This window comes from uncultured Methylophaga sp., from assembly GCF_947259025.1.
Lineage (GTDB): Bacteria > Pseudomonadota > Gammaproteobacteria > Nitrosococcales > Methylophagaceae > Methylophaga.
On the sequence record NZ_CAMYKO010000002.1, the window covers coordinates 115,344 to 229,936 of the forward strand.

111 protein-coding genes, 2 tRNA genes and 1 other RNA gene (2 of these 114 cut by a window edge) are annotated in these 114,593 nt (G+C 53.8%); 51 read left to right on the top strand and 63 right to left on the bottom strand.

Annotation, left to right across the window (positions count from 1 at the left end; genetic code table 11):
• Window positions 1-2,143: the 5' portion of a DNA internalization-related competence protein ComEC/Rec2 gene (locus tag Q0X64_RS01720; RefSeq protein WP_297808196.1), read on the bottom strand. 104 nt of this gene lie to the left of the window's left edge; the window shows 2,143 of its 2,247 coding nt (coding positions 1-2,143); its start codon is at window positions 2,141-2,143; its stop codon lies beyond the left edge, outside the window.
• Window positions 2,144-2,207: 64 nt separating this feature from the next.
• Between Q0X64_RS01720 and Q0X64_RS01725 the strand changes: the two genes are divergently transcribed.
• Entirely contained in the window at window positions 2,208-2,732 is a 525-nt protein-coding gene (locus tag Q0X64_RS01725) for a DUF2062 domain-containing protein (RefSeq protein WP_297808198.1), read from the top strand.
• Here the strand turns inward: Q0X64_RS01725 and lolD are convergent.
• The 3 genes from lolD to rpiA form a co-directional block, all read right to left on the bottom strand.
• The gene (gene lolD / locus Q0X64_RS01730; protein WP_297808200.1) at window positions 2,721-3,404 is read right to left on the bottom strand and encodes a lipoprotein-releasing ABC transporter ATP-binding protein LolD; all 684 of its coding nucleotides are present in this window, start codon (window positions 3,402-3,404) and stop codon (window positions 2,721-2,723) included. The two genes, Q0X64_RS01725 and lolD, sit on opposite strands and share 12 nt — an antisense overlap.
• On the bottom strand, window positions 3,397-4,644 hold the full coding sequence (locus Q0X64_RS01735) for a lipoprotein-releasing ABC transporter permease subunit (RefSeq protein WP_297808202.1): 1,248 nt from the start codon (window positions 4,642-4,644) through the stop codon (window positions 3,397-3,399). Before Q0X64_RS01735 ends, lolD begins: the two co-directional genes overlap by 8 nt.
• Window positions 4,645-4,708: 64 nt before the next feature.
• Window positions 4,709-5,371, bottom strand: a complete 663-nt coding sequence (rpiA, locus tag Q0X64_RS01740; protein WP_297808206.1) for a ribose-5-phosphate isomerase RpiA — start codon at window positions 5,369-5,371, stop codon at window positions 4,709-4,711.
• A gap of 165 nt (window positions 5,372-5,536) precedes the next feature.
• On the opposite strand from rpiA, the gene ilvA reads away from it, so the two are divergent.
• Both ilvA and Q0X64_RS01750 read left to right on the top strand, forming a co-directional pair.
• Window positions 5,537-7,051, top strand: a complete 1,515-nt coding sequence (ilvA, locus tag Q0X64_RS01745; RefSeq protein WP_297808207.1) for a threonine ammonia-lyase, biosynthetic — start codon at window positions 5,537-5,539, stop codon at window positions 7,049-7,051.
• A 102-nt stretch (window positions 7,052-7,153) separates the two neighbouring features.
• Window positions 7,154-8,380, top strand: coding sequence for a sodium:proton antiporter (locus Q0X64_RS01750; protein WP_297808210.1), 1,227 nt, complete (start codon window positions 7,154-7,156; stop codon window positions 8,378-8,380).
• Here Q0X64_RS01750 and Q0X64_RS01755 read toward each other — a convergent pair.
• Entirely contained in the window at window positions 8,362-9,054 is a 693-nt protein-coding gene (locus Q0X64_RS01755; protein ID WP_297808213.1) for an SIMPL domain-containing protein, read from the bottom strand. The two genes, Q0X64_RS01750 and Q0X64_RS01755, sit on opposite strands and share 19 nt — an antisense overlap.
• Window positions 9,055-9,214: 160 nt before the next feature.
• Between Q0X64_RS01755 and pgl the strand changes: the two genes are divergently transcribed.
• Genes pgl through apaG form a run of 3 tightly spaced genes read left to right on the top strand, consistent with a single transcriptional unit; the run spans window position 9,215 to window position 11,292 of the window.
• Window positions 9,215-9,925, top strand: coding sequence for a 6-phosphogluconolactonase (pgl, locus tag Q0X64_RS01760; protein ID WP_297808216.1), 711 nt, complete (start codon window positions 9,215-9,217; stop codon window positions 9,923-9,925).
• Window positions 9,926-9,927: 2 nt separating this feature from the next.
• Window positions 9,928-10,908 (top strand): glucokinase, encoded by a 981-nt coding sequence (locus Q0X64_RS01765; protein ID WP_297808219.1) that lies wholly within the window; start codon window positions 9,928-9,930, stop codon window positions 10,906-10,908.
• 3 nt (window positions 10,909-10,911) lie between these two features.
• On the top strand, window positions 10,912-11,292 hold the full coding sequence (apaG, locus tag Q0X64_RS01770) for a Co2+/Mg2+ efflux protein ApaG (protein ID WP_297808222.1): 381 nt from the start codon (window positions 10,912-10,914) through the stop codon (window positions 11,290-11,292).
• A gap of 39 nt (window positions 11,293-11,331) precedes the next feature.
• Here apaG and Q0X64_RS01775 read toward each other — a convergent pair whose 3' ends face one another.
• Window positions 11,332-12,207, bottom strand: coding sequence for a pentapeptide repeat-containing protein (locus Q0X64_RS01775; RefSeq protein WP_297808224.1), 876 nt, complete (start codon window positions 12,205-12,207; stop codon window positions 11,332-11,334).
• A 65-nt stretch (window positions 12,208-12,272) separates the two neighbouring features.
• Between Q0X64_RS01775 and Q0X64_RS01780 the strand changes: the two genes are divergently transcribed.
• The 3 genes from Q0X64_RS01780 to Q0X64_RS01790 all read left to right on the top strand — a co-directional run bounded on the left by Q0X64_RS01780 (window position 12,273) and on the right by Q0X64_RS01790 (window position 16,227).
• Entirely contained in the window at window positions 12,273-13,922 is a 1,650-nt protein-coding gene (locus Q0X64_RS01780) for a flagellar hook-length control protein FliK (protein WP_297808227.1), read from the top strand.
• Window positions 13,919-14,203, top strand: a complete 285-nt coding sequence (locus tag Q0X64_RS01785) for an EscU/YscU/HrcU family type III secretion system export apparatus switch protein (protein ID WP_297808230.1) — start codon at window positions 13,919-13,921, stop codon at window positions 14,201-14,203. Before Q0X64_RS01780 ends, Q0X64_RS01785 begins: the two co-directional genes overlap by 4 nt.
• Window positions 14,204-14,373: 170 nt before the next feature.
• Window positions 14,374-16,227, top strand: coding sequence for an EAL domain-containing protein (locus tag Q0X64_RS01790; RefSeq protein WP_297808233.1), 1,854 nt, complete (start codon window positions 14,374-14,376; stop codon window positions 16,225-16,227).
• Here Q0X64_RS01790 and Q0X64_RS01795 read toward each other — a convergent pair.
• From Q0X64_RS01795 to Q0X64_RS01905, 23 genes are all read right to left on the bottom strand, one after another.
• Window positions 16,224-16,613, bottom strand: a complete 390-nt coding sequence (locus Q0X64_RS01795; RefSeq protein ID WP_297808235.1) for a DUF2802 domain-containing protein — start codon at window positions 16,611-16,613, stop codon at window positions 16,224-16,226. The two genes, Q0X64_RS01790 and Q0X64_RS01795, sit on opposite strands and share 4 nt — an antisense overlap.
• A gap of 157 nt (window positions 16,614-16,770) precedes the next feature.
• Window positions 16,771-17,244, bottom strand: a complete 474-nt coding sequence (locus Q0X64_RS01800) for a chemotaxis protein CheW (protein WP_297808238.1) — start codon at window positions 17,242-17,244, stop codon at window positions 16,771-16,773.
• A gap of 80 nt (window positions 17,245-17,324) precedes the next feature.
• On the bottom strand, window positions 17,325-17,957 hold the full coding sequence (locus tag Q0X64_RS01805; RefSeq protein ID WP_297808241.1) for a chemotaxis protein CheW: 633 nt from the start codon (window positions 17,955-17,957) through the stop codon (window positions 17,325-17,327).
• Entirely contained in the window at window positions 17,950-18,738 is a 789-nt protein-coding gene (locus Q0X64_RS01810; protein WP_297808243.1) for a ParA family protein, read from the bottom strand. The genes Q0X64_RS01805 and Q0X64_RS01810 overlap by 8 nt, the downstream gene beginning before the upstream one ends.
• Complete coding sequence (gene motD, locus Q0X64_RS01815; protein ID WP_297808246.1) at window positions 18,735-19,613, bottom strand: flagellar motor protein MotD; 879 nt, start codon at window positions 19,611-19,613, stop codon at window positions 18,735-18,737. Before motD ends, Q0X64_RS01810 begins: the two co-directional genes overlap by 4 nt.
• Before the next feature lie 7 nt (window positions 19,614-19,620).
• The gene (locus tag Q0X64_RS01820; protein ID WP_297808249.1) at window positions 19,621-20,361 is read right to left on the bottom strand and encodes a flagellar motor protein; all 741 of its coding nucleotides are present in this window, start codon (window positions 20,359-20,361) and stop codon (window positions 19,621-19,623) included.
• Entirely contained in the window at window positions 20,361-21,404 is a 1,044-nt protein-coding gene (locus Q0X64_RS01825; RefSeq protein ID WP_297808252.1) for a chemotaxis response regulator protein-glutamate methylesterase, read from the bottom strand. The genes Q0X64_RS01820 and Q0X64_RS01825 overlap by 1 nt, the downstream gene beginning before the upstream one ends.
• A 9-nt stretch (window positions 21,405-21,413) precedes the next feature.
• Complete coding sequence (locus tag Q0X64_RS01830) at window positions 21,414-23,450, bottom strand: chemotaxis protein CheA (RefSeq protein ID WP_297808254.1); 2,037 nt, start codon at window positions 23,448-23,450, stop codon at window positions 21,414-21,416.
• 11 nt (window positions 23,451-23,461) lie between these two features.
• Complete coding sequence (locus Q0X64_RS01835) at window positions 23,462-24,196, bottom strand: protein phosphatase CheZ (protein WP_297808257.1); 735 nt, start codon at window positions 24,194-24,196, stop codon at window positions 23,462-23,464.
• Between the two features lie 15 nt (window positions 24,197-24,211).
• Window positions 24,212-24,601 carry a chemotaxis response regulator CheY gene (gene cheY / locus Q0X64_RS01840; protein WP_297808260.1) on the bottom strand — a complete coding sequence of 130 codons (390 nt, stop codon included), beginning with the start codon at window positions 24,599-24,601 and terminating at the stop codon, window positions 24,212-24,214.
• A 15-nt stretch (window positions 24,602-24,616) separates the two neighbouring features.
• Window positions 24,617-25,339 carry an RNA polymerase sigma factor FliA gene (locus Q0X64_RS01845; RefSeq protein ID WP_297808263.1) on the bottom strand — a complete coding sequence of 241 codons (723 nt, stop codon included), beginning with the start codon at window positions 25,337-25,339 and terminating at the stop codon, window positions 24,617-24,619.
• Complete coding sequence (locus Q0X64_RS01850; protein WP_297808266.1) at window positions 25,336-26,208, bottom strand: MinD/ParA family protein; 873 nt, start codon at window positions 26,206-26,208, stop codon at window positions 25,336-25,338. The genes Q0X64_RS01845 and Q0X64_RS01850 overlap by 4 nt, the downstream gene beginning before the upstream one ends.
• Window positions 26,201-27,400, bottom strand: a complete 1,200-nt coding sequence (flhF, locus tag Q0X64_RS01855) for a flagellar biosynthesis protein FlhF (RefSeq protein WP_297808269.1) — start codon at window positions 27,398-27,400, stop codon at window positions 26,201-26,203. Before flhF ends, Q0X64_RS01850 begins: the two co-directional genes overlap by 8 nt.
• Window positions 27,401-27,431: 31 nt before the next feature.
• The gene (gene flhA, locus Q0X64_RS01860) at window positions 27,432-29,516 is read right to left on the bottom strand and encodes a flagellar biosynthesis protein FlhA (RefSeq protein WP_297808271.1); all 2,085 of its coding nucleotides are present in this window, start codon (window positions 29,514-29,516) and stop codon (window positions 27,432-27,434) included.
• 52 nt (window positions 29,517-29,568) lie between these two features.
• Window positions 29,569-30,705, bottom strand: coding sequence for a flagellar biosynthesis protein FlhB (flhB, locus tag Q0X64_RS01865; protein ID WP_297808274.1), 1,137 nt, complete (start codon window positions 30,703-30,705; stop codon window positions 29,569-29,571).
• Window positions 30,698-31,480 carry a flagellar biosynthetic protein FliR gene (gene fliR, locus Q0X64_RS01870; protein ID WP_297808276.1) on the bottom strand — a complete coding sequence of 261 codons (783 nt, stop codon included), beginning with the start codon at window positions 31,478-31,480 and terminating at the stop codon, window positions 30,698-30,700. The genes flhB and fliR overlap by 8 nt, the downstream gene beginning before the upstream one ends.
• Before the next feature lie 5 nt (window positions 31,481-31,485).
• Window positions 31,486-31,755 (bottom strand): flagellar biosynthesis protein FliQ, encoded by a 270-nt coding sequence (fliQ, locus tag Q0X64_RS01875; RefSeq protein WP_297808279.1) that lies wholly within the window; start codon window positions 31,753-31,755, stop codon window positions 31,486-31,488.
• 3 nt (window positions 31,756-31,758) lie between these two features.
• On the bottom strand, window positions 31,759-32,496 hold the full coding sequence (fliP, locus tag Q0X64_RS01880; protein WP_297808282.1) for a flagellar type III secretion system pore protein FliP: 738 nt from the start codon (window positions 32,494-32,496) through the stop codon (window positions 31,759-31,761).
• A complete protein-coding gene (gene fliO, locus Q0X64_RS01885; RefSeq protein ID WP_297808284.1) occupies window positions 32,493-32,918 on the bottom strand; it encodes a flagellar biosynthetic protein FliO in 426 nt (141 codons plus the stop codon). Before fliO ends, fliP begins: the two co-directional genes overlap by 4 nt.
• 2 nt (window positions 32,919-32,920) lie before the next feature.
• On the bottom strand, window positions 32,921-33,388 hold the full coding sequence (gene fliN, locus Q0X64_RS01890) for a flagellar motor switch protein FliN (protein ID WP_297808287.1): 468 nt from the start codon (window positions 33,386-33,388) through the stop codon (window positions 32,921-32,923).
• Window positions 33,385-34,407, bottom strand: coding sequence for a flagellar motor switch protein FliM (gene fliM, locus Q0X64_RS01895; protein WP_297808290.1), 1,023 nt, complete (start codon window positions 34,405-34,407; stop codon window positions 33,385-33,387). Before fliM ends, fliN begins: the two co-directional genes overlap by 4 nt.
• Before the next feature lie 2 nt (window positions 34,408-34,409).
• Window positions 34,410-34,910 carry a flagellar basal body-associated FliL family protein gene (locus Q0X64_RS01900; protein ID WP_297808293.1) on the bottom strand — a complete coding sequence of 167 codons (501 nt, stop codon included), beginning with the start codon at window positions 34,908-34,910 and terminating at the stop codon, window positions 34,410-34,412.
• 48 nt (window positions 34,911-34,958) lie between these two features.
• Window positions 34,959-35,375: a flagellar basal body-associated FliL family protein gene (locus Q0X64_RS01905; protein WP_297808296.1), complete on the bottom strand. Its 417-nt coding sequence runs from the start codon at window positions 35,373-35,375 to the stop codon at window positions 34,959-34,961.
• Window positions 35,376-35,508: 133 nt separating this feature from the next.
• On the opposite strand from Q0X64_RS01905, the gene asd reads away from it, so the two are divergent.
• Window positions 35,509-36,351 carry an archaetidylserine decarboxylase gene (gene asd / locus Q0X64_RS01910; protein ID WP_297808299.1) on the top strand — a complete coding sequence of 281 codons (843 nt, stop codon included), beginning with the start codon at window positions 35,509-35,511 and terminating at the stop codon, window positions 36,349-36,351.
• A gap of 1 nt (window position 36,352) precedes the next feature.
• Window positions 36,353-39,064, top strand: coding sequence for a cation-transporting P-type ATPase (locus Q0X64_RS01915; RefSeq protein WP_297808302.1), 2,712 nt, complete (start codon window positions 36,353-36,355; stop codon window positions 39,062-39,064).
• 48 nt (window positions 39,065-39,112) lie between these two features.
• Here Q0X64_RS01915 and zwf read toward each other — a convergent pair whose 3' ends face one another.
• Entirely contained in the window at window positions 39,113-40,579 is a 1,467-nt protein-coding gene (zwf, locus tag Q0X64_RS01920) for a glucose-6-phosphate dehydrogenase (RefSeq protein WP_297808305.1), read from the bottom strand.
• 79 nt (window positions 40,580-40,658) lie between these two features.
• Here zwf and glgA point away from each other — a divergent pair, with 79 nt between their 5' ends.
• Both glgA and ppc read left to right on the top strand, forming a co-directional pair.
• Complete coding sequence (glgA, locus tag Q0X64_RS01925) at window positions 40,659-42,122, top strand: glycogen synthase GlgA (protein WP_297808308.1); 1,464 nt, start codon at window positions 40,659-40,661, stop codon at window positions 42,120-42,122.
• 3 nt (window positions 42,123-42,125) lie between these two features.
• Window positions 42,126-44,969 (top strand): phosphoenolpyruvate carboxylase, encoded by a 2,844-nt coding sequence (ppc, locus tag Q0X64_RS01930; RefSeq protein WP_297808311.1) that lies wholly within the window; start codon window positions 42,126-42,128, stop codon window positions 44,967-44,969.
• Window positions 44,970-45,550: 581 nt separating this feature from the next.
• On the opposite strand, the gene Q0X64_RS01935 is transcribed toward ppc, so the two are convergent.
• From Q0X64_RS01935 to trxA, 9 genes are all read right to left on the bottom strand, one after another.
• Window positions 45,551-46,069, bottom strand: coding sequence for a paraquat-inducible protein A (locus tag Q0X64_RS01935; RefSeq protein WP_297808314.1), 519 nt, complete (start codon window positions 46,067-46,069; stop codon window positions 45,551-45,553).
• Window positions 46,062-47,267, bottom strand: coding sequence for a DEAD/DEAH box helicase (locus Q0X64_RS01940; protein ID WP_297808317.1), 1,206 nt, complete (start codon window positions 47,265-47,267; stop codon window positions 46,062-46,064). Before Q0X64_RS01940 ends, Q0X64_RS01935 begins: the two co-directional genes overlap by 8 nt.
• On the bottom strand, window positions 47,264-48,136 hold the full coding sequence (locus Q0X64_RS01945; protein ID WP_297808320.1) for an SMP-30/gluconolactonase/LRE family protein: 873 nt from the start codon (window positions 48,134-48,136) through the stop codon (window positions 47,264-47,266). The genes Q0X64_RS01940 and Q0X64_RS01945 overlap by 4 nt, the downstream gene beginning before the upstream one ends.
• Window positions 48,137-48,181: 45 nt before the next feature.
• Complete coding sequence (locus Q0X64_RS01950; RefSeq protein ID WP_297808808.1) at window positions 48,182-49,042, bottom strand: DMT family transporter; 861 nt, start codon at window positions 49,040-49,042, stop codon at window positions 48,182-48,184.
• Window positions 49,043-49,054: 12 nt separating this feature from the next.
• Window positions 49,055-49,561: a DUF411 domain-containing protein gene (locus Q0X64_RS01955; RefSeq protein ID WP_297808323.1), complete on the bottom strand. Its 507-nt coding sequence runs from the start codon at window positions 49,559-49,561 to the stop codon at window positions 49,055-49,057.
• The gene (locus tag Q0X64_RS01960; RefSeq protein WP_297808326.1) at window positions 49,561-49,812 is read right to left on the bottom strand and encodes a hypothetical protein; all 252 of its coding nucleotides are present in this window, start codon (window positions 49,810-49,812) and stop codon (window positions 49,561-49,563) included. Before Q0X64_RS01960 ends, Q0X64_RS01955 begins: the two co-directional genes overlap by 1 nt.
• Window positions 49,812-50,915: a TRAP transporter substrate-binding protein gene (locus Q0X64_RS01965; protein WP_297808328.1), complete on the bottom strand. Its 1,104-nt coding sequence runs from the start codon at window positions 50,913-50,915 to the stop codon at window positions 49,812-49,814. Before Q0X64_RS01965 ends, Q0X64_RS01960 begins: the two co-directional genes overlap by 1 nt.
• Window positions 50,916-50,928: 13 nt before the next feature.
• Window positions 50,929-53,100 carry a DNA helicase II gene (uvrD, locus tag Q0X64_RS01970; RefSeq protein WP_297808331.1) on the bottom strand — a complete coding sequence of 724 codons (2,172 nt, stop codon included), beginning with the start codon at window positions 53,098-53,100 and terminating at the stop codon, window positions 50,929-50,931.
• 156 nt (window positions 53,101-53,256) lie between these two features.
• Window positions 53,257-53,583 carry a thioredoxin TrxA gene (gene trxA / locus Q0X64_RS01975; protein WP_297808333.1) on the bottom strand — a complete coding sequence of 109 codons (327 nt, stop codon included), beginning with the start codon at window positions 53,581-53,583 and terminating at the stop codon, window positions 53,257-53,259.
• Between the two features lie 156 nt (window positions 53,584-53,739).
• On the opposite strand from trxA, the gene rhlB reads away from it, so the two are divergent.
• The 3 genes from rhlB to Q0X64_RS01990 are packed head-to-tail and all read left to right on the top strand — an operon-like array spanning window position 53,740 to window position 56,048.
• The gene (gene rhlB, locus Q0X64_RS01980) at window positions 53,740-55,053 is read left to right on the top strand and encodes an ATP-dependent RNA helicase RhlB (RefSeq protein ID WP_297808336.1); all 1,314 of its coding nucleotides are present in this window, start codon (window positions 53,740-53,742) and stop codon (window positions 55,051-55,053) included.
• Complete coding sequence (locus Q0X64_RS01985; RefSeq protein WP_297808338.1) at window positions 55,037-55,378, top strand: hypothetical protein; 342 nt, start codon at window positions 55,037-55,039, stop codon at window positions 55,376-55,378. The genes rhlB and Q0X64_RS01985 overlap by 17 nt, the downstream gene beginning before the upstream one ends.
• Complete coding sequence (locus Q0X64_RS01990; protein WP_297808340.1) at window positions 55,365-56,048, top strand: hypothetical protein; 684 nt, start codon at window positions 55,365-55,367, stop codon at window positions 56,046-56,048. The genes Q0X64_RS01985 and Q0X64_RS01990 overlap by 14 nt, the downstream gene beginning before the upstream one ends.
• An 11-nt stretch (window positions 56,049-56,059) precedes the next feature.
• Here the strand turns inward: Q0X64_RS01990 and Q0X64_RS01995 are convergent, their stop codons facing one another.
• From Q0X64_RS01995 to Q0X64_RS02015, 5 genes are all read right to left on the bottom strand, one after another.
• Complete coding sequence (locus Q0X64_RS01995) at window positions 56,060-56,659, bottom strand: DUF502 domain-containing protein (protein ID WP_297808343.1); 600 nt, start codon at window positions 56,657-56,659, stop codon at window positions 56,060-56,062.
• 89 nt (window positions 56,660-56,748) lie between these two features.
• A complete protein-coding gene (locus tag Q0X64_RS02000; RefSeq protein WP_297808346.1) occupies window positions 56,749-57,960 on the bottom strand; it encodes a UbiH/UbiF/VisC/COQ6 family ubiquinone biosynthesis hydroxylase in 1,212 nt (403 codons plus the stop codon).
• A complete protein-coding gene (gene ubiH, locus Q0X64_RS02005) occupies window positions 57,957-59,189 on the bottom strand; it encodes a 2-octaprenyl-6-methoxyphenyl hydroxylase (protein WP_297808348.1) in 1,233 nt (410 codons plus the stop codon). Before ubiH ends, Q0X64_RS02000 begins: the two co-directional genes overlap by 4 nt.
• A 20-nt stretch (window positions 59,190-59,209) precedes the next feature.
• Window positions 59,210-60,523 carry a Xaa-Pro aminopeptidase gene (pepP, locus tag Q0X64_RS02010; RefSeq protein WP_297808351.1) on the bottom strand — a complete coding sequence of 438 codons (1,314 nt, stop codon included), beginning with the start codon at window positions 60,521-60,523 and terminating at the stop codon, window positions 59,210-59,212.
• A gap of 7 nt (window positions 60,524-60,530) precedes the next feature.
• Window positions 60,531-61,079, bottom strand: coding sequence for a UPF0149 family protein (locus tag Q0X64_RS02015; protein ID WP_297808354.1), 549 nt, complete (start codon window positions 61,077-61,079; stop codon window positions 60,531-60,533).
• A gap of 150 nt (window positions 61,080-61,229) precedes the next feature.
• Here Q0X64_RS02015 and Q0X64_RS02020 point away from each other — a divergent pair, with 150 nt between their 5' ends.
• The 4 genes from Q0X64_RS02020 to Q0X64_RS02035 all read left to right on the top strand — a co-directional run bounded on the left by Q0X64_RS02020 (window position 61,230) and on the right by Q0X64_RS02035 (window position 64,071).
• Complete coding sequence (locus Q0X64_RS02020; protein WP_297808357.1) at window positions 61,230-61,439, top strand: TIGR02449 family protein; 210 nt, start codon at window positions 61,230-61,232, stop codon at window positions 61,437-61,439.
• The gene (locus tag Q0X64_RS02025) at window positions 61,436-61,741 is read left to right on the top strand and encodes a cell division protein ZapA (RefSeq protein ID WP_297808360.1); all 306 of its coding nucleotides are present in this window, start codon (window positions 61,436-61,438) and stop codon (window positions 61,739-61,741) included. The genes Q0X64_RS02020 and Q0X64_RS02025 overlap by 4 nt, the downstream gene beginning before the upstream one ends.
• 43 nt (window positions 61,742-61,784) lie before the next feature.
• Window positions 61,785-61,968: non-coding RNA, 6S RNA (gene ssrS / locus Q0X64_RS02030), on the top strand.
• A 360-nt stretch (window positions 61,969-62,328) separates the two neighbouring features.
• Window positions 62,329-64,071 (top strand): OFA family MFS transporter, encoded by a 1,743-nt coding sequence (locus Q0X64_RS02035; RefSeq protein WP_297808363.1) that lies wholly within the window; start codon window positions 62,329-62,331, stop codon window positions 64,069-64,071.
• 238 nt (window positions 64,072-64,309) lie between these two features.
• Here the strand turns inward: Q0X64_RS02035 and aroE are convergent, their stop codons facing one another.
• Together aroE and hemB are read right to left on the bottom strand one after the other, a co-directional pair.
• Complete coding sequence (gene aroE, locus Q0X64_RS02040; protein ID WP_297808365.1) at window positions 64,310-65,134, bottom strand: shikimate dehydrogenase; 825 nt, start codon at window positions 65,132-65,134, stop codon at window positions 64,310-64,312.
• Between the two features lie 5 nt (window positions 65,135-65,139).
• On the bottom strand, window positions 65,140-66,156 hold the full coding sequence (gene hemB / locus Q0X64_RS02045; protein WP_297808368.1) for a porphobilinogen synthase: 1,017 nt from the start codon (window positions 66,154-66,156) through the stop codon (window positions 65,140-65,142).
• 168 nt (window positions 66,157-66,324) lie between these two features.
• Here hemB and carA point away from each other — a divergent pair, with 168 nt between their 5' ends.
• The 12 genes from carA to Q0X64_RS02105 all read left to right on the top strand — a co-directional run bounded on the left by carA (window position 66,325) and on the right by Q0X64_RS02105 (window position 79,798).
• Window positions 66,325-67,455, top strand: coding sequence for a glutamine-hydrolyzing carbamoyl-phosphate synthase small subunit (gene carA, locus Q0X64_RS02050; RefSeq protein ID WP_297808371.1), 1,131 nt, complete (start codon window positions 66,325-66,327; stop codon window positions 67,453-67,455).
• 6 nt (window positions 67,456-67,461) lie between these two features.
• Window positions 67,462-70,680, top strand: coding sequence for a carbamoyl-phosphate synthase large subunit (gene carB / locus Q0X64_RS02055; protein ID WP_297808374.1), 3,219 nt, complete (start codon window positions 67,462-67,464; stop codon window positions 70,678-70,680).
• Complete coding sequence (gene greA / locus Q0X64_RS02060; RefSeq protein WP_297808376.1) at window positions 70,680-71,156, top strand: transcription elongation factor GreA; 477 nt, start codon at window positions 70,680-70,682, stop codon at window positions 71,154-71,156. The genes carB and greA overlap by 1 nt, the downstream gene beginning before the upstream one ends.
• 8 nt (window positions 71,157-71,164) lie before the next feature.
• Window positions 71,165-71,617: a DUF4149 domain-containing protein gene (locus Q0X64_RS02065; RefSeq protein ID WP_297808378.1), complete on the top strand. Its 453-nt coding sequence runs from the start codon at window positions 71,165-71,167 to the stop codon at window positions 71,615-71,617.
• A gap of 2 nt (window positions 71,618-71,619) precedes the next feature.
• Window positions 71,620-72,237, top strand: coding sequence for a 23S rRNA (uridine(2552)-2'-O)-methyltransferase RlmE (rlmE, locus tag Q0X64_RS02070; RefSeq protein ID WP_297808381.1), 618 nt, complete (start codon window positions 71,620-71,622; stop codon window positions 72,235-72,237).
• A 38-nt stretch (window positions 72,238-72,275) separates the two neighbouring features.
• Window positions 72,276-74,183 carry an ATP-dependent zinc metalloprotease FtsH gene (gene ftsH / locus Q0X64_RS02075; protein WP_297808383.1) on the top strand — a complete coding sequence of 636 codons (1,908 nt, stop codon included), beginning with the start codon at window positions 72,276-72,278 and terminating at the stop codon, window positions 74,181-74,183.
• Between the two features lie 15 nt (window positions 74,184-74,198).
• Window positions 74,199-75,038 (top strand): dihydropteroate synthase, encoded by an 840-nt coding sequence (gene folP, locus Q0X64_RS02080; protein WP_297808385.1) that lies wholly within the window; start codon window positions 74,199-74,201, stop codon window positions 75,036-75,038.
• Entirely contained in the window at window positions 75,031-76,377 is a 1,347-nt protein-coding gene (gene glmM, locus Q0X64_RS02085; RefSeq protein WP_297808387.1) for a phosphoglucosamine mutase, read from the top strand. The genes folP and glmM overlap by 8 nt, the downstream gene beginning before the upstream one ends.
• Before the next feature lie 139 nt (window positions 76,378-76,516).
• Entirely contained in the window at window positions 76,517-77,302 is a 786-nt protein-coding gene (gene tpiA / locus Q0X64_RS02090; protein WP_297808390.1) for a triose-phosphate isomerase, read from the top strand.
• A 4-nt stretch (window positions 77,303-77,306) separates the two neighbouring features.
• The gene (gene secG / locus Q0X64_RS02095; RefSeq protein ID WP_297808393.1) at window positions 77,307-77,645 is read left to right on the top strand and encodes a preprotein translocase subunit SecG; all 339 of its coding nucleotides are present in this window, start codon (window positions 77,307-77,309) and stop codon (window positions 77,643-77,645) included.
• A 17-nt stretch (window positions 77,646-77,662) separates the two neighbouring features.
• Window positions 77,663-77,748: transfer RNA gene (locus Q0X64_RS02100), tRNA-Leu, on the top strand.
• 106 nt (window positions 77,749-77,854) lie between these two features.
• Window positions 77,855-79,798 (top strand): bifunctional diguanylate cyclase/phosphodiesterase, encoded by a 1,944-nt coding sequence (locus tag Q0X64_RS02105; RefSeq protein ID WP_297808396.1) that lies wholly within the window; start codon window positions 77,855-77,857, stop codon window positions 79,796-79,798.
• Here the strand turns inward: Q0X64_RS02105 and Q0X64_RS02110 are convergent.
• Window positions 79,795-82,449 carry a response regulator gene (locus Q0X64_RS02110; RefSeq protein WP_297808398.1) on the bottom strand — a complete coding sequence of 885 codons (2,655 nt, stop codon included), beginning with the start codon at window positions 82,447-82,449 and terminating at the stop codon, window positions 79,795-79,797. The genes Q0X64_RS02105 and Q0X64_RS02110 overlap by 4 nt on opposite strands.
• A 310-nt stretch (window positions 82,450-82,759) precedes the next feature.
• On the opposite strand from Q0X64_RS02110, the gene Q0X64_RS02115 reads away from it, so the two are divergent.
• From Q0X64_RS02115 to Q0X64_RS02195, 17 genes are all read left to right on the top strand, one after another.
• Window positions 82,760-83,116, top strand: coding sequence for an NADH-quinone oxidoreductase subunit A (locus tag Q0X64_RS02115; RefSeq protein WP_297808401.1), 357 nt, complete (start codon window positions 82,760-82,762; stop codon window positions 83,114-83,116).
• Window positions 83,107-83,595, top strand: coding sequence for an NADH-quinone oxidoreductase subunit B (locus Q0X64_RS02120; RefSeq protein ID WP_297808404.1), 489 nt, complete (start codon window positions 83,107-83,109; stop codon window positions 83,593-83,595). The genes Q0X64_RS02115 and Q0X64_RS02120 overlap by 10 nt, the downstream gene beginning before the upstream one ends.
• Before the next feature lie 11 nt (window positions 83,596-83,606).
• Window positions 83,607-84,266: an NADH-quinone oxidoreductase subunit C gene (locus Q0X64_RS02125; RefSeq protein ID WP_297808407.1), complete on the top strand. Its 660-nt coding sequence runs from the start codon at window positions 83,607-83,609 to the stop codon at window positions 84,264-84,266.
• Window positions 84,267-84,268: 2 nt separating this feature from the next.
• Window positions 84,269-85,522 (top strand): NADH-quinone oxidoreductase subunit D, encoded by a 1,254-nt coding sequence (locus tag Q0X64_RS02130; protein WP_297808410.1) that lies wholly within the window; start codon window positions 84,269-84,271, stop codon window positions 85,520-85,522.
• On the top strand, window positions 85,519-86,028 hold the full coding sequence (gene nuoE / locus Q0X64_RS02135) for an NADH-quinone oxidoreductase subunit NuoE (protein WP_297808411.1): 510 nt from the start codon (window positions 85,519-85,521) through the stop codon (window positions 86,026-86,028). The genes Q0X64_RS02130 and nuoE overlap by 4 nt, the downstream gene beginning before the upstream one ends.
• Entirely contained in the window at window positions 86,028-87,305 is a 1,278-nt protein-coding gene (gene nuoF / locus Q0X64_RS02140; RefSeq protein WP_297808414.1) for an NADH-quinone oxidoreductase subunit NuoF, read from the top strand. The genes nuoE and nuoF overlap by 1 nt, the downstream gene beginning before the upstream one ends.
• 10 nt (window positions 87,306-87,315) lie before the next feature.
• Window positions 87,316-89,649 carry an NADH-quinone oxidoreductase subunit NuoG gene (gene nuoG / locus Q0X64_RS02145; protein ID WP_297808417.1) on the top strand — a complete coding sequence of 778 codons (2,334 nt, stop codon included), beginning with the start codon at window positions 87,316-87,318 and terminating at the stop codon, window positions 89,647-89,649.
• Window positions 89,649-90,704 carry an NADH-quinone oxidoreductase subunit NuoH gene (gene nuoH / locus Q0X64_RS02150; protein ID WP_297808420.1) on the top strand — a complete coding sequence of 352 codons (1,056 nt, stop codon included), beginning with the start codon at window positions 89,649-89,651 and terminating at the stop codon, window positions 90,702-90,704. The genes nuoG and nuoH overlap by 1 nt, the downstream gene beginning before the upstream one ends.
• The gene (nuoI, locus tag Q0X64_RS02155) at window positions 90,704-91,195 is read left to right on the top strand and encodes an NADH-quinone oxidoreductase subunit NuoI (RefSeq protein WP_297808422.1); all 492 of its coding nucleotides are present in this window, start codon (window positions 90,704-90,706) and stop codon (window positions 91,193-91,195) included. The genes nuoH and nuoI overlap by 1 nt, the downstream gene beginning before the upstream one ends.
• Window positions 91,196-91,795 (top strand): NADH-quinone oxidoreductase subunit J, encoded by a 600-nt coding sequence (locus Q0X64_RS02160; RefSeq protein ID WP_297808425.1) that lies wholly within the window; start codon window positions 91,196-91,198, stop codon window positions 91,793-91,795.
• Window positions 91,792-92,097 carry an NADH-quinone oxidoreductase subunit NuoK gene (nuoK, locus tag Q0X64_RS02165; RefSeq protein WP_297808428.1) on the top strand — a complete coding sequence of 102 codons (306 nt, stop codon included), beginning with the start codon at window positions 91,792-91,794 and terminating at the stop codon, window positions 92,095-92,097. Before Q0X64_RS02160 ends, nuoK begins: the two co-directional genes overlap by 4 nt.
• Window positions 92,098-92,100: 3 nt before the next feature.
• The gene (gene nuoL, locus Q0X64_RS02170; protein ID WP_297808432.1) at window positions 92,101-94,041 is read left to right on the top strand and encodes an NADH-quinone oxidoreductase subunit L; all 1,941 of its coding nucleotides are present in this window, start codon (window positions 92,101-92,103) and stop codon (window positions 94,039-94,041) included.
• Between the two features lie 9 nt (window positions 94,042-94,050).
• On the top strand, window positions 94,051-95,562 hold the full coding sequence (locus tag Q0X64_RS02175) for an NADH-quinone oxidoreductase subunit M (protein WP_297808435.1): 1,512 nt from the start codon (window positions 94,051-94,053) through the stop codon (window positions 95,560-95,562).
• A gap of 16 nt (window positions 95,563-95,578) precedes the next feature.
• Window positions 95,579-97,009 (top strand): NADH-quinone oxidoreductase subunit NuoN, encoded by a 1,431-nt coding sequence (nuoN, locus tag Q0X64_RS02180; protein ID WP_297808438.1) that lies wholly within the window; start codon window positions 95,579-95,581, stop codon window positions 97,007-97,009.
• Window positions 97,010-97,018: 9 nt separating this feature from the next.
• A complete protein-coding gene (locus Q0X64_RS02185) occupies window positions 97,019-97,321 on the top strand; it encodes a DUF2818 family protein (protein WP_297808440.1) in 303 nt (100 codons plus the stop codon).
• 194 nt (window positions 97,322-97,515) lie between these two features.
• Window positions 97,516-99,606, top strand: coding sequence for an elongation factor G (gene fusA / locus Q0X64_RS02190; RefSeq protein WP_297808442.1), 2,091 nt, complete (start codon window positions 97,516-97,518; stop codon window positions 99,604-99,606).
• Between the two features lie 119 nt (window positions 99,607-99,725).
• Window positions 99,726-99,802, top strand: a tRNA-Pro gene (locus Q0X64_RS02195).
• Between the two features lie 237 nt (window positions 99,803-100,039).
• Here Q0X64_RS02195 and pagP read toward each other — a convergent pair.
• Window positions 100,040-100,618, bottom strand: a complete 579-nt coding sequence (gene pagP / locus Q0X64_RS02200) for a lipid IV(A) palmitoyltransferase PagP (RefSeq protein WP_297808445.1) — start codon at window positions 100,616-100,618, stop codon at window positions 100,040-100,042.
• A 104-nt stretch (window positions 100,619-100,722) separates the two neighbouring features.
• Between pagP and Q0X64_RS02205 the strand changes: the two genes are divergently transcribed.
• Complete coding sequence (locus Q0X64_RS02205) at window positions 100,723-101,229, top strand: hypothetical protein (RefSeq protein WP_297808448.1); 507 nt, start codon at window positions 100,723-100,725, stop codon at window positions 101,227-101,229.
• A 51-nt stretch (window positions 101,230-101,280) separates the two neighbouring features.
• Here the strand turns inward: Q0X64_RS02205 and Q0X64_RS02210 are convergent, their stop codons facing one another.
• From Q0X64_RS02210 to rluD, 4 genes are all read right to left on the bottom strand, one after another.
• The gene (locus tag Q0X64_RS02210) at window positions 101,281-102,654 is read right to left on the bottom strand and encodes a PFL family protein (RefSeq protein ID WP_297808450.1); all 1,374 of its coding nucleotides are present in this window, start codon (window positions 102,652-102,654) and stop codon (window positions 101,281-101,283) included.
• Between the two features lie 26 nt (window positions 102,655-102,680).
• Complete coding sequence (locus Q0X64_RS02215) at window positions 102,681-103,247, bottom strand: ACT domain-containing protein (protein ID WP_297808453.1); 567 nt, start codon at window positions 103,245-103,247, stop codon at window positions 102,681-102,683.
• 74 nt (window positions 103,248-103,321) lie between these two features.
• Window positions 103,322-103,780, bottom strand: coding sequence for a DUF4112 domain-containing protein (locus Q0X64_RS02220; RefSeq protein WP_297808456.1), 459 nt, complete (start codon window positions 103,778-103,780; stop codon window positions 103,322-103,324).
• A complete protein-coding gene (rluD, locus tag Q0X64_RS02225) occupies window positions 103,777-104,742 on the bottom strand; it encodes a 23S rRNA pseudouridine(1911/1915/1917) synthase RluD (protein ID WP_297808459.1) in 966 nt (321 codons plus the stop codon). The genes Q0X64_RS02220 and rluD overlap by 4 nt, the downstream gene beginning before the upstream one ends.
• A 72-nt stretch (window positions 104,743-104,814) precedes the next feature.
• Between rluD and Q0X64_RS02230 the strand changes: the two genes are divergently transcribed.
• Window positions 104,815-105,111, top strand: a complete 297-nt coding sequence (locus Q0X64_RS02230) for a c-type cytochrome (protein ID WP_297808464.1) — start codon at window positions 104,815-104,817, stop codon at window positions 105,109-105,111.
• Window positions 105,112-105,217: 106 nt separating this feature from the next.
• Here the strand turns inward: Q0X64_RS02230 and mutM are convergent, their stop codons facing one another.
• From mutM to gatA, 11 genes are all read right to left on the bottom strand, one after another.
• Window positions 105,218-106,036, bottom strand: coding sequence for a bifunctional DNA-formamidopyrimidine glycosylase/DNA-(apurinic or apyrimidinic site) lyase (gene mutM / locus Q0X64_RS02235; RefSeq protein WP_297808466.1), 819 nt, complete (start codon window positions 106,034-106,036; stop codon window positions 105,218-105,220).
• A 3-nt stretch (window positions 106,037-106,039) separates the two neighbouring features.
• Complete coding sequence (locus Q0X64_RS02240) at window positions 106,040-106,897, bottom strand: DUF4340 domain-containing protein (RefSeq protein ID WP_297808469.1); 858 nt, start codon at window positions 106,895-106,897, stop codon at window positions 106,040-106,042.
• Window positions 106,894-108,264 carry a GldG family protein gene (locus tag Q0X64_RS02245; RefSeq protein WP_297808472.1) on the bottom strand — a complete coding sequence of 457 codons (1,371 nt, stop codon included), beginning with the start codon at window positions 108,262-108,264 and terminating at the stop codon, window positions 106,894-106,896. The genes Q0X64_RS02240 and Q0X64_RS02245 overlap by 4 nt, the downstream gene beginning before the upstream one ends.
• 18 nt (window positions 108,265-108,282) lie before the next feature.
• A complete protein-coding gene (locus Q0X64_RS02250; RefSeq protein ID WP_297808475.1) occupies window positions 108,283-109,026 on the bottom strand; it encodes an ABC transporter permease subunit in 744 nt (247 codons plus the stop codon).
• Entirely contained in the window at window positions 109,019-109,957 is a 939-nt protein-coding gene (locus Q0X64_RS02255; RefSeq protein ID WP_297808478.1) for an ABC transporter ATP-binding protein, read from the bottom strand. The genes Q0X64_RS02250 and Q0X64_RS02255 overlap by 8 nt, the downstream gene beginning before the upstream one ends.
• A 4-nt stretch (window positions 109,958-109,961) precedes the next feature.
• Window positions 109,962-111,185, bottom strand: coding sequence for an HDOD domain-containing protein (locus tag Q0X64_RS02260; RefSeq protein WP_297808480.1), 1,224 nt, complete (start codon window positions 111,183-111,185; stop codon window positions 109,962-109,964).
• 99 nt (window positions 111,186-111,284) lie between these two features.
• Window positions 111,285-111,440: a 50S ribosomal protein L33 gene (gene rpmG / locus Q0X64_RS02265; RefSeq protein ID WP_014703759.1), complete on the bottom strand. Its 156-nt coding sequence runs from the start codon at window positions 111,438-111,440 to the stop codon at window positions 111,285-111,287.
• Between the two features lie 10 nt (window positions 111,441-111,450).
• Window positions 111,451-111,687, bottom strand: coding sequence for a 50S ribosomal protein L28 (gene rpmB, locus Q0X64_RS02270; RefSeq protein WP_292441266.1), 237 nt, complete (start codon window positions 111,685-111,687; stop codon window positions 111,451-111,453).
• Window positions 111,688-111,801: 114 nt separating this feature from the next.
• A complete protein-coding gene (locus tag Q0X64_RS02275; protein ID WP_297808488.1) occupies window positions 111,802-112,317 on the bottom strand; it encodes a TlpA disulfide reductase family protein in 516 nt (171 codons plus the stop codon).
• On the bottom strand, window positions 112,314-113,945 hold the full coding sequence (locus tag Q0X64_RS02280) for an acetolactate synthase large subunit (RefSeq protein ID WP_297808491.1): 1,632 nt from the start codon (window positions 113,943-113,945) through the stop codon (window positions 112,314-112,316). The genes Q0X64_RS02275 and Q0X64_RS02280 overlap by 4 nt, the downstream gene beginning before the upstream one ends.
• A gap of 302 nt (window positions 113,946-114,247) precedes the next feature.
• Window positions 114,248-114,593, bottom strand: the end of a protein-coding gene (gene gatA, locus Q0X64_RS02285; protein ID WP_297808493.1) for an Asp-tRNA(Asn)/Glu-tRNA(Gln) amidotransferase subunit GatA. 1,109 nt of this gene lie beyond the right edge of the window; the window shows 346 of its 1,455 coding nt (coding positions 1,110-1,455); its start codon lies beyond the right edge, outside the window; it ends in the stop codon at window positions 114,248-114,250.

The following is a 114,593-nucleotide window of genomic DNA, read 5'->3' on the forward strand; positions in this document are numbered from 1 at the left end:
TTATAACGCTGCCCTGTTGTTGATAACGTGCCACAACACGCTTTTTGGGAAACTGATAGCGATTGCGGTAGCCCACCGCAAACAAGGCATAATGCGGATCGACCGCTTGGATAAAGTCCATGCCTGATGAAGTGGCGCTGCCATGGTGTGGCACCACCAGGATATCGCTGTTCAGTTTACTACCATAGGACCTGAGCAGACGTTGCTCACTGTCTTTTTCGATATCGCCGGGTAACAGCACGTCGATATTATCAGCACGCACCTGCAAAACGCAGGAGCGATCATTGTCGCTGCCGCTCTGATTTGAACCGGGCAGCAGAATATCGAATTGAACCCCGTCCCATTGCCACTGCTGACCAGCCTCACAGATTCTGGCATCGGTTAATGCCTGTCGATCACTGGTCAGAATGTCTGCAACCACAATATGCTGTTTCAGGCCTTCAACACCGCCGATATGGTCATTATCACCGTGGCTGACGATCAGACGATCGACCTCGGTGATGCCACGGCTCTGCAAGAAAGGCGCTACCACCGCACTACCGGTATTAAAACGGGCGCTGTAGCGGGGACCAGTATCAAACACCAGGGTATGACGACGGGTTTCAATCACCGCAGCCAGGCCCTGACCAACATCAAGCAGAGAGAAATGTAGATGGCCTTCAGCGGGGCGGGCGGGTTGATAAAAGGCAATCGGCAGTATCAGCAGCAGGCATAGTGATTTGCCGGGTACGCCGCGCGGCAGCAATAACAGTATCACCAGCAACATCATCAACAGACTCAGGCTGAGCGGCAAACTGCTCAGTTGCCAGTCGGCAAAAGGTAACGCTGCCAGCAATTTCAGCCAGTGCCAGAGCCAACTGAGCAAAAGGTCGGCAGCCATTAACAGCCAGCTCGCCAGCGTCTGGCTGAACAGCATCATCAGCATAGCCAGCAGAATCAACGGCACGATCAGCAGGCTGACCATAGGGACAGCGAGGATGTTGGCGAGCGGTGCGATCAAGGAAAACTCACCAAAGAAAAGCACCAGCATGGGCAGCAAGCCCACAGCCAGCCACAGATGTATCCAGGCCCAGTTGCCGCGGCGTGGCGGAAATCGTCCGCTACAGGTCAGCAGAATTAAAGCCACGGCAGAAAATGACAGCCAGAAACCGGCGCTGAGCACCGACATCGGATCATAGACCAGCACCATCAATAAGCTGAAAGCCAAGACGTGGGAGGGATAAAGTGGCCGTTTCAGGCACAGGGCCAGCATTACCGTGCTCACCATAATCAGTGCCCGCTGGGTTGGCACGGCCATGCCTGCGAGCAGGGCATAACTCAGGGCAAAAATAAAACCACCGATGGCCCCCGCCTGTCTGGCAGGCAGCCAGCTTAAAGCATGCAAAGACAGGGACCAGCCCCAGCGAAACAGGAAAAAGCCTAATGCCGCCGCGAGACCGATATGCAGGCCGGAAATTGCCAGTAAATGACTGGTGCCGGTCTGGCGCAGGACTTCCCAGTGTGATGCTGTCAGCTCATCCCGCTGTCCGGTAGACAGGCCAAGCAAAAGCGGCAATTGCGTGGCATTGGGGGTTAGAAGGCTGATTTGTTCAATGATATTTTGCCGCAGCCGGTTAAGATGCCAGTCCGGTGCCGTGGCTAATAACTGATTGTCATTGTGCTGACGGATATAGCCGGTGGCGCCGATGCCCTCACTGAACAGCCATTTTTCATAATCAAATCCACCGGGGTTCATCATGCCCCGGGGTGGTTTCAGGCGCACCGTGAACTGCCATCGTTCTCCGGCGCGGGGCGCGCTGCCGTTGTGGTGATACCAACTGAGCCGAATCTTATCGGGTAAGGTCTCTGAGTCCGGCTTAAAGTTAAAACGCAGCACCTGTTCATGCTGTTCGGGAAGTGAGGCGATCATGCCGGTGGTCGTGATGTCCTCACCACTCAGCGCGGGGGAAAGGCGATCATCAAGTCGCCATTGCGCTTGAAATCCAGCCCATAACAGGCCGACAATAAAGCTGGCGATAAGCAGTTGCCTGAACCAGAACAGCACAGGCAAGAGCAAAATCAGCAGCCATCCGTGGCTGGGCAGATTGCTGAGGTGCAGACACAGCACACAGACCAGCAAAAAGGCAATGGCAGTTTTAATCATATGTCCCTATAATGACGCCGGTTTATATCCCTATTTTTGTCGACTTTGCAGCGACTGAGACGCGATGCCTCGTAGATTCCTAAAACGCATCATGCCAGATCACGACACGATGCGTGAACATCCACACCTGCGCAAGTTTGGGCAAAGACTGACCGAACCCAGACTGTGGCACCTGAACCGACGTTCGGTATCCGGTGGCGTGGCACTGGGCCTGTTTGTCGGCTTCATGCCGATTCTGGGACAGATATTTATCGCTGCGGCGCTGGCAATCTGGCTGCGCGTCAACCTACCGATAGCTTCAATGGCGGTTTGGGTCACCAACCCGTTTACTGTGGCGCCGATTTTCTTTTATGCCTACAAGCTCGGCGCCTGGGTGCTACAGATCCCCATGCAGCACTATGCCTTCAGTCTGTCCTGGGAGTGGTTCAGCCAGGAGTTTCTCAATATCTGGCAGCCGCTGTTACTGGGTAGTGTGATCTGCGGCATTGTCGCCGCTTTGCTGGGAATCCTGTTTGTCAGGCTGATCTGGCGGCTGGTGGTGATCCGTAGCTGGATTCGCCGGCCGCACAAAAACAACTCAAGACTCTGACTGCAAAACGCCGTCCATCAGTGTCATGATGCGATCCATTTTGCCCGCCAGCTCGGTATCGTGAGTGACGATCACCAGCGCGGTACCCAGATCGGCATTGAGCTGCAGCAACAGATCGAACATTGACTGTGCGGTGCGGTGGTCAAGATTACCGGTAGGTTCGTCTGCCAGCAGACACGCAGGTTCAGTGATCAAAGCCCTTGCCATCGCCGCACGCTGGCGCTCACCGCCGGAGAGTTCACTGGGCTTGTGCTCCAGCCGGTGGCCGAGCCCGACCTTTTCCAGCAGATCACTGGCTTTCTGCTGCGCCGGTATCGGCGCCTCACCACCAATTACCAGTGGCATGGCGACATTTTCCACCGCAGTAAACTCCGGTAAAAGATGATGAAACTGGTAAACAAAGCCCAGTTGCTGATTTCGCAGGCGACTAGCAGCTTTGTGATTCAGTGCGTGAATATCTTCACCATTGACCAGCACCTGACCTTGACTGGGTGTATCCAGACCGCCCAAAAGGTGCAGCAGCGTGCTTTTACCCGAGCCGGAACTACCGACAATGGCCAGCCGATCTCCCTTGTGAACGCTGAGGTTGATATTGTCCAGCACATGGGTTTGCAGACCGCCATCGGTAAACGATTTAGCCAGGTTGATCGATGTCAGAACCGCATCAGTCATAACGTAAAGCCTCGGCCGGTTTCACCTGGGCAGCACGCCAGGAAGGATAGAGCGTAGAAAGAATGGATAGTACAAAAGCTGTCACCGCAATGATAGTGACATCCTGACTCTGCAGGTCAGAGGGCAGGCTGCTGATGTAATAAACATCGGCGGGCAGGAACTGGTAGCCCAGCAGGCTCTCCAGTTTGGAGATTAAAGTCTCGATATTAAGCGCCAGTAGTATGCCGCCTATCACCCCAAGTCCCGTACCTATCAAGCCGATGAGCGTGCCCTGCACCATAAATATGCCCATCACTTTGCCCGGCGTCATGCCCAGTGTTCTGAGAATCGCAATATCCGCCTGTTTATCGGTGACCATCATCACCAGGGTGGAGACAATATTGAAAGCTGCCACCGCCACGATTAGCATCAGGATGACGAACATCACGGTTTTCTCGGTTTTCAGCGCGCGGAAGAAATTGGCGTGCTGGTAAGTCCAGTCGGCACCACGGTAATGCGTAGGCACATCCTGCATTACATCACGCAGCAGTTGCGGGGCACTGAACACATCATCAAACTCCAGCCGCAGGCCGGTGACCCGCTCGGGAATACGGAACAGTTTGGCGGCATCATTGATATTCATGACCGCCAGTGCGCTGTCGTACTCATACATGCCGATTTCAAAAATACCGCTAACGGTCAGTCGTTTCAGACGCGGGATAATGCCAGCCGGGGTGGGGCTGACATGCGGCGTAATCAGCGTGATCTTATCGCCGGTGACGACGCCCATAGCGGCCGCCAGATCCTTGCCCAGCATAATGCCAAAACTGCCTTCCTCAAGATCCGCCAGTTGGCCCTGAACAACCTTGTCACCAATGCTGGATACAGTTTGCTCCATCTCCACATCAATGCCGCGCACCATGGTGCCGCGCACCCGGTTGCCCTGACTCAGCATGGCCTGGCCTTCGACGAAGGGCGCTGAGTCCACCAGTTCCGGATGATCCTTAATACGGTCGCGCAGGCCCTCCCAGTCTTCCAGGGTGCCGTCGGCACCGGTAATAAAGGCATGGGAAGTCATGCCCAGAATGCGTTCCTTTAATTCTTTTTCAAAGCCGTTCATTACCGATAACACGGTAATCAGCGCCGCCACACCCAGTGCCACACCGAGCATGGAGGTCAGCGAGATAAAAGAAATAAAGTGATTGCGGCGTTTTGCCCGTGTGTATCGCGAGCCGATATAGAGACTGAGGGGTCTGAACATAACTGCGCCAAATCAGAAAGGAAAGAGGACCGGCCCGGTACTGGGCCGGCCTGCCAGGGTATGACTATTTTGCGTGAACGGTTCGGGTACCGTCTTCGCTGCCCACCAGCAATACATCAGCCGGGCGCATCGCAAACAGACCGTTAGTCACCACGCCGACGATATCGTTCAGGGTTTTTTCCAGTTTAATCGGCTCCATGATATCCAGGCCGTGCACGTCCAGGATGACATTGCCATTATCGGTAACATAACCATCACGATAGACCGGCTGACCGCCCAGTTTGACGATTTCACGGGCAACATAGCTGCGCGCCATTGGAATCACTTCTACGGGTAGCGGGAATTTGCCCAGGATATCCACCTGCTTGCTGGCATCGACAATACAAACAAACTGCTTGCTGGCCGCGGCAATAATCTTTTCACGGGTCAATGCGCCGCCGCCACCTTTGACCAGTTCCAGGTAGGCATTGGACTCATCAGCGCCGTCAACATAGACTTCTATTTCGTTGCATTCATTAAGGTCGAAAACCGGAATGCCCAGGTCTTTCATTTTCTGGGTGGAAGCTTCAGAACTGGACACCGCGCCTTCGATGCGGCCCTTGATGGTGGCCAGGGCATCGATAAAGTGGTTGACGGTGGAACCGGTGCCCACACCGACCACCCCGTCGCCCTTGATATATTCCAGGGCCGCCCAGGCCGCCTGCTTTTTCATTTCATCAGCATTCATTTACGCTTCCTCTTGTTCTTTGAGACTTAAAAATAATCCCGGCAATTATAGAGATAAATCAGCGTCAATGGTAACGTAAGCGTCTGCTTCAACCATAATGAATCTGTCACGTTCTGCGTCCTGGATGCTGATACGGACAACCATAAAGACTGAAATGGAATGGCAATGCTAACCGGATACGTAGAAAAAATTCTCAAGGCCAGAGTCTATGATGTCGCCCAGGAGACACCGCTGGACGTCATGCCGCGCCTGTCGAAGCGACTTGATAACACGATTCTGCTCAAGCGCGAGGATTTACAGCCGGTATTTTCTTTCAAGCTGCGCGGCGCATATAACCGCATGAACCAGCTCAGCGATGAAGAAAGAAAACGTGGCGTGGTCTGTGCGTCGGCCGGTAACCATGCCCAGGGCGTGGCTTTGTCGGCCCACAAAATGGGCATTTCCGCGATTATCGTCATGCCCAAAACCACGCCGCCGATCAAAGTCGAAGCGGTGCGTGCGCTGGGCGCGGAAATCAGCCTGCATGGCAACAGCTACGATGATGCCGGCGCTTTTGCCCGCGATATTGCCGATAAAGAAGGCCGTACCTATATCCACCCCTATGATGATCCGGAAGTGATCGCCGGCCAGGGCACCATTGCCATGGAGATCATCCGTCAGCATCCGGATCCGCTGCACGCGATTTTTGTACCGGTGGGCGGCGGTGGTCTGATTGCTGGTATTGCCGCTTACGTCAAAGCTTTCTGGCCGGAGATCAAAATCATTGCGGTGGAGCCGGCTGATGCTGCCAGCCTCAAAGCCGCGCTGGATGCCGATGAGCGGGTCAAACTGGAGCAGGTGGGCCTGTTTGCTGACGGCACTGCGGTCAGACAGGTTGGCGCCGAGCCTTTCCGTATCTGTCGTGAGACCGTGGATGAAGTGGTCACGGTTGACAGTGATGAACTGTGCGCGGCCATTATGGATATCTTTGAAGATACCCGTTCGATCGCCGAACCTTCCGGTGCATTGGCCGTGGCCGGGGTGAAGAAATACCTGGCTGATAATCCGATGCACAATCAGCACATGGTGGTCATCGACAGCGGCGCCAATATCAATTTTGACCGCTTGCGTCATGTGGCTGAACGCGCAGAAATCGGTGAACGCCGTGAGGTCTTGTTTGCGACTGAAATTGATGAGCGGCCCGGCAGTTTCCAGGAATTTTGCAAAATGCTGGGCGACCGCGGCATTACCGAATTCAATTACCGTTATGCCGATGACCAGCAAGCCCAGGTGTTTGTCGGTGTGCGTATTAACGGCAAGGATGAAGAACGTCAGCAACTGTTTGAATTGCTCGACAAGGGCGGATATGGCTGGGTCGATTTCACCGATAATGAAATGGCCAAGCTGCATATCCGTTATATGGTCGGCGGTCATGCGCCACAGGTGGATAATGAACGCCTGATCCGCTTTGAATTCCCGGAACGCCCCGGCGCCTTGCTGCGCTTTTTGACCCGTATCGGCAAGCGCTGGAATATCAGCCTGTTCCATTATCGCAACCACGGTGCGGCCTATGGCCGGGTGCTGGTGGGTATTCAGGTGCCGGCTAATTACGAAGCAGAATTCCAGACCTTCCTCGACACCCTCGGCTACAGCTACTGGGAAGAAACGGACAATCCGGCCTATCCGCTGTTTCTGAAATAAGCAGTGACTTGCGGCTTGCCGCAGCCTGTGATTAGCTGATGGCAACAGCGCCAACAGAGGAGATCGCCATGATCCTGTGCAGCCTGACAGTGGTTGGCTGAAATGAGCCTTGCCACCAGTCTGATGTGGCTGGCTTTGTTGGTATTGCTGGCCCTGTTGCTTCGCCCCTTGAGTGAACGCTGGCATCTGCCTTTTGCCGGCCTGTTGATTGCGCTCGGCTTTGTCGGCAGCGAACTGGTGGTGGCCGCCGGTTTTGATACCGGTATTCGCTACCACAGTTTTCATGACCTGATTTTCTATGTGCTGCTGCCTTTGCTGATTTTTCAGGCTGCTTTGAGTATTGATACGCTGGCCGCCCGTCGTCACTGGCTGCCCGTGTTATTGCTGGCCTTTCCGTTGATGATGCTGGTGCTGTTTATCAGCGGCTGGCTGATGTTTCTGGGTATTGCGCACGCTAGCGGATTTCCCCTGATAGCGGCGATGCTGACCGCAGTTTTACTGGCTGCCACCGATCCGGCCGCGGTAGTCGGCACGATGCGAAGGCTGGGGGCACCAGCGCGGCTATGTATTCTGCTGGAAGGGGAGTCGCTGCTCAATGATGCGCTGGCGATAGTGGCTTTCAGCGTTGTGCTGCAACTGGCGCTGATGCCAGCCGCGCAATTTTCCCCTGCTGCAGTATTGCAGCAGTTTGTGCTGGTACTGGCCGGCGGACTGGCCGTAGGCGGGGTGTTCGGCCTGCTGGCTACAAGTCTTATCAAGCGCTTCAGCGATAATGTGTCACAGGCAGTCGTGACCCTGAGTCTGGCCTACCTGTCTTTTTTGCTGGCAGAAACCGTGCTGGGGGTATCCGGGGTAATGGCTGTGCTGGTCACCGGCTTGATGCTCAATCACCAGCTCCGGGTACAGCGTGAAGCGGCGCAAACCCTGTTTATCGACAGCTTCTGGCAACTCAATGTTTTTATCGCTGAGGCGCTGATGTTTTTACTGATGGGGGTCACCATTACCGTCAGCATGTTCAGTGATAACTGGCTGGCGATGTTGATAGCCATCGCCGCCGTGGTGACTGCCAGACTGATGATGGTGTGGAGCGGCGCACTGCTGTTGTGGCCGCTGAAAGCGCAAAGACTGAGCTGGCCTGAGCAAAAGCTGTTACTGGCAGGCGGACTGCGCGGTGCTGTCACCTTGGCCCTGGTGTTGTCGCTGCCCACCGAGTTGGACTACTGGTGGACGATCCAGTCGATGGTCTATGGCGTCGTCTTGTTCACCTTTTTTGTGCAGGCGCCGCTGATACCGCGCCTGCTCAAAAGCGATCAGTTCAAGTCGAGCTGAATACTGCCGCGCACCGTGACCGAGACTTCATTGCTGCCGCCAGCTAAGGCTGCCGGCGCTCCCTTACTGGCCACATCGGCCGACATCATAGCGGCGCGTTCCATGACGGGTCTGGGACTGAAATAATTACCGTCAATCGACAGGTTGACCAGCTCATATCCACTGCGATCAAACTCGCTGGCAATCAGGCTGGCTTTATCCCTGAAGTTGGCAATGGCCTGCTTCAACAGGTCCTGTTTAACCTGTTCGGCCTTGTCATCGGAGACCTGAAACTGCATCGCCTGGATATTAGCCAATGAGCTGATATCGGCAATGAATTGACTCATCTGATCAAAATTACCGGTTTCCAGCGTCAGTTGCTGTGAGACCTGCCAGGAGCTGATGTTGCCGTTTTTGTATATAGGGCGGGTGTTATAACTGGAGGTCTCGGCTTCGATATCTTTGAAGTTTTTGACGGCGTCCAGCACCAGCGCGGTTTTCTGGTTGACCAAGTCAGTGAGCTGTGCCGGGTCACGGCCATCTTCAATCACCTGCAGGCGGGTGACCAGTTCATCATTGTCGACATCCTGACTGGCACTGGCATCAAGATTGACGATGCCTAGCTGCATTTGCTGATCAGCCACAGCCAGCGGGGACAACAGAAATAGGGTGAGAAAGGCGAGGGTGGGTTTCATAAGCAATCCTTGTTCAGAGCGGAGGCGGGTGTTAAGACAAACTCAATTAGGGTAAGTTTTCATATATCATGCTGACAACGCAAGCACGAAGCTTGGCTAATTCGGCCTTTTCGTGAAACGCATTCAATTTACCTGACTTAATCTTTAACAGAGGACTTACATGAAAGCAGAACAAAAGATCCTGCCTGATTCAGCCAAGCTGATTGAAGCGGCTGCCGAGCATTTTGTCGCCACAGCCCGCGCCGCCATTGCCAAGCGCGGTGTGTTTTATGTGGCTTTGGCTGGTGGTTCCACACCCAAAGGGCTGTATCAGAAGCTGGCGACTTCACCTTATACCGAGCAGATCGACTGGTCCCGCGTACACCTGTTTTTCGGTGATGAACGCTGTGTTCCGCCGACCCATGATGACAGTAACTTCAAGATGGCCCGTCATGCCCTGATTGATCATGTGCCTATCCCGGCCGAAAACGTGCACCGCATGCCCACGGAAACCGTCGATGCACAGGCGGTGGCCGAGCAATATGCCGAGACCATGGCAGAGGTGATGGACGGCGCACCCTTTGATTTGCTTTTGCTGGGCCTGGGTCCGGATGGGCATATCGCTTCTTTATTCCCGGAAACGCTGGCGCTGGATGTCACCGACACGCTGACCACCAGTCTGTTTGTGGAAAAATTTGAATCCTGGCGGGTCACCATGACCTACCCGGTCATTAATGCCGCCCGTCAGGTGATTGTCTTTATTTCCGGCGAAGCCAAAGCTGCCATCGTCAAAGACATCACCAGTGAGGCGGTCACAGGATTGCCGGTACAGCGACTGGCGCCAGAAAACGACTACTTCTGGTTTATGGACGAGGCGGCCGCCGGGCAGTAAGCATGGGGCATTTGCTCGCAGCCGATATCGGCGGGACCAAAACCCTGTTGCAATTAACAAGGGCAGACGGGGAGGTGGTCTCGCGGCAGCGCTTTAACAGCGGTGACTATGACGACTTCGGGCAGCTGCTGTCAGCCTTTCTGGCAGCGCTGGATGCGGCTTATCCGATCGATATTGCCTGTCTGGCAGTTGCCGGGCCGGTGTCAGAGCGCAGTGCCAGAGTGACCAATCTGCCCTGGCAGCTTCACGCTGATGAGCTCGAGACTCAGCATGGCATCAGCCGGGTTATTCTGTGCAATGATTTTGAAGCGGTGGGTCACGGTATTGCCGCTTTGAAGGATGAAGATCTGCTGATCCTGCAAGCAGGGCAGGAATCAGCCGGGCCCCGCGCTGTGATTGGCGCTGGAACCGGGCTGGGGCAGGCCTACCTGATTGAACAGGGCCCGGGCTGGCTGGTCTATGCCACCGAAGGCGGGCACAGCGATTTTGCGCCACTGGACCGAACTCAGGTGCGCTTACTGGAAAATCTGCTGGAGCGCTTCGGTCATGTCTCCTATGAGCGGCTGCTGTCGGGCGAAGGACTGGTTACGATCTACAATTTCCTGCGCGATTACCGGCAGCTGGACGAGGATGCCGAATGCAGACTGGCGATGGTCAATCAGGATGCGGCGCAAGCTATCAGTGATTATGCCCGCCGCGGAGACAGGCTGGCGTCAGAAGCCCTGGCTTTGTTTTTTGAGATCTATGGCGCCCAGGCCGGAAACCTGGCATTAACTTTGATGCCGCGCGCTGGTCTCTATATCGCCGGTGGTATTGCCGCTAAAAACCTGCCGCAACTGGAGCAGTCAGGCTTTATGCGGGCTTTTTGTGGCAAAGGACGCATGCAGGATTTGATGCAGCAAATTCCGGTTAAAGTGATTCTGGCCGAGGATGTCGGATTACAAGGCGCCTGCTTGCTGGCAGCCAAAGCCATGTATAATTGAGCCATGAGCGAACACAATAATCATATTCTGGTTGACGTTGAAGCAACCTACCTCGATCAGGAGTCCGATCCTGATAAAGCCCGTTATCTGTTTGCCTACACCATCACTATTACTAACAACAGTGAAGCGGCTGCCCGCCTGTTGTCACGCTACTGGAAAATTACCGGTGGCGATGGCCATGAGCAGGAAGTAGAGGGCGATGGTGTGGTCGGTCTGCACCCGTATCTGGCGCCGGAACAGGAGTTCACCTATACCAGCGCCGCCATGCTCGATACCCCGGTGGGCATGATGCAGGGTCATTACAAAATGATGGATGATGACGGCAAACAGTTCGAAGTCGATATTCCTGCCTTTACCCTGGCCGTGCCACGCACTTTGCATTAGTACTGATATTCTCAAAGCCAGACTGGGCTAATAGGCGGTTTAGTTCTCTGAGAAGCGGCACTCGCCAGTTGAACCCTGAGCACAGATCCGGCCATCCAGCCAGATGGCATTATCCAGTCGTGCGCCACTCAGTTCACTGCCGCCCAGTCGCGCATTACTGAGATCGGCATAAGCCAGATCGGCATCTCGCAGATCGGCGTAGGACAGATCCGCCTCACTGAGGTTACTGCCAAACAGGCTGGCACCCTGCAGATCGGCATAGCTGAGATTGGCATAACGCAGATTGGCATATGCCAGATCCGCATTGACCAGCAGTGTGTTCATCATGCTGGCAGCGCCCAACTGACTGTTTCTCAGCCCGGCACCACTCAAATCTGTCTGACTCAGATCCGCCTGGGATTTGAGACAGTTATTCCAGTTCACGCCCGGCGCCGCTGGGGCCGCGCAGTTGGGAAGCGGGGTAGGGATAGTAGTCGGAAACAGCACCGCCATAATTGTGATAAGCACTAACAATACAAAGGTCGATAGCAAGGGCCACATATTGCGTTCATGGCGTTCACGAAAGCGCTGCATCAACTGCCAGCGCAAAGCCCGTCTGTCCTGCTCGGATGCCGGCTCACCGGCGCGTCTCTCGCCGCGGCGCTGTTTAGCTTCGGGCGGAAGCACGCGCTGTTGCTGGCGGCGATCCTGGCCGGTTCGCTCATCCAGGTGTCGCCTGGCTTTGTCATCATCAGCGGTGTCGGGGTGTAAGGTGGTTTGCTCTGCCAGTGGCAGCCAGTGTTGCTGATCAGCCGATACTTCATCACGCATGCTCAGCCGGCCCACAATCAGGTGATTCATGATCACCGAGCCGTTAAACGGGCCGGTCACCTCTCCTGCACTTCGTATGTACCACTGTTGATGCTTGTTTGTCATTGCCATTGCTCTGTGCAATCACCCCATTGCTATACTAGCACCATGTCACTGTTTACGTTGCGATCATGCAAATAAATTCATCAGCGCAAGCCCAGGCAGAGGTGGTTCGTGAGGTGCCGGCCCGTTTGCTGGCCAGCCTGTCCCAGGGGCGGCCAGTAGAGGCGACGGTGTTGTCCCGGCCCAGTGCTGACAGTGTGCGTTTGCAGGTTGGTGATACGGTTGTACAACTGAACAGCCGTCTGGCGCTGCAGCCCGGTCAGCAGGTACAACTGGAACGTGCTGTGGAAAATGGCCGCCCGGTAGTCCGTATCAGCACAGAAGCGCTGGATAAAGCGCTGCCTCCACTCCTGCTCAGGCAGGGGCAGCAGGTGGCTGTGGAAGTCGTTAAGCTGCTGGCAGAAAACCGTTTACTGGTCACGCCGCGCTTATTAAATAGTAATCAGCCCGCCGCCGCAGGCCGGCTGCCGGCGCAGATCGAAGTCGATATCCGTGCGCTGCAGCAAACGTTCACTCCGGGGCAGCGACTGGCGCTGGAGGTTTTGCGCGAACAACCGTTGTCGGTTGGACTACGAACTGACAGCCCGTCCCGTGCTGAGCTGATCCAGCGCTACCAGCGCGCATTGTTGCCCCAGTTCACACAGGTAGCGACGCAGCCCTTACAGTCCCTGAATCAATTGGCGTCCAGCACACCAGTCGCTGCGCCAGTAAGACAGGCAGCCAGTCAGTTATTGCAGGCGCTGGCAGATAGTAGCAGCCTGCAGCGTGCCGATGGCCTGCGACAGGCTTTAGGTAACAGCGGCCTGTTTCTGGAAAACAACCTAAGAAATGCGAATCCAGCGCCAGCAGCACAGGATTTAAAAGCCAATCTGCTGCAATTGGCACAGGTGCTCAAAACAGAACTGGTCCAGTCCGGTTCGGCCCGGCTACTGGATAACCCGGCTTTGCTGCAGAAAATGCCGGCAGAGGTGCAGACTGCGCTGCGTCAGTTAGTTAGCACACCGCAACAATTGAGCCAGTTACCGGCCCAGGTGCCACCGGCGCTGGCCAGCCGCGGCCAGACACCCATGCAATTGTTGCTCAGTCTGCTGGCCGGACTTAGTTCCGGTCAGCAGAGCACGCCGGGTCAGAATAGCGCCGCGACGCCGTCCCAGGGACTGACTCATCCTCAGCTCATAGCCGCATCGAGAGAACAGCCCGCTGCACAGAATCAACCCGCAATCCGGGCGATGGAATGGCAGCTCATGCGCGATTTGCTGCGTGAGGTCGAGTCGGCGACCGCCAGAATTCAGTACAACCAGCTATCGATGCTGCGGGAAGCGGATACCACGGCCAATAATAATATCTGGCTGTTCGATCTGCCGGTAAAGGACAAGCAGCAGCTACAAATGCTGCAAATGCGGCTTGAGCAGCATTCAGCGGCATTGACCGATGACGAGGACGCTATCTGGCAGGTGCAGCTGAATCTGGAAACCCGCAACCTGGGACCGATGCAGGCACGTATCAGTCTGCATCAACAGGATGTCAAAGTGGTGTTACTGGCAGAGCGTGAACACAGCGCGGCGATGCTGTCGAGCCATATTGATGATTTGAACCGCCGTCTTCAGAAACTCGATATCAATGTCAGTCATCTCAGTTGCCGGCAGGCGCCGGTCAAACCGCTGACGGCTGAGGCCGATCTGGTTAAGGCGCAACATTTGCTGGATATTTCGGTATGAATGAGCAAGATGATATTTTACGCGCCATTGCCCTGCAGTATGACGGTGAAAACGCGCCGACGGTCACGGCCAGCGGCGAGGGGGAGATTGCCGAGGAGATCCTTCGTATCGCCCGTGAACACCACATTCCACTCAGGGAAGATGCGCTGCTGGCCGAACTGTTGAGCGAACTCAACCTGGGCGAAGAGATTCCGCCCATGCTTTACCGGGTAATTGCTGAAGTGATTGCCTATGCTTACCTGGTTTCGGGAAAAGTGCCTGTAAATAAAAAGGAAAATTAGCCTGACTGAGGCCGGGAAAGGCAAAAGTTGTGCTGGAAAAGCCGGTTATCTCATCTGAAACCTTATAAAAAACATTATGAAAATCACATTAAGTGTTGATTTTCATATATAAAACCGATATCGTCGAATTCATATCAATCTTGGTCCTACCGATGTAGCGCGATATTCAGATGAATTCAAAAATCAAGGAACGTCTGCCGTCTCTGACAAAAGCAGACCAGACAGTCAGCGAACCGGCCTCCAGTGCTGCTGCCGCTGATCTCCTTGATGCCAAAATCATTATCGGTGGCAGTCGCGTCGCCGAAACCGCTTTCACCGAAACCTTGCTGCAAGTCAGTGGCTTCAGCCGTCTCACTACCGCCAGTCATGGTGATCAAGTGCTGCAACTGCTGCGTGAAGGCATTTATAACGATGTCTGCGATGTCGACTTGCTGATTGTCGATGATGATCTCCCCGGCTTTGATCCTGTGGCCACCCGCCTGATGATGGATCAGTTTGATGAGTGGCGACTGATACCGATTATCCGGCTGTGCAAAGAATCACAATGGGATCATGCTCAGGTGCTGACCGATCTGGGTCACGGCGTCACCTCAATGCTGTACCACCCCTTGACTGCTGAATCCCTGCCGCCGGCGATTATGACGGCGCTGGCGGTCAAGCGAGAACGTGATGTCAGTTTCCATAAACAACGCGATCTGGAAGATGAACTGGCCAATCTCAAAGTGATGGAGGCCAGGCTGCAGTTTTCTGTCAGCCATGATGATCTGACGGGGCTTGCCAACCGTCGCCGGCTGGAGCAGGCGCTTGATCTCAGCCTCAGCCAGGTGCGTAATTTTATGAGCACCAGTGCGCTGTTTTATATCGATCTGGACAGTTTCAAGGTGCTCAATGATGCCGAGGGTCATGAAGCCGGTGACACCTTGCTGATACAGGTCGCCAATACCCTGCGCCGCTATTTCCGGGTCAACGATACCCTGGTGCGGATAGGCTCTGATGAATTTGCAGTGCTGGTAGATAACACTGATGAAACCAGCATCAACAAACAGGCACAGGGCCTGAAAGATCTGTTTGATGGCTACAGCTTTGAACATCACGGCCATCACTATCACCTCTCAGCCAGTATCGGCATCAAACAGATTAAACCTGATGAAGTGACGACGGTGGGTGAGATTCTGTCGCATGCCAACCAGGCCTGCTTCACCGCCAAAAAGCGGGGCCGTAACCGGCTGCATTTTTACAACCCGGATGACCGCGAAATGCATACCCTCCGCCATAGCGTCGAGTGGGCACCAAGGATCCGGGCGGCGTTACGCGATGGCAGTTTCATGCTGGAGTTTCAGCCTATTTATGCGCTCGACAGTGGTGAAGTCAATCACTACGAGTGCTTGATCAGGATGCGCGGTGAGGCCGGGGTGCTGTATCACCCCAAAGAGTTTATCCCGGTTGCCGAGGCGATGGGTCTGATCCACCAGATAGATTTCTGGGTGGTGGACAGAGCCTTTGATTTGTTGCGCGGTATGCCCGAGGACATCTCATTTGCAATTAACCTGTCGGTTAATGTGTTTCTGGATGAAAACCTTTACCAACTGGTAGCAGAAAAACTCAAGCAAACGGCGATTGACCCATCACGGGTGGTGTTTGAAATTACCGAAACCTCGGCGATCTCCAACTATGAAAAAACCAAAAGAATGGTGGTCAATCTGCGTGCACTGGGTTGCCGTTTTGCGCTGGATGATTTCGGTGCCGGCTTCAATTCCTATAGTTACCTGAAACATTTCCCGGTTGATATTCTGAAAATAGATGGCGGTTTTATCACCGATCTGGATAACGACCCGGTGGATCAATTACTGGTCAAATCGATGATTGATATTGCCCACAGCCTGGGCAAAAAAACGGTAGCAGAGTTTGTTGAACGGCAATCTACCTTGGACTTACTGCGCAGCTATGGCGTCGATTTTGTCCAGGGCTACCTGGTGGGTAAACCGCAGCCCAATATCGCTATCAAGTCCAGGCCCGCAAACTAGTGCATTTCAACCTGACTGCCACCACGCTGGCCGTGCAGGCGGCTGATCAGGTGGGCTTCCTCATCACTGAGATTGCAGTTATCAATTAACTGCGCGATACCCGCGCCTTTACGCGCCAGTCTTATCGCATGATCGTATGACGGCTGACTGCTGTTGGCGGTCAGATCGATGGCATGCTGGTGATCACGCAGTTTGTTCAGCGTCTGCTCAAAGCGCAGGATACGATCATCGGTGCCTGCCGCACCCTCACACAAAGCTGAAAGCTGATTCTTCAGTGCATGAATCTGTTCTGCCTGGCGCTGATGCATTTTCAACAAGCGCATAGCGGCCAACCCGGTGATCAGAAACACAGCACTCATTACAGTTATCACAAGGACTAAAGTCATCAGTGGCTCCTCACGCCTAAATGGCGCAATTAAACAAAATCAGGATTCCAACTTAACAAGGCCCGGGCCTGTCGCTCACCCTTGTCAGCCGGCGGGGGAGGCCGGCTGACAAGGGCGATGGCAAGCCGCTGCAGATAGCATCAGCAGCAGGGGGAAGTCAGTGTCCAGAAATATCAGAGATCTCCTCTTCGCTCAGCAGCTTGTTCACATCAACCAGAATCAGCAGATAGCGCTCGCGTTTGCTGACACCCTGAATAAAGCGGGAACTGTCATCGCTGATGTTGGGCGCGGTATCAATATCGGACTGATGCAGATAGACCACCTCGGTCACACTGTCGACCAGCATACCGATAACGTGACCGGCGACTTCCGCCACAATAATTCGCGACTCTTCGCTGGCATCTCTGAGCGGCAGGCCGAAACGTGAACGACCATCAATGACGGTAACCACATTCCCGCGAAGATTGATAATCCCCAGCACATAGGATGGCGCGCCCGGCACCGGGGCGATTTCTGTCAGCCGCAGCACTTCCTGCACCTGCATCACATTGATGCCGTAAACTTCATCTTCAAGCTGGAAGGTGACCCATTGCAGTACCGGATCTTCCGCCAGGTTTTCTTTTTCGCTCATTAACCGTACCTTTCTGGTTGAGCTGTCAGTTTTCTGACAGCCTGCGCAATGCGCTAAGGTTGTTGAATATTAAGCAGACTTCATGCCATGTCCCTGGCATCAAGGGATGTCAGCAATGCCGGCAAATCAATCAATGTATGCATGGATTCAGAAAGTAGCCCCTTAAACCAGCTGCGCGGATCATTGTCCTCGCGCCAGTGGACAGCGTCAGTTTCAAGGCTGGCTATTTCTTCAATGGCCTCACAAGCGATCCCGAGGCGACGGCCATCGACCAGCAGGATATAGCGTGGCCGGACTTGTTGCTCACCGGCCGTAGCTTGTAGCGCCGCGCCGATATCGATCACTTCAATTTGCTGGCCACGATCGGACAGCAGGCCCAGTTGCCAATCTGCCTGATCCGGAAACTGAGTCAGGCCCTGCTGCGGCCAGTGCACGATATTGTTGAGCTCAGACACCGGTAACGCCACTTTGATGCCGGCTATCTGGCACAAAAATAAACGCAGCGGGCTCTCCGATGCCTTGGGTTCTGTCTGTCTTTTTTCCGCTGTGGACTCAGCCTGCAGTGACGGCTTATTAGTTGACTCTGGTGTGATTTCGGGTGGTGCTGGGCTTTTAGCAGCAATATTTCGGGGGCTTTTTCGCGGTTCAGCGAGCATATCGTGGAAATACACCGATAAGGCGTCTTTTTGCTGATAAATCTGCGTCTTAGCCATGCGAGCGCTGCGCCTCGGTATGCGTTAATACCTCCAGAAGCCGTTCATAGGCCAGACTGCCAGCGGCCTGCGGGTTCATTGCCGGTAAAGGCTGACCCAGCTTGCTGGCTTCACGGAAGGCATTATCGACCGGAATCATATCGTTCCAGACCTGCTGGCCGTATTTTTCCCGTAATTGTTGCAGGATGTCATGGGCAGCTTGTGAATTCGGATCATGCATGGTGGGCACGATAAAATAAGGCAATGAGCTGTGTCGTGAGTGATTAATCATCGCCACGGTATGCAGCATATGCTCCAGCCCCTTCATAGACAGAAACTCGGTTTGTACCGGAATCAGCAGCCGGTCACAGGCTGCCAGCGCATTGATCATCAAAACGCCCAGCATTGGCGGGCAGTCAATAAACACGTGCTGGAAGCGGTCTTTGAAAAAGCTCAGTGTCTTACGGATCACCAGGCCTTTTCCCTGCTGGGCGCCCAGTTGCCGATCCAGCGTCGCCATCGCAGTCGAGGCCGGTAACAGGAAAATATTGTCGTGCTGAGTTTTTTTCAGGCTCTGGAAAATCGCCCCTTTAGGCGTCTCATCGAGCTTTTGAAACAAGGTGTAAATGCTGGTTTCAATGGCATCAGGATCGTAACCCAGATAGGTGGTCAGAGAGCCATGCGGATCCAGATCCAGAATTAAAGTCGATTCGCCGCGCTGGGCCAGCAGGCTGGCAAGGGATATCACCGTCGTGGTCTTGGCCACACCGCCTTTCTGGTTACAGACTGCCCAGACACTCATGGTGTGGCCTCACTGTCCGTGCTGATGTCTTCGCTGCTGACAGCAGGCTGTGGTCGTTCGCCAGTATTGGCGTTAAATACCTCGAGGCTGCGGCGACTGCTGTCCCGACCGAGAATCACCAGTACCACCCGGCGGTTTTTCTGGCGTCCGGCTTCGGTGCTGTTGTCAGCGATCGCTTTGTATTCGCCGTAGCCGGTCGCTGACATCCGGTCGGGTTGGATGCCATAGCGATCCAGCAGATGCACGACACTGGCGGCGCGGGCCGCAGAGAGTTCCCAGTTGGACGGAAAGCGCGGGGTGTTAATCGGCTGATTATCGGTAAAGCCTTCCACCTGGATCGGGTTGGCCGAGGTTTGCAGAATATCGGCAATTTCACCGATGACCGGGACTGCAGCCCGGGCAAGGCGGGCATCACCACTTTGGAACAGCACCCGCGACTTGATTTCCAGCTCCAGCCAGTCTTCACCCTGTTTAATGATGACATCCTCTGAATCGATCATCTCTGATAAAGCGGAGCTCAGTTGCTGCGATAAGTTATCAATGGTTTTCACATCTTCGGCTGAAGCGGCAGGTGGCCTTTGCGGGACTTCCGGCAGTTCAATCTGGAAAGTCGGTTTAAGTGGGTCGCTCGGTGTCGAGGTCTCCTGGCCTTCTCCACGGCTGATTTCACCCAATTGGATCGGATTGGCACTGCGTACCGGCTGTGAGAACACGGCTTCCAGTGTTTCCGACAATACCCGATACTTGCCTTCATTGACTGAAGAAATCGAGTACATCACCACAAAGAACGCAAACAACAGGGTAATAAAGTCCGCGTAGGAGACCAGCCAGCGCTCATGGTTTTCGGGTTCTTCGTGTTTTTTGCGGCGTGCCATAGCGACCTCAGTTCAGGTAAGCTTGCAGTCGACTTTCGATATTACGCGGGTTGTCGCCGTCAGCGACACCGATCAGCCCCTCGATCAGCATCATTCGTATCCGGGTTCTCTGCGCCACCACCGCCTTCATCTTGTTACCGATAGGTAAAAACAGCAGATTGGCGAGGCCCACACCGTAAATGGTGGCAACAAAGGCCACCGCAATACCGGAACCCAAAGAGGACGGGTCAGCGAGGTTGCCCATCACGTGGATCAGGCCCATCACCGCGCCGATAATACCGATTGTGGGGGAATAGCCGCCCATGGCTTCATAAACCTTGGCCGCCTGGGTGTCATCTTCTTCTTCCAGATCCAGGTCATTTTCCAGCACTTCGCGGATCAGCTCCGGCTCGGCACCGTCAGCGATCAGTTGCAGGCCTTTCTGCACAAACAGATCGGTCTCATCCATTGCCATGGATTCCAGTCTGACCAGCCCCTCACGACGGGCTACCTGGTTCCATTCGAGGATTTTTTCCAGCAGGACGTCCGCTTCCATTTTAGGTGGCACAAAAACCCAGGAAGATCGACGCATGGCGCGCAGGAAGGTGTTCATTGGCGTTTGCAGCATCACCGCGCCAAGCGTACCGCCCAGCACAATCAGCAGGGCGACGGCGTTGAGGATGGTGTCGATATGGCCGCCTTCCAGGTACTGGCCCACCAGGATGGCACCGAAACCGACAATCAGGCCCAGAATGCTGAGTATGTCCATTAATGCATCTCCGCCAGTTGCCGGCCGATTTCGCTAACATCGAGAATTTTATCGGTGAGTCCCGCTTTGGCAACCGCCATCGGCATACCGTAAATGGTGCTGCTTTGCTGATCCTGGGCCCAGATACTGCCGCCGATTTTTTTAATTGCCTGGCAGCCTTCACGGCCATCACTGCCCATGCCGGTCAGAATGATGCCCAGGGTCTGCTGACCGCAGAGGCGGGCGATGGAATTGAATGTCAGATCGACACAGGGTTTGTAAGTCTGATCGGCTTCTCCGTCCTCAATATGCAGATAAAAACGGCCGGGACGGCCTTTCAGTAACATTTGCTGACCGCCCGGAGCCAGGTAAGCGGTACCGGCTTGCAGGGATTCCCCATTCTCGCCCTGCTTGACCCGGATCCGGCATTGGGCATCGAGCCGCTCGGCAAAGGACGGGGTGAAAGTGGCGGGCATATGCTGCACCATCAGAATCGGGCAGGGAAAGTTGGCAGGTAGCTGGGTTAAAACCTTCTGCAGGGCAATTGGCCCGCCGGTGGAGGTACCGATTGCGACCAGCTCCGGTGCCTTAAGCTGCTGGACTTGACGCCCGGCCGGAGCCGCCAGGGTAGCCTGTTGCTGCAGTGGTTTTTCCAGGCTGGCATGGAAGCCACTGGCCAGTTGATAGATCCGCTGGCACAGGGTTTTCTGCGCTTCACTGCGGTCAGAGGACAGGTCCTCGAAGCGTTTGGGCAGGAAGTCAGTGGCACCGGCCTCCAGTGCATCCAGTGTTGATTTGGCACCCTCAGTGGTCCAGGTGGAGAGCATTAGTACCGGCGTCTGGCGTAAAGCCTTGATTTTGCGCACGGCGGTGATGCCATCCATCACCGGCATTTCCAGATCCATGGTGACCACATCGGGCTTTAAGGTCTGTACTTGTTCAACGGCTTCCTGACCATTGCTGGCCGTGGCCACTACCTGTAGCCGCGGATCTGCGTTGATGATTTCAGTCAGTCGCTTACGGAAGAAACTCGAATCATCCACTATCAGGACTTTTACGCTCACCATCGCCTCCTAGTAACCGCGATTGGCGTAGGCGTTCATCAATTCGGGGAAGTCCAGAATCAGGGCAATACGACCATCACCAGTAATGGTGGCTCCGGCCAGTCCCTTGGTGCCTTGCAGCAGCGCGCCCAGAGGTTTGATTACGACTTCTTCCTGTCCCAGTAGCTGGTCGACCACGAAGCCGACACGCTGGGTGCCGACATTAACCACCACCACATGTTCGATTTCAGCTTCCTCAGACGGGTTGTAATGTTTCACCAGCCATTTGCGCAGGTAGAACAGAGGCAAAGCTTTATTGCGAACCATAATGGTTTGCTGCCCATCGACCACATTGGTTTTGTCCAGATCAAGATGAAAGATTTCATTCACACTGACCAGCGGCAGGGCAAAAATCTGGTCGCCGAGCATGATCATCAAAGTCGGCATGATAGCCAGCGTCAGCGGGACTTTAATTGACAGGGTCGTGCCCACGCCCATTTCCGACTTGATATCGATCACGCCGTTAAGCTTGGATATGCTGTTTTTGACCACATCCATGCCGACGCCGCGACCGGAAATATCGGTGATTTCCTGTTTCATTGAAAAGCCGGGGGAGAAGATCAACGAAAAACATTCTGATTCGGTCAGCCGGGCGGCGGTGTCTTCATCCATCATGCCTTTTTCCACCGCTTTGCGGCGCAGCACTTCGGGGTTCATACCTGCACCGTCATCGGCAATGGTCAGCAGGATATGGTCACCCTCCTGGGCGGCGGAGAGCACGATATTGCCCTGGCGCGGTTTGCCATTGGCTTCACGGGTTTCCGGCATTTCAACGCCATGATCAACAGCGTTACGCACCAGATGCACTAGCGGATCGGCCAACGCTTCCACCAGGTTCTTGTCCAGATCGGTCTCTTCACCGTGCAGTTCCAGGTTAATATCTTTTTTCAGGCTGCGCGCCAGATCCCGTACCACCCGAGGGAATCGGCCGAAGACTTTCTTGATGGGCTGCATCCGTGTTTTCATCACGGCAGTCTGTAAATCGCCGGTGACCACGGTCAGGTTATTGACGGCCTTGGCCATCTCTTCATTTTCGAAAGCAGCCTCCAGCGTGCTGATTCGGTTACGCACCAGTACCAGTTCGCCCACCATATTCATGATGTCATCCAGGCGACTGGTATCGACCCTGACACTGGTTTCAGCCGGTTTGGCGGCAGGTGGTTTGGGCGGTGCTGCTTCAGCTTTGGCAGGTTCCGGTGTGGCAGGCTGTGCTGCTTTGCTTTCTGCTGATTGCGATGTTGGCGAATCAGCAGCTTGTTTAGCTGTCGGTTCTGCGGATGGCTGCGATTTAGTCTCTGCAGGGGCTTGTGCCTGTTGCTTTGTTTGTTGGCCCTGTCCAGCCGACTGTTTTTTGCCCTGAAGCTGGTCCAGCAGCGCTTCAAATTCTTCTTCAGTGATATCGTCATCACCTGCTTTTGACTCAGATACTGCTTGCTGGGCAGGCTGCGACTCTCCGCTACTGCTGCCTGGTGCGGCATTGCCATGTAGTTGATCCAGCAGATCCTCAAATTCATCGTCGGTGATTTCGTCATCAGCGACATGATCATTATCGGCTTCCGGCTGTGGTGCTGGTTCGGGCTCTGGTTCAGGCTCGGGCGTTGCGGCGACGGGTGCATTGTCGCCACTGAGATAGGCGGCCAGTTGATCCAAGATCGCCGGGTCAGCCGGAGTAGGGTGCTGGCCGGATTTGATTTCATCGAACATGGTGTTGAGGGTATCGAGCACTTTGAGGAAGGTATCCATCATATCGGCATCGACAAAGCGTTCGCCCTGGCGTAGCAGGTTGAACACATCCTCGCCTTTGTGGCAAAGGTTGACCATGGCATCCAGACTGAGGAAGCCGGCACCCCCTTTGATGGTGTGAAAACCCCGGAAAATGGCATTGAGCAGATCGCTGTCCTGCGGGCTGTTTTCCAGCTCGACCAACTGCTCGTTCAGGCCTTCCAGGATCTCCTCGGCCTCAACCAGAAAGTCCTGCAAAATCTCATCATCGGTATCCAGCGTCATGCATTGTTTCCTCAGAAGCCGAGGCTAGATAACAAGTCATCCACATCGTCCTGATCATTCATCACGTCAGGATTGTTTTTGGCGTTTATCTGCGGGCCTTCGGCTTTAATCGGGTCAGTCTGTTTTTGGGTTTTGTTATCCTGCTGATGTTTCCCGGCCACTTTGACCAGTTGCACCAGACTGTCTTCCACTTCTTCCACCAGGCTGATGACCTGACGAATTACCTGTCCGGTCAAGTCCTGAAAACCTTGTGCCAACATCATTTCCGACAGGTTGGCATGCACCTGATCGGCATGGCTTTTGACGGCAGGCAGGTACGCCTCAATCTCCTTGACCAGTTGGCGAAATTCCTCAGCCGTCATTTCCTTTTTTCGGAAACGTTGCCAGCTCTCATCTATCTTTTCGGCAGTCTGACGGAGTTCTTGAGCCAGAGGCATTGTTTGATCGATGTGACCCAGGGTTTTGTGGGCGGCGTCTTCGGTGGTGGTAATGACGTAGTTCAGACGGTCGCGGGTGTTAGGGATATCGTTTTCAGTGAGGTCAATCAGGCGCGAGTCAACGTTGAAGTTGCTCAGCGCTTCATGCAATTCACGGGTAAGCTTGCCCACCTCCTGAAAAAGCTCACTCTCGTGTGACTGGGTGAGAATAGCCAACTGTTTATTGATGGCGTTGTCATCATCGTTTTCCAGCGCAGTCAGCAGACTGCGGGCAGCATCGAGCTGAATCTCTTTGTTAAGCGGGGCCATGAGCGTCAGCGCTCCTTATTGTGCGTTGATCCGTTCAAAAATCTTTTCGATTTTGTCCTTGAGGGTAGCAGCAGTGAACGGTTTGACGATATAACCGTTGACACCGGCCTGAGCGGCTTCGATGATTTGCTCGCGTTTAGTTTCAGCGGTGACCATCAGTACCGGCAGTGTTGCCAGATTGTCGTCGGCACGAACTGCTTTCAGCAGGTCAATACCCTGCATTCCAGGCATGTTCCAGTCAGTGATCAGAAAGTCGATGCCCCCGGCCTGGAGAATAGGAAGCGCAGTGGTACCATCGTCGGCTTCCTGGGTATTATTGAAGCCCAAATCGCGCAGCAGGTTTTTGATAATCCGTCGCATTGTGGAGAAATCATCCACAATCAGGATCTTCATATTCTTATCCAAAACAACCTCCAATCATTACATTATCCAGTCACGAAGTTTGGAACGGAGCCGCAGCACGGTCTGGCTGTGGATCTGGCTGACACGGGATTCACTCACGCCCAGCACTTCTCCGATCTCCTTCAAATTCAGCTCATCATTATAGTACAGGCTCATCAGCAGCCGCTCGCGGTCAGGCAGGGTTTCTATAGCCTGCGCCAGCGCTGACTGAAAACTGTCATCCTGTACTTCGTCGTCCGGGGAAGCGGGTCTGGCCGATAGCGGACTGGCCTGGGTTTCATCATTGTCAGTGAAATCATCCAGACTGAATAGTTGGTGACCGGTCGAGTCCTGCAGGAGCTGATGATAGTCGTTTATGTCCAGCCCCAGTGCCGCGGCCACTTCGCTGTCGGTGGCATCACGACCTTTCTGCTGGGCGATTTGCTGCATTTTTTCCGAGATATCGCGGGCTTTTTTGTGCACCGAACGTGGCGCCCAGTCATTACGGCGGATTTCATCCAGCATGGCACCACGGATGCGGATGCCGGCGTAGGTTTCGAAGCTGGCACCCTGCGACGCATTGAACTGATGAGAAGCATCAAGTAGCCCGATCATGCCGGCCTGAATCAGATCTTCCGCTTCTACCGAAGGTGGCAGGCGCGCAATTAAGTGGTAGGCGATACGTTTGACCAGTGCGGCATGCTGTTCAACCAGTTCTGATTTGGATTGACCTGATGAATACATGGCAGCTCTGCTGTTCATGTCATTTCCATACTTGCCTGAATCAGTCGCTCAACAAAAAACTCCATATGGCCGCGCGGTTGTTTTTGCACCGGCCAGTATTCGATTTTTTTGGCCAGATGCGCAAAAGCGGTGGCCGCCTTGCTGCGGGGGAAAGCATCGACCACACTGCGCTGCTTTTTGACCGCACGGCGCAAATCGTCATCAAAAGGGACAATACCCATAAAATCGAGCGTGACATCAAGAAAACGGTCGCAGACCAATGAAATTTTATCAAACAGCTCGCGACCTTCCTGCACATTGCGGCTCATATTGGCAATGATATGGAAGCGTTCGACGCCATGTTCGCGGCTGAGCAGTTTGATCAGGGCATAGGCATCGGTAATGGAAGCCGGCTCATCGCAGACCACCACGATGACTTCCTGCGCCGCTTTGCTGAAACTGACCACGCTGTCGGCGATACCGGCAGCACTGTCGATCAGTAAGACATCGATATGCTGATCCATTTCACTGAATGCCTGGATCATGCCGGCATGTTCAGCCGTGCTCAGCTCGGCCATTTTCTGTACGCCCGAGGCGGCTGGGATGATTTTCAGTCCGGCAGGACCCTCAACAATGATATCGCTGAGCGTTTTGCTGCCGTCCAGCACGTGCAACAGGTTGAACTGCGGGTGCAGACCCAGCATCACGTCAATGTTGGCAAGACCCAGGTCAGCATCCAGCAGCACCACCTCTTTGCCTTGTGACGCCATTGCCACCCCGAGGTTGACGGTGACATTGGTCTTGCCGACGCCGCCCTTGCCACTGGCAATGGCAATGACCTTAACCGGCCGTGGCGGGTTGACCTGACGTCGCAGGCCGGCAGCCTGATCCTGAGAATTTTCAGCCATAGGCGGCAAAACCTCCGTAGCTGGACAAGGTTTGCGGGTCCAGTTGTTGTTCTTCGTTCATTAATTCACTGGCCTGGTTAACCAGGCTGTTGGGACGGGCCAGGCTCAGGTCTTCCGGCACCTGCTGGCCATTGGCCAGATAAGCCAGCGGCATGTTGTGGCGAATCATGGCGGAGATCGCGCCGCCCAGACTACTGGCCTCATCGGTCTTGGTTAATATACAGCCGCTTAAAGCCAGGTGCGAGAATGCTTTTATGGTGTCGTCCATGGCGCTGGCCTGAGTGTTGGCTGACAGGGTCAGGTAGGTTCTGACTCTGGGTGACTGCTGTTTGAGCAGAGCAAATTTTTCACTCAGTTGCATATCACGCTGATTCATTCCAGCAGTATCTATCAGGATAAAACGGCGATCAAGCAAATCGCCCAGAGTTTCGGCCAGTTCCGAGTGATCTCTGGCGACGCGGATCGGTACACCCAGGATGCGGGCATAGCTGCGAAGCTGTTCCTGACCGCCGATGCGGTAACAGTCGGTGGTAACCAGCGCGACTTGGCGGGCACCGTGTTTCAAGGCGCAGCGGGCGGCGAGCTTGGCGATGGTGGTGGTTTTGCCGACACCGGTAGGGCCGACCAGAGCGTAGATGCCTCCCTGCGACAGAAAGTCTTGCTCTGCCAGCGGGATTTGGGCGGCAAGACGGCCCATGGACTGCCGCCAGGCAGTTTCCAGATCATCGATACCGGCCATCTGCGCAGTGATGGTTTTGGCAATCTCTACATCCACGCCCATGTGCAGGAAGCGTTTAAGTAACTGCATCTGGGTGGGGCTCTGGCGTTCCATATCTTTCCAGGTCAGATCGGAAAGCTGGTTCTGCAGCATATCGCGGAGGCTGGCGATTTCGCGGCGCATCTGAACCAGGGTAGGTTCCTGTGACCAGATATTTTCACGTGGCGCGGCGGCAGCCGGCACGTCGCGTTCCAATGTTGAAGGATTGATTTCCACCCGGGGTTGTTCCGGTGCCGCCGCTGTCGGTTGTGCCTGGCGGCGGAACTGGCTTTCGTCATAGTCAGTAGCGGCGACAATTTCGATACCGCCGTCAACCCGGGTGTTGGACAGGATTACGGCATCGGGGCCCAGCACATCCCGGACTTCACGAATCGCCTGACGAACATCAGCAGCCTGGAATCGTTTGATTTTCATAATTCAGCTCTTCCTCACATAAGCCTAATCATCAGCGGCCGACATTGGCCACAATCCTGATTTGCTTGTTGTCCGGTATCTCGTTGTAGGACAACACGTTCAGGCCCGGAATCGAGTGGCGGATAAAGCGCGAAATCCAACTGCGCAACCCTGCCTGTACCACCAGAATGGCGGCATCGCCTGTCATTTCCTGTCTTTGCGTCACTTCCTGCAGATTCTTATGCATGTTCTCCGCCAGACCGGGTTCCAGACTTGCGCCACCTTCACCGGATGCCTGCAGAGTTTTCAGCAATATCTGTTCCAGTTCAGGATCGAGGGTAATGATGGGCAGTTCATGATTGGTGCCATTGATGTGCTGGATGATGGAGTGACTCAATGCCATCCTTACAGCTGCGGTAATGGCCTCCGGGTCTGGATTACGCGCCGCCTGTTCAGAGATGGATTCGGTAATGGTGCGGATGTCGCGGATCGGAATATTTTCTTCCAGCAGGTTCTGCAGGACTTTCTGCACTGTGCCCAGTGGCACGGTGTCGGGCACCAGGCCTTCCACCAGCTTGGGCGCCGTTTTGGCCAGGTTATCCAGCAGGTGCTGGACTTCCTCGCGGCCCAGCAGATCCTGGGCGTGGTTATTGAGGATTTTGCTCAGATGCGTGGCAATCACGGTATCGACATCAACCACGGTATAGCCCTGTGCCTGGGCATGTTCACGCTGTCCGGTTTCAATCCAGACGGCATCAAGACCGAAGGCCGGATCTTCGGTTTTCACCCCGTCCAGGTCGCCAAAAACTTGACCCGGATTGATCGCAAGCATGCGGTCGGGATAGATCTCGGCCTCACCGAAAGTCACGCCAAACAGGGTAATTTGATAGGCCGTGGGTGCCAGATCCAGATTGTCGCGGATATGTACCGGCGGGATAAGAAACCCCATTTCCTGCGAGATTTTTTTACGTATACCTTTGATTCGATTCATTAACTGACCGCCCTGGTTTTTATCCACCAATGGAATCAGACGGTAGCCGACTTCAAGGCCGATGGGATCGACGGGGCTCAGATCATCCCAGCTCAGCTCACGCTGTTCCTGGCGGTTCTCCGCCTGTGGCTGCTGGGCGGCGACTTCGGCTGCAGCGGCAGCTTTTTGACGTTGGTATGACAGCCACGCCACGGTGCCGCCGATAGCAGCGAGAATCAGAAAGGGCAGATTGGGCATACCCGGGACCAGACCCAGTCCGCCGAGGATGGCGGAAGTGATGGCCAAGGTTTTGTGGTTGCTCATTAACTGGCCGATGATCTGTTCGCCCATATCCTGCTCTTTGGTAGAGCGGGTGACCAGCAGGCCGGCGGCTGAGGCCAGTAACAAAGAAGGAATCTGTGCCACCAGGCCGTCACCGATGGTGAGCAGGGTGTAATACTGTGCGGCTTGGGCAAAGCTCAAATCATGCTGGGCCACGCCGATAATAAAGCCGCCCAGAATATTGATCACCAGGATCAGAATACCGGCGATGGCGTCACCGCGTACAAATTTACTGGCACCGTCCATGGAGCCGTAGAAGTCGGATTCCTGCATGATCTCTTCACGGCGGCGGCGGGCTTCGTCCTGATCAATCAGGCCGGCATTGAGATCGGCATCGATCGCCATCTGTTTACCGGGCATGGAATCGAGGGTAAAGCGGGCACTGACTTCGGCAATCCGAGTCGCGCCTTTGGTGACCACTACAAAGTTGATGATGACCAGGATCGCAAACACTACGAAACCGACCGCGTAGTTACCACCGATCACGAATTCACCAAAGGCTTCAATCACATTACCGGCGGCAGCGGTGCCGGTATGGCCTTCCAGCAAGATGATGCGGGTAGAAGCGACGTTCAGCGCCAGCCGCAGCAGGGTGGCAATCAGCAAAATGCTGGGAAAGGCAGCAAAATGCAGCGGCTTGAGCATGTAGATACTGGCGAGGACAATCACCAGCGACAGGGCGATATTGAAGCTGAACAGCATGTCCAGCATAAACGCTGGCAGCGGCAGGATTACCATTGCCAGCAGGGCAACCAGTAACATCGGGGTGGCCAGGTGGCCGTTCACCACGGATTTGAAACGGGCGGCCAAAACGTTATTTTCCATCTACAATCCTTAACCGTAATAAGTTGTTGCTAAAGCGCCGCAGCGCCTTTTATTACGAATCTCGCTTCAGTTCATCAGGTATCGGCAGGTCTTCCGGGTTCAAGCGCGGTTTGTTGCCACCCTGTTTGTGGTAACGCCGCAACTGGAACACAAAAGCCAGCACCTGAGCTACTGCAATATACAGACCAGATGGAATCTCATCGCCGATTTCGGTTGAGTAATAGACTGCCCGGGTCAACGGCGGCGCAGCCAGAATCGGCACTTCGTTATTGTCGGCGACCAGACGGATTTGCTGGGAAATCAGATCCGCGCCTTTGGCGACCACCACCGGCGCCCCATCGCTGGTCTGGTCATATTTGATGGCAACCGCATAATGTGTCGGGTTAGTGATAACAACATCTGCGGACGGAATATCCTCCATCATCCGCTGCTGCGATAACTGCACCTGCAGGCGACGGATGCGGCCTTTCACCTCCGGATTACCATCGGTGTCTTTCATCTCGTCTTTGACTTCCTGCTTGGTCATGCGCAGCTGGCGGGCATGGTTCCAGATCTGAAACGGCACATCGATCAACGCAATCAGAATCAGGCTGGCGGTGATCGCCAGAAATACCCACAAGGTCAGATAACCCAGATCAGCCATGGCGACTTCGACTTCCTGTCGGCCGAGTGTCAATAATTGGTCACGGATTCCCCACAAAATCGCGGTGGCAAAAGCACCGACCAAAATAAACTTACCCAAAGCTTTCGCGAGTTCTATCAATCCCTGCGGGCCGAAGATACGTTTCAGGCCTTTGAGTGGGTCCAGCCTCTCTCCTTTGGGGGCCATAGCCTGGCCGGAAAAATTCCAGCCGCCGATGAGGGCCGGAGCGGCCAGTGCTGCTACCACGGTTACGGCCATGAAGATCCCCAGATCGAAAGCCATGATTTCAATGCCCTGGATAAAGGTATTGACCATGGCATCGGTATCAAACAGCTGCTTACGGGTGAGGCTGAATGAGAGGGTCATGACTTCACCCAGGTCGGCAATAATGTTTTCGCCCACAAAGAACAGGGCGATCGCACTGAGGATCATCACCAGCACCGTGGTCAGCTCACGGGATCGCGGAACCTGGCCTTTTTCCCGCGCCTCTTCCAGGCGCTTGGCCGTGGGTTCTTCTGTTTTTTCCTGACCGCTCTCTTCAGCCATCGCGTGTTACCAGCAGGCGTGCCATTTGCAGCATATGGTCGCTCATATTCACCAGGTGCTCACCAACCAGCGGCAGCGTTACCATAATGATCACAAACCCGGTAATGATGGTCATTGGGAAGCCGATAGTGAACGGACTGATTTGCGGTGCTGCCCGCGACAGAATACCGAACGACAGATTGACCATCATCAGGGAACCTATCGCCGGTAATGCAATAATGACACCAGCCGCATACATCCAGCTTGCCTGGGCCACCACGTCACGAAAATCATTGGCGATTAGCCCTTTTGCCGCCACCGGCATGGTGGTGAAACTCTCATTGATGACCTGAATCATGATCAGGTGGCCGTCAATCGTGACGAATAATAAGGTCACCATGATCAGGTAAAGCTGACTGATCACCGGCACCATCACGCCATTCTGTGGATCCACCATGGAGGCAAAACCCAGGCCCATCTGCATGGCAACGATCTGACCGGCCACAATAAACGCATTGAATAACAGCTGCAGCATAAAGCCCATGCAGGCACCAATCAGAATCTGATGGGCAATAATCAGCAGGCCGCTGGCACTGAGTGGTGCGACTTGCGGCATTTCGCTGGGGATGGTGGGAATAATGACCATGCTCGCTGCCAACGCAATCAATAGCCGGGCTCGGGCACTGACAAAATTACTGCTGAAAATCGGCGCGACCATGATCATGGCGGTAATACGGAAAAACGGCCACAGATAACTGCCCAGAGCGCCGGTGATCTCAGCGATGCTGAATTCCATCGCCTTTAACCAATCAGGAACGGAATATCTTCAAACAGGCGACGGGCGAAATTGATTAGCATGCCCAGCATCCACGGGCCCGCCACCATCAACACCAGCAGGGTGGTGAACAGTTTGGGAATGAAGGTCAGTGTCTGTTCGTTAATCGACGTTGCCGCCTGGAACATGCTCACTAACAGGCCGATGCCCAGTGCCGGTAACAAAATGGCCGCTATCAAGAGGGTAATGATCTCCAGCGTCTGTTGCATCACGGTGAGTACGGTTTCGGGCGTCATGGCTTATATATAAAAACTCGAGGCCAAAGTGCCCATCAACAGGGCCCAGCCATCTATCAACACGAACAGCATGAGTTTGAACGGCAGTGATATCAGCATCGGTGACAGCATCATCATACCCATGGCCATTAATACACTGGCGACCACCAGATCGATGATCAGAAACGGAATAAAGATTAGAAAGCCAATCTGAAAAGCCGTTTTCAGTTCGCTGGTGACAAAGGAAGGCAGCAGCAGGCTGTAGGGAATATCATCCGGGGTTTCCATGGCCTCGTAACCACCGATGGATGCAAACAGTTCGATATCACTCTCGCGGGTCTGGGCCAGCATAAACTCGCGGAATGGCGCCCCGCCCCGTTCAAATGCTGTAGTAAATTCTATTTCACCATCCATATAAGGCACCACCGCATCGTCGTATGCCTGGCCGAACACCGGGTGCATAAGAAAAATGGTTAGAAACAAAGCCAGGCCAATCAGGATCTGGTTGGATGGGGTGGACTGCACGCCCATCGCCTGGCGCAGAATGGCCAGCACGATGATGATACGCGTGAATGAGGTCATCATCATCAGCCCTGCCGGCAACAGGGTTAGCACCGTCATCAGTGCCAGGATCTGCAAGGTGATGCTATAGCTCTGGCCACCTTCGTCCTCTGTCATGGTAATCGCCGGGATACCCTGTTCGGCACCGAAAGCAAGCAGCGGCGACAACATCAGGGCCAACATCAGCAACCAACGCATCATTGCTTACCCCGTTGCTGCATGATCTGGCGTAGTTTGCCGGCAAAGTCGCCGTTGTTAGAGCTATCGACTTCCAGCGGTGTAGCCAGTTTGTGTAACAAGTTGATTTGTTGTGGCGTGACGCCCAGCAATAACTGTTCATCACCGATCTGAACCAGCACTGCCCGTTCGCGGGTGCCGAGAGGCAGGCCGGCAATGACTTTCATCTTGCCACTAGCGGCAGTGTGAAAACTATTGCTGCGCTTAAGCAGCCAGGCCACCAAAGCAATGCAGACCAGTACCAGGATCAAGCCCAGTAAAGTTTGCAACAGGCTGGATGCTGATACCGGCGACTCGCCCAGTGTTCGAGCAGTATTGGCCTGTTCAGCGGCATAAAGGGGCAGGGCCAGCAGCCACAGGCTGCAGAATGACAGGATCTGTTTCATTATCAGCGCAGTTTTTTGATGCGCTCGGCAGCGCTGATAACATCAGTCAGGCGGATGCCGAACTTGTCATTGACCACCACCACTTCGCCGTGGGCAATCAGGGTGTCATTGACCAGTACGTCCATTGGTTCACCGGCCAGTCGATCCAGTTCTACCACCGAGCCCTGACTCAGTTGCAACAGATTGCGGATACTGATTTTGGTGCGGCCGATTTCCATGGAAATGGTGACCGGGATGTCCATCACCATATCCAGATCCACATCTTTGCCCGGCTTGCCATCATCATCCAGTTGCGCCACCGGTGCCGGATTGGCCTGCTGTTGCTTACCTTCGGCTTCTGCCTGTTCCTCCAGTGCTTCCGCCCAAGGGTCACTGGCATCGTCGCTTTCCGGTTCGTCGGCCTGTTCTTCCAGCGCCGCCGCCCATTCGTCAGCCAGTTCCTGATCTTTTTGTTGGGTGTCGTCACTCATTTTTTCTTACCTTTTCGGAGTTGGTAGGTCGGTGTGTAATCGATAGGATGTTCGATGACTTCCTGTATTTTCAATGCTGCTTTTTCGTTGTGTTCACCATAGCTGGCACGAAACATCGGTACATCTTCCACCATGGTCACCACCTGCTTGGGCATGTCGATGGGGATAATGTCGCCGGCCTTGAGCTTGATGATCTGTTCCAGGCTGAGGGTGGCCTCGGCCAGATGTGACCATAGCTCAACCTCGGCGATCTTGATTTCTTCACGCAGTGCTTTGCCCCAGCGGCCGTCATCCATGGAGCGGTCACTCTGCAGACCGGTATCCAGCAGTTCACGGATAGGTTCCAGCATGGAGTAAGGGAAGGTGACATGAATATCGCCGCCGCCACCGTCGAGCTCGATATGAAAGGTGGAAATCACCACCACTTCACTGGGGCTGACGATATTGGCGAACTGCGGGTTGACCTCGTGGTTTACAAACTCAAAATCGACTTCCATCACCGGCGACCAGGCTTGAGTCAGATCGCGGAAACACAAAGTCAGCACCATGTTGATGACGCGAAGTTCAGTGGCAGTAAATTCACGACCTTCAATACGGGCCTGGAAACGGCCTTCGCCACCAAAATAGTTATCCAGAATGGTAAATACCAGCTTGGGTTCCAGCACAATCAGCCCGGTACCGCGCAGGGGGTGGAGATGAATCAGGTTGAGACTGGTGGGCACAAACAGCGTGTGCATATATTCGGAGAACTTCATCACCTGTACGCCGCCTACCGATATCTCCGCTGAGCGACGCAGCATGTTGAACAAGCTGATCCGCAGGTAACGGCCAAAGCGCTCATTGATCATTTCCAGGGTCGGCATGCGACCACGGATAATGCGCTCCTCATTACCGAAGTCGTAAGAGCGGGCGGTACCGCTATCTTCATCCGGCTGGTCGTTAGTCTCCAGCTCGCCGTCGCCCATGCCATTCAGCAAGGCATCGACTTCGTCTTGTGACAATATATCGTGGACAGCCATGGTTATTGCATGATGAAGCTGGTGAAGTACACCGCTTCCAACTCATCCTCCAAAGAAGTCTCGGATTTCAAAATCCGGTTTATGGTTTCCAGGCAGGCCTGTTGCAGTACCTGAGAACCCTCGCTGGTCTGCAAGTCGTCATATTTTTGACTGTAGAGCAACATCAGCAATTCATGCTGGATGGCAGGCAGGTGAACCTTGACGCTATCAATCACAGCCTGGCTGCGCGCCATCACTTTCATTTTGACTTGCATATAACGTACCTGCTCATCGCTCTGCTCGGAAAAGTTCACGATAAACGGGTCATCAATGCTGTAATAAATCGGCGCCTGCTTTGCGCTGCTCTGCTCTGTTGCCGGATCAGCCTCGCCATTTCCCATTAGCATGAATACGCCCAGCCCGATTACTGCCAGCAATAACACCGCGATAAGACCTATCAACAGTTTGATGGTTTTGTTATTCGCCGGCTCGGCGACGTCAATATCGTCTTTTTGTTCTGCCATAAAAGCTATCCACGTCGGGTTTATTGATTATTAGCAAGGAGTGTGCCGTTACTGCAGGATAAAGCGGGTAAAGTAGACTGCTTCCAGGCCATCGCTACCGGTTTCCCGCTCCAGAATTTGGCTGATTTTCTCCAGCGCTGCCTGCTGAAGTTGTTCACGGCCTGTCACGGTGCTGACTGTCTGGTAGTCCTGATCGGTAAACAATACCCGCAAGGCATCCTGAATCATCGGCAGGTTCATTTCAGCATTATTGATGATGGCCGGATCATCCGATTTCAGCGCCACACTGATCTGCAGGTAACGCATTTTCTCCTGGCTTTGGTTGAGAAAGTTGATAGTGAACGGCTCTTCTATCTCGAAGTAAGGTTTAGGGCCTTCGGCACCGGATGTCGGCTCGGCCGCCTGCAATGGCAGGGATAGCATGATGCACAGCGCCAGTAGGATGGAGATGAGGGATCGAATCATAGCTTGCTATACTCCCGCTTGTTATTACAGTTGATGTCGGCAATGGTGTTGATTATGACAAGCTTGCACGACAGGTTAAAGAGGAGCCCCGGTAGCAGTGAATTCAGAAAACAACAATAACAGGCCATGCAGCATGATGGATAAATGGCTGACGCTACCGCAGTATGTGCTGCCACAGCATCTGCTGTCGGTCTGTATGCACCGCCTCACTCGCAGTGAGGTCCGTTGGTTTAAAAATGCCTTTATTCGCTTTATCTGCTGGAAGTTTAAAGTTGATATCAGCGAGGCGGCTTCTGCCGATCTGGCCGATTACCCGAGTTTTAATGCGTTTTTTACCCGCCGCCTGCGTGATGGCATCCGCCCGCTGGCGGAGGGTAACAAGGTCGTGTCGCCGGTGGACGGTGCGGTCAGTCAACTGGGCCTGATTAGCGATGGGCGGATTATTCAGGCCAAAGGTCGAGATTATTCCGTGACCGAGCTGCTCGGCGGGGACCAAAAATTGGCAGCGCAGTTTGAAGCCGGGCAGTTCGCCACTATTTACCTTTCACCCAGAGATTATCACCGCATTCATATGCCGCTTAGCGGCCAGCTTCAATCAATGCGCTATGTGCCGGGTAAACTGTTTTCAGTCAATCCCCGCACTGCCAGAGCAGTACCGGCTTTGTTTGCCCGCAATGAACGGGTGGTGACGGTGTTTGAAACCGAGTTCGGCCCGCTGGTGCAGGTGCTGGTTGGCGCGATATTTGTGGGCAGCATGGAAACCGTCTGGGCCGGGCAGATTACACCACCTTATGGTAAGTCTATGCAGGAATGGACTTATGTCGGTGATGAGAGACTCAGGCTGGATAAAGGCCAGGAAATGGGCCGCTTCAATATGGGCTCAACCGTGGTCATGCTGCTGCCGCCCGGCATGCCGGCTTTCAGTGATAACTGGCAACCCGGCGGCAAAATACAGCTGGGCCAAGCGATGAACTGATATGCTTTCGCCATCGCCAACCCAATCCGCTGAACAACTCGCCAGACAGCCCGCCTGGCATGCAGTGGAGCAAGCTGAGGTGTTGGCGCAGCTGGACACGACTGAACAGGGACTATCAAGTGAACAGGCCAGAGTAAGGCTGGCTGAGTATGGGCCGAACCGGCTTCCCGATACGGTCAAACGCGGGCTTTGGCAGCGCTTTCTGGCGCAGTGCAACAATGTGCTGATCCTGGTGCTGGCGGTTGCCGCCGGTATTGTGTTGCTGTTGGGACACTGGGTGGATGGCCTTGTTATCAGCGCCGTGATTCTGATCAACGCCTTGATTGGCATGGTGCAGGAGGGCAAAGCCGAGGATGCCATCGCTGCACTGGGAAGAATGCTGAGCACCAGTGCCGTGGTCAAACGTAACAACAGCAAAATTACTGTGTCTGCGGACGAGCTGGTGTCCGGCGATTTGGTGTTTTTTCAGGCCGGTGACAAAGTACCGGCTGATGTGCGTCTGCTGTGGGCGAAGAATCTGCAATTACAGGAAGCAGTGCTGACCGGAGAATCGATGCCGGTGGCTAAAACGCCGGAGGCAGTCGCGCAAGCGACCGAGCTTGCAGACCGCCAGTGTATGCTTTATTCAGGCACGCTGGTGACATACGGTCAGGCCCGCGGCGTGGTCGTGGCTACCGGCACTGATACCGAGTTAGGCAGAATCAGCAGTCTGTTGTCTGACGTCCAGACCATCGCCACTCCCTTACTGACTCAGATAGCCTTATTCAGCCGCCAGCTCAGTGTCATGATCGTGTTGATCGCGATACTAACCCTGCTGGTGGGCATCATCGTGCATCAGTTTACCTTGAGCAGTATGTTTATCGCCGCAGTCAGTGTAGCGGTGGCAGCCATCCCTGAAGGATTGCCTGCCATTATGACGATTACACTGGCAATCGGTGTGCAGAAGATGGCGGCCAGGAAAGCCATTATCCGCAACTTGCCGGCTGTCGAGACACTGGGCTCGGTGACGGTCATCTGTACCGATAAAACCGGCACCCTGACCCGTAACGAAATGACTGTCACAGCAATGTGGAGCGCCGATGAGCATGAATTACGGGTGACCGGCAGCGGCTATGATCCGCATGGCGATATCATGCAGGGAGAGAGCCCGGTTGGTATCGAGCAGACACCCATGCTGCAGGATCTGATTCGTGCTGGCTTGCTATGCAACGATGCCCGTTTGCTCAACAAAGACGGGCACTGGCTTTGTGAAGGCGATCCGACAGAGGGCGCGTTGCTGAGTCTGGCTGCCAAGGCGGGTCTGCAAATTGAATTTGAAAAAGCCGCTTTGCCGCGCATTGATGTTATTCCGTTTGAATCCGAACACCAGTTTATGGCCACACTGCATCATGACCATCAGGGAAGGCATTTCTGTTACCTCAAGGGCGCACCGGAGCGAGTGCTGGAAAAGTGTCATTTTCAGCAGGATGGCAAAGCTTTGGATTTACAGCACTGGCAGCGTTGTATCAAACAACTCGCTTCGCAGGGGCAGAGAGTGCTGGCGCTCGCCAGACTGGATTTTGACGGTAGCCAGAGTGAGCTGAATTTTACTGATGTAGAGAATGGCCTGACCTTGCTGGGTCTGGTGGCAATGATGGATCCGCCGCGTGAGGATGCGATACAAGCCATCCGCCTGTGTCAGGATGCCGGTATCGAAATCAAGATGATCACCGGTGATCACAGCGATACCGCGGCAGCGATAGCTGGCAGGATGGGCATGAACCCGGCGGTGATCAGCGGCAGCGAGATCGAACAACTGGATGAGAGTGCTTTGCGCCGGATCGTGAATGAAAAATCCGTGTTTGCCCGGGCAACCCCTGAACACAAGCTGAAACTGGTGAAAGCCCTGCAACAGAATGAAGAAGTCGTGGCGATGACCGGTGATGGGGTGAACGATGCGCCGGCGCTGAAACGTGCTGATATCGGTACAGCCATGGGCATCAATGGCACCGAGGTGGCGCGCGATGCTGCCGACATGGTGCTCGCTGATGATAACTTTGCCTCGATTGTCGATGCGGTGGAAGAGGGCAGGACGGTCTACGATAATCTGACCAAAGCTATCCTGTTTATTTTGCCAACCAGTGCTGGTGAAGCACTGATCATCATTGCTGCCATTGTGATGGGTGTGATGCTCCCCATTACCCCGGTGCAAATTCTCTGGATCAATATGATCACTGCAGTGACGCTGGGGCTTGCGCTCGCTTTCGAACCGGTTGAGCCAGGGGTGATGGCACGGCGTCCACGAGAGAGGAAGACGCCGCTATTGACGGCGCAACTGATTCGCCGGATTGCTTTTGTCTCGGTAGTGATGATGCTGGGCAGTTTCGGTTTGTTTTTGTGGCATATCGAAGCAGGCCACAGTCTTGAGGTCAGTCGCACCGTGGCCGTCAATACGCTGGTGATGTTTGAGGTTTTCTATCTGTTCAACACCCGCTTTTTGAATGCGCCGGTTCTCAACAGTCGGGGCTTACTGGGCAACCGTATTGCGCTGCTGGCGGTTATAGTTTTGTTGATCTTCCAGTCAGGCTTTACCTATTTTCCGGTCATGCAGTTTCTGTTTGGCAGCGCCGCAATCAGCGGATTCAGTTGGTTATTGATCGTGATGACAGCGTCACTCATCTTGTGGCTGGTGGAATTGGAGAAATGGATATTAGGACGGCATCAGCGCACATAAAAAAAGCCGGCTAAAGGGCCGGCTTTTTTGATTCAGGCCTGACTGCGATCAGGCTTTGTTACGCCAGGCGTGGCAGGAGTCATCCTGCAAGCGACTGACTTCTTCCGGCCCCCAGGTGCCGGCCGGGTAGGTGTGGACAAAGCTTTTATCCTTGGCCCATTTGTTGAGCACGGGATCGACCACTTTCCAGGCCAGGTTGACTTCGTCCGAGCGCAGGAACAGCGAACGGTCGCCCTGTATGGCATCCAGGATCAGCGCCTCATAGGCATCCAGACGGTGCTTGGTTTCGTCGTTATCCACCGTTTCCAAGCCCACAGTGTGGCTCTTGAGCTCAAGACCGGGTTGTTTCGACTGCAGTTCAATGCGCAGGGTGTTATCCGGTTGCAGACCCATCACAATCCAGTTGGCGTGACTGTCACCAATATGCGTGTCTTTGAACAGTTCCTGAGGCGGCTTTTTGAAGCGAATCGCGATCATCGCCTTGGATTCCGGCATGCATTTACCGGTGCGCAGGTAGAACGGCACACCGCGCCAGCGCCAGTTATCGATGTAAATCTTCATCGCCGCATAGGTTTCGGTGACGCTGTCGTTAGGTACTTCTTCGTCTTCCAGGTAACCCGGTTCCGGTTTACCGTTCACTTCACCGGCTGAATACTGGCCGCGGAAAGCATGCTCATCGACGATATCTTCGGTGATGGGGCGAATCGCTTTCAGCACTTTCACCTTCTCATCGCGCAGTGATTCATCGTCCAGATCGGCAGGTGGCTCCATCGCGACCAGTGCCATGACCTGCAACAGGTGACTCTGAATCATGTCACGCAAAGCACCGGAGTCATTGTAGTAACCGGCGCGGCCACCGACGCCCTGTTCTTCGGCATGGGTTATTTGCACGTGGTCGATGTAATTACGGTTCCACAGTGGCTCCAGCAGCAGGTTGGCAAAACGGAAGACAAAAATATTCTGAACCGTGCCTTTACCCAGGTAGTGATCGATACGGTAAGTCTGTTCTTCGGTGAAGTTTTTGCGCAGTACGCCTTCCAGTGCTTCTGCACTTTTCTGGTCGAAACCAAAGGGTTTTTCCACCACCAAGTGACGCCAGCCGTCATCTTCCTTGTTCATGCCCACGGCGGCCAGTTGATCGCCAACGGTGCCAAACAAGGCCGGGCTGATGGAGAGATAGAAAACGATATTTTGCGGGAAGCCGTTTTCTTCACTGATCAGCTTTTTCAGCTCGTGGTAGCTGAAGGCATCATTGATATCGCATTTAAAGTAGTGAACGCGATCCAGAAACTTCGCCAGTAAATCGTTATCGACGCCGCCACGCGCTTTGGGTGTGACAAACTCGGTGACTTGCTGTTTCCAGTCATCCTGCTCACAATCACGACGACCCATGCAGATAATGCGGGTATCGTCGGTGAGTCTTTTCTCGGCATCGAGGTGATACAGAGCTGGCAGCAATTTTTTCTTTGACAAGTCGCCGGTGGCGCCAAAAATAACAATTGTACAAGGTTGCATGATTTCTCCCGTTGCAGGCTATGACTCAGCCTTTGACCGTATATAATTTGCAGGATTGTACAATTTTTGGGAGATTCGCGTGCGAAAAATTCTCTTTGCCAGTAGTGAAGTGCACCCGCTAATGAAGACCGGCGGCCTGGCTGATGTGTCTGCCAGCCTGCCTATTGCACTGCGCGAACATGGCCAGGATGTGCGCATTATCATGCCTGCTTACCGCCAGAGTTTGCAGCATCTGGAGCAACTTGAAACCGTCGCCACGATAAAGCTGGATGGCTATCATTCCGCGGTCGATATTCTGCAGACGACGTTGCCGGACAGCGATGTCGTCCTGTGGCTGCTGGACTCACCCCATCATTATGACCGCGATGGGGGCCCTTACAGCGATCCGACAGGACAGGACTGGGCGGATAATGCCGCCCGCTTTGCGCTGTTATCGCGCGCCGCAGTGAAAATTGCGCTCAACGAGGCCGGGCTCGACTGGCAGCCGGATATTCTGCACTGTAACGACTGGCAGACCGGCCTGGCACCGGCGTTACTGGCAACGCGCAAGCAGCGTCCGCAAACCGTGTTTACCATTCACAACCTGGCTTACCAGGGCTTGTTTAGCGAAGACGTGTTCCAGGCGCTGGATCTGCCGGATTCGCTGTGGCAAATGGAAGGCCTGGAGTTTTACGGCATGATGTCGTTTATGAAAGGCGGGCTGATTTTTGCCGATCAGATCACCACAGTCAGCCCGACTTATGCCCGCGAAATCTGTACGCATGAATTTGGCTACGGGCTGGAAGGCTTATTGTCCTACCGGCTGCAGCAGGGCAGGCTCAGCGGCATTCTCAACGGCATTGATTCGCATATCTGGGACCCGCAGCAGGATGCGTTTATTACCAAAAAATACAGCAGTAAAACGGTGCGCAATAAGGCGCTGAATAAAACGGCGCTACAGCAGCATTTTCTGTTGCCGGAAAATAAAGACAGTCTGCTGATTGGCCTGATAAGCCGCCTGGTATCTCAGAAAGGCATTGATCTGGCTGTTGAAGCCATGGAGCGGGTGCTGAAGGTCGGCCATGATGTGCAACTAGTGTGCCTGGGCAGTGGTGAGGCGGAACTGGAGCAGGCATTGCGCGTATTGCGCGCCCGCTACCCAGACCGCGTTGGTATTACCATTGGCTATGATGAAGCGTTATCGCATCAAATCGAGGCGGGCGCTGATGTGTTTCTGATGCCGTCGCGGTTCGAGCCCTGCGGGCTGAACCAGATGTACAGTCTGCGCTATGGCACGCTGCCGATAGTGCGGAATACCGGCGGCCTTGCCGATACGGTAGTTGACGCCAGCGATGAAAACCGCAAAGCTGGTATTGCTAACGGTTTCAGTTTTGATGAGCCAGCCACTGCGGCTCTGGAACAAACCCTGTTACGCGCCGTCGCCTTGTTTGCGCGACCGCGGATCTGGCGCAGCATGATGCTCGTTGCAATGCAGCACGACTTCAGTTGGGAAAACAGCGCCATCGCCTATATCGAACTCTACCACCACATTGTTAACCGGTAACTTATGACTGATTATCAGCCTGTACTGAGCACAGTTGAAAAACTGGCTTTGCTTGACGACAAAGATTTACGCCAGCATGTCCGCTTTTTGGGGCACATTCTGGGTGAAGTGATTGATGAACGCGCCGGACGCCAGGTGTTCGACATTGTCGAGCATTTGCGCCAGGGCTTTATCAAGCTACGCAAGGGTGATGATGCGACATTGCGCACCGAGCTCCTCAGTTATTTGAATACGCTCGATGAGACGACACTGCATGCGGTCATCCGCGCCTTTAATCTGTATTTCAGCCTGCTCAATACGGCAGAAGAAGCCTTCAATTACCACAACCGCATGTTGCAGCTGCGTAATGGCGGTGATTTGTGGGAAGGGTCTTATCTCGATACCCTGCGCCAGTTCAAGGCTGCCGGGGTCACGCTGGCCCAGTTACAGCCCTTGCTGGATTCCCTAACCTATATGCCGGTTTTCACCGCGCATCCGACTGAGTCCAAGCGTCGAACGGTGATGGAAATTCTGCGTCGCATCTTTCTGCTGGATGAGACGCTGACCCATCAGCCTTTAACCCCGTTTGATGAAGAGCGTACCCGCAAGGAAATCAAGAAACAGGTACAGCTGCTGTGGAGCACGGATGAGGTCCGCGCCATCAAACCGACTGTGCGTGATGAAATCAAAAACGGTCTCTTTTATTTCAATGTTAGCCTGTTTGACGCGGTGCCCAGAACCTACCGCAATCTGGAAAATGCGATTCGCCGGGTTTACAGCGATGAAATTGAAGCTGGTCAGGATTTCAAGGTGCCGGGGCTGGTCAAATTCGGTTCCTGGATTGGCGGTGACCGCGATGGCAATCCTTTTGTCACCGCTGAAACCACTGAAATGGCAATCCAGTTGCAAAAGCGCACGGTGATTCGCCGTTACCTGGAAGACATTACCAAGCTCAGCTATATCCTGACTCACTCGCAGCCCTTGTGTCAGATCAGTGAGGCCCTGGCCGAAGACATGGCAGAGAGCGAACAGCGCTACGCCGGCGCGTTTCTGGCCAAGCATGATCGCTTTGTCAATGAGCCATACCGGCGCAAACTCTATATGATGCGCCACCGGCTGCAGGATAATCTTAACCTGCTGCAGCAGTATTTCCGTCCCGATCTGGAGCCGACTACGCTGGGCGTGGCTTATGCCAATGAAGATGAATTACTGGCCGATCTGCACCTGATTTTCGATTCGCTGGTGGAAAACGGCGACAGCGACATCGCCGGTGGTGAGCTCAATGATCTGATCCGGCTGGTGGAAACCTTCGGCTTTTATCTCTATCACCTGGATATCCGCCAGGAATCGACCCGTCACACTGAGACGCTGGCAGAAGTATTAAAGGCCAGCGGTGTGCATGACGATTACCTGCAGCTGGATGAAAAAGCGCGGCAGGCGTTACTGACCGGTCTGTTATCACAACAGTCTGTGCCTGCTATGCCGGCGCTCGACAGTGACAATCAGGAAGTGCTGAATGTCTTCTCTTTGATGAGCCGTCTGCACAAAGAAGTCAGCCCCCGCGCCTTCGGCAGTTATGTCATTTCGATGACGCACCAGGCCAGTCATATTCTCGAGGTGCTGACTCTGGGACGCTTTGCAGGTCTCTGTGGCTATGATGACAATGGTGAGACCTACTGTCATCTGCGGGTGGCGCCATTGTTTGAAACCATTGAAGATCTCAGCCATATCGACCCGGTGATGTCGGCACTGATGGAAAATGCCGATTATCGCCGGCTACTGGCGGCTTCCGGGAATTTACAGGAAGTCATGTTGGGCTATTCCGACTCCTGTAAAGATGGCGGCATCCTGGCTTCCGGCTGGAATCTGTTCAAAGCCCAGAAAGCCATTACCCGCCTGACCAAGAAGCATGCGCTGGAATGCCGTATGTTCCATGGCCGTGGCGGCACCATCGGTCGCGGTGGCGGCCCCACTCACGATGCCATCCTGTCGCAACCCATGGGCACCGTGCAGGGACAAATCAAGTTCACCGAGCAGGGTGAGGTGCTGTCCTTTAAATACGGCAATATCGAAACCGCCGCCTACGAGCTGGGCATGGGCGTTTCCGGCCTGATCAAAGCCTCACGCAGCCTGGTTACAGAAATTGGCGAAGTGGAGCCAGCTTATCTGGATATCATACATGAGCTGACCCAGACCGGCGAAGCCAGTTATCGCAAACTCACCGAAGATACCCCCGGTTTCCTCGACTATTTCTACGAAGTCTGTCCGGTCACCGAAATCGGCATGATGAATATCGGCTCACGGCCTTCCCACCGCAAACCCGGTGACCGCTCCAAGTCTTCGGTCAGGGCCATCGGCTGGGTCTTCTCATGGGCGCAGTCCCGGCATACCTTGCCTGCCTGGTATGGCATCGGCACCGCGCTGGAAGCCTGGCATCAGGGAGAGGAAGACAAGATCGCCATTTTGCGGCAAATGGTCAGGCAGTGGCCGTTTTTCCGTGCTCTGCTCAGTAACACCCAGATGTCTCTTTCCAAGGCCGATATGAATATCGCCCGCCGCTATGCCGCGCTGTGCGAGGATGCCTTCCAGGGACAGCAGGTGTTTGAACTGATTCAGGCCGAGTACTGGAAAACCCTGGAGCAGGTGTTGCTGGTGGTCGAAGCCGACAGCCTGATGGCCGACCTGCCGGCACTGAAAATGTCTTTGCGTCGGCGTGAGGCTTATCTGGATCCGATTAACTATATTCAGATCCTGTTGCTGCAGCGTTATCGGGATACTTCGGTAGATGAGGCTGAGCGCCAGCGTTGGTTGGATCCCTTGTTGCGGACGATTAGTGCGATTTCTTCTGGGATGAGGAATACAGGCTAATTTCTTTTAATGAGTTAATTGCCACGCCGATGGGTGTGGCAATTTCTCAGAATTGATTTACATCAAAACTCTGGACGCTGCCGCGGGGCGTTCATTTATTTTGCATGCCCAAAATAAACGAACCAAACAAAAGGGCAGCCCACAGCTTGCCCTAACGGGTTCCCTGCGCTTCTCAATCAGTTTGGACACGACGAAAACTCGCTACGCTCAGACACTCGTCGTGTTTGATCCAAACTGATTTGCGATGCTCGGCTGCGCTGAAGGGCGGGCAGTGTTTGGTTCGTGGCATCCCTGCCACTCACCCTTCGGGCGCCGCAGGCCAGCACAGAGGGGAGTTTGTGAGCCCCTTTTCCCGTTATAGTGCCGCCAAAAATTAAACCGGGTTGATGGGAGAAGTGGTCGAGTGTGTGAGCGCAGCGAGTTTTCGGCCACGCCATCAACCCGGTTTAATTTTTGGAAATAAGGCAATATCGGGTGCCTTTTTGTTTGGTTCCGTTTATTTTGGGCAAACAAAATAAATGAACTCGCCTTTCAGGCGAAATAAAACGCTATGAAAAATAGAGGTTCACTGAAGGTGAAACTCAGCTTTGAGCAGAACCATTTGAATCAGATTGTTGATTCTCCAAAAGCCTCACCGTTGACTGCGTCGTCAACATAATCAACAACACCGCCGCACCAAACACATACAAACCCGGATGGATCTGAATACTGGCAATGGCGCCCATCTTGACGGTGACAATCAGCATGGCGACCACCATGACATCGAGCATGGCCCAGCGGCCATAATCATGCATCAGCCTGAGCAGTTTCATTTTGATCGGGTGCGGTTTGTTATCGCTTTGCAGTAGTTTGAACAGCAAGGCAACCTTGGCCATCGGCACCACAACGCTGAAGCAGCCAATCACCACAAACAACACATACTGACCGGCTTTCCATAACTCGCTGATACCGGAAATGACGGAAAACTCATTACGGATCACCACAAACTGGCTGATGGTCAGCATCGGCAGAAACAGCCCGGCCAGCAGCAGGACGCTGCTGATTATCAGTAGCCAGCGCAGTTGCAGCAGTTTGCGATGGGGGCGATAAGCTTCAGGCACGATCTTTTTTGGCGATATAGCGCGGCTTGTCTTTGTTTTTGCTTTTCTTTTTATTGCTCTTGGCTTTGGGTGCCAGGCCTTTCATCTTACGCACCGGCAGGCTTTGGCCGATATGGTGCTCAATACGCTTGAGGTTGCTTTGATCATTGGGCTCAACCAGGTTGATGGCATTACCCGGCTGACCGGCGCGACCGGTGCGTCCTACGCGGTGAATATAGATATCGCCGCGAAACGGTACATCATAGTTAATCACATGGCTGACCTGCGGCAGATCCAGGCCGCGGGCAGCGACATCGGTCGCCACCAGTACCTTGATTCTGCCCTGGCGGAATTTACGGGTACGCTCACGGCGGTCGGCTTGGGAATAATCGCCGTGAATCACCTGGGCTGACAGGTTCTGCGACTGCAGGTAGTCTGCGACTTCCTCGGCCCGTTCTTTCTTATTGCAGAACACCAGTGCGCTCTGGCATTCGGGCAGCGTAATCACGGCTTTCATCAGTGCCTGTTTGTGTTCGCGGTTATCGGCGAGATACACGGTCTGACTGACTTGTTCGGCGTACTGATTGGCGGCATTGACCTCAACGCGCTGGGCATCGGGCAGCAGGGCATTGGCAAACAGTTCCACCCCGGCACCAGCCAGCGTCGCTGAAAACAGCGAGGTCTGAAATGCGGTGGTGATATGTGACAGCACATTAGCAACATCCGGACCCTGGCCCATATCCAGCATGCGGTCGGCTTCATCAATAACGACATATTCTACAGCCGATAAATCAGCCTGATTCTGCTCCAGTAACTGCAGCATCCGGCCCGGGGTGGCAATGATAATATCGCAGCCATCGTCCAGATACTGCACCTGTGCCGCCGGGGACTGACCACCGGTGATCATCGCCACACGGAGCTTGATGAGCGAGTCGAAGCTGTGAATCACATGCTGGGTCTGGAAGGCGATTTCACGGGTTGGCGCCAGTAGCAGTGCACTGGCTTGCTTGCCCGCGCTGGGCTCATCCATCAGTTTCTGCAACAGCGGCAGCACAAAAGCCAGCGTTTTACCACTGCCGGTGGCGGCGCAGGCGAGTACATCTTCACCGGCCATCAGCAAAGGAATGGTTTCCTGCTGCACCGCGGTCGGGGTTAACAGGTTTTGTTCAGCCAGCCTCTCAAGCAGGGGCTGATCCAGCATTAAGTCGTCAAAGGTCATTGATAGGAGATCCGGAAGGCTGAGACCTGGTTTTCCATCATCATCGGTACGATCACCAGATTTTTCTCCGGCATCACCGTGTGATCGGCGCTGCCCTGTTCAAACTCGATCAAGGTCTGGCTGCTGCCGGTCTTGGTGATTAACAGCAAACGTCCCTTCATCCAGTCAGTCACCAGATAATTACCCTTGCCGTCAGCTTCCACGCCATCGAGATTACCAACGGGTGAGCCGTCCCCCAGACTCTCAATAGCACGGGTTTCCAGGTCGATAACTTTGAGGTGGCCGGGCACATCGGTGGCAAAGCCATCAACCATATTGCCCCAACTGCCCACGATCAGTTTATTGTTCTCTACCAACAGACCATTGGGCGCTTCCAGATTCGGATCATCCATCCAGAGCTTGAATTCACCGTCAATGAGACGGTAAATGCGGTTGGTCATCATATCGCTGACATAGACGCCGCCCTGGCGGTCCAGGCTGACATCGTTGAGAAATTTGGCACCGTCAGCGGGGTAACGCTTGACCACGGATTTTTGCTTGATATTAATCTCAACCAGTTCATTCAGATCTGCGACAAACAGTGTATCGTCTTTTATCGCCAGGCCTTTGGGTGCATTGAGGCCATCCAGCCAGTGCAGCGTTTGAATCTCGCCTTCATCCGACAGGCGGCTGATAAAACCATTGCCATCAGCCGCATCCGGACTGCCGTTGACGTTGGAGACAAACAGCGCGTCACTGCCGGGATGGTAAATCACCGACTCAGGGTTTTTCAGATCGGCACTGGTTTTCCAGGCCGGACTGAGCGTGGGCTCAGCCTGCGCGGTGGCAGTAAAAATAAAGCTGGCAAAAAAGACGGGAAGAAATTTCATTGCACCCTCCGAGGTTTGATAGGCAAATGATAACAGGCCTGCGCCTCAGGCGTTGAGTACCAGCAGACTGCCTGCCACCATGACCAGGCAGGCAGCGAGCCGCCTGAGGATATGTTTTTCATTAAAAATCCGGTAACCGAGAAAAACCTGCAGCACCATGCTCAGTTGAAACAGCGCCAGAGAATACGCGACCAGCAGCTGAGAAAATACCAACATGGTCATAAACTGCATCAAAAAGATCAGACAGCCCAGGTAGACAATCGGGTAGATCTGGTTTTTGGCCAGCGCCATATCGGCTTTGAAGTTGTCATGCACAAACAGCAATTGCGCGAGCCCGGCCAGCGGCAGGCCCAGCAGACACCAGAACACGGTAGTGGGCAGCGCGCCGCCATCAACCACGGCATTTTTCAATGGCAGGGTACCGACGGAAAATAGCAGGATCGACAGGAAACGAAACTGCACACCACGCTGTAAAAACAAGTGCCAGATGCGGCCCTGACTGGCTTTGGGTGGAAACAGAAAGTAACTGCCGGCAACGATCACAAAGACGCCAATAAAACCCTGCAGACTGGGGATCTCACCCAGAAACACAAGCGCCAGCAGCATTGAAATCACCACTTTGTAGGCATTGAGCGGACCGAATACCGACAGATCGGTTTTCGATAAAGACATCACCAGGGACAGGGTGCCGGCCATATCCAGTAGGGCAGCGAAAAAGATATTAATCCAGAAGTGGCTGCTTAACTGAGACGGATTGAAAGTCCAGAGCAAAGGCAGGCAGATAACAGCCAGCACCACATAGGATGCAAACACGATAAAAAACGGGTGCAGGCCACGATGGGTCAGTTGTTTCTGAAAAACGTTGGAGAACGCCGAGAACAGCAGGCGTCCCAGCACCACAAGCATTTCCACCGGTATTTATTCCCCGTTGGAAACGGTGTGATATTGCTGATCCGGACCCACCTGATAACGGTTGAAGACCCGGAACTGCTGATCCTTATCAAAGCTGATAACGTTGAAGTCGTCTTTTTTGGGGCCCATTTCCATACCCGGCGTGCCCACCGGCATCCGCGGTACTGACAAGCCGACAATATCGGGTTTTTGCTGCAGCAACTGCTTGATATCGCCAGCAGGCACATGACCTTCAATCAGGTAACCGCCGACTTCGGCGGTATGGCAGGAGCGCATTACATTGGGAACATCCTGACGCGCCGGCACTGCAGCCAGATTATGAGTGACCTGGTCAATCACCGTAAAACCGTGTTTTTCTAGGTGCTTGATCCACTTGTGACAGCAGCTGCAGTCGGGACTACGGTTCACGATAATCTCGGTTTTTTCCTGCAAGGCAGTCTCAACCTGGTCCCATTCGCTCTCAGCAGCAACGGGCAGGCTCAGCAACATCAGTAAAGAAAGAAATAATCTCATCACAAATACTCGACGAATATCGCCTTGTCCTGGCTGTGTTGTTCAACAAAAGTGAGTGCGGCCATCACCGCTTTCTCATCACTGGCATCGACCTGGTAGGGCAGGGAATAAATGTCGATGCCGGCTTTTTCAAACACCGTTAAGTCAGACTCGGATTTCAACGCCGGGTTCAGCCACAGGCCGGCTTGATGTGCCAACACTTCCGGCTCGGCCTCGGCCAGGCCTTCAGCGGTGAAGATCAGAAACAGCATCAGTCCCGCTCAATACTGAGATAGGAGCGTTCTGAGACTGCCGTCCACTCGTCATCCTTGGCGCGAAATGCCTGATAAGCTTCGTAGATGCGTTTGAATTCGGGATCGGCAGCGGCCTCTTCATCCAGCGTTTCTTCGGTCATCGCCTGCAGCCTTGCCAGCACATCATCAGGGAAACGCTGGATTTCAATATCATCACGTGCCTGCAGATCTTTGAGCGCCATCAGGTTTTTCTGTTCCATTTCCGACAGCATCAGCATGTTTTCTGATTCCGCGGCATGAGTGATGATGGCCTGCAAGTCGGCCGGGAGACTGTCCCAGGCGCGTTTGTTGACAGTCAACTCCAGAACGGTGCCGGGCTCGTGCCAGCCGGGATAGTAGTAGTGTTTGGCTGCGCGGTACAGGCCCAGTCGTTGATCATGGAACGGGCCAATCCATTCCGTGGCATCAATATTATTGCGATCCAGCGAGGTGTAGACTTCACTACCGGCTAACAGCACAGGTGTGCCACCAGCTTTAGCAAAGACTTTACCGCCCAAGCCTGGAATACGCATTTTAAGGCCATCCAGGTCTTCTACCGAATTAATTTCCTTGTTGAACCAGCCGCCCATCTGCACACCGGTATTACCCAGCGGGAAGGGCACCACGTGGAAGGGTTCATAGACTTCACGCCATAACTCCAGACCACCACCATGATAGAGCCAGGCATTCATGCCGCGCGGCGTCATACCGAAAGGCACGGTAGAGAAAAACTGCGCTTCCGGCACTTTGCCGGCCCAGTAGTAGGCACTGCCATGGCCCATTTCCACTGTGCCCTGAGACACGGCATCAAAAGTCTGCAGGGCCGGAATCAGCTCACCACCGGCATAGACCTTAATATCAATCCGGCCATTGGACATGGCTCTGACATTTTCAGCAAAGCGCTCAGCGCCTTCCTGTAACACCGGGAAACCGGGCGGCCAGGTAGTGACCATCTTCCAGTTATAGGTTTTGCCGCTGCCTGCCGTGGCACCCGGGCCGGCCTCATTCTCAGGGCCACAGGCGGTCAGCGTGATGAGCAGCAGGCCGGCAAGCCAGAATCGCAGATTTGCAGACTTCAACATGGTTGTTCCTTCGTTATAAGACTTCTAAGTTAGCATAAGCCATGACCAGCCATTTGCTGCCGGCATGTTTGAAGTTGACCTGAACCCGGGCATTTTTACCGGCGCCCTCGGTATCGATCACCGTGCCGGGCCCGAATTTTTTATGCAGCACCTGCTGACCGGTTTTGAGGCCGCTCTCATTGAGCTCGATTTGACCCTGACCGCGCAGGCTGCCCAGCGAGGGAGCAATCTGATTATTGCGGGCACGGACCTGCTCCACGCATTCCGGCGGCAGTTCGCTTAAAAAGCGTGACGGCCTTTGTATCATTTCCTGACCATAAAGGAAGCGCTGCTCAGTATAAAGCAAGTAGAGTGTCTGGCGGGCACGGGTCATGCCCACATAGCAAAGCCGACGCTCCTCGGCCAGACGAAGCGGGTCATCGCTGGAGCGCTGACCGGGAAACAGGCCTTCTTCCATGCCCACCATAAACACCACGGGAAATTCCAGCCCCTTGGCCGAATGCAAGGTCATCAGCTGCACACAGTCTTCCCACTGATCGCCCTGGTTTTCACCGGCTTCCAGGGCCGCATGAGAGAGAAAGGCATCCAGATCGGACATGTCTTCGGTTTCATCATCCTGCGGTCTGACAAACTGGCGGGTAGCGGTGATCAGTTCATCCAGGTTTTCGATCCTGCCTTGGCCTTTTTCCGACTTGTCCTTGGCAAAGTGCGCGCGCAGACCGCTCTCGTCAATCACCAGCTGCGTCAGTTCATGCAAAGGCATATCACTGTCTTCTGGCGTCAATGAATCGATCAGCGTAATAAAGGCAGCCAGCGCATTACCGGCGCGGGCGGAGAAGGCTTTGGCATCGAGCATTTCCAGCGCGCTGTGCCACATCGACAGGTTGCGCTCGCGGGCATACTGACGCAGCTGGGTCAGGGTGGCCGCGCCGATTCCGCGGGTCGGGGTATTCACAATCCGTTCAAAAGCGGCATCATCACGGCGGTTTGCAATCAAACGCTGGTAGGACAGCACATCTTTGATTTCGGCACGTTCGAAGAAGCGCAGGCCACCATAAACGCGGTAGGGCATGCTGGCTTGCAGCAGGGCTTCCTCTATCACCCGTGACTGGGCATTGGAGCGGTAGAGTACGGCACAGTCCTGACGTTGGCCATTCTCATCGACCCATTTACGTATTTGTTCGACCAGGTAGGAGGCTTCATCGCGTTCATTGAATGCGTTGTAGACCTGTATCGGATCGCCATCATCGTCTTCAGTCCACAGCTCTTTGCCCAGTCGTTCGCTGTTATTGGCAATAACACTGTTGGCTGCTTTGAGTATGTTGCCGGTTGAGCGGTAATTCTGCTCAAGCCGGACGGTGGCACTACCCTGGTAATCCTGATCGAACTGTTGAATATTTTCGATACGGGCACCGCGCCAGCCGTAAATAGACTGATCATCATCGCCGACAATAAACAGGTGGCCGCTGTGACCGGTTAACAGACGTAGCCAGGCATATTGCAGGGTGTTGGTATCCTGAAACTCATCCACCAGGATCTGCCGGAAGCGTTGCTGGTACTGGGCCAGAATATCGGGACGTTTAAGCCAGAGCTCATGCGAACGCAGCAGGATTTCGGCAAAGTCGATGACCCCGGCGCGCTGACAGGCCTGTTCGTAGGCCTGGTAAATGGCCAGCATTTTCTGCGAGTAGGGATCATTGCCTGCCTGAATATCCTTGGCGCGCAGGCCTTCGTCTTTCTGGCCGTTGATATACCACTGTGCCTGCTTGGGTGGCCATTGTGCCTCGTCCAGTTCCATGCCGCGGATGATGCGTTTGAGCATGCGCAACTGATCATCGCTGTCGAGGATTTGAAAGCTTTGCGGCAGTTCGGCATCTTTCCAGTGCGCACGCAAAAGACGATGTGCCAGGCCATGGAAGGTGCCCACCCACATGCCGCCGGGCGGATAGCCCAGCATCTCCTCGATACGGCCACGCATTTCGGCCGCCGCTTTATTGGTGAAGGTCACCGCCAGGATATTGGCCGGTGAAAAGCCTTCTGCCTGAATCAGCCAGGCAATCCGGTGCACCAGCACCCGGGTTTTGCCACTGCCGGCACCGGCCAGAATTCGGGCATGACCCAGCGGCGCGGCCACGGCTTCGCGCTGGGGCTTGTTCAGATCGTTGAGTATCTCGGATACATCCATTCTTAGATTTGCTGTTGAATTAGACTGCCAGTTTGCCTGTTAAATGACAGACAGGCGGTGAGAAGTCAAAAGCGCAGACAAGCGGGGGTTGCGCGCGAGGGGACGGCTTGTTGCAGGACGGCCCCACACCCGCAGGTGTGGGGGCAGGCAAACTGCTTACAGGTTGCTGTCCAGGAACGCTGACAATTGTGACTTGGTCAGCGCACCGACTTTAGTTGCTTCAACTTCGCCGTCTTTAAAGAGCATCAAAGTCGGGATACCACGGATGCCATAACGAGGCGGTGTGTCCTGGTTCTCGTCGATGTTCAGCTTGGCGATTTTCAGTTTGCCGGCATATTCACTGCCGATTTCTTCCAGAACAGGCGCGATCATTTTGCAGGGACCACACCATTCCGCCCAGTAATCAACCAGGACGGGAACGTCGGATTGCAATACTTGGCTATCAAAGTCGCCATCGGTCACGTTGGTGACGTTTTCGCTCATGTTTTATCTCCAGTGGTATATAAAGTATCGTTGGAGCTTACCCTTGCAACTAAAGTTCAGGCTTTGACCTGACATCTGCAAGCTACTTGGGTATATACTCCCATGCGATAGAGCCTAACATTTTTTCCTATCATCGAACCTAATGCAAATATTTCTATGAGTGCACATCTAACTGACCAGGCCTTTAAAACCCTGCCCTTGAATCCCGCGCTGCAGGCAGGCCTGGCACAGGCGGGCTTTGAATTCTGTACCCCGATTCAGGCGCAGGCGCTGCCGCCACTGCTAAGAGGCGAAGACGTCGCCGGCCAGGCCCAGACCGGCACCGGTAAAACCATTGCCTTCCTGTTGGCGACATTTCAACGTTTGCTGGAAAAGCCCGCTCCAGACAACTGGGACGGCAAACAACCGCGCGCGCTGATTCTGGCCCCGACGCGGGAACTGGCGATCCAGATCATGAAGGATGCCAAACTGCTCAACACCGAAGCCGGCCTGCGCATTACCATTGCCCACGGCGGTAAGGATTATCAGAAACAACGTGATGCCATCAGTGAAGGCTGCGATGTGCTGGTGGGCACCCCGGGCCGCCTGCTGGATTACCATAAACAGCGCGTGTTCAGCCTCAAATATGTTGACGCCATGGTGCTGGACGAGGCCGATCGCATGTTTGATCTGGGCTTTATCAAAGATGTGCGGTACTTCCTGCGCCGCATTCCCAAACCGGAACAACGCCTGGGCATGCTGTTCTCGGCAACGCTGAGTTACAAGGTCAGTGAACTCGCCTATGAGCACATGAATAATCCGCAGAAAGTGCAGATCGCGCCGGAAAAAATGATGGGCGATCGCATCGAGGAGTCGGTGTATTACCCGGCCAACGAAGAAAAGATTCCGCTGCTGCTGGCGCTGATCAAGCGCCTGCAGCCGGAGCGCAGCATTATTTTCGTTAATACCAAGCAGGCTGCAGACCAGGTCTGGGGCTATCTGGAAGGCAATGAGCACAAAGCGGCATTACTGTCAGGCGATGTGCCACAGAAAAAACGCGAACGTTTGCTGCAGCATTTCCAGGATGGTGATTTTCCGTTTCTGGTGGCCACCGACGTGGCGGCGCGGGGCTTACATATCCCTGCTGTGAGTCATGTGTTCAACTTTGACCTGCCTCAGGATGTCGAAGATTATGTACACCGTACAGGAAGAACGGCCCGTGCCGGTGCCAGCGGTGTGGCCATCAGTTTTGCCTGCGAGGAGTTTGTGTTTTCTCTGCCGGATATAGAAGCGTTCATCAAGCATAAACTGCCTGTTGCTTCTACCACTGATGAGACCCTGGTCGAACCCCAGCCACCTGTGAAGCGGCAGAAGAAACCGGCGCATAACCGTAACCGGAATGATGGCGGCAAACGCAGTCGTCCGCGGCGTAACCGCAGCGGGCAGAAACGGTCGCCGGCCACAATGAACGCCCATGCAAATAAACAATAACCGACCGGCTGATTTTTATCCTTTAGTTCCGGCAGACAACCGGAACAACAGCCGTCTGCCGGCGGTTTTCGACAATACTCAGGCGCTGGCGCCGGTCAATCGCGAGCGCAATGACAACACCACGGTGGTGCTCCCAGCTACCCGAAGTGAAGATGGTCAGCAGGCCCGGTTTGTCAGAAATTTTATCAGCAGTGACCGCCGCTTTGATGGCGACAATGCCCAGCCGGGCTTCTTACCACGAGCGGTGCAGCAGTATCTTTATATCAACGACTTAGCCAATCAAACCACAACACAACAGGGACAGTTGCTGGATGAGATGGTCTAGTCTGCTGCTTGCCGCTGTGCTGATGCTCACTGCCTGTGCCGGTAACAGCCAGGGCGGCGGCATCGATCGGCTGGCGAAAAGTGATATTGATGAAGTCATTGAACTGCATCAGCAGGCAGTAATGCGGGATTTAAAAAAGCTGATGATCAAGCTTTACAAACGCAATCCCGATCAGCGCTATGACCGTGACGAAAGAGACATACGCGCCAGCGTGGAACTGACTTTCTCCAGACCGGCCAATTTCCGTTATGCCAATTACCAGCATCTCAATAAGCCTACTGATATTGTGCGGCTGGCTCTGGATCAGGATTATCAGGGCGACCGGGTGCTGGCTTTTATTGTCGGCCTGCAGCAGATGCTGATGGCTTCTTATGGCAACAAGACCGAGTTTTTTTACCTGACTGCCATTGATCAGCAAAAACTCTATAACAGTGCCCGTAATATCGAGATTGCTGCCTGGATCCTGGCAAACAGTTATGATGCTGAGGGCAGACCATTGTTACTCAGCGACAGCCTGGCCGGGGAAAAGCGTAATCTCAGTTACCAACGCCTTATCGGCCGTATGATAGCGACGCAGGATAACCTGGCTCAGATCATTTCACAGAAGACCGGTCGCATCATCAAAACCGTGGTGGTTCGTGCAGCGACCATGGTGTTCCTACCAATTTAAGCAGATAAGCATTAGTCCTTATCACCATTACTGGCCACACCCGCTGTCAGCACAAAGCGCATCGCCTGTTCCATGCTCATGTCAATGGGACGCAAGCGGCTCGTTGGCATCATGATCGGATAGCCACCGATGTTGTAGCTCATCGGCAGATAAACGAGTACCTTCTCCTGTTGTTCATCCTCGGCTAGCGGCAGCGAGGCAGAGGAGTCCAGGGTAACGAAACCGATAAGCTCCATATCATTGCCCATATCCACGGCGACCACTTGCTGAAACTCGGTCTGGCGGCTGGGAGAAAAATACTGGAAAAAATCGCGAATCGCACCATAGACCGACTTGATCAACGGCATGTGATAAAGCAGATCCTCGATTTTATTGAATAATGCTTTAACCACATAAAGCTGCATCAGCATGCCGATAACAAACACCAGCAGTAGCGCGGCAACAAAGCCCATGCCGGGCCAGTAAAGCACATCTGGCAGAATAAATTTGATGACGCCGCCCAGCGCTTTTTCAGTAGACACCACAAACCAGTAGATGAGGTATAAAGTCAGCATCACCGGCAAAATGGTGATGAGACCGGTCAGAATCTGGCGGGTGATAAAACGAAACATCAGCGATCTCCGGGCAAAATAATGCAGCCAGTATTAGCGACAAATGCGGAGCGGTCAATCTGTGGCTGTGACCGTATCCTCATTTCAGGCTATTCGTTATGTTGACGCTGACTGAGCGGTGGCCGGGCGAAGCTGCGGCTGGCAGCCTGATGCATAAACAGATTTTTCAGCCAGCGACTGCGATTGACGCCGCGAAGTCCACTGCGGCGTAGCCACTTGAACGGCGGCAATGGGCTGCTGAACACCCTTTTGAACATATCCATACTGAATTGCATTAGCAGATTATCGGCGTGACGCTGGCGTTGATATTTCTGCAGCGTATGCAGGCTGCCGATATCACGGCCATGGTGGTGGGCATGATGAACAACCTCAGTGAGCGCAGCGGCATCAAGCAGGCCGATATTGACGCCCTGACCGGCCAGCGGATGAATAATGTGTGCCGCGTCACCAACCAGCGCCAGTCCGGGGCGGATATAGCTGTCAGTGTGTTTGAGTTGCAGAGGAAAGGCCGCGCGTTCACTGATGGCGGTGATGTTACCCGGCTTTTGCTGACAGGCCTGGTTCAATTCCTCGATAAAGACCTGCTCACTCAGTGACAGCAGTCGATCGGCACTGTCGCTATTCAGCGACCAGACGATAGAACATTGGTGGGTGTCATGCAGGGGAAGAAGTGCCAGTGGCCCCTCTGGCAAAAAACGCTGCCAAGCCGTGTGCTGGTGGCTGTGATCGGTGGTGACTGTGCAGACCAGCCCTTTCTGTCGGTAGGACCAGCCTTTTAGCTTGATACCGGCCCATTCCCGAAGCGGTGACTGGGCACCGTCAGCCGCCACGATCAGACGGGCGCTGAGGCTGTCACCGTTATCCAGGGTCAACTGCCGGGGTTCATAGTTTACCGGGGTGGCCGGGGTGAGCAGGGTGATATTGGGCATTTGCCGGCATTGTTGCAGGCAGCTTAGCTGTAACAGGCGGTTTTCCAGCAAATGGCCCAGCCAGGGTTCGCCCATATCGGCCGCATTGAAATGCAGTTCATCCTCGCTGTTCTCCCATACCCGCATATCGGTGAAAGCAGAGAGTCGCTCGGCCGGTAGCTGAGACCATATGCCCAGTTTTTCCAGCATGACTTCACTGCTGCGGGTAAGCGCACTGACTCTGAGATCATAGGGAGAGTGGGGGGGCAGGGGATCCGGCTGCCGGGCTTCCACCACTGCAATCTGCAAAGCTTCCTGCTGTGCCAAAGCCACGGCCAGGCTGGCCCCGACCATGCCGCCACCGACAATCACAACATCATAATGCTGTTTCACAGTCCGATACCTCGTCCCAGTCTGGGTTGAGTCTGAGCCAATCCCATACTGCGCTGTGCCAACCAGTTTTTCAGTGGTGGCAAGGTATCAAGCGCTGCCAGTCCGGCCCCGCGAAGATGTCCCAGCAGGCTGATATTGTTACTGAATAGTTGCACCAGGTGGTGGGTGGCGCGAACCAGTTGATCCTGATCTTTCTGCCGCCATTGCTGATAGTTGTGCAGTATTGCTGCGTGACCACAGTCTTCGCCTGCATCAGTTAATAGCTCGGCTAACACCGCGACATCACGCAGCCCCAGATTGAAACCCTGACCTGCAATTGGATGCAGGCTGTGGGCCGCATTGCCAATCAGAACGCAACGGGGCTGGACAGGCATATCTGCCTGCATCAGGGTGAGCGGATGACTGCTGCGCTGGCCGACCTGGATGAAACGGCCGGCGCGGTAACCGAAGCGTTGCTGAAGTTGATCCAGAAAAACCGTATCAGGCGCATCGAGCAGTGCCTTTTCCTGCCCTTCGCTGACAGTCCAGATCAGGCTGCTGCGGTTGTCCGACATCGGTAGCAAAGCCATTGGCCCGCTATCGGTAAAACGCTCGAAAGCCCGACCATTGTGAGCCTGATCGGTGCTGATATTGGCGGTGATGGCAATCTGCTGGTATTGCTGCTCACGGGCATCAAGGCCCACCAGGCGGCGAATCGTCGAATCCCGGCCATCGGCTGCGACCAGCAGTTTAGCACTGAGCTTCTGGCCATTATCCAGACTGACTTCAATGCGGTCATCAAGCTTTGACAGTGATGACACCTGTGCCGGACAGAACAGGCTGAGTTGTGTCATCTGCTGCAAATGCCGGTTCAGATGCTGTCCCAGATCGCGCGCAGTCAGCACCTGTCCCAAAGCCGGGACTTGCTGCTTTTCCGCCGACAAGCGGGTGACGCCAAAACGGCCGCGGTCGGAGATATGAATATGTTTGATGGCAGTCGCACAAGGCGCAATATCAGGCCACAGGCCCATGCTTTGGAATATGGTCTGAGAGCCATAGCTGAGGGCAATACCGCGGTCATCATAGCTGGGCTGGCTGTTATTAGCCAGCGAACGGGCTTCGATCAGGCCGATATTGAGCGCACTGTTTTTCAGCGCAATGGCGAGGCTGGCGCCCACCATGCCGCCGCCCACAATCAGCAGATCGAACTGTGTTTTTTGCTGCTTTTGGTGCGCGTCCGCTAGGTTCATCTTTTTTCTCTGTCGATGTATCAGTGACGGCATTCGGCCATTAATGCTTCGATGTCATCAATTTCTTTGGGCGCGCCCTCGGATAGCACTTCGCAGCCATCTTTGGTGACCAGTACATCGTCTTCTATGCGAATCCCGGTGAAGTGCCATTTTTTATCAATATGCCCGGGGTCGCGGATATAGAGACCCGGTTCCACCGTCAGTACCATGCCCGGTTCCAGCAGTCGCCACTGCTCATCGATTTTGTAGTCACCGACATCGTGCACGTCCATACCCAGCCAGTGGCCGGTGCGATGCATAAAAAACTCACGGTAGGCCTGGTCAGCAATCAATTGATCGCGCTCGCCTTTAAGCAGGCCCAAATCAATGAGCCCCTGGGTTAATACCCCGACGGCCGCTTCGTGCGGCTGATTCCAGTGATTACCGGGTCTGACGGCGGCAATGGCCGCTTTCTGGGCGTCCAGTACCACTTGATATAACTGACGCTGGGCCTGGGTGAACTTGCCATTGACCGGAAAGGTGCGGGTAATGTCGGCGGCGTAGCACTGATATTCAGCGCCGGCATCAATCAGCAACAGATCATTGTTTTTGAGTTTGCTGCTGTTTTCAATGTAGTGCAGGATGCAGCCGTTTTCACCGCCACCCACAATGGAGGGGTAGGCCGGAGAACGACAGCCGTTTTTCATAAACTCATGGATCAGTTCGGCTTCGACTTCGTATTCCCACTTGCCGGGCTTGGTGAATTGCATGGCGCGGATATGCGCCTGTGCTGAAGCCTCGGCAGCGTAGCGCATGGCTTTGATTTCAGCGCTGGATTTGAACAGCCGCAACTCATTCAGGCTGTGTTCCAGGTCGATGATCTCATGCGGTGAGTGCTTGCCGGCTCTGGATGCCTGGCGCAGGTGGTTGAGCCAGTTAACCATATGCTGATCAAAGCCGGGCTGATTGCCCATGGTGTAAAACACTTTCTGCTTGCCTTCCAGCAGGCCGGGCAGAATGTCATCCAGATCGGTAATCGGGTAGGAGTCATCAGCGCCATACTGAGTCACAGCGCCATCCTGGCCGGCACGGTAACCATCCCAGATTTCCTTATCCAGATCGCGTTCCCGGCAGAACAGGATAAATTCACCATGTTCCCGGCCCGGAATCAGCACCATAACCGACTCCGGTTCATCAAAACCGGTCAGGTAGTGAAAATGACTGTCACTGCGATAAGGATAATCGACATCGCGGTTGCGGTTGGCAACCGGTGCGTTGGGTAACACGGCGACACTGTCGTTGCCCATCAACTCCATCAGGCGCTGGCGGCGTTTGGCAAGTTCTTTTTTCAGCATATTTCAGTTAGTGTTCGGTATTTTCCTGGGTCGGGTCTTCAGGCTGCATCTCACCATAGAGCAAAAACAGGCCCATACGCAGATACTCGACCAGTTCTTCAAAATTGGCTTGTTCGTCTTCGCTGTCTTCAATGCCCTCAAAGCTGACCTGGCTGATCTTGATCACATCGGTGACAAACTCCTGACAATCATCAGACAAATCGGTTTCATTGGTCATGCCCGAAGTGCCCAGGCCGAAAACCAGCCCCTGGCACCAGTCGGCCATGGCAGAAAGCTTGGAGCTGAGCGGCGCATCGTCGGCCGGTAATTCCATCTGAAAGTCGAAATCAAGGCTGTTCAGCGACTGAATGGTATTGTCGAACAGGTGAACCAGATCCAGTTGTTCTTCTTCTCCGGGCTGGAAGTCTTCAAACAGCTTTTTATACCAGTTTGTGCGATCGGCCATGGAATCCATACATAGCAGGCCGCATAATGCGCCTTGTAATTCGGCCAGAGTGGCCGGACCGTCACCGGTTTGCTTGTCTGGTGACAGCGAGGGGAAGTAAAGTTGTGACATAAAACTTGAACCTGAATTAAAAATTTCAACTGGGCCGACCGAAATGCAGCGATGCGGCCACGAGAGCCACTATTATGACAGTTGTTGACCCGGTCGGCAGGGCACGTCTATAGTTAGGCATCATTCTCGCATAGCCAAGAACTCATATTAATGGATAAAAACGCGATTCAACAATTGGAACAGCAAGTTGATGAACTGCTTCGTACCAGTCGCCGTTTGCGGGAAGAAAATATGTTGCTCAAATCTCAGCAGGCAGCCTGGCTGAGTGAGCGTGCCCAGTTGATTGAAAAAACCGATGTGGCGCGCAACCGTATTGAAAAAATGGTCAGCCGTCTGAAAGAATTGGATAACGAAATATGAGTTCACCGGTTACTGTTAACATCCTCGGCAAGGAATACCAGATAGCCTGTCCGGAAGAGGAAAAAGAAGCGCTGATTGCTTCTGCCGGGATGGTGCATGACAACATGGAAAAGATCCGCCAATCCGGCAAAGTCGTGGGCGTGGATCGCATTGCTGTGATGGCGGCTCTGAATATTGCGCACGAACTGATTCAGTTCCAGCATGATGAAGGCCATGACCTGGAAAAAATCAACAACAAGATTTCTCAGCTCAAAGAGCGGGTTAGTGCTTTTCTGGACGAGGATCGCCAACTCGAACTCTAAAAAAATCTGGGCTTCACGGCGCAATATTGCGTATCATTCAGTTATGTCCCTGCGGTGCTCGACAGCGACACTGTGTGTCTTGAGCCGATAAGCAAATGCTTAGGAAACCAAAATCTCGGAGTCGAAAAACAAGCCCGCTACGACGGGAAGTTTGCCGGCTTCATGCGGTTTCCCTCTTGGACCCGATGGTTCAAGAACCCCCGTCGCATCGACACTGTGGGGCTACTTTTCCCCTTTATCCTCATTCACTGTGAAAGCAGTCATTGCTGCATGGTGAAGAGGCTATCGTCTTTCTTCGCAGAGCTATCCATTTGAGTGCGATGGGCACCATTACCTCACTCGGTTATCAACAGTAGCTGGCCGTTCTCCCGACTTTCTCACCAAAAGCCATAATACTCTCCTGAATCCGTCAAGCGTCAGAGCTAGTTGCAGATAAAGATTATATTTGACATCCCGGTGCTTGTTTTCAGCCTGTTTCTTTTAAATATGCTTTCCCTAACATATTGATTTAATCAGGGATTTTGGTTTACTGATAAGCCAAGCTAGCTTTTAAAATCTGAATAGCCTGATTACAGAGAGGTATGTCGATGTCATTGCTCGGTCAATTGTCCACCAAGCTGGGTAAGAAACACATTGTTGCAGGGCCCCGCTTCAACCGTTGGTTGATTGCGCCAGCTGCACTCGCCATACATCTCTGTATCGGTTCTGTTTATGCCTGGAGTATTTTTAATCCGGCGTTAACCAAACATTTCGGTGTTGTCGCTGGATCAGCTGATGACTGGAGCTTCTCAGCAGTAGTATGGATTTTCTCTACCGCGATTGTATTTTTGGGCCTCGCCGCTGCTGTCGGCGGTAAATGGCTGGAAGAAGTGGGTCCCCGGGCGACAGGATTTCTGGCGGCATGCCTCTGGGGCGGTGGATTTCTGATAGGCAGTATCGGTATTGCCACCCATCAGCTCTGGCTCATTTATCTCGGGTATGGCGCCATTGGTGGTTGTGGACTGGGTCTGGCTTATGTGACGCCGGTGAGTACGCTCATTCGCTGGTTCCCGGATCGGCGTGGCATGGCGACTGGTATTGCGATTATGGGGTTTGGTGGTGGTGCGATGATTGGGGCGCCGCTCAAAACCTACCTGCTCAGCTTCTATTACCAAGCACCGGAGTATCTCGGTAAGGTCAGTGACGTGAATCTTGTCACCGAAGCGGGCCGCCGCTATGCCGAGGTGGCCGGACAGCAGCTGGAAGTTGTTATAGCTTCAGCTTCGGATATGCTGAAAGCACCGGTGCCGGGACCGGAAGGTGTTTATGTGGTTGGTACCGGTGACACTGGCGCAACTGGGGTGTTTATCACGCTGGGTATTGTTTATCTTATTGTTATGACCATTGCTGCGTTCAGCTTCCGGGTACCAGCAAAAGACTGGAAACCCGAAGGCTGGGAGCCCAAACCCGTTGAGAAAGGTAAGGGCAAAAACGCGCTTATTAGCGACAACCATGTACACATTGATCAGGCGCTCAGGACACCACAGTTTTATCAGCTTTGGCTCATGCTCTGCCTTAACGTAACCGCTGGTATCGGCGTGATCGGTGTCGCCAAAACCATGATCAGTGATATTTTCAGTCCCAATCTGCCATCTATCGTTGATGCCAGCTTTGCGGCTACTTATGTGCTGATGATCAGTGTTTTTAACATGTCAGGACGTTTTCTGTGGTCCTCAGCTTCTGACTATATCGGCCGTAAAAATACCTATCACTGCTTTTTTGTGCTGGGGGCGATTTTGTATATGTCGATTCCATTTATCGCTACCCAGGCTACAGTCAGTCCCGGCGTGACTGCACTGGTGATGTTTTACGCAGTGACAATGATTATTTTCACCATGTACGGTGGCGGTTTTGCGACGATTCCTGCTTATCTTGCCGATATCTTCGGCACCCTGCACGTTGGTGGCATCCATGGACGACTGTTAACCGCCTGGAGCACAGCCGGTATTCTGGGCCCATTTGCGATTACATATTTGCGTGAGCATTCAATGAACAAGGTCTTACACGAACTGGCATCCAAGGTGGATCCGGCCGCCTTTATGCAGAAGTTCGGTGACAGCGTCAGCAACCTGGATCAGTTGATTGCTGCTAAAACAGTAACGATTTCACAGTTGATGGAAATTGCACCTGCCGGCACGATGGATCCGACACCAAGCCTTTACAACACGACAATGTTTGCGATGGCTGGTTTGCTGATGATAGCGTTTCTGGCTAACCTGACTATGCGCCCTGTGCACGAGAAACATCATGTGCAGCATACTCATCCCGAACTCGCGATGGATGTAAAATAAAGTTTGGACTATTTGCTGTTTAAGTTGCTCAAGATTGCGCTCATAGCTGCAGTATTAGTGGCCATTTTCTGCCTGGCAAGACAATCATTGAGCTCCACTGTTAAGGGCTTTGCAGCATGGTATATCAGGGTCGCCAGACAATGTAACGGTGACATACTTTGGGGATTATTTGCGTTGCTGATTCTGGCGATAGTCGCCATCACTTTGGCAGATTATGCCAACTGGCTGTGAGTTGGCTTTAAGGTGTAGGGTTTCGAAGATGTTGAATCACTCTGCTGGTATCAGGTTTTATCCCCCGCCAGAGGCGAAACGCTTCCGCCGCCTGTTCGACCAGCATACCCAGACCATCAATCGATTTAGCGGCCTGATGCTGCTTCGCCCAGCCAATAAAGGCCGTATCCTTATCGCTATACATCATGTCGTAGCAGGCGGCATTGTCGCTGAGCAGATCATCGGGTAGCGGCGGGACTTCGCCCTGCAGGCTGGCTGCGGTGGCATTGATCACCACATCGAATGGCGGTTTGATGTCTTCAAAGCCGCCACCACGAATATGACCCAGATCACTGAACAGGTCAGCCAGCGCGTGGGCTTTACTGGCGGTGCGGTTGGCGACAAACAGTTCAAGCGGTGAGTGATTCAACAGCGGTTCAATCACGCCCCGTGCCGCGCCGCCGGCACCCAGCAGCAAAATGCGTTTGCCGCGAAGTTCAATGCCGTTGTTGTCAGTCAGATCCCGACACAGACCGATACCGTCAGTGTTGTCGCCAAACATCGAGCCATCATCATTAAACACCAGGGTATTAATGGCACCGGCCCGTTTGGCACGGGTTGACTGGTTTTGCACCAATTGCCAGGCCTGTTCCTTGAATGGCACAGTGATGTTGATGCCTTTGAATTTGAGGATATCGCGCAGTTGGCCGAGGCTGCTTTCCAGTCCATCCTGTGGCACTTCAATCGCGGTATATTCCAGTTCCTGCTCGGTTTGTCTGGCAAATTCGCTATGGATCAGCGGTGATTTACTGTGGCTGATCGGGTTACCGATCACGGCATATTTATCGGACATAAAATTTAGCTGCGACTGTTGAGTTGTTGGGCGATATCTTTGGCGAAATAGGTGAGGATGCCATCGGCACCGGCACGCTTGAAGGCCAGCAGGCTTTCCATCACCGTGTCTTCGCCCAGCCAGCCATTGCTGATGGCGGCTTTGAGCATCGCATATTCACCACTGACCTGGTAAACAAAAGTCGGTTTCTGAAAGGCCTGTTTGACTCGGTAAAGCACATCCAGGTAAGGCATACCAGGTTTGACCATCACCATATCAGCGCCTTCCTGAATATCCAGTCCGACTTCATGCAGGGCTTCATCAGAATTGGCCGGATCCATCTGGTAGCTGAACTTGTTGCCGCCAGCAAGATTACCGGCACTGCCCACCGCATCACGGAACGGGCCGTAGAAGCTGGACGCATATTTTGCTGAATAAGCCATAATGCGGGTATGGATCTCACCACTGAGCTCCAAAGCATCACGAATAGCGCCAATGCGACCGTCCATCATATCGGAGGGGGCGACGATCTGGGCGCCGGCCTCAGCATGCGATAGAGCCTGTTTGACCAGCACTTCAACGGTTTCATCATTCATGATGTAACCGGACTCATCAATCAGGCCGTCCTGACCATGGGTGGTAAACGGATCCAGTGCCACATCGGTCATAATGCCCAGTTCGGGGAATTCGCGTCGCAAAGCCCGTACGGCACGTTGAGCCAGACCTTCCGGATTATAGGCTTCACGGGCATCTTCGGTTTTCTTGTCAGTGGGAGTAACTGGAAACAGTGCCATTACCGGCACGCCCAGCTTGTGAATGGTTTCGGCTTCTTTTAACAGCAGATCGATGCTCAGGCGTTCGACACCGGGCATGGAACTGACTGCTTCACGCTGATTATTACCCTCCAGCACGAAGCAGGGATAAATCAGGTCATCCACCTGCAGGGTATTTTCACGCATCAGACGCCGGGAGAAGTCATCTTTGCGCATTCTGCGGGGCCGCTGCATGGGAAAGCCGGATTGGGGAAAAGCGTGGCGAGACATCCAATACCTTTATTTGATAATGATTAACGTATTAATGGTACCGTTGCCACTTGAGAATGTCATCGTTTAAGCGTGGACGAGACAGGCCAAGATGAGATAAAATTGCAAAGATTTTGTCTGGGATGAACGTCATGTTCGTCCCTTTATTATATCTGGTGGAGGTCTCCCTTGCGCACGAGTGCATTACTTGCTCTTGAAGACGGCACGGTGTATCACGGCGAATCGATTGGCGCTGTTGGTCAATCGGTCGGTGAAGTCGTGTTTAATACGTCGATGACTGGCTATCAGGAAATCCTAACCGATCCTTCCTACTGTCGTCAGATTGTGACTTTGACCTATCCGCATATCGGCAATGTCGGTGTCAATGCGGAAGATGAAGAGTCGGATAATGTTTTTGCGAGTGGCCTGATTATCCGCGACTTGTCGCCGGTGGTCAGTAACTGGCGCAGTGAAGAGTCGCTGGATGCCTACCTGAGCCGTCACAATGTGGTCGGCCTGGCCGGTATCGATACCCGCGCCCTGACGCGCCGCTTGCGCGAAAAAGGTGCGATGAAAGGCTGCATTATCGCCGGTGACAACATCGATGTGAATGCAGCGATTGAGGCAGCCAAAGGTTTTGAAGGTCTGAAAGGCATGGATCTGGCCAAAGTGGTCAGCACCAAGGAAAGCTACGAATGGACGGATGGCTGCTGGCATTTGGATGGTTCCTCGCAAGCCGCCGAGCCCAAATACCATGTAGTGGCCTACGACTTCGGCGCCAAGAAAAACATCCTGCGCATGCTGGTGGAACGCGGCTGCAAACTGACCGTGGTGCCGGCGCAGACGTCTGCCGAAGAGGTGCTGGCGCTGAATCCGGATGGCGTGTTCTTATCCAACGGTCCCGGCGATCCCGAGCCCTGTGATTACGCGATTAAAGCGATTCAGACCTTGCTGGAAAAAGACATGCCGATATTCGGTATCTGCCTGGGTCACCAGTTGCTGGGCCTCGCCTGCGGTGCCAACAGCGTCAAGATGAAGTTCGGCCATCACGGTGCCAACCATCCGGTGCAGGAACTGCTGGCCGGCCTGGTGATGATCACCAGTCAGAACCACGGCTTTGCGATTGAAGAAGAAAGCCTGCCGGAGACGCTGGAAGCGACCCACCGCTCTTTGTTTGATGGCACCCTTCAGGGCATCCATCACACCAGCAAGCCGGCTTTCAGCTTCCAGGGTCACCCCGAAGCCAGCCCCGGCCCGCAAGACGCGGCGCCGCTTTTTGATCACTTTATCGATTTACTCGAACAAGCGACAGGTAAATAACTTACGATGGCGAAACGTACTGATATTCAAAGTATTCTGATTCTGGGCGCGGGTCCGATTGTGATCGGCCAGGCCTGCGAATTCGACTATTCCGGTGCTCAGGCATGTAAAGCCCTCAAAGAAGAAGGTTATCGTGTCATCCTGGTCAATTCGAACCCGGCCACCATCATGACCGACCCCAATATGGCCGATGCCACCTACATCGAGCCGATTACCTGGCAGGCGGTACAGAAGGTCATTGAAGCCGAGCGTCCTGATGCGGTTCTGCCTACCATGGGTGGCCAGACGGCACTGAACTGTGCGCTGGATCTGGAGAAACACGGCGTGCTGGAACAGTTCGGCGTGGAGATGATTGGCGCTGACAGCGAAGCCATTAATAAAGCCGAAGATCGTGACCTGTTCCGTGCCGCTATGCACAAGATTGGTCTCGATATGCCCAAGTCTGACATCGCGCATACTTTGGATGAGGCACTGGCTGTTCAGGAAAAATTTGGTTTTCCGGTCATTATCCGTCCGTCATTCACTATGGGTGGCAGCGGCGGTGGTATTGCCTATAACAAAGAAGACTTCATTGATATCTGTCAGCGGGGGCTGTACCTGAGCCCGACCTCGGAACTGCTGATTGATGAGTCCATCATCGGCTGGAAAGAGTATGAGATGGAAGTGGTGCGTGATCGCAATGACAATGCGATTATCATCTGCTCTATCGAAAACTTCGATCCGATGGGTGTGCATACCGGTGACTCGATTACCGTCGCACCGGCACAGACCCTCACCGACAAAGAATACCAAATCATGCGTAACGCCTCTCTGGCGGTACTGCGCGAGATTGGTGTCGAAACCGGTGGTTCGAATGTTCAGTTTGCGGTGCATCCAGACACCGGTCGACTGATCATCATTGAAATGAACCCACGGGTCTCACGTTCCTCGGCACTGGCTTCCAAAGCCACTGGCTTCCCGATTGCCAAGGTCGCTGCCAAACTGGCGGTGGGTTATACCCTGGATGAACTGCAGAATGAAATCACCGGTAATGCGACTCCGGCGTCATTCGAGCCGACCATCGACTACGTGGTCACCAAGGTGCCGCGCTTTACCTTTGAAAAATTCCCGCAGGCTGACAATCGCCTCAGCACCCAGATGAAATCCGTGGGTGAAGTCATGGCGATCGGTCGCAGCTTCCAGGAATCCCTGCAGAAAGCCCTGCGCGGCCTGGAGATCGACAAGGATGGTCTCAATGAAATCCTTGAGCCCAATGCCAAGGATGTTGAAGCCACGCTGCGTCGTGAACTGAGCCTGCCGGGCTCGGATCGTCTGTGGTATGTGGCCGATGCCTTCCGTCATGGTTTCAGCTTTGATGAGGTGCACAGACTGTCACATATCGATCCGTGGTTCCTGATTCAGGTTCAGGAGATCGTCGAGATTGAGCAGGATCTGAAAGAGCGTTCCCTGAACGATCTGGATCAGAACGAGATGTTCCGCCTCAAGCGCAAGGGTTTCGCTGACTCGCGACTGGCCAAGCTTTTGCAGAAAACCGAAAAGCAGGTGCGTGAATACCGTCAGGCGATGAATGTTCGGCCTGTCTACAAACGCGTCGATACCTGTGCCGCTGAGTTTTCGACCAGCACTGCCTATATGTACTCAAGCTACGATATCGAGTGCGAAGCCAATACCAGTGACCGTGACAAGATCATGATCCTGGGCGGCGGTCCCAACCGTATCGGCCAGGGTATCGAGTTTGACTACTGCTGTGTGCATGCCGCACTGGCGCTGCGTGATGATGGTTTTGAAACCATTATGGTCAATTGTAACCCGGAAACCGTCTCCACTGACTACGACACTTCTGATCGTCTCTACTTTGAATCATTGACGCTGGAAGACGTACTGGAAATCGTCGACCTGGAAAAACCCAAAGGTGTGATTGTCCAGTTCGGTGGTCAGACGCCGTTGAAGCTGGCCCGTGCTTTGGAAGCTAACGGTGTGCCCATTATCGGTACGTCGCCGGATGCGATTGACCATGCCGAAGACCGTGAGCGCTTCCAGCAAATGGTCGACAAACTGGGCCTGCTGCAACCGCCAAACCGTCTGGCTCACTCAATTGATAATGCGGTGAACCTGGCGGCGGAAATCGGCTATCCGCTGGTGGTGCGTCCGTCTTATGTACTCGGCGGCCGGGCAATGGAAATCGTCTACAACGAGGAAGAACTGCAGCGTTATATGATGAACGCGGTGAAAGTCTCCAATGACTCACCGGTGTTGCTGGACCGCTTCCTGGATGATGCTATCGAAGTCGATGTCGATGCCATTTGTGACGGCAAGAACGTGCTGATCGGCGGCATTATGGAACATATTGAACAGGCCGGTGTGCATTCGGGTGACTCGGCCTGTGCGATTCCGCCCTACAGCCTGAGTAATTCGGTACAGGACAAAATGCGTGAGCAGGTGCGTCAGATGGCGCTGGAACTGGGCGTAAAAGGCCTGATGAATACCCAGTTTGCCATCAAAGGCGAAGAAATCTTTATCCTGGAAGTGAACCCGCGTGCGTCACGGACCGTGCCGTATGTGTCGAAATCCATTGGTGTGCCGCTGGCGAAAGTCGCGGCCCGGGTGATGTCCGGTCGCTCGCTGGAAGATCAGGATGTCACCAAGGAAGTGATTCCGTCTTACTACTCGGTGAAAGAAGCCGTCTTCCCGTTCATCAAGTTCCAGAACGTGGATCCGATTCTCGGTCCGGAAATGAAGTCCACCGGTGAAGTGATGGGCGTGGGCCGCACTTTCGGTGAAGCGTTTGCCAAATCACAGCTGGCGGCATCCGTGGTTCTGCCGACACAGGGTAAGGCCTTTATTAGTGTCCGGGAGGCTGATAAAGTCAGCGTTATTGAAATTGCCAGAGACTTGGCTTCACTGGGCTTCTCCCTGCTTGCAACCCGAGGTACTCAGAAAACACTGGCTGAGGCCGGTGTGGCTTGTGAGCCGGTCAACAAGGTGGCTGAAGGTCAGCCGCACATTGTTGATATGATCAAAAACGACGAAATCGATCTGATCGTCAACACCACCGAAGGTCGTCAATCGGTTGCCGACTCGCGGGAGATTCGTCGTGCCGCCTTGCAGCACCAGGTCAATTACACCACGACCCTGGCCGCGGCGCGAGCCACCATACAAGCTCTCAATAGTGAAGACATTGTTTCTGTGAACAGACTGCAATCTTTGCATGGAGAATTACGCTAATGGCAGTACCCATTACCTTGCGCGGTGCGGAAGCACTGAAGGACGAACTGAAACAGCTGAAAACCGTGGCCCGGCCCGAGGTTGTAGCGGCGATCGCGGAAGCCCGTGAACACGGCGATTTGAAAGAAAACGCCGAGTATCATGCGGCACGCGAGCAACAGAGCTTTATCGAAGGCCGTATCCAGGAGTTGGAAGGCACGCTGTCTGAGTCACAGATCATCGATCCGGCGACCTTGCCGCAGGATGGTCGGGTTGTGTTTGGTGTGACTGTGACCTTGCTCAATATTGATAACGATGCCGAGGTTCAATATCAGATAGTCGGTGACTATGAGTCTGATATTAAACTGAACCGGATTTCGGTGTCGTCACCGATTGCCCGTGCTTTGATCGGCAAGGAAATTGATGATGTGGTCACGGTGCAGGCGCCGGGCGGCAACATTGAATACGAAGTTGTTGAAATCACTTACCAGGGCTAAGCGAACTGATGTTTTCCGGTTACAGCGGTGAACGGCTGATTTTAACGCTCTGGGTAGGCAGCTTATGGGCTATTGGCTATCTTGCCGTACCCATGGCCTTTGCTACTCTGGAGTTACAAGTTGCCGGCGCTTATGCCGGCAAACTGTTTTATGCGGTCAATATTCTGGGTGTGGTATCGGCCGTGATTTTGCTGATCAGCCGTTTATTTGTGTTCGGCCTGGCTCACTTTCATCGCTATTGGCGTAGTTGGATGTTGCTGTTGATGTTGGCGATCAGTCTGGCTTTTATTGGTTTTATCCAGCCGGAAATGCAGGCACTCAAGGCGCAGGGCGAGCAAAATGCTGCCCGCTTTGGAGATTGGCACAAACTCAGTGAAAACCTGTATCTGCTGCTCAGCCTGTTCGGTCTGATGCTGGTTCTGACCACGGATAAGCGTGCAGAAGCCGGAGGCGAAAGCTGATTATGGCCAAGAGCAAATCCAGTCAGAACTGGCTCAAGGAACACTTTGATGACCAGTATGTCAAAAAAGCCCAACAAGCCGGCCATCGCTCACGGGCGACCTTCAAGCTGGATGAAATCGACAAGAAAGACAAGTTGATCCGGCCCGGTATGAGCGTGGTTGATCTGGGCGCGGCTCCCGGTGGCTGGTCCGATTACGCGCTGAGCAAAGTCGGTGAAAAGGGCACCGTGGTGGCGCTGGATATTCTACCGATGACGCCACTGACCGGTGTGCATTTTATTGAGGGGGACTTCCGCGAAGATGTGGTGCTGGAAGAACTCGAACAAATTCTGGACGGTCGACAGATAGACCTTGTTTTATCGGATATGGCCCCCAATATGACAGGTGTAGGGTCGATTGATCAGCCCGCCAGTATGCATCTGGTGGAACTGGCCCTGGATTTTGCCGTCACTAACCTGAGTAAACAGGGGAGTTTGCTGGTCAAAGTTTTCCAGGGCGAGGGCTTTGATGAATTTCTGAAGGCCATGCGTGACAGCTTTAACAAAGTGGTCACCCGTAAACCGGACGCCTCGCGAGCCAGGAGTCGTGAAGTCTACCTGCTCGGGCGCGGCCTCAAATAGTATATAGTGGTAACCAGAGGTACCAAACATTGAATGACATGATGAAGAATATCGTTTTGTGGGTAGTCATCGCCGTCGTGCTGATGTCCGTGTTCAACAATTTCGGCCCGCAGAACTCAACATCAAACGAGATGGATTACTCGACCTTTATTAGCAACGTCAAAAATGGCGGTGTGTCTAATGTCGAAATTCAGGGTCGAACCATCGAAGGTAAATTGACCAACGGTGACAAGTTCACCACCTACAGCCCCGAATATGATCCGGGTCTGATTGGTGACCTGCTCGATAATGGTGTCTCCATCCAAGCCGAGCCGGTTGAGAAAACCAGCCTGCTGATGCAGATTTTCATTTCCTGGTTCCCGATGCTGCTGCTGATCGCCGTATGGATTTTCTTCATGCGTCAGATGCAGGGCGGTGGCGGCAAAAACCCGATGTCATTCGGTAAAAGCAAAGCCCGCATGCTCAGCGATGACCAGGTCAAAATCACCTTTAAAGATGTCGCCGGCGTCGAAGAGGCCAAAGAAGAAGTGGCCGAGCTGGTCGACTTCCTGCGTGATCCGAGCAAATTCCAGAAACTGGGTGGTCGTATCCCCCGCGGTATTTTGATGGTCGGTTCACCGGGTACCGGTAAAACCCTGCTGGCGAAAGCGATTGCCGGTGAAGCCAAGGTGCCGTTCTTTACTATCTCCGGTTCTGACTTCGTGGAGATGTTTGTCGGTGTTGGTGCTTCGCGTGTTCGTGACATGTTCGAACAGGCCAAGAAACACGCGCCGTGCATTATCTTTATCGACGAGATTGATGCGGTCGGTCGTCATCGTGGTGCCGGTCTGGGCGGCGGTAACGACGAGCGTGAACAGACACTGAACCAGTTGCTGGTGGAAATGGACGGTTTCGAGGGTAACGAGGGCGTCATTGTCATCGCCGCGACTAACCGTCCTGACGTGCTGGATCCGGCGCTGCTGCGTCCGGGCCGTTTCGACCGCCAAGTGGTAGTGCCTCTGCCTGATATCCGTGGTCGTGAACAGATTATCAACGTTCATCTGCGTAAAGTACCGGCGGCAGAAGATGTCGAAGCCCGCGTGATCGCCCGTGGTACACCCGGCTTCTCAGGTGCCGATCTGGCGAACCTGGTTAACGAAGCGGCCCTGTTTGCTGCCCGTGCCAACAAGCGCCTGGTCAGCATGGAAGAACTGGAACTGGCGAAAGACAAAATCATGATGGGGGCTGAGCGCCGCTCTATGGTGATGAGCGACAAGGAAAAAGAACTGACCGCCTATCATGAGGCCGGTCACGCCATTGTTGGCCGACTGGTACCGGGTCATGATCCGGTCTATAAAGTCAGTATTATTCCGCGTGGCCGTGCTCTGGGTGTCACCATGTTCCTGCCCACCGAAGATAAGTACAGCTTTACCAAGCAGCAGTTGGAAAGTCAGATTTCCAGCCTCTACGGCGGTCGTCTGGCAGAAGAAATGATCTTCGGTGAGGAAGCCGTCACAACCGGTGCCTCCAATGATATTCAGCGTGCTACCGAGCTGGCGCACAATATGGTCACCAAGTGGGGCCTGTCAGACAACATGGGCCCGATGTCCTATGGCGAAGATGAAGGCGAAGTGTTCCTGGGTCGCAGTGTGACCCAGCACAAGTCAGTGTCAGATCTGACTGCCAAGCAGATTGATGAGGATGTGCGTGCGGTGATCAGCCGCAACTATGAGCGTGCTCAGCATCTGCTGGACGAGAACATGGATAAACTGCACGCCATGGCACAACTCCTGATCAAGTATGAAACCATCGACAGTGATCAGATCGACGCGATTATGGAAGGTCGTGAGCCGGGTGAGCCTAAAGGCTGGAGCGACAGTTCCAACAACCCGCCGCCATCGGCCAGCGCTGAATCTGATGACAGCGATGAAGCGCCTTCCGGCAAACCAGCAGATCAACTGCACTGAAAAGGACTTCTGCTGATGTTGTATGACTGTGCGGGCAAGTCACTGGATTTGTCCGCTCCTCGCATTATGGGCATTGTCAATGTTACCCCCGACTCCTTTTCGGACGGGGGTAAATTCTTTTCACGCGATGCTGCGCTCAAACAAGCCCTGCAACTGGTCGAAGATGGTGCCGATATTCTTGATATCGGCGGTGAATCAACACGGCCCGGCTCCGATCCGGTGGCACTGCAGGAAGAAATTGACCGGGTAGTCCCGGCGATTGAGGCCATCAGCGCCGAAGTCGATGTGCCTATCTCCATTGACACCATGAAAGCCGAAGTGATGCGCGCCGCCGTATCGGCCGGAGCTGGCCTGATTAATGACGTCAATGCCCTGCGCGGTGACGGCGCCTTACAGGCTGCCGCTGAGCTGGATGTCCCGGTCTGTATTATGCATATGCAGGGTACGCCGCAGACCATGCAGCAAGAGCCGGATTATGAAGATGTGGTGTCGGAAGTGGAAGCCTTCCTGCTGGAGCGGGTTGAAGCTTGTGAACAGGCCGGCATCAAGGCTGACAAGATTATGCTGGACCCAGGGTTTGGTTTTGGCAAAAGAGCACGGCATAATCTGCGTTTAATGAAACATTTATCGCGCTTCACCCGGCTGCCGTATCCGGTACTGGTGGGCGTGTCACGCAAATCGATTATCGGCGATATGCTCAAGGTCAGTGTGGATGAGCGTCTCGCCGGCAGTCTGGCTCTGGCGTCCATTGCCGTTTGGCAGGGTGCCAAATTGATCCGGACTCACGATGTAAAAGAAACGGCGCAGGCAGTAAAACTGACCCAGCACGTACAGCAGGTAGAAGACTTTGACTAGACAACGACGTTATTTCGGCACCGACGGCATTCGCGGCCGGGTCGGTGATGGGGTGGTGACACCCGATTTTGTTCTAAAACTGGGTTGGGCCGTGGGCCGGGTGCTGGCTAACGGTAAAAACAGCCGCGTTATTATCGGTAAAGACACCCGGATTTCCGGCTATATGTTCGAATCGGCGTTGCAGGCTGGGCTCTCTGCGGCCGGTGTGGATATTTACCTGCTAGGCCCGATGCCGACCCCGGCAGTCGCTTATTTGACCCGGACTTTCCATGCCCAGGCTGGTATCGTCATCAGCGCTTCGCATAACCCTTATCACGATAACGGCATCAAGTTCTTCTCGGCCCAGGGCACCAAGCTGCCTGATGATATCGAGCTGGAAATTGAAGCAATGCTGGAACAGCCGCTGGAAACGGTTGATTCAACCCGGCTGGGTAAGGCCCATCGGATTGACGATGCCGCCGGCCGTTATATCGAATTCTGCAAAAGCACGATCCCCTCAGGCGTGGATTTATCCAATCTGAAACTGGTGGTTGATTGTGCTCATGGTGCCACCTATCACGTGGCGCCCGATGTCTTCCGTGAATTGGGCGCTGAAGTGATGGTGATGGGCGCCGAGCCGGATGGTTTTAATATCAATCAGCATTGCGGTTCCACTGAACCCAGCCTGCTGCAGCAGGCAGTGCTGGAGAACAAGGCCGACCTGGGCATTGCGCTGGACGGTGACGGTGACCGACTGATCATGGTGGATCACCGCGGTGAGATCGTCGATGGCGATGAACTGTTGTTTATCATTGCCCGTTCGCGCCAGCGTCAGGGCGACAGCAGCAATGATATTGTCGGTACCCAGATGTCCAACCTGGGCCTGGAGCATGCGCTGGAGAAATTTGATATGGCCCTGCACCGGGCCAAAGTCGGCGACCGCTATGTCATGGAAAAACTGCAGCAGGTAGGCGGCCAACTGGGCGGTGAAGCCTCGGGTCATATTATCTGTCTGGACAAGACCACCACCGGCGACGGTATCGTTGCGGCACTGCAGGTGCTGGCCGAAATTCAGCAGTCGGGTAACAGCCTGCATGCACTGCGCTCCGTGGTGACCAAGTATCCGCAGCAACTGATTAATGTGCGGGTCAAAAAAATGGTCGATATTGATGCCAATGAAGACATTACCCGCGCTGTTGAGGCGGTGGAAGCAGAACTGGGCAGTGAAGGCCGGGTATTGCTGAGGCCGTCCGGCACCGAGCCGGTAATTCGGGTAATGGTGGAAGGCCGTGATGCGCCTCTGACCAAAAAGCTGGCCCAGCAACTGGCTTCCACTATCGAGGGCGTGCTCAAAGGCTGATCCGGCTTTTGCTTGCTGCGGTTTTTGCTGATTCTGATTTGTTATACAATAGCCGAGTTATTTAGCTCGCAGCTTTTGCCCCAGGGCCTGAGACTGTATCGGGCTGTCCTGTCTTTTCTGCATTCGAGAGATCGTATTTGTGCGTAAACCGCTGGTTGCTGGTAATTGGAAAATGAACGGCTCTAGCGTGAGTAACCGGGCATTGCTGCAAGGCATATTGTCGCGGGCAGAGAGCTTTTCCGCGGTTGATGTGGCCTTGTTTCCACCCGCTGTCTATCTGCAGCAGGTACAACAGGCACTGAGTGGCACTGGCCTTTACTGGGGAACACAGAATCTATCTCAGTTTAACCAAGGCGCCTATACCGGTGAAATCTCGGCGACCATGCTGGCGGACTTTGGCTGCCATTATGTGCTGATTGGTCACTCGGAAAGACGTTGTCTCTATGCTGAACTGGATCTGGACCAACGGGTTCTGGATCGCATCGTGGCTGAAAAGTATGAAATGGCAGTAAAGGCTGGGATCACGCCAATTATCTGTATTGGTGAGAGTCCGGACGAGCATGCGGTGGGCCGCACCGAAGAGGTCGTCGCCCGCTTGCTGGATACGGTGATTGCCTATCAGGGCGTCAAAGGCCTCGCGCATACCGTGCTCGCTTATGAGCCGGTCTGGGCCATCGGCACCGGCCGATCGGCAACACCCGAATGGGCGCAGGATGTACACAGCTTCATGCGTCAGCGGGTGGCGAAACATGATCCAGACATTGCCCGTGATCTGCGAATACTTTACGGCGGCAGCATAAACGGTGATAATGCTGCGCCATTGTTTTTACAACCTGACGTTGATGGTGGGCTGGTCGGTGGCGGCTCGCTCAATGCCGATGAGTTCATCAGAATCTGTCAGGCCGCGGTTTTGAAATTAGGTTAACTACATGCACGCTATAATTTTGACGGTACATATTATTGTCAGTCTGATGCTGATCGGCCTGGTGCTGATCCAGCATGGTAAAGGCGCCGATGCCGGTGCTGCCTTTGGCGGCGGTGGCGGCGGAGCCGGCGGTGGTGCTTCCGGCAGCCTGTTTGGCAGCCGCGGTTCGGCATCATTTCTAAGCCGCAGCAGTGCGATTCTGGCCGCCGTGTTTTTCGCGACCAGCCTGACCCTGGCCTACTTCTCAGTAGACAGGCCCGACCAGGCGCAAAGCGTGACCGAGACTGCCCCTGCCGGACAAACGACAGAACAAACTCCTGCAGACCTGCCGGAAATGCCTTAAAATACGCACTCTTTTTAGCCGACGTGGTGAAATTGGTAGACACGCCATCTTGAGGGGGTGGTGGGCATAGCCCGTGGCGGTTCGACTCCGCCCGTCGGCACCATGTAATATCGAAGCCCGAGTCATCGGGCTTTTTCATATCTGTTGCGGAAATGCTGCTATCCATAAGCAGCGCCTTCGACAGAGATAATCCGTCTGGAGTGCATGCCATGGCCGATCCCCGTCGACCCCAACAGGCAGTCAATCCCGCGGTCAGACATCAGTGGCTGACACCGCTGAAAATTGCGTCTATCTATGCCATATTTGCCGCGCTCTGGATTATCTTTTCCGATTATGCGATTGAATTACTGGCGCTGAACAAAAACGTGCTGTCGACCATGCAGACCTGGAAAGGGCTGTTTTTTGTCAGCATTACTGCGCTGATGGTGTTTGTACTGGTGCGGGTCTATTTTCTGCAGCAGCAGGCTTTAATCGAGCAACTCAACAGCAATCGCCAGCGGCTCAACCTGATCCTGGATTCAGTGCCGGGCGGTATCCGCGAAAATGATCTGGCAGGCCGGATCACCTATAGCAACCCCGGCTACCAGCAAATCATGGATTATCCACCAGAGTCGCTCCTGCATGCTTATGTCTGGGACTTTGAAGTCAGCGACAGCGATGCGCAGCAACTGCGTGATTATTTCTTTCACCTGGTCAAGCACCAGCCGACACCAGAGCCCTATATCAGCCGTTGTCTGACCAGGTATGGCCAGGAGCGAGTTACAGAGATTAACTGGGGCTATCAGTACGACAGCGAGGGGCAGTTGTCTGGCTTAATTTCAGTGATTTCCGATATCACCCAGATCCGCCAGCAAGAGCAGGAAATCGCGCATCTGGCTTATTACGATCCCCTCACCGGGCTGCCGAACCGCTTCCGTTCTCTGGAACAACTGGATAAACAGATCCGTAGTGCCGGACACAGCGGTCAGCAACTGGCCGTGATGGTGCTGGATTTGGATCACTTCAAGAAGGTCAATGACTCACTCGGTCATGATACCGGTGACCGTCTTTTACAGGCCCTGGTACTGCGTCTGCAGAAAATCCTGCAGCCACAGCAAATGCTGGGCCGGCTGGGCGGCGATGAATTCATTATCTTGCAGCGCCATCAGTCTGAAATAGACTCCTTGTCAGCTTTTATTGAGTTGGCACTGACACCGTTTAAGCAGGCATTCAGCATTGAAAACCGTGAAATGATGCTTACTGCCAGTGCCGGTGTGGCGGTTTATCCCGATGACGGCACTACGGCATCAGAGTTACTACGTAATGCCGATTCGGCCATGTTCCATGCCAAGGATAGCGGCCGCAATACTTTCAGCTATTTCACCCGCACGATGAATGTGGATGTGGCCCGGCGCTTCAGTATTGAGGAGCAGCTACATTCTGCCCTGGTGCAGGATCAGTTCAGTCTGGTTTATCAACCCCAGGTAGCGTTGAATAATGAACGCATCACCGGCGTAGAGGCACTGATCCGCTGGCATAACCCGCTGCTGGGTCAGGTTTCACCGGATGAATTTATTCCGGTCGCAGAGCAGAGCAGTCTGATCCTCTCGATTGGCCGATTTGTTCTGGCTGAGTCAATAAAAATGCTGGCAGACATCCAGCAGAGCCAGCCCGGTTTTCGCATGGCTATCAACCTGTCGCCGGTACAGTTTCGTGATCTCAGTCTGGTTGACACGATTGAGCAGCTTATTCGGCAATATCAGCTTGCACCGTCGACATTGGAACTGGAGATCACTGAGGGCGTGTTACTGAGTGGTGCGGCAACAGTCAAGTCGACACTGCAGGCGCTGAGTGAACTGGGCATCAGTCTGGCGATGGATGATTTTGGTACCGGCTATTCCTCGCTGAGTTATTTACGAAACTATCCTTTTGATGTGCTGAAAATTGATCGCAGCTTTATTGCAGATATTGTCGAAGATCCGGCCGAGCGCGAACTGATTCATGCGATCGTGGCGATGTCCCAGGGACTGGGGATCCGGGTTGTCGCCGAGGGTGTGGAGACTGCCGCACAGCGTGATTTCCTGGAAACGGTGGGCTGCGATTATGCCCAGGGCTACTATTTCAGCAAACCGCTACCCGCGGAGGAACTGCGAAGTCTGTTGAGCCAATCCTAGGACATCAGGCTGTCGATCGTCTGCTGCAGTTCGCTGAAGTTGATGGGTTTAGTGAGATAGCGGTCAAAGCCTGCTGCCAGCCCTTTATCAATGTCTTCAGCCATGGCATTGGCAGATAGTGCAATAACCTTGATGTAGCGAGTGACTGCGGATTGCTTGAGCTGCTTGAGTGCCTGATAACCGTTCATGCCCGGAAGATTAATGTCCATCAGGATCAGATCCGGCTCTTGATCAAATGCTATGGTCAACCCGCTTTCAGCATCTTGCGCAGTAGTGAGGCTGACACCTTGCTGGCGCTGGAAATACTGCTTAATCAGATCAAGATTGGTCGGGTTATCTTCAATACACAGCAGATGAAGCGCTTTTCGCTGACTCTGATCAGACTCAGTTTCAACAGCTACTGAGGTAGCCGGCGAGGGTGATGAAGGCGTCACTGAGGACATGGGTAAATCAACCCAGAAGCTCGAGCCGACATCCAGGGTGCTTTCAAAACCGAAACGCCCCTGCATCAACTTGACCAGTTCATGGCTGATGGCCAGACCGATACCGGTGCCCGGAATAGTAGAGCGCTCCTTATCCAGTCGGTTGAAAGGCTCGAACAGGCGCGTCTGCATTTGTTCGTCGATACCATAGCCACTGTCATTCACTGCGATACGAATGCTTTCATCATGATGACTGACGCGAAGCAGGATCTGACCGTGGGGTCGGTTGTATTTGGCGGCATTAGACAACAGGTTGAGTAATACCTGTTTGAGTTTGACGTAGTCGGCGCGGACAAACAGCGTGTCAATGTTGTCGGGAAACTCTGTTTCCAGTGTCAGCGACAGCGTTGCCAGTTGCACCTGCACCAGCGGCAGCACATGTTCAATCAGAGGCTGCAGCGCGACATCCTCAACCGAAATGGTCATATGACCGCTTTCAATCCGTGATAAGTCGAGGACATCATTGATCAGACTGAGCAGGTGGTTGCCGGAGTTTTCGATCATTTCTATCGACTCGCGCTGGCCGTCTTCAAGTCTTTCCTGTCGCAGCAACTGTGAAAAACCGATAATGGCATTGAGCGGCGTACGCAGTTCATGACTCATTTTAGTCAGAAATTCGCTTTTTGCCTTGTTGGCCTGTTCGGCTTGCTGCATGGCGTGAATCAACTCTTGCTGATACTGATGACGCTCGGAAATATCGCGGATCACGCCGATAAAAAACTGGCGGTGGCCAAACTGTATCGGTGAAACATGTAATTCGATCGGAAACAGGCTGTCATCCTTGCGCCGGCCCCGCAGAGACAGGGTCTGGTGTATCACCTTGCTTGCGCCGAGTTGGCCCTTAGCCAGCAGGCGTTCATCGTCATTTTGATTGTCTTGCGGCAGCAGTATCGACAACGGCTGGCCAATCAACTCTGCTTCCGCATAAACAAACAGCGTGCATACCGCTGGGTTGACCATGTCAATGATGCCATCGTCAGCAATGGTGACAAAACCATCGTCTGTCTGGTTGATAATGGCATCACGCTGCTGCAGGCTGGCCATGCGTTGCAGGGTGGAACGCCGGTAGAGCAGGGTGCCGATAGCGGTCATCACAATGACCACTATGATGCTGAAAATGACACTGAACAATAACGAGCGATAGAGCTTGTAGACCTCGGCCACATCGGTCTCAGTGACCACGCCCATGTTCAGTTTTTCATCCCATCGCCAGGCCCCGACTACTTTAACGCCGCGGAAATCGCGGTAACCCTCAATATCGATGCCTGATGCCTGCCGGCTTAAAGACTGCGCCATTCGGGTCAACGGCATGGCAGCATAATCGGCCGGACTGATAACGCTATCCGTCTCCAGCAAGTTCACATCGGGTCTGCGGATATGCAGGTTCAGATCGGCATGCGGATTCTCTGCGGGCAACAGACCGGCTTTGCGCAATGCTTGGTTGTAGCGGCTCTCGGTCAGTAGTAAGCCGTTTCTGTCTATGGCGTAACTGTGGCCGCTGTCTCCCACCTGGTTCTGGTGAAAAGCCGGCACAAAGATTTTGTCTGGTGCGGTTTCAAAAGCAAATAACGCGATGATGTCGCCATGCCAGTCAACTACCGGGGCAAACAGCAGCATGGTGGGCAGGCCGCGAAGCAGATGACCGTGTTTATCTGGCCAGCGCTGCAGACTTTTGAATGGCTGTGTGACAAAGGCGCGGTCGGATTTGGCCTGTTGCAGCACAGAGTCGGGCAGCTTAAGTGCTGCTGGAGGGGGAGCAATGCCGTGGCGCCCCGACAACAGCAATTCACCTTGCAGGTTGAACAGTTTGTAGTCGCGGTAATTTTCTGATTCGACAATGGCTGTCAGCGTGCTGTCCAGGCGCCCAAACAATTCATCTTCAACGCCTCCGCTGCCGCCTGCCAACAGTACTTGGGTAACCTGGCGCAAAGACAGGTTTTCCGCCCAGTAACGGGCATTGCGGCTGTGCGATTCAATATCGGTTTTTACGCGGGTCAGTGAGGCATCGAGGGTATCGTTAAGCCGGGTTTCGACGTCGGCCTGAATCAGTGAAAATAAGTAGCTCGCTGCTGCACTGGCGCAAGCAACAGCAATCAGAATCAGCAGTGCCGCTACTGCCACGGGCCGGGTAAACAGCCTGGATTTTTTTACTGAAAGAGACGCATTCATTTTGTCGGCATGGGCTTAAAAGTCAGAACATATGCTGCTCTGTGTTGTCTCTGATTGTGGCGGCGATAAAAACAGGCTGTTGTGCAATCAGAGTCAGCTCAGACAGCGTTCAAACGAACAGCATAAAGGCTTTTTTGTTGCCAGGTAAAATATCTCAGCAATCAGCCGGAGATGAAGCGCATATCCGGCTTCTCATCATGCCCGAGAGTGTGTAGTATCTCTTGCGATGGTTACTCATTGTCTGACGTGACCGGGCGCATGATGGCTCAGCCTTCGTGCTCTGATGAGAATTCGACCGAGAGGAAACAGTATGCTGGAGAATTATCTCCCGATATTGTTGTTTGTCATCATCGGCATCGGCTTCGGCGTGATGCCGTTAGTGGCCGGTTTTATTCTGGGACCACGGCACCCTGATGATGAAAAACGCTCAGCCTATGAATGTGGTTTCGAGCCCTTCGATGACAGCCACATGAAGTTCGATGTGCGCTATTACCTGGTCGCTATTCTCTTCATTATCTTTGATCTGGAAATCGCCTTTTTATTCCCCTGGGCAATCGTGCTGGATGAAATCGGTGTGTTCGGCCTGTTGTCGATGTTCCTGTTTCTTGCCATTCTGGTTGTCGGATTTATTTACGAGTGGAAAAAAGGAGCGCTGGAATGGGAATAGAAGGCGTGTTGGAAAAAGGTGTGGTCACTACTTCGGCCGATAAGCTGATTAACTGGGCCCGCACCGGCTCTTTGTGGCCAATGACCTTCGGACTTGCCTGCTGTGCGGTGGAAATGATGCATGCCGGCGCAGCCCGTTACGATCTGGACCGTTTCGGTGTGGTGTTCCGCCCCAGTCCGCGTCAATCAGATGTAATGATTGTCGCCGGCACGCTGGTGAACAAAATGGCACCGGCCTTGCGCAAAGTCTACGACCAGATGTCAGAACCGCGCTGGGTCATCTCGATGGGCTCCTGCGCCAACGGTGGCGGCTACTATCATTATTCCTATTCTGTGGTGCGCGGCTGTGACCGTATTGTCCCGGTTGATATCTACGTGCCGGGCTGTCCGCCAACTGCCGAGGCGCTGCTCTATGGCATTGTCCAGTTGCAGAAAAAAATCCAACGTACTAACACCATTGCCAGACCGGCAGCCAGTTAAGCGGGAGCCGGATGATGCAAGCCTTGAAAGCCAGACTGGAACGGGACTTTGCGGACGAATTACTCGACTGCAGCCTGGATCGGGGCGAGGTCACGCTCAATGTCGGTGCTGAATATATCACCACGGTCTGCCGTCGCCTGCGTGATGAATACGGCTTTGCTCAGTTGATGGATTTGTGTGGCGTCGATTATTCCGAGTATGGCGGCAGCAGTTGGGAGACCAAGCAGTCCAGTGAGTTCGGTTTCAGCCGCGCCGTCGACGGCCTCGGTCACAGTGAGCCGGTTGAAGACGGTTATCGCTTCGCCGTGGTTTATCACTTGCTGTCCATTGAACACAATCAGCGGCTGCGGCTGAAAGTCCGGCTGGATGCGGAGAACCCGGTGGTCGATAGTGTGACTGGGATCTGGCACGGTGCCGAATGGTTTGAGCGTGAGGCCTTCGATATGTTCGGCATCTTGTTTGATGGTCACCAGGATCTGCGTCGCATTCTGACTGACTACGGCTTTGTCGGCCATCCGTTTCGCAAGGACTTTCCGCTCATCGGCAATGTTGAAATGCGTTACGACGAAGAAAAAAAACGGGTGGTGTATGAGCCGGTTAGTATTGAACCGCGCACGCTGGTGCCGCGGGTCATCCGCGATGATAACCGCTACTGGAAGGATGAAAGCTGAAAATGGCCGAAATTAAGAATTACACACTCAATTTTGGTCCCCAGCATCCGGCCGCGCATGGTGTCCTGCGCCTGATCCTGGAAATGGACGGCGAGGTTATTGAGCGTGCTGATCCGCATATCGGCCTATTGCACCGGGGCACGGAAAAGCTGGCCGAATCCAAGCCGTTTAACCAGAGCATCGGCTATATGGATCGGCTCGATTACGTATCGATGATGTGCAATGAGCATGCCTATGTGATGGCCATTGAAAAGCTGCTGGGGCTGGAGATCCCAACCCGGGCGCAGTACATCCGGGTCATGTTTGATGAAATCACCCGCATTCTCAACCACCTGATGTGGCTCGGCGCTCATGGTCTGGATATCGGCGCGATGACGGTGTTCTTGTACTGTTTCCGTGAACGTGAAGATCTGATGGATGTTTACGAAGCCGTCTCCGGTGCCCGCATGCATGCGACGTATTATCGTCCTGGCGGTGTATATCGCGACCTGCCGGACAGCATGCCGCAATATCAGGCCTCCAAGTGGCACAGCGAAAAGGAAATCAAGCATAAAAATCAGAACCGCGAAGGCAGCGTGCTCGATTTTATCGAAGATTTCACGGCGCGTTTTCCAAACTGCGTAGACGAATATGAAACCCTGCTGACCGATAACCGTATCTGGAAACAGCGCACTGTCGGCATTGGCGTGGTCAGCCCGGAGAGGGCTTTGCAACTGGGTTTCAGCGGGCCGATGCTGCGTGGTAGTGGGATTGAATGGGACCTGCGTCGCAAGCAGCCTTATGAAGTGTATGACCGTCTGGATTTTGATATTCCGATCGGCAGCGAGGGTGACTGCTATGACCGTTACCTGGTGCGTATTGAAGAGATGCGCCAGTCCAACCACATTATCAAACAATGCATCGACTGGCTGCGCGCCAATCCGGGGCCGGTGCAGGCCCATGAGAGTAAAGTTGTGCCGCCCAAACGTGATGTGATGAAAAACGATATGGAAGCGTTGATTCATCACTTCAAGCTGTTCACCGAGGGTTATTGTGTACCGGAAGGCGAGGTCTATGCCACGGTGGAACATCCCAAGGGCGAGTTTGGTGTGTACATGGTGTCGGATGGGGCTAATAAACCCTACCGGGTCAAAATCCGTGCCCCCGGCTTTCCGCACTTGGCGGCGATGGATGAGATGGCCAAGGGCCATATGCTGGCCGATGTGGTGGCGATTATCGGTACCATGGATATTGTATTTGGCGAGATTGATCGATGACGGAAATGCTTTTGACCGGTCCCCGCGAAACGCTGTTCAATGACAGCCTGCGTGAGCAGATGGATAGCTGGATCGTTAAGTATCCGGCCGGGCAGGAACAGTCTGCAGTGATCCCCTGTCTGCACATTCTGCAGGACGCCAATGAAGGTTGGCTCAGCCGTGCCATTATGGATGCGCTGGCTGAGTATCTCGATATCCCTTCAATCAGTGTTTACGAAGTGGCGACCTTTTACACCATGTTCGAGCTGGCACCGGTGGGCAAACACAAGATCAGTGTCTGCACCAATATCTCCTGCATGCTTTGTGGCTCGGAAACCATCATGAATCACCTGCAGCAGAAACTGGATATCAAGCCGGGCGAAACGTCTGAGGACGGCCAGTTCACGCTGAAAGAAGTGGAGTGTCTGGGCGCCTGTGTCGGCGCACCCATGATGCTGCTGGATCGCGATTATCACGAATTTTTGACGCCGGAAAAAATCGATCAAATTCTGGACGGGCTGAGCTGATGAAACTGGATCAAATCTGTTTCCGCACCTCGCATCTGACACCATCATGGACACTGGATGCCTATCGCCAGGTCGGCGGTTACCAGGTGCTGGAACAAGTGCTGAAAAGCAAGATGCGTCAGGAAGAGATCATCGAACAGGTCAAGAACTCGGCGCTGCGTGGTCGTGGCGGTGCCGGTTTTCCCACCGGGCTCAAATGGAGCTTTATGCCCAGAAAGCTGCCCGGTGATAAATACATTGTCTGTAACTCGGATGAAGGCGAACCCGGCACTTGCAAGGATCGCGATATCCTGCGCTATAACCCTCACCAGTTAATCGAAGGCATGATCCTGGCCGGGTACACCATCGGTGCCCACACCGGTTACAACTATATCCGCGGTGAGTTTTACGAGCCGATTGAGCGTTTTGAAGCGGCGCTGAAAGAGGCGCGCGAGGCTGGCTTGTTGGGTAAGGATATCCTGGGTAGTGGGTTTAACTTCGAACTGCATACCCATATCGGTGCCGGCGCCTATATCTGCGGTGAAGAGACCGCCTTACTGGAGTCGCTGGAAGGCAAAAAAGGCCAGCCCCGTTATAAACCGCCTTTCCCTGCCGGTTACGGGCTTTACGGTAAGCCCACCACTATTAACAATACTGAAAGTCTGGCTTCCATCCCGGTGATTCTGCAGCACGGAGCGGACTGGTTTCATGAGCTGGGTACGCCCAATAACGGCGGCAGCAAAATTTTCTGTATGACCGGCCACGTCAATAAACCGGGTAACTACGAAGTGCCGCTGGGTACACCGTTTTCTGAGTTGCTGGAACTGGCCGGTGGTGTCCGCGACGGCAATAAACTCAAAGCCGTGATCCCGGGTGGAACCTCAACGCCGGTGGTGCCGGGCGATGTGATGATGGAAACGCCGATGAGTTATGACGGCATCAGCAAGGCACGCTCGATGCTGGGCGCCGGGTCGGTTATCGTGATGGATGAAAAAACCTGCATGGTCAAAGCCCTGCAGCGTATCGCCTATTTTTACTACGAGGAATCCTGCGGTCAGTGCACGCCTTGCCGGGAAGGGACCGGCTGGTTGTACCGGGTGATTAAACGTATCGAAGAAGGCCAGGGCCGGCAGGAAGATCTGGATAGACTGGTGGATGTGGCTGACAATATCAACGGCAACACTATCTGTGCGCTGGGTGATGCGGCAGCGGCACCGGTGATGAGCTTTATCAAACATTTCCGTGATGAATTTCAGTATCACATCGACCATGGATGTTGCATGGATAACACGGCGTAAAGACTAAGCTATGGTTAATATCGAAATCGACGGTATTCCACTCAAAGTGGATTCAACAAAAATGATTATTCAGGCCGCTGACGAGGCAGGCATTGATATCCCGCGTTTTTGTTATCACAAGAAGCTGTCGATCGCGGCTAACTGCCGGATGTGCCTGGTGGAAGTCGATAGGGCGCGCAAAGCGATGCCAGCCTGTGCCACGCCGGTGGCAGAGGGCATGAAGGTCTTTACTGACTCCAAAGTGGCGGTGAACGCCCAGCGCAGCGTGATGGAGTTTCTACTGATCAATCACCCGCTGGATTGCCCGATTTGCGACCAGGGCGGTGAATGCGAACTGCAGGATCTGTCGATGGGCTATGGTGACGGCATCAGTCGTTTTACCGAAGGCAAACGCGCGGTTAAAGATAAAGATATAGGCCCGCTGATTCAGACCGAAATGACCCGCTGTATCCACTGCACCCGCTGTGTACGTTTCGGTGAAGAAATCGCCGGTATAAAAGAGCTGGGGGCGACCGGACGCGGTGAGCATATGGAGATTGGCACCTACGTCGAGCATAGCCTGGCTTCGGAACTGTCCGGCAATATCATCGATTTGTGCCCGGTCGGAGCTTTAACTTCCAAGCCATTCCGCTACCAGGCTCGGGCCTGGGAAATGCGTGCCCATCCTTCAATTGCGCCGCATGATGCGGTGGGCTCCAATATCGAATTGCACCTGCGCAAGAATGATGTGATGCGGGTAGTGCCCCGTGATAACGAGGAGATTAACGAGGCCTGGCTGTCAGACCGGGATCGTTTCAGTTATCTGGGGCTCAACAGTGACAACAGGCTCAAGGAGCCGATGGTCAAATTCGATGGCGAGTGGCAGGTGGTGGACTGGCAAACCGCACTGGAACACGTCAACGAAGGCCTGCAGCGGGTGATTGGCAAGTTCGGCGCCGAGGAAGTGGCGGGCCTGATTGCACCCACCACCACGCTGGAGGAAGCCTACCTGTTCCAGAAATGGCTGCGTGGGCTGGGCGTTGAAAACATCGATCACCGCCTGCGCCAGCAGGATTTTACAGACAGCCAGGTGGATTACCGTCAGCAGGACTGGCAACTAGCCGATATCAGTGACAGCGATGCCTTTTTGCTGCTGGGCACCAACATTCGTGCCGAACAGCCGATTATTGCTCACCGTATCCGTCAGGCCTCACTGGACGGCGCAACCGTATGCAGCATCAACTTTTTCGAACGGGATCTGTTAATGCCGGTCGACCAGCAACTGGCGCTGAATACCAGTGAGATGCTGGAGAGCCTGGCGGGCATCGCCAAGGCGTTGACTGCCGTTTACCAGGGCGACGATCAGCAATGGCATGATTTGTTGCCGTACCGTTCACCCTCGGCCTTTGAACAGAACGTGGCACTGCAGCTGTCCAATGCCCGTCAGGCGACCTTGTTTATTGGTGATTTAATCAATCATCATCCCCATGCCAGCAAACTGCGTTCTCTGGCGGCACTGGTGGCAGAACTGAGTGACAGCCGGCTGGTGGTGTTGCCGGCAGCCAATGCCCATGCCCACGCTGTTGCCGATACCCAGCCCCGGGGCAAAGCCCGCAACGCTCGCCAAAGCTGGGAGGATGCGCTGCGTGCTTATGTGATGATGGGCTTTGATCCCAAGCTGGATACGGCACAGCCGCGGGTTGTGCATGATGCGCTGCGCCGCGCCAGTTTTGTGGTCAGCATTGACAGTTTTGAAAACGACTGGGCCCGGCAATATGCCAATGTGTTGTTGCCTATGGCCTGCTTCAGCGAAACTTCCGGTACTTTTGTCGGCATCGATCAGCGCTGGCAGCGGTTTGCCGGTGCCGTGCCACCTCGTGGTGACAGCCGGCCGGGTTGGAAAATTCTGCGGGTACTGGGCAATATCGCCGAGCTCAGCGGCTTTGATTATGTCTCATCGCAGGATGTGGTGGATGAAATCGAACATCAGCCGTCATCCAGCGATGACGAGCGGCAATGGTATCTGCCGGACTCCCTGGATATCGATACCGATTTGATGCTGATTTCGGAAGTGCCCATGTATGCCACTGACAGTCTGTTACGTCACAGCGAGGCACTGCAAAAAACACCCGAGTCCAAGGCCAGCCTTGTAGCCCGTATTAATCCGGCAGAAGCGGAAAAACGCGGCCTGGATTCACAGCATCTGGTGCAGATCAGCCAGGGTGAACAGCAGATAACGCTGCCGCTGGAGCTGGATGAACAGATCGCCGATGGCTGCATTTACCTGGCCGCCGCCACCGAATTCAGTGCCCTGCTGGGCGATATGTTTGCCGAGGTTCAGGTGAGCCAAGTCGGGGACAGCTGATGGATATTCTGCTGGAATATATCCTCCCCAACATCGGTAAGATTTTACTGATCGTGGTGCCTCTGATGCTGTCAGTAGCGTATCTGACTTATGCCGAGCGCAAAGTCATCGGCTATATCCAGACCCGTATCGGCCCCAACCGGGTTGGACCGTGGGGCCTGCTGCAACCGATTGCCGACGGTCTCAAGCTGTTGATGAAAGAGGTGATTTTTCCGGCGCGCTCCAATCTTTATATGTTCCTGGTGGCACCGGTACTGGCCATTGGTCCGGCGCTCGCAGCCTGGGCGGTGATGCCGTTTGATGCCGGCCTGGTGCTGGCCGATATTGATGCCGGTTTGCTATATGTGCTGGCGATTACTTCGATGAGTGTCTATGGCGTTGTTATTGCCGGCTGGGCCTCAAACTCGCGCTATGCCTTTCTCGGGGCTTTGCGCAGTGCGGCGCAGGTGGTGTCCTATGAGATCGCCATGGGCTTTGCCCTAGTCGGGGTGTTAATCGCGGCCGGCAGCCTCAACCTGGGAGAAATTGTTTTGGCCCAGCAGGGCGGTATCCTGAGTTGGTTCTGGCTGCCTTTATTGCCGTTGTTCGTGGTTTACTTTGTGTCCGGCGTGGCGGAAACCAACCGGGCACCATTTGATATTGCCGAGGGTGAATCGGAAATCGTCGCCGGTTTCCATGTCGAGTATTCGGGCATGGCCTTTGCCGTGTTCTTCCTCGCCGAATATGCCGATATGATCCTGATCTCAATGCTGGCCGCGACCCTGTTTATGGGCGGCTGGCTGTCACCGTTTGAAGGCATACCGGTGCTGGAAAGCCTGTTCGCCTGGGTGCCGGGCCTTGTCTGGCTGCTCGCCAAGACCGCTTTTTTCCTGTTTATCTACCTGTGGCTTCGGGCCACCTTCCCGCGTTATCGTTACGATCAGATCATGCGTTTGGGCTGGAAAATTTTTATCCCGGTCACGCTGGTTTGGCTGGTAGTGGTGGCCACAGCCCAGGTGCTGGATATTGGTCCGTGGTTTACTGAACAAGCAGCTTTGGCTGCAGGAGGGGCGTGATGAATCAGCAAATACGCCATTTCTTTAAAAGTTTTTTCCTGTGGGAATTGATACAGGGCCTGCGGCTTACCGGGCGCTACCTGTTTGCCCGCAAGGTGACGGTGCAATACCCGGAAGAGAAAACTCCACAGTCTCCACGCTTTCGTGGCCTGCATGCGCTGCGGCGCTATCCCAACGGCGAAGAGCGCTGTATCGGCTGTAAACTCTGCGAAGCCGTGTGTCCGGCGCTGGCCATTACCATTGATACAGAGCCCCGTGACGATGGCACCCGCCGCACCACCCGCTATGATATTGACCTGTTCAAATGCATCTACTGCGGTTTTTGTGAAGAGTCCTGTCCGGTGGACTCCATTGTAGAAACCCGCCAGTTTGAATTTCATTTCGAAGAGCGCGGCGATCACATCATCAACAAAGAAAAACTGCTGGCTATCGGCGATAAGTACGAAGTGCAGATTGCGGCAGACAGGGAGGCGGATGCACCGTATCGCTAGATGGAACAGGTAATTTTTTACGGCTTTGCTGCCATTTTGCTGTTTGCTGCCACCATGGTGATCACGGTCAGTAACCCGGTCAAAGCGGCCTTGTTTCTGGTGCTGGCATTTTTTACCAGTGCTGCCATCTGGCTGATGCTGCATGCCGAGTTTCTGGCGATCAGTCTGGTACTGGTCTATGTAGGCGCAGTGCTGGTGCTGTTTCTGTTTGTGGTGATGATGCTGGATATTGATCTGGCACCGCTGAAAGAAGGGTTTACCCGTTATCTGCCGCTGGGCATTCTGGTGGCAGCCTTGATCGTGGTAGAGATGATTACCGTGCTGAATGCACCGCAGTTTGATGTGCTGCCAGCAGCAGCCGAAGACGGCAGTAATACCCGTGTATTGGGACGTTTGCTTTATACCGTTTACGTCTATCCCTTTGAAATCGCCTCGGTGATCCTGACCGTGGCCATTGTCGCCGCGATTACCCTGACCCTGCGTGAACATCAGCGTAAATTGCAGGATGTGGGCAAACAGGTGGCAGTGCGTCGCGAGGATCGCGTCAGGCTGGTGAATCTGCGTGAGCCAAAACAAGACAAGGGAGAAGAAACATCATGATTGTCTTGTCGGACTACCTGATACTGGCAGCCATTTTATTCAGCCTGGCGGTGGCCGGTATTTTCATCAACCGTAAAAACATCATTATTCTGCTGATGTGCATCGAACTGATGCTGCTGGCAGTAAACCTAAATTTTGTGGCGTTCTCGCATTTCTCGGGCGACCCGGCCGGGCAGGTGTTTGTCTTCTTTATTCTCACCGTAGCAGCGGCCGAAGCGGCGATTGGTCTGGCGATTCTGGTGCTGCTGTTCCGTAACCTCAGCACTATCAATGTCTCCGATATGGACAGGCTCAAAGGATAGCGCATGAAGGGACTCTTGCTCACCATTGTTCTTGCCCCGCTGCTCGGCGCCATTATTGCCGGTTTTTTTGGTAAACAGATTGGCCGCACCTGGGCGCACCGGGTCACGATTGGCGGCGTTGGCGTGGCTTTCGCCTTGTCTGTGTGGGTGTTCAAGCTGGTTGTGGCCGATGGTGTTTATTACAACGACAGCATTTATCAATGGCTGCAGGCGGGATCGCTGACTCTGGAAATCGGCTTTATGGTCGATTCCTTAACGGCGGTGATGATGACCGTGGTGACTTTCGTCTCGCTGATGGTGCATATCTACACTATCGGTTACATGCATGATGATGACGGCTACAGCCGTTTTTTCAGTTATATCTCGCTGTTTACCTTTGCCATGCTGATGCTGGTGATGTCCAACAACTTCCTGCAGTTATTTTTCGGCTGGGAAGCGGTGGGGCTGGTGTCCTACCTGTTGATTGGGTTCTGGTATAAAAAGCCCACAGCGATCTATGCCAACCTCAAAGCTTTTCTGGTCAATCGCGTCGGTGACTTCGGGTTTTTGCTGGGCATTGCCGCGGTGTTGATGTACGCAGGCAGTCTGGATTATATCCAGGTGTTTGCCCAGGCGCCGGCGATGGCCGAGAAAAATATCGTCATCTTCGGTGATGCCCAGTGGTCGGTGATGACCGTCACCTGTATTTTGCTGTTTATCGGTGCCATGGGTAAATCAGCGCAGGTGCCTTTACATGTCTGGTTGCCCGACTCGATGGAAGGCCCGACCCCGATATCGGCCCTGATCCACGCTGCCACCATGGTCACCGCCGGTATTTTTATGGTCGCCAGAATGTCGCCGCTGTTTGAACTGTCGGAAACGGCACTGTCGTTTATCCTGATTATTGGTGCCGTTACCGCGCTGTTTATGGGGCTGCTGGGTTTGGTGCAGAACGATATCAAGCGGGTGATTGCCTATTCGACACTGTCACAGCTGGGTTATATGACGGTCGCATTGGGCGCCTCAGCCTACGCTGCCGGGATTTTTCATCTGCTCACCCACGCTTTTTTCAAGGCGCTGCTGTTCCTGGCCGCCGGGTCGGTGATTATCGCCCTGCATCATCAGCAGGATATGCGGCAAATGGGCGGACTCAGGAAATATATGCCCATCACTTACTGGACCAGTTTGATTGGTTCTCTGGCATTAATTGGTTTTCCGGGGCTGTCGGGCTTTTTCTCCAAGGACGCCATTATCGAGGCCGTGCATGCCTCGAGTATCCCCGGCAGCGACTTTGCCTATTTTGCCGTGCTGGTGGGGGTTTTTATCACCGCCCTTTACAGTTTCCGCCTGTTTTTCCTGGTGTTTCACGGTGAAGAGCGCTTTGACAGTCACGGCCACAAGCCGCATGAATCGCCCTGGGTAGTGACGCTGCCGCTGATTGCGCTGGCCATTCCATCGGTGTTGGCCGGGTATTTTATCGGTGACGTGGTGTTCGGCCGTTTCTTTGGTAATGCGATTTTTGTTGCCGGGCCGCGCGACGTGCTGGGTCAGCTCGGCAGTCATTACCATGGCGTCTGGGCCTTTATGCTGCACGGCTTGCAGGCCTTGCCTTTCTGGCTGGCCATCGCCGGTGTGGCCATGGCCTGGTATCTCTATATGCATCGGCCTGAAATTCCGGGCATGCTCAAAGCCAGGTTACACGGCCTGCACAGCCTGCTGGATAACAAATACGGCTTTGACAGTTTCAACGATAAGGTCTTTGCTGCCGGCTCACGTGGTATCGGCGGTCTGTTATGGCGGGTTGGTGATCGCTTTTTGATTGATGGCGCCGTGGTCAACGGCACCGCTAAAACGGTTGACTGGGTAGCCAGGCTGGTGCGACAAGTGCAGTCGGGTTACCTGTACCATTATGCGTTTGCAATGATAGTAGGGGTGTGGCTGCTGCTGACCCTGTTTGTAGGTTAAAGGACTGGGATGCTTGCAGAGTTGCCTTTACTGAGTCTGCTTATCTGGCTGCCGATTGCCGGTGGTGTGATTGCGCTGTTGCTGGGCGATGAACGCGCTTTGCTCAAACCTTTCGCGCTCGCTATCGCCGCAGTGACGATGGTGCTGTCATTCGGGCTTTATATCGGCTTTGACAGCAGCACACATCAGATGCAGTTTGTGGAAAAAGCGCCGTGGATAGAGACGTTTAAGATCTTCTACCACCTGGGTGTCGACGGTTTTTCCATGCCGCTGATCATTCTCACCACCATTTCCACCTTGCTGGTGGTGGTGGCCGCCTGGGAAGTGATTCAGCACCGCCTGAGCCAATACCTGGCCGCCTTTTTGATTATGGAAGGGCTGATGCTGGCGGTATTTTCAGCGCTGGATGCGGTGCTGTTTTACGTGTTTTTCGAGGCGATGCTGATCCCACTGTTCCTGGTGATTGGCATCTGGGGCGGACCCAACCGGGTCTATGCGACTATCAAGTTTTTCCTTTATACCTTCTTCGGTTCGGTATTTTTGCTGCTGGCTTTGCTTTACCTGCGTCATGTCAGTGACAGCTTTGCCATTCTGGATTTTCACAACGTCGCCTTGTCCCTGGATGAACAAATCTGGCTGCTACTGGCGTTTCTGATTGCTTTTGCGGTCAAGGTACCCATGTGGCCGGTGCATACCTGGCTGCCCGATGCCCACGTCGAGGCGCCGACCGGCGGTTCGGTGATCCTGGCAGCGATTACCTTGAAAATTGGTGGCTACGGCTTTTTACGATTTGCCCTGCCGATCGCCCCCGATGCCAGTCTGGCACTGGACTGGTTGATTATCGCCCTATCGCTGATAGCGGTGGTTTATATCGGTTTTGTGGCACTGGCGCAGACCGATCTGAAAAAACTGATTGCCTATTCCAGTATTGCGCATATGGGCTTTGTCACGCTGGGCCTGTTTATCGTATTTGATATTTTTGCCAACGCGGCGACTGGCAGCGGGGCGATACTGGCGATTGAAGGGGCGATGGTGCAGATGATTTCGCACGGCTTTATTTCCGCGGCCATGTTCCTCGCTGTCGGCGTCTTGTATGACCGCATGCATACCCGCGATATTCAGGCTTATGGCGGTGTGGTCAACACCATGCCGGTGTTTGCGGCTTTTGCCGTATTTTTTGCCATGGCCAATGCCGGATTGCCCGGCACCTCGGGGTTTGTCGGTGAGTTTATGGTGATCCTGGCGGCGTTCCAGGCCAACTTCTGGTTTGCCTTCCTGGCTGCGACCACCTTGATTCTGGGTGCCGCTTACACCTTGTGGATGGTCAAGCGGGTGTTTTTCGGGGAAGTGGCCAATGATGAGGTTCAAGCCCTGTCGGACATCAACCGGCGGGAATTCTGGATGCTGGCCTCGCTGGCGGTCATTGTTCTGCTGCTGGGCGTCTGGCCTGAGCCACTGCTCGACGTAATGCACACCTCAGTGGAAAATTTACTTACCCAGGTCGCCCAGTCGAAACTGTAAAAGGATAAGCGCAGAAATGTTTCAGGTTCCCAATATGCTGTTTGTGCTGCCGGAGATGGTCATGCTGGCCATGGCCTGCGTAATCCTGTTGCTAGTCGCTTTTACCGGCACACGCCAAATCCATTGGGTGATCGGGCTGAGCCAGTTCACCTTGTTCATCACAGCGCTGATTGTGGTCTGGAATATGGGCGAGGGCGGACTGACCTTTTCCGGTACCTATATCAAGGACAACCTCAGTGATGTGCTGAAAGTCTTTGTCTGTGTGATCAATATGCTGGTGCTGCTTTACTCAAGCCGCTACCTCAAAGCCCGCGGACTGAGGCAGGGCGAGTTTTATGTATTGGCAGTGTTTTCAACGCTGGGCATGCTGATCATGGTGTCGGCCTATCATCTGCTCACGCTTTACCTGGGACTGGAACTGATGTCGCTGTGCCTCTATGCCATGGTGGCGATGCAGCGTGACTCGGCGGTGGCCACCGAAGCGGCGATGAAATATTTTATCCTTGGCAGTATTGCCTCGGGCATGCTGTTGTATGGCATGTCGATTATCTATGGTATCACCGGCAGTCTGGGCATTAACGACATTGCGTTGGCAGTGGCTGGCAGCGTCGGCGATGACAGCATTCTGAGTTTCGGCATTGTGTTCCTGGTGATTGGTATTGGCTTCAAATACGGTGCCGTGCCGTTTCATATGTGGCTGCCTGATGTGTATCACGGGGCGCCGACCGCAATGACACTGTTTATTGCCGCCGCGCCCAAGGTGGCGGCGTTTGCCATGCTGATTCGCTTGCTCGCCGAGGGCCTGCTGGACTTGCAGCATTATTGGCAGGATATGCTGATCATGCTGGCACTGTTATCGATGATCATCGGTAATATTGTGGCGATTGCCCAGAGTAATCTGAAGCGGATGCTGGCATACTCCACCATCTCCCATGTCGGCTTTTTGTTAATGGGTGTGTTGTCGGGGACCGATGAGGGCTTTGCCGCATCGATGTTTTACACGCTGATTTACGCTTTGATGACGCTGGGGGCTTTCGGCATGATTCTGCTGCTCAGTCGCCAGGGCTTTGAAGCTGAGAATATTGACGATTTTAAAGGGCTCAGTGACAGTCATCCCTGGTTTGCGCTGTTGATGCTGATCCTGATGTTCTCGATGGCGGGCATTCCGCCGCTGGCCGGCTTTTATGCCAAACTGTTAGTGATCAAGGCGGCGATAGATGTCGATTTGCTGCTGGTTGCACTGGTGGCTGTGGTGACTTCGGTGATTGGCGCGTTTTATTATCTGCGGGTGATCAAGGTGATGTATTTTGACAAGCCCCTGGTCACACACCGGCTTGATGCCGGCAGGCCAATGCAGATCGCGCTCAGCGTCAATGTGCTGATGATTTTGCTATTGGGGCTGTTCCCCGGCGCGCTGATGCAGCTTTGTTCATTCGTATTTGTTTAGTAGGTAACCATGTCTGTCTGGCTGATGATTGCTTTGTTCGTGTTAATTGCCAACCTCCCCTGGATTGGCAACCGCGTTTTTTTTATTTATCCCATGCCGCTCAAGCCGGTCTGGGTACGGCTGGTCGAGTTAATGGTGTATTATTTTGTCAGTCTGATGATCGGCATTGCTTTCGAGATGCGTTTCTCCGGTGATATTTACACCCAGCAATGGGAGTTTTTTGTCACCACGTTAAGCCTGTTTCTGGTACTGGCTGTACCGGGCGTCGTCTACCGTTATCAATGGTTGCCGATGCAGAAAAAGTTCAAATAGACCGCGCGGTTTTCTACCGCTAAGCCCCAGACAGATAATAGAAAATCCGCTTTAAGCGGCGACAGACAACAATCTGTAACGTCTGTTGTGAATAATGGGTGCAACTCCTGTCAATCTAGTTTAGAATTGGCGGGTTTAACTACCGCGAAATAGCGCGGTACCGTTCGATTAACATCAATTAGAGACACAGGATTATGGCTTCTGATTTAACCAAGTACAGAAATATAGGTATCTTCGCGCACGTTGACGCGGGTAAAACCACGACAACCGAGCGTATCCTGAAACTGACCGGTAAAATCCACAAGACCGGTGAAGTTCACGAAGGTGAATCCACCATGGACTTCATGGATCAGGAAGCCGAGCGTGGTATTACCATCCAGTCTGCTGCCACCACCTGTGCCTGGAACGACCACCGTCTGAACGTTATCGATACCCCGGGACACGTTGACTTCACTATCGAAGTGTATCGTTCTCTGAAAGTCCTCGACGGCGGTGTGGGGGTTTTCTGTGGTAGTGGTGGTGTTGAGCCGCAATCAGAAACCAACTGGCGTTATGCGAACGAATCAGAAGTTTCCCGTCTGATCTTCGTTAACAAACTGGACCGTATGGGTGCTGACTTCTACCGCGTTGTTAAACAGGTTGAAGACGTGCTGGCGGCCACCCCGCTGGTGATGGTCCTGCCAATCGGTATCGAAGATGAATTCAAAGGTGTAGTTGATCTGCTGACCCGTAAAGCGTGGATCTGGTCTGATGATAAAGATCCTGAAAGCTACACCATCGAAGAGCCGCCAGCAGATATGGCTGATGCCGTTGAAGAATGGCGCGAAAAACTGGTCGAGACTGCCGTTGAGCAGGACGACGACCTGATGGAAAAATACCTGGAAGGTGAAGAGCCTTCTATCGACGAGCTGAAAGAATGCATCCGCAAAGGCACATTGAACCTGTCGTTCTTCCCGACTTACTGTGGTTCAGCGTTCAAAAACAAAGGTATCCAGTTGCTGCTGGACGCCGTTGTTGACTATCTGCCTGACCCGACTCAGGTTGATCCACAACCGGAAGTTGATCTGGAAGGTAACGAAACCGGTGAAGTGGCGACGGTTGATATCAACGGCCCACTGCGCGCACTGGCGTTCAAAATCATGGACGACCGTTTCGGCGCCCTGACCTTTATTCGTGTTTACTCCGGTGAACTGCGTAAAGGCGACACCGTACTGAACACCTTTACCGGTAAAACCGAACGTGTTGGCCGTATGGTGGAAATGCACGCCGATGATCGTAACGAGCTTGATTACGCCCACGCCGGTGACATCGTTGCTGTGGTAGGTATGAAAGACACTCAAACCGGTCATACACTGTGTGATCCGAAGCATCCGGCAACCCTGGAACCAATGGTCTTCCCGGATCCCGTTATCTCTATCGCGATTGCGCCTAAAGACAAAGGCTCAGCCGAAAAACTGGGTATCGCTCTGGGTAAAATGATTAAAGAAGATCCTTCGTTCCGTGTTGAAACGGACGAAGACAGTGGCGAAACCATCATGAAAGGCATGGGTGAGCTGCACCTGGATATCAAAGTCGATATCCTCAAGCGTACTCACAACATCGAGGTTATCGTGGGTGAACCACAAGTGGCTTACCGTGAAACCATCACCCAGCCTGTGACTGATACCTACACCCACAAAAAACAAACCGGTGGTTCAGGTCAGTTTGCCCGTATCGATTACACCATCGAGCCGGCTGAAGCAGGTACCGGTTTTGAATTTGAGTCTACTGTTACCGGTGGTAACGTACCTCGCGAATTCTGGCCTGCTGTGCAGTCTGGTTTCGCGAAGATGATGGACAAAGGCGTACTGGCTGGCTTCCCTTGCCTGGACGTCAAAGTAAACCTGCAAGACGGTGCCTTCCACGCGGTTGACTCCTCTGCAGTCGCTTATGAGCTGGCTTCACAAGCAGCTTACCGTCAATCTATGCCGAAAGCGGGTCCGCAACTGCTGGAACCGATCATGAAAGTGGACGTGTTCACCCCGGAAGACCACGTCGGTGATGTGATTGGTGACCTGAACCGTCGTCGTGGCATGATCAAGTCTCAGGATGCAGGCCCAACCGGTGTTCGCATCAAGGCTGATGTGCCACTGAGCGAAATGTTCGGTTACATTGGCACGCTGCGTACCATGACTTCTGGTCGTGGCCAGTTCTCAATGGAATTCCTGCAATACTCACCGTGCCCGAAAAACGTGGCTGACGAGGTTATCAAGGAAGTTCAGGAACGCGAAGCGGCCAAGAAATAAGCAGCATATTTCTGAACTAGAAAAAGGCCGGTTTTTACCGGCCTTTTTTTTGCCAGAATTTGGCATCTACACCGTCAAACGGTTCACGAATCAGCCATCAGTTCTTATAATTGTCATCACGGAGTGTAGCTCAGCCTGGTAGAGCACTGCCTTCGGGAGGCAGGGGTCGGAGGTTCGAATCCTCTCACTCCGACCATCATAAAAATGATGTCAGCCTTGTCCGTTTCTCAAGCTGCTAATTATCGTGAGCGCAGACGGTGCGGTTTAGTTGGCAAAGCAAAATAGCGAGTGCTGCATGGCAGTCAGGCCATCGATACTGAGCCTGATATCAACAGGCCGGAACCCACAATATCAATCATTTATTAACCATCTCAGCGAAGCTGAGATTTGATTGCTTTCTGCTTGACGTCAACTCCTCCATTGAAAGACAGTGTCAGTCAAACTCCCAACGTAACCAGCCAAACAGCACATTGCCCTTATTGCGAAGGCCGGGCACATAAGTGGCCTGAAAGTTGAGGCTTTTATAACCGACTGAGGCCAGCGGTAACAGGTAAGGTACCGGAATATAGTTCCAGTTCTCGCGCATGGTGATGCCGGCAGTGAGGCCCAGGCCCAATCGAAGGTCCTGGTGCTGATCCAGAGGCCGCCAGATCTTTTCGTAGCCATAACCACCTACAGGCTCCCACGCGTATTGTGAGTCCTTGAACAGCATCAGATACAAGCCATGCCAGTCACCATCGGCATCATAACGGGTCAGGCCGTAACCAGCTCCCCAGGGCGTTTCATTGTATTCGTCGCGACGGTCCTTATCCCAGGCAAAAGGTGGATGCCAGGCAATCACAGGTAAATACAAACTTTGATGTGATGGCGAATCCCAGGTCTCGAGGCTGTTGAGTTTGAGTCGTTCCCACAACACGATGGGCAGGGCGTTATCAGTCTGTTCCGGTTCATCACCGGCCAGCGCAGAACAGCAAAACGCCACTAAGGAAAAAAGCGATAAGTGGATCCACATAGCCAGCCTCCTGAAGACTGTCTTCCGATTTTAAGATAGCATGACAGAAACTATCCGGCTCAGCTTTCGTCGAAACCGGAGAGTTGTTTAAAGAGGAGTCAGGAATGCATTCAAATGCTGTAAAAGTCAGTCAAATTCAACTGTTGCTGTTGAGTATGCTCAGCATTGCGCTGTTTTGGTTCTCATCAGTGGCCGTGGCCGAGGGTGATTTAACCCGTCAGACACCGATTGAAGTTGAAGTGCAACTGGGCGTCGGTGAAGCGCACCGTTTTTCACCCAGCCACCTGGAGTTTGAAACCGGCAAACTCTACAAACTGGTTTTGATCAACAACAGCAGTGCCAAACATTATTTCACCTCGATGGGCCTGGCCAAGAGAGTGTTCAGCCGCAAGGTTCAGGTGATGAAAGAAGTCGATGGCAAATTCAGCCGGACGGCAGAAATCAAAGGGGATATCAGCGAAATCGAAGTATTCCCGGGCCACAGGGTCGAGTGGTGGTTTGTGCCGGTGCAGACCGGTGAGCTGACTGATCTGCACTGTCATGTTGATGACGAAGCGTCAGGCATGACACATGAGGAACTGGGCATGACCGGCACTATCAGCATCAAGTAGCGCTACGCCGTGATGCAAGCCGGCACTCATTGCTGCCGGCTTGCAATTGACTTAGTTAACCAGACTTTGAATTGGCGCCGGAATACGGCCGCCCAGGCGCACAAAGCGGTTTTCCTGTTCGCCCATATTGACCGCCATCACCGGACCTTCACCCAAGAGGCCACCGAATACTACATGATCACCGGCTTTTTTGCCCGGTGCCGGAATCAGCCGCGCGGCCGTGGTCTTCTTATTAATAACGCCAATCGCCATCTCATCAGCCATCACCGCCGACAGCATTTCTGCCGAGGTATCGCCGGGCAGGGCAATCATATCAAGACCGACCGAACACACTGAAGTCATGGCTTCCAGTTTTTCCAGTGACAGGGTGCCGTTGGCGGCAGAATCAGCAATGCTTAAGTCTTCACAGACCGGAATAAAGGCGCCACTCAGGCCGCCCACATGCGAGCTGGCAAAAGCGCCGCCTTTTTTGACTGCATCATTGAGCATAGCCAGAAAAGCAGTACTGCCTGGTGCGCCAATGGCCGGCAGACCAATGGCTTCAAAGATTTCGCCGACACTGTCATTTTCATTCGGTGTTGGGGCCAGCGACAGATCCACAATGCCGAAAGGTAATCCCAGGCTCTCTGCAACTTCACGGCCGACCAGTTCACCGGCGCGGGTGAGCCGGGCCGCGGTCTGTTTAATCACGTCTGCGGCGCGACTGAGATCCATATCCTGCTGTTCATTGATCGCACGTTCCAGCGCTGCTTTGACCACGCCGGGACCACTGACACCGACACTGACCACCGCATCGGCTTCACCAATCCCCAGGTAGGCACCGGCCATAAAGGGAACGTCCTGTGGAATATTGGCAAACACCACCAGTTTGGCGGCCGCCAGACCATCATCCTCGGCGGTCATTTCTGCGGCTTGTTTGACCACCACGCCCATGCGCTTAATGGCATCCATATTAAGACCGGCGCGGGTGCTGGCCACATTGACTGAAGAGCAAACGCGCTGGCTTTCGGTTAATGCCTGGGGAATGGCATCAATCAGTGCCTGGTCGCCGCGGCTCATGCCTTTCTCGACCAGGGCACTGAAACCACCCACAAAATCGACGCCCAGTTCCAGCGCGGCTTTATCCAGGGTTAAGGCTATCTCCACCATTTGTTCAGCATTGAATGGGGCGGCCACGACGCCAATCGGACTGACAGAAATCCGCTTGTTGGCGACTTCAATCCCATAGCGACGCTCGATCCGCTCACAAGTGGCGACCAGTTGACCGGCAGTGCGGGTGATTTTGTCGTAAACCCGGCTTTTGAAGGTGTTGATATCGTCACTGACGCAATCAGTCAGGTTAATGCCAACCGTGACTGTGCGCAGATCCAGGTTTTCCTCGCGCACCATTTGCAGGGTGGAGATAATATCTTTGGGATTAAGCATAAAATATCCTGAGTGTGGCTGTGGCGTCAGTTAACAATACTGCTGACCGAATCAAAAATCTTGCGGTGCTGGACGCTGATTTCCAGATCCAGCCGCGTGGCGATATCAGTCAGCGCATCACGCAATGCTTGCATGACCGTGTCTTTGGGGACATCAACTTCAAACACCATCAGGTTATCCATCGGGTTGCTGCCGCCTTTGAAAATCGCCTGAATATGGGTGATGTTAACGCCGTGCTGATAAAGCTGGGCGGCAATCTCGGCGACCAGGCCCTGGCGGTCGGGGCCAATCGCAGTGACGATGTAGGGCTGAACTTGCGCTTTATGCTGATGCCAGTCGCTGCTGCTTTCACGCCAGGGATGGACGCGGATAAACAGATCCATATCCTGGCAGGCGGCTTCCAGCGCCGTTTGCAAAGCCTCAGCGCTGTCGGCATCCGCCAGTTCAACCTGCAGCAGGGCACCAAACACGGTGTCGAGCAGAGTCTGGCTGAGGTTTTCAATATTGCCATTGTGCTGTTTAATAATGTCGGACACGCGGGCGATGATGCCCGGCTGATCACTGCCCAGCACTGAAATTAACACTTTATTCATAGCTTTATTCCAAACATGATGTTCCCGGCCTTTTTATCAGTAGAGATACTGATCGCCATAACTGATGGAAGGCATTATGCACCCTGAATGCGCTGCCACAACAGGCCGATTAACCAGCCAATCAGCATCACGGTCAGAACCAGCGCGGCAATGACCACCAGGATAAACACGATATTGTCGAGCAGGCTGCGACGCACAGTCCGCTCCGGTGACTGCTGATACTGGCGCAGTAAGGCACTGTTTTTCTGATTGGCTTTCCAGACAAAATCAAAGGCATCGCCCACCACCGGCAGGCTGCCGACAGCGGTATCAATCAACATATTGATCAGCATTCGCATTAATACCGTGCGTGGTACGCCGGCTTGATTGGCTTCTATCACAATCAGCGAAGCCAAAAGACTGCTGATAAAGTCGCCCAGCCCCGGAATCAGGCCGATAAAACCATCCAGTCCAATCCTGTAACCACCGGGCAGGGGAATACTGTTATCGAGTAACCAGCTCAGTTTTTCATGAAAACGGCGCGGCTTGTTCATTCTTCAATCAGCGCCGCATCATCGGCCAAAATTTTCAGCACAGCCTGCATATCCTCGGGTAAATCAGCCTGCCAGGAGACCGCCTCGCCACTGCTGGGATGCTCAAAGCCCAGAAAACCGGCATGCAAAGCCTGGCGCCGGAATCCCTGGATAGCGTCCCGGCAGGGCTGTGACATGCCCTTGGCTTGCTTGAAGCGGCCGCCATAGACCGGATCACCCAAGAGCGGATGGCGGATATGCGCCATATGTACGCGAATTTGATGGGTGCGACCGGTTTCCAGCTTGCAGCGGATAAAGGTATGGGCACGAAAGCGCTGTTCAACCCGGTAATGGGTGACAGAGGGCTTGCCGGTCTGACTGACCGCCATACGCTTGCGATCGATGTGATGGCGGCCGATGGGTTCATCCACCGTGCCACCAGCGGTCATCACGCCAACGGCGATAGCCTGGTATTCACGTAGAACCGTGCGTGCCTGTAACTGGGCAACCAGCGAGTTGTGCGCCTGCAGGGTTTTGGCCACCATCAACAGACCGGTGGTGGATTTATCCAGACGGTGAACAATGCCGGCACGGGGAATATTGGCAAGCTGCGGCGCATGGGCGAGCAGCGCATTAACCAGCGTACCCTGCGGGTTGCCAGCCCCCGGATGAACCACCATGCCAGCCGACTTATTGATGATAATGACATCATCATCTTCATAAATGATATCGAGTGAAATCGCCTCGGCTGTCCAGCTATCATCCTGTTTAACCAGTTCGGTGGTGATTAATACCTGTTCGCCGCCCACCACACTGTCGCGCGGGCGCAGCTGACCGGTATCAACCGAGACCTCACCGGCCTTGATCCATTTGCTGAGCTGGCCACGGGAAAACTCGGGAAACATTCTGGCCAGAGCCTGGTCCAGCCGTAAACCGCCGAGTTCATCGGGGACTACGCCATTAAGTTGAATTTTGTCTGACATTTGAACGCTAAATAGTGATTAGGCGGCTATTATAACGTAGGCTAGAAGCTGAGTCTGAATTGGGAGAATCAGATGCTGCCATATCGAATGATTGCAGCCGGTCTGTTACTGCTGGCCATGCCGGGATTACAGGCAGAGGGGCGTGATGCGGCTTTGCTGGCAGCTTCCTGCGCTGCCTGTCACGGCACACAGGGGCATAGTGTCGGCGGTACGCCCAGTCTGGCCGGCTTGGATCAGCTTTATTTTATTGAGCAGATGCAGCAGTTCAAAAGCGGCGAGCGTCCATCCAGCGTGATGATGAAATATGCCCGTGGCTACACGGAAGCCGAGATCCGGCTGCTGGCCAAGTATTTTGCCGCACAAAAATAATCCGCGTAGCCAATAACGCCGGAGATGCTCATGGGAAAACATGATGATGGTTGTCGAATCATCACTGTCGATCAGTGACCTCTGCGGCTAAACAATCAGACTCGCGCTATCGCGGCTGGCACTGTTTACAGAAATAGGTGGCCCGCTGAGCCTGCCGTATACAGCTGATGGGTTGCTCACAGCTCAGACAGGGTTGATCCTCGCGGCCGTAAACATTGAGCTGCTGAGAAAAATAGCCGGGTTTACCGTCGCTTTTGCGAAAGTCCCGCAGCGTGGTGCCACCGGCAAGCAGTGCTTTGTCCAGTACCTGTTTGATGGCTTCAACCAGCTTCACCATTTTCGTCTTGCTAACCTTGCCAGCAGCCTTGGCCGGATGAATCGCGGCCAGAAACAGCGCCTCATTGGCATAGATATTCCCTACGCCGACCACGATTTCACCATTCATGATAAAAGTCTTGATACTGCTGCTGCGGCCTCTGGAGCGCTGGTAGAGGTAATCACCATTGAACGCATCCGACAGTGGTTCGGGGCCCAGGTGAGCAATCAGCGGATGTTCGTCGGTATTATCCTGGGTCCACAGCACCGCGCCGAAGCGTCTGGGATCAGTGAATCGCAGAACATGACCATTGCTGAAATAGATATCGACATGGTCATGTTTGCCGATATGAGCATCATTATCCAGCACCCTCAGCCGTCCCGACATGCCCAGATGTATCATCAGCGTGCCAAGGTCACAGCGCAGTAACAGGTATTTGGCACGGCGCTCTACCTTGTGCACGGTCTGGCCTTCAAGCAAGGCTTCAAGTCCGTCTTCAACCGGCCAGCGAAGGCCTCGATGACGGACCTGCATTTTGTTGATGGACTGGCCTTCAAGATAGGGTTGCACACCACGGCGGGTGGTTTCGACTTCGGGTAATTCGGGCATGATTTATTGGGGCAGTAGTTGTGACCGCATCGCCAGCGGGAATTCGTATTGCAGTTGCAGAGCGGGGTTGGTCAGCTGCAGGGTTTCACCGCTCAGCGTCATAATCAGTTGCAGGGGCTGGCTGTTACTTTCAAGCCACAGGCTTATCTGCGGTGATGGCAGGCTGTTCAGTTCGTCAGCATCAAGATGGCGCACTTGCATGGCATAGGCATGCTGCCAGTTGTCGACCAAGGTTTTCAGGCCGTCTGAACTGGCCGAGCTATTGTTGCTGTGCCAGCGCCCGTCGCGTTGTTCAATCAGCCGCTGCTCATCCGTCTCATTGCTGGCAGGCAAAGTCAGTTTGTTAATACTGACGCCTTCTTCAACCAGGCGGTTATCGACAAAGCTGCCGGCAGAGGCTTTAAGCAAGGGCGTCACATCATCCTGAACCAGATACACCACGTTCCGGTGCAGCACATAGCGATTCTGGCTCAGCGATTCGGTTGCACCAAAAGCAAAGGGCTGTTCATTCATCAATAAAGTCACCTCAGGCTGATCGAGGCCGAACTCAAGCAAGGCTGACTCGTCACTAGCCGGTTGCTGACCATGAATTGGCGAGGACAGCAGGCTGAGCAGTAGGTTGACCCGTGTCTGGTTGGCGCGGGCATTGAAAGGCTGGGTGAGTTGCCAGCTTTGTTGTTGGCGCTCCAGCGTCAGCGTATCTCTGTCCTGACGCTGAATTTGAATGCGTTCTACAGCTTCAGCGCTCAATGCTGATAACCCGGCGGGTTGTTGTTCAGCGGGCTGTTCACGCTGTGATAGCCACAACAGAACAATGACAATAACCAGTAAAACCAGGTTGGTCAGATAGCTGCTTTTCATCGGCGTCGTCTCCGCCACCAAATACCCAGGCCGAAGGCCAGTAGTATTAATGGTATCACCAGCAGGAAGCCAAAGCCGATAATTATTGACTGACTTTTGTCCAGTTCAAGCTGGGTGCCAATGCTGGTTTTGACCGGAATTTCAATCAGCTTGTCGTCCTCTGCCAACCAGTTAGCCAGCGCCATCGATAGCTCCAGATTAGCCACAGTGCCGATATGACTGTTGCTGATAAAGTCACTGTCACCGACGATGGCAATACGCTGTTGCCGGTCTGTATCAGGGTGTGGACGGGTCAGGATTTGTGCCAGCGCCAGCGGCCCCGGCATATCCTCTCCGGCATCATAGCGTTGTTGTGGCAGGTTGCTCTGGCTGATAGCAGTCGACTCCACCCAGGCATCAGGTTGACTGCGCAGCAGCTTGAGATATTGCCAGTCTGTCTGCTGTTCGGTTTTGCTGGTTTCAATGGCCAGGGCATCGGCCATCAACGTCACACTTTTGATGGCCACACCGATCGGATGATTGGCATAGTCACTGATCAACACAAAGCGGGGGTCATCAAGTCCCAGCATTGATGAACTGGGATCCATTACGGTACCCGGTACAAAAGCGATGCCCAACTGCTCGGCTAATGGCGATAGCGACACGGTCTGTTCCGGATCCGCCAGCCACAATAGATTGCCACCCTGGGCCAGGTAGTCTTGAATCAGCGCGATTTCACCTGGCAACCACTCTTCCGTCGGACTGGCGATGACAAGAGCTGCCGTGTTGTCGGGTAATTCAGGTGTTTTGACCAGATTCTGGGAGTGCAGTTTGAAGCCCTGACTCTGCAGTTGTCCGGCCCAGGTAGAGAGGCTGAAATCATGTTGCTCAAACAGGCTGCGTTCGCCATGGCCTTCAATAAATACCAGCCACTGCTGTTGCTGGCGCGACACAGTGATCAGGGCATTGGTCAGTGATTGTTCAGACAGATCCAACACATGCTGGCTCTGCTCACCGCGGCTGATGACCATTTCACCCTGTTGCTGAATACTCATCTGCCGAACCCGGTCGGGTGCAAAATTGGGGTCAATATAGCTGACCTCAAGCTTATCGCTGTGGCGCTGGTAGCGCTGGATCAGATCGGTTACCGCGACGCGGTATTGGTATTCCGGGCTGACAAAAATATCGACCTGAACCGGTTTTTCCAGGCTGCTGAGTACCTGCAGGCTGGTGTCAGACAGGGTATGACGGGCATTAGCAGTCCAGTCGAACTGGCGGTTGTAATCCACACTGAGTTTTGCCAGCAGCACGACCGCGGCAATCAGCAGCAGGTAGAAAATGACCTGCTGCAGGCGGAAGAGACGTTGGGCGCGTTGGGTGACTTTCATAGCAAACTTTTCTGGGGCTCAGTCCAGTCTTTCTCTGTCGAGACGACGAATGGTCAGTAACAGAAAACTAACGATAACAATAGCGAAAAAGCTCAGATCCTGGGTGTTGATCTGACCCTGTGACAGGGGCTGGAAATGGTTCATCAGCGAGAGCCAACTGAGTATGGAAAACTCGCCGCCAGTGTTACCGGCCCAGTCAATAATCCACAGCAGGAATAACACGGTAAAACTGCTGACGGCCGCAATCGTCGGCTGGCGGGTCAGCGAGGACATGAAAATACCGATAGCGATAAAGCTCGCTATCAACAGCATCAGCCCCAGAAAACCGGCACTCAGCAGGTAATAATCGAGGCTGGTGGCGACACTCAGAGATACAGGCATCAATACCGTCAGCAGGGCCAGAATAAAGAAAAAACCGAGGTTGCCCAGATATTTGCCGAGCACGATTTGAGTCATGCTCAGCGGGGCTGATGCCAAAAGGGGCAGGGTCTCATTGCGTCTTTCCTCGGCAATGCTGCGCATAGTGAGCAGGGGACTTATCAGTAACACGATAATCGCCGCATTACTGAGCAGCGGCATCGCAATCATTTCGGTGACACCGGGGGCGCCGGGAATGGCCGAAATCCGGCTCTGAATACTGTTGAAATAATCGATATGGGTGAGAAACAGATAGGCCAGCAGTAACTGGGTCAGGGCCAGCATGACCCAGGCCAGCGGCGACAGAAACAGGCGATGCAGTTCGTTACGGGCAATATTAAACATCGACTTCTTCTTTTTGAATAACCTTCATAAAGACATCTTCCAGGCTGTGCTGCTCCGGCATCATCAGCGTCAGTTGCCAATCATCCTCAACAGCACGGCGCAGCAGGGACTGGGTTGGATTGTGATGTGGCTGGTAATGCAGCCGATAGCGTTTGTCGCTGAGGCTGTCAATTCTCTCTATGCCATCAAGCCGTTGCAGCAAAGCGGTTTGCAAGGGTTTTTCGAACTCGACCAGCAGGGTTGAGGCCTGCATCTGCTCACCCAGTTTGTCGATATTATCGTTAAACAGTAATTGTCCCTGCGAAATGATTTGCACCCGATCGCAGAGCATCTGCACCTCGGGCAGGATATGGGTCGACAGAATGACGCTGTGTTTATCCGCTATGTCACGAATCAACTGGCGGATTTCACGGATTTGAATCGGATCCAGCCCTGAGGTCGGTTCATCCAGAATCACCACCGAGGGCGAATGGATAATCGCCTGGGCAATGCCTACCCGTTGCTGATAGCCCTTGGACAGGTTGCCGATAAGGCGTTGCTGCACCTCTCTCAGGCCACAGCGCTCGATGGCGGTATCCACGGCGGCTTTGTGCTGTTTTTTATCAATTTGATTGAGGCGGGCACAGAACTGCAGAAATTCCCGCACCGTGTGTTCGCGATACAGTGGCGGCGCTTCCGGCAGATAGCCGATATGGGCCTTGGCTTGGCGGGGATAGTCTAGCAGATCAATGCCGTTAATGTGGATCTCGCCATGATCCGGTGCCAGATTGCCGCTGAGCATGCGCATGGTGGTACTTTTGCCGGCGCCGTTGGGGCCCAGAAAACCAACGACCTCGCCTTGTTTGACATTGAAACTGACATTATCGACTGCGGTTTTACCGGCAAACTGTCGTGACAGTTGTGAGGCCTCCAGCAATACGTTCTCGCTCATAGTGTCAGATCGTTTCCTTCGCTTTCATGGTCCATTCTGTGGCCTGCAGATAATAATGACTGAATTGCTCCATGCTGACGTATTTTTCACTGACGTTATTCCAATCACCCTGTTCGTAAGACAGCACATCGCCGAGCAGTTCTCCGAGCGATCCGCTGCGTTCTTTCAGTGCTGATTTTGTTGCATCAGCCAATGGCAGCGGGTCGATAATATCAGCCATCTGGCGATCCAGCATCGCATCAATGGTAGAGAACAACCCGACAATAAAGCCGCTTTCCGCATTACAACCGTAAGCTTCGGCCAATGACTCGCACATCTTGGCGCGAATCAGCGAGAAGTCAAGTAACTCCTTGGGTTTGCAGTTAACTTCACTCATCGCAATCAGCGTAGTCCAGGTGGTGATAGCTTTCAGCCCCAGAATCACCAGACCTTCATGGATGGAGTTAATTTTTCGTGGTAAAGCCAGAGCGGCGGAATTGAGCAAACGCAGCAGCTTATAGGTGAGGCCGGCATCGCGGCTGATGATGGCCTCGACATCCTCAAAATCGGTGTCGGCCCGCTGCAACTGATGGACGAGCTCCAGCACTGTTTGATGATGGGCAGGTACCGCTTTGTCTTCAATGATGTCGGGCTTGCAGAAAAAGAAGCCCTGGAAATAATCAAAGCCTAGTTCCATGCACAGCTCATAATCAGCCTGAGTCTCGACTTTTTCTGCCAGAAGTTTGAGATTGTACTGACGCAACAGGCTGACGTGTTCACGCAGCTCAGCCTCATTGAGGGCAAGAATATCAATCTTGACGATGGAGGCCAGCTCAACCAGCGGCCGCAAAGCCTCGTTGAAAATAAAATCATCCAGCGCAATCACGTAACCTCGGGCTTTGAGCTTACGCAGGCCGTCCAGTACTTCATCATCGACTTCGATGTCTTCCAGCAGCTCCAGCACCACATTGCTCTGGCTGGCAGGGATGGGTTCATCATTGAGAATAAAAGAACGGGTCAGGTTGATAAATGCAATATGTCCCCCGGTTACCCGCTCAATACCCAGTTCCAGAAAGGTGTAATTGATAACCCGGCTGGTAGCGACATCGGCCGACAGTTCACTCAGATCGGCCGTTAAATCCTGGCGGGTACGGCGGAACAGCAGTTCATAGGCGTATAGCTGACAGTGGCGGTCCAAGATGGGCTGTCTGGCAATGATGGCAACTGATGATGTAGCTGATTGGCTCATGCTGAATTTCCGATAAACACCACGACATAGTAATCAGTTTACGGACACAAAAAAACCCGCGATAGCGGGCTTTTTCGGAATCCATATCAAGTAGCGAAATTACTTGATTTTGGCTTCTTTGTACATGACATGCTTGCGAACAACGGGATCAAACTTTTTGATCTCCATTTTTTCCGGCATGTTACGTTTGTTTTTGTCTGTGGTGTAGAAGTGACCAGTACCTGCAGACGAAACGAGTCTAATTTTATCGCGCATCTCTTATCTCCTAGATTTTTTCGCCGCGGGCACGCATTTCAGTCAGAACGACATCTATGCCTTTCTTATCGATAATGCGCAGACCGTGGTTGCTGACACGCAGTTTAACCCAGCGGTTTTCAGACTCAACCCAGAAACGGTGAGATTGAAGGTTGGGTAAAAAACGACGTTTTGTTTTGTTGTGAGCGTGGGAAACGTTGTTACCGCTCATTGGGCGTTTGCCCGTAACCTGACATACTCTGGCCATTTTAGAACCTGCTCCTGATGAACTTTTTCAACACAGGGTGCCAACCAAGGTCCCTGCCTGCATCTATATAAAGCCGGACTTTATACCATAACAGCTTTCAGATGTGTAGTGATTTTATGATTGTGCCGGTGTAAGGCCCATTGATGCGAGTTTTTGTTTTACTGATTCGATCTTCAGCTCACCGATTTTGCGCATCACGATTTCACCTTCAGGCGAGATCAGGAAATGCGTGGGTGTGACCCGCACATTATCAAAGGCCGCTGTCATTTTACCTTCCTCATCCCAGGTAATCAGGTAGGGTAGGCCCTTGTTTTCACGCATGGCCTTGATGTGTTGTGGATGGTCGTGAGGCATGGCGACACTGAGCATAGCCAGTCCCTGGTCAGCATATTCCTGATGCAACGCAATCAGTTCAGGCATCTCCTTGATACAGCCGGGGCAGTCGGTGGCCCAGAAGATCATCAGAATGGGCTGGCCTTTGTAATCCGCCAGTTGGTGCTGACCGCCATCAATATCAGTAAAGCTGATCTCCGGCATCGGCTGTCTGGAGCCCGGCATCAGCATTACTGTGGATAAGGCAGCCACAGCTACAATAAGAGCGATGAGAATATTTCTAGTTACAGGTTTCATGTGCTTAAGGTCAGTTGTCCCAGGGTTTCAGTCAGCTTCAGATTTTCCCGGTAATCGACCGGACAATCAATCACCGTGACGGTATCACGCGCCAAAGCCTGCTTGAGTACCGGCATTAAATCTTCGGTTTGTTCCACTCTGACACCGACCGCACCGAAAGATTGCGCATACTGAACAAAATCCGGATTGGTGAAATCCACATGGCTGGTGCGGCCGAATTCGTTCTGCTGTTTCCATTCAATCAGACCGTAGCTGGCATCATTCCAGATCAGGATAACGATGGGAATATGCAGACGCATGGCCGTTTCGATTTCCTGAGAATTCATCATAAAACCGGCGTCACCGGTGACAGCCACGACCTTGCGTTCAGGATGCGCCAGCTTGGCGGCGATGGCGCCGGGCACGGCAATGCCCATACTGGCAAAGCCATTGGAGATAATGCAGGTGTTGGGGTATTCGCAGCGGAACATGCGCGACATCCACATCTTATGGGCACCAACATCACAGACCACGATGTCTTCCAGATCCATCGCAGTACGCAGATCCCAGATGATTTTCTGGGGTTTGACGGGAAACTCTGTGTCGTCCCGGTGCAGGTTCATCTCCTTAATCAGGCTGTCGCGCAGAATACGCAGCGCCTTACCTTCGTGGGGCGAAGTGAGCGCAGCAATCCGGTTCAGGCTGTGGCAGATATTGCCGACCACGGCGAGTGACACGCTGTAATGGGCATCAACTTCAGCGTGGCTGGTGTCAATGTGAATAATGGTGCGATCGCGCGACGGGTGCCACAGGTAAGGATGGTATTCAACCATATCGTAGCCGATGCAGATAATGACATCAGCCCCGGCAAAGCCGCAGTTGGCGTAATCATTGGACTGTAAACCGACACTGCCCAGCGCCATCGGGTGCCGAAACGGAATCACGCCTTTGGCCATAAAGGTGTTAGCCACCGGAATGCCCAGTTTTTCGGCAAATTGAGACAATTCCTCACAGGCCTGAGAGCGGACCACGCCATTGCCGGCCAGAATAATCGGATTCTGGGCATTGGTGATGATTTCAGCGGCGCGCTCGATCTGCTCGGCGGCAGGTTCCGGGGGCGAGGTGTGTCTGACCCGTAGCGGCACATCGTCAATATTCATCTCGGCGATGTTTTCCGGAAACTCAATAAAGCAGGCACCGGTTTTTTCGGTCTGGGCCAGATCAAAAGCTTTACGCACGATTTCCGGTATCACGTTGGGGCTGACAATACGGGTGGAATACTTGGTAATAGGCAGGAACATGGCTTCCAGGTCCAGTACCTGATGCGATTCCTTGTGCAGGCGATGCGTAGACGCCTGACCGGCAATGGCGACCAGCGGCGCGTGATCCATATTGGCGTCGGCGACGCCGGTAATCAGGTTGGTCGCACCGGGACCCAGGGTGCCGATACAGACCCCGGCACGGCCGGTCAGTCTGCCATAGACATCAGCCATAAAAGCCGCGCCCTGTTCATGGCGGGTGGTGATAAAGCGGATATTGGCATCGAGAATGGCATCTATGACATCCAGGTTTTCCTCTCCCGGAATGCCAAATAAAAATTCCACACCTTCGTTTTCCAGTGCCTTGATAAACAGTTCTGCAGCTTTCATTGAGCGGCTTCCTTTTCCCGTTCTGATCGTGTTGCAAGGATAGCAGATTAGGTTTTGTTTACATGACCAACCACAGAGGCACAGAGGGCACAGAGTTAATAAACATAATCATCCGCAGATTACGCCGATTTTCATAGATTAATAAAACAGACTACGAAAAGCCTGCTGAGCAAATAAGCTTGGTGTTCGCGTTGGTGACCAAAATATCTGTGTAAATCCGTATAATTTGCGGATAGTTTCAAAACCTCTGTGCCTCTGTGGTTAAACAACAAAAAAGGGGCCGAGGCCCCTTTTCTTTATGCTTATTTGAACGCTTCCGGTGTGTGCCGGTGCCAGTCGGTTTCCTGCTGGTATTTATGGGCAATATTGAGCAGGCGGGCTTCGTTAAAGTAGTTACCAATGATTTGTAGCCCTACAGGCATATCATCGACAAAGCCTGCCGGAATAGACATGCCGGGCAGACCGGCGAGATTCACATTGATTGTGTAGATATCTTCCATGTACATGGCAACCGGATCATCGGTTTTCTCGCCGAAGCGGAATGCCGGTGTCGGTGCTGATGGGCCCATGATGACATCAACATCTTCGTAAGCTTTTAGGAAGTCATCACGGATCAGGCGGCGGCATTGCTGGGCTTTCAGGTAATAA

Coding starts and splice junctions, on each gene's coding strand:
- Q0X64_RS01725 (WP_297808198.1), top strand. CDS start 2,208: ATGCCTCGTAGATTCCTAAAACGCATCATGCCAGATCACGACACGATG.
- lolD (WP_297808200.1), bottom strand. CDS start 3,404: ATGACTGATGCGGTTCTGACATCGATCAACCTGGCTAAATCGTTTACC.
- Q0X64_RS01735 (WP_297808202.1), bottom strand. CDS start 4,644: ATGTTCAGACCCCTCAGTCTCTATATCGGCTCGCGATACACACGGGCA.
- rpiA (WP_297808206.1), bottom strand. CDS start 5,371: ATGAATGCTGATGAAATGAAAAAGCAGGCGGCCTGGGCGGCCCTGGAA.
- ilvA (WP_297808207.1), top strand. CDS start 5,537: ATGCTAACCGGATACGTAGAAAAAATTCTCAAGGCCAGAGTCTATGAT.
- Q0X64_RS01750 (WP_297808210.1), top strand. CDS start 7,154: ATGAGCCTTGCCACCAGTCTGATGTGGCTGGCTTTGTTGGTATTGCTG.
- Q0X64_RS01755 (WP_297808213.1), bottom strand. CDS start 9,054: ATGAAACCCACCCTCGCCTTTCTCACCCTATTTCTGTTGTCCCCGCTG.
- pgl (WP_297808216.1), top strand. CDS start 9,215: ATGAAAGCAGAACAAAAGATCCTGCCTGATTCAGCCAAGCTGATTGAA.
- Q0X64_RS01765 (WP_297808219.1), top strand. CDS start 9,928: ATGGGGCATTTGCTCGCAGCCGATATCGGCGGGACCAAAACCCTGTTG.
- apaG (WP_297808222.1), top strand. CDS start 10,912: ATGAGCGAACACAATAATCATATTCTGGTTGACGTTGAAGCAACCTAC.
- Q0X64_RS01775 (WP_297808224.1), bottom strand. CDS start 12,207: ATGACAAACAAGCATCAACAGTGGTACATACGAAGTGCAGGAGAGGTG.
- Q0X64_RS01780 (WP_297808227.1), top strand. CDS start 12,273: ATGCAAATAAATTCATCAGCGCAAGCCCAGGCAGAGGTGGTTCGTGAG.
- Q0X64_RS01785 (WP_297808230.1), top strand. CDS start 13,919: ATGAATGAGCAAGATGATATTTTACGCGCCATTGCCCTGCAGTATGAC.
- Q0X64_RS01790 (WP_297808233.1), top strand. CDS start 14,374: ATGAATTCAAAAATCAAGGAACGTCTGCCGTCTCTGACAAAAGCAGAC.
- Q0X64_RS01795 (WP_297808235.1), bottom strand. CDS start 16,613: ATGACTTTAGTCCTTGTGATAACTGTAATGAGTGCTGTGTTTCTGATC.
- Q0X64_RS01800 (WP_297808238.1), bottom strand. CDS start 17,244: ATGAGCGAAAAAGAAAACCTGGCGGAAGATCCGGTACTGCAATGGGTC.
- Q0X64_RS01805 (WP_297808241.1), bottom strand. CDS start 17,957: ATGGCTAAGACGCAGATTTATCAGCAAAAAGACGCCTTATCGGTGTAT.
- Q0X64_RS01810 (WP_297808243.1), bottom strand. CDS start 18,738: ATGAGTGTCTGGGCAGTCTGTAACCAGAAAGGCGGTGTGGCCAAGACC.
- motD (WP_297808246.1), bottom strand. CDS start 19,613: ATGGCACGCCGCAAAAAACACGAAGAACCCGAAAACCATGAGCGCTGG.
- Q0X64_RS01820 (WP_297808249.1), bottom strand. CDS start 20,361: ATGGACATACTCAGCATTCTGGGCCTGATTGTCGGTTTCGGTGCCATC.
- Q0X64_RS01830 (WP_297808254.1), bottom strand. CDS start 23,450: ATGACGCTGGATACCGATGATGAGATTTTGCAGGACTTTCTGGTTGAG.
- Q0X64_RS01835 (WP_297808257.1), bottom strand. CDS start 24,196: ATGGCCCCGCTTAACAAAGAGATTCAGCTCGATGCTGCCCGCAGTCTG.
- Q0X64_RS01845 (WP_297808263.1), bottom strand. CDS start 25,339: ATGAACAGCAGAGCTGCCATGTATTCATCAGGTCAATCCAAATCAGAA.
- Q0X64_RS01850 (WP_297808266.1), bottom strand. CDS start 26,208: ATGGCTGAAAATTCTCAGGATCAGGCTGCCGGCCTGCGACGTCAGGTC.
- flhF (WP_297808269.1), bottom strand. CDS start 27,400: ATGAAAATCAAACGATTCCAGGCTGCTGATGTTCGTCAGGCGATTCGT.
- flhA (WP_297808271.1), bottom strand. CDS start 29,516: ATGGAAAATAACGTTTTGGCCGCCCGTTTCAAATCCGTGGTGAACGGC.
- flhB (WP_297808274.1), bottom strand. CDS start 30,705: ATGGCTGAAGAGAGCGGTCAGGAAAAAACAGAAGAACCCACGGCCAAG.
- fliR (WP_297808276.1), bottom strand. CDS start 31,480: ATGGAATTCAGCATCGCTGAGATCACCGGCGCTCTGGGCAGTTATCTG.
- fliQ (WP_297808279.1), bottom strand. CDS start 31,755: ATGACGCCCGAAACCGTACTCACCGTGATGCAACAGACGCTGGAGATC.
- fliP (WP_297808282.1), bottom strand. CDS start 32,496: ATGATGCGTTGGTTGCTGATGTTGGCCCTGATGTTGTCGCCGCTGCTT.
- fliO (WP_297808284.1), bottom strand. CDS start 32,918: ATGAAACAGATCCTGTCATTCTGCAGCCTGTGGCTGCTGGCCCTGCCC.
- fliN (WP_297808287.1), bottom strand. CDS start 33,388: ATGAGTGACGACACCCAACAAAAAGATCAGGAACTGGCTGACGAATGG.
- fliM (WP_297808290.1), bottom strand. CDS start 34,407: ATGGCTGTCCACGATATATTGTCACAAGACGAAGTCGATGCCTTGCTG.
- Q0X64_RS01900 (WP_297808293.1), bottom strand. CDS start 34,910: ATGGCAGAACAAAAAGACGATATTGACGTCGCCGAGCCGGCGAATAAC.
- Q0X64_RS01905 (WP_297808296.1), bottom strand. CDS start 35,375: ATGATTCGATCCCTCATCTCCATCCTACTGGCGCTGTGCATCATGCTA.
- asd (WP_297808299.1), top strand. CDS start 35,509: ATGATGGATAAATGGCTGACGCTACCGCAGTATGTGCTGCCACAGCAT.
- Q0X64_RS01915 (WP_297808302.1), top strand. CDS start 36,353: ATGCTTTCGCCATCGCCAACCCAATCCGCTGAACAACTCGCCAGACAG.
- zwf (WP_297808305.1), bottom strand. CDS start 40,579: ATGCAACCTTGTACAATTGTTATTTTTGGCGCCACCGGCGACTTGTCA.
- ppc (WP_297808311.1), top strand. CDS start 42,126: ATGACTGATTATCAGCCTGTACTGAGCACAGTTGAAAAACTGGCTTTG.
- Q0X64_RS01940 (WP_297808317.1), bottom strand. CDS start 47,267: ATGACCTTTGACGACTTAATGCTGGATCAGCCCCTGCTTGAGAGGCTG.
- Q0X64_RS01945 (WP_297808320.1), bottom strand. CDS start 48,136: ATGAAATTTCTTCCCGTCTTTTTTGCCAGCTTTATTTTTACTGCCACC.
- Q0X64_RS01950 (WP_297808808.1), bottom strand. CDS start 49,042: ATGCTTGTGGTGCTGGGACGCCTGCTGTTCTCGGCGTTCTCCAACGTT.
- Q0X64_RS01955 (WP_297808323.1), bottom strand. CDS start 49,561: ATGAGATTATTTCTTTCTTTACTGATGTTGCTGAGCCTGCCCGTTGCT.
- Q0X64_RS01960 (WP_297808326.1), bottom strand. CDS start 49,812: ATGCTGTTTCTGATCTTCACCGCTGAAGGCCTGGCCGAGGCCGAGCCG.
- Q0X64_RS01965 (WP_297808328.1), bottom strand. CDS start 50,915: ATGTTGAAGTCTGCAAATCTGCGATTCTGGCTTGCCGGCCTGCTGCTC.
- uvrD (WP_297808331.1), bottom strand. CDS start 53,100: ATGGATGTATCCGAGATACTCAACGATCTGAACAAGCCCCAGCGCGAA.
- trxA (WP_297808333.1), bottom strand. CDS start 53,583: ATGAGCGAAAACGTCACCAACGTGACCGATGGCGACTTTGATAGCCAA.
- rhlB (WP_297808336.1), top strand. CDS start 53,740: ATGAGTGCACATCTAACTGACCAGGCCTTTAAAACCCTGCCCTTGAAT.
- Q0X64_RS01985 (WP_297808338.1), top strand. CDS start 55,037: ATGCAAATAAACAATAACCGACCGGCTGATTTTTATCCTTTAGTTCCG.
- Q0X64_RS01990 (WP_297808340.1), top strand. CDS start 55,365: ATGAGATGGTCTAGTCTGCTGCTTGCCGCTGTGCTGATGCTCACTGCC.
- Q0X64_RS01995 (WP_297808343.1), bottom strand. CDS start 56,659: ATGTTTCGTTTTATCACCCGCCAGATTCTGACCGGTCTCATCACCATT.
- ubiH (WP_297808348.1), bottom strand. CDS start 59,189: ATGAACCTAGCGGACGCGCACCAAAAGCAGCAAAAAACACAGTTCGAT.
- pepP (WP_297808351.1), bottom strand. CDS start 60,523: ATGCTGAAAAAAGAACTTGCCAAACGCCGCCAGCGCCTGATGGAGTTG.
- Q0X64_RS02015 (WP_297808354.1), bottom strand. CDS start 61,079: ATGTCACAACTTTACTTCCCCTCGCTGTCACCAGACAAGCAAACCGGT.
- Q0X64_RS02020 (WP_297808357.1), top strand. CDS start 61,230: ATGGATAAAAACGCGATTCAACAATTGGAACAGCAAGTTGATGAACTG.
- Q0X64_RS02025 (WP_297808360.1), top strand. CDS start 61,436: ATGAGTTCACCGGTTACTGTTAACATCCTCGGCAAGGAATACCAGATA.
- Q0X64_RS02035 (WP_297808363.1), top strand. CDS start 62,329: ATGTCATTGCTCGGTCAATTGTCCACCAAGCTGGGTAAGAAACACATT.
- aroE (WP_297808365.1), bottom strand. CDS start 65,134: ATGTCCGATAAATATGCCGTGATCGGTAACCCGATCAGCCACAGTAAA.
- hemB (WP_297808368.1), bottom strand. CDS start 66,156: ATGTCTCGCCACGCTTTTCCCCAATCCGGCTTTCCCATGCAGCGGCCC.
- carB (WP_297808374.1), top strand. CDS start 67,462: ATGGCGAAACGTACTGATATTCAAAGTATTCTGATTCTGGGCGCGGGT.
- greA (WP_297808376.1), top strand. CDS start 70,680: ATGGCAGTACCCATTACCTTGCGCGGTGCGGAAGCACTGAAGGACGAA.
- Q0X64_RS02065 (WP_297808378.1), top strand. CDS start 71,165: ATGTTTTCCGGTTACAGCGGTGAACGGCTGATTTTAACGCTCTGGGTA.
- rlmE (WP_297808381.1), top strand. CDS start 71,620: ATGGCCAAGAGCAAATCCAGTCAGAACTGGCTCAAGGAACACTTTGAT.
- ftsH (WP_297808383.1), top strand. CDS start 72,276: ATGATGAAGAATATCGTTTTGTGGGTAGTCATCGCCGTCGTGCTGATG.
- folP (WP_297808385.1), top strand. CDS start 74,199: ATGTTGTATGACTGTGCGGGCAAGTCACTGGATTTGTCCGCTCCTCGC.
- secG (WP_297808393.1), top strand. CDS start 77,307: ATGCACGCTATAATTTTGACGGTACATATTATTGTCAGTCTGATGCTG.
- Q0X64_RS02105 (WP_297808396.1), top strand. CDS start 77,855: ATGGCCGATCCCCGTCGACCCCAACAGGCAGTCAATCCCGCGGTCAGA.
- Q0X64_RS02110 (WP_297808398.1), bottom strand. CDS start 82,449: ATGAATGCGTCTCTTTCAGTAAAAAAATCCAGGCTGTTTACCCGGCCC.
- Q0X64_RS02115 (WP_297808401.1), top strand. CDS start 82,760: ATGCTGGAGAATTATCTCCCGATATTGTTGTTTGTCATCATCGGCATC.
- Q0X64_RS02120 (WP_297808404.1), top strand. CDS start 83,107: ATGGGAATAGAAGGCGTGTTGGAAAAAGGTGTGGTCACTACTTCGGCC.
- Q0X64_RS02125 (WP_297808407.1), top strand. CDS start 83,607: ATGATGCAAGCCTTGAAAGCCAGACTGGAACGGGACTTTGCGGACGAA.
- Q0X64_RS02130 (WP_297808410.1), top strand. CDS start 84,269: ATGGCCGAAATTAAGAATTACACACTCAATTTTGGTCCCCAGCATCCG.
- nuoE (WP_297808411.1), top strand. CDS start 85,519: ATGACGGAAATGCTTTTGACCGGTCCCCGCGAAACGCTGTTCAATGAC.
- nuoF (WP_297808414.1), top strand. CDS start 86,028: ATGAAACTGGATCAAATCTGTTTCCGCACCTCGCATCTGACACCATCA.
- nuoG (WP_297808417.1), top strand. CDS start 87,316: ATGGTTAATATCGAAATCGACGGTATTCCACTCAAAGTGGATTCAACA.
- nuoH (WP_297808420.1), top strand. CDS start 89,649: ATGGATATTCTGCTGGAATATATCCTCCCCAACATCGGTAAGATTTTA.
- nuoI (WP_297808422.1), top strand. CDS start 90,704: ATGAATCAGCAAATACGCCATTTCTTTAAAAGTTTTTTCCTGTGGGAA.
- Q0X64_RS02160 (WP_297808425.1), top strand. CDS start 91,196: ATGGAACAGGTAATTTTTTACGGCTTTGCTGCCATTTTGCTGTTTGCT.
- nuoK (WP_297808428.1), top strand. CDS start 91,792: ATGATTGTCTTGTCGGACTACCTGATACTGGCAGCCATTTTATTCAGC.
- nuoL (WP_297808432.1), top strand. CDS start 92,101: ATGAAGGGACTCTTGCTCACCATTGTTCTTGCCCCGCTGCTCGGCGCC.
- Q0X64_RS02175 (WP_297808435.1), top strand. CDS start 94,051: ATGCTTGCAGAGTTGCCTTTACTGAGTCTGCTTATCTGGCTGCCGATT.
- nuoN (WP_297808438.1), top strand. CDS start 95,579: ATGTTTCAGGTTCCCAATATGCTGTTTGTGCTGCCGGAGATGGTCATG.
- Q0X64_RS02185 (WP_297808440.1), top strand. CDS start 97,019: ATGTCTGTCTGGCTGATGATTGCTTTGTTCGTGTTAATTGCCAACCTC.
- fusA (WP_297808442.1), top strand. CDS start 97,516: ATGGCTTCTGATTTAACCAAGTACAGAAATATAGGTATCTTCGCGCAC.
- pagP (WP_297808445.1), bottom strand. CDS start 100,618: ATGTGGATCCACTTATCGCTTTTTTCCTTAGTGGCGTTTTGCTGTTCT.
- Q0X64_RS02205 (WP_297808448.1), top strand. CDS start 100,723: ATGCATTCAAATGCTGTAAAAGTCAGTCAAATTCAACTGTTGCTGTTG.
- Q0X64_RS02210 (WP_297808450.1), bottom strand. CDS start 102,654: ATGCTTAATCCCAAAGATATTATCTCCACCCTGCAAATGGTGCGCGAG.
- Q0X64_RS02215 (WP_297808453.1), bottom strand. CDS start 103,247: ATGAATAAAGTGTTAATTTCAGTGCTGGGCAGTGATCAGCCGGGCATC.
- Q0X64_RS02220 (WP_297808456.1), bottom strand. CDS start 103,780: ATGAACAAGCCGCGCCGTTTTCATGAAAAACTGAGCTGGTTACTCGAT.
- rluD (WP_297808459.1), bottom strand. CDS start 104,742: ATGTCAGACAAAATTCAACTTAATGGCGTAGTCCCCGATGAACTCGGC.
- Q0X64_RS02230 (WP_297808464.1), top strand. CDS start 104,815: ATGCTGCCATATCGAATGATTGCAGCCGGTCTGTTACTGCTGGCCATG.
- mutM (WP_297808466.1), bottom strand. CDS start 106,036: ATGCCCGAATTACCCGAAGTCGAAACCACCCGCCGTGGTGTGCAACCC.
- Q0X64_RS02240 (WP_297808469.1), bottom strand. CDS start 106,897: ATGAAAAGCAGCTATCTGACCAACCTGGTTTTACTGGTTATTGTCATT.
- Q0X64_RS02245 (WP_297808472.1), bottom strand. CDS start 108,264: ATGAAAGTCACCCAACGCGCCCAACGTCTCTTCCGCCTGCAGCAGGTC.
- Q0X64_RS02250 (WP_297808475.1), bottom strand. CDS start 109,026: ATGTTTAATATTGCCCGTAACGAACTGCATCGCCTGTTTCTGTCGCCG.
- Q0X64_RS02255 (WP_297808478.1), bottom strand. CDS start 109,957: ATGAGCGAGAACGTATTGCTGGAGGCCTCACAACTGTCACGACAGTTT.
- Q0X64_RS02260 (WP_297808480.1), bottom strand. CDS start 111,185: ATGAGCCAATCAGCTACATCATCAGTTGCCATCATTGCCAGACAGCCC.
- rpmG (WP_014703759.1), bottom strand. CDS start 111,440: ATGCGCGATAAAATTAGACTCGTTTCGTCTGCAGGTACTGGTCACTTC.
- rpmB (WP_292441266.1), bottom strand. CDS start 111,687: ATGGCCAGAGTATGTCAGGTTACGGGCAAACGCCCAATGAGCGGTAAC.
- Q0X64_RS02275 (WP_297808488.1), bottom strand. CDS start 112,317: ATGAAACCTGTAACTAGAAATATTCTCATCGCTCTTATTGTAGCTGTG.
- Q0X64_RS02280 (WP_297808491.1), bottom strand. CDS start 113,945: ATGAAAGCTGCAGAACTGTTTATCAAGGCACTGGAAAACGAAGGTGTG.